This is a genomic window from Curtobacterium sp. YC1, from assembly GCF_016267665.1.
GTDB lineage: Bacteria > Actinomycetota > Actinomycetes > Actinomycetales > Microbacteriaceae > Curtobacterium.
On sequence record NZ_CP066341.1, the window covers coordinates 1,543,162 to 1,658,010 of the forward strand.

Here is a 114,849-nt window from a genome sequence, read left to right on the forward strand (position 1 = left end):
CGCCCCCACGGTGCTGCGGTGGTCGAAGGGCCAGGTCGGTCCGGACATCCCCGCGCTGCGGCGGCTGGACGACGGCGTGGACGTGCTGCGCGACGCGCCGGAGTCGTCGCCCGACGTGCTGTTCGTGGCCGTCGGCGCGATGGTGCCGACCGCGCTCGAGGCCGCGGCGTTGCTCGAGGCGCAGGGCATCGGCGTCACGGTCGTGGATCCCCGCTGGGTGGTGCCGATCCCGGTGTCGCTCATCGAGCTGTCGCGGACGCACCGGCTCGTGATCACCATCGAGGACGGCGTGCGGGTCGGCGGCGTCGGGACGCGCCTCCGCCAGGACCTGCGAGCGGCCGGTGTCGACACCGGGGTGAACGAGCTCGGGCTGCCCGACGCGTTCATCGACCACGCGACCCGGTCGCAGATCCTCGCCGACGCGGGGCTCACGGCGCAGGCGATCGCCCGTGACGTGATCGACCAGGTCGTCGGGACGAAGCTGCCGCAGGCGAAGCCCGCGCGCTCCCGCGAGTCCGCCGCGTCCGACCGCTAGGCGCGGCGCGGCCGGTGCGCCGAGGCTCCGCGCGGCGCTCGCGCGGCGTACGCGAGGTTCGCGCCCCGCTGCGGTCGTTGTGCCCCGGTGAGTCGGGGCGCAACGGCCGTGCGGGGGCGCGACGCTGTGCGGCCGCGGTTCGGGATCGTCTGGCACCACCGAAGTCACCCCGAACCACGAGATTCCGTGGTTCGGGGTGACTCCGGTCGTGCGACGGCGCGGGACCGCTAGCGGGAGGCAGGGCCGACGATCGGCGGCTGGTGGAACGTGCCGCCGAAGACCCGCTCGGACGCACCGGAGCGGTCGAGGTACGGGCTGATCCCACCGGCCTGGAACGGGTAGCCGGCGCCGAGGATGAGACCGAGGTCGATCTCCTCGACGTGCTGCACGACGCCGTCCTCGAGCATGCGGTGCACCTCGTCGGCCAGGGCGTCCTCGAACCGGTGCTGCATCGTCGTGGCGTCGACTGGTTCGGCTTCCTTCTTCGACGGAGCGACGAGCTTGACGGCGGCGGGGTCGTACCCGGTCGCGTTGCCCTTCTTGTCGCGGGTCAGGATCGTCCCGTGCTCGGCGATCTTCTTCAGCCCGTCACCGGGGTAGAAGCGCTCGGGCCACGCGGCGTGGTGCGAGTCGAGCACGTGTGCGCCGACGGGCAGACCGACGAGTTCGAGCAGCTCGAACGGCGACATCGGCAGGCCGAGGGGCGCGGCACCCTGGGCGACGGTGTCGAACGAGGTGCCCTGCTCGACACCTCGCATCGCCTCGCCGAGCACCCGTGCGAGCACGCGGTTCACGACGAAGCCGGGCTGGTCCGCGGTGATGATCGCGGTCTTCTTGAGCGTCTTCGCCACGGCGAGGGCTGTGACGAGGGCCTCGTCGGAGGTCTTCGCGGCACGCACCACCTCGAGCAGCGGCATGACGGCCACCGGGTTGAAGAAGTGGAACCCGACCAGGCGCTCCGGGTTGGTCAGCACCGACGCCATCTCGTCGACGGACAGCGACGACGTGTTCGTGGCGAGGATGGCGTCCGGGGCGATGACCTGTTCGATCTTCCGGAAGACCTCCTGCTTGACCGTCATCTCCTCGAAGACGGCCTCGATCACCCAGTCGGCGTCGGCGAAGGCGTCGTACGACACCGACCCGGAGACGAGCCCGTTGATGCGGTTCGCGTCGTCCGGTGAGATGCGGCCCTTCTCGAGCAGCTTCGCGACCTCGCCGGCGATGCGGGCGACCCCCGCGTCGACCCGTTCCTGCGACACGTCGGTGATGACGACGGGGACACCGAGGCGACGGGCGAAGAGCAGCGCGAACTGCGACGCCATCAGCCCGGCGCCGAGGACGCCCACCTTCGTGATCTTCTTCGGCTCGACGCCCTCGGGAGCGCCGACGGGCTTCTTCGCGCGCTTCTGCACGAGGTCGAACGCGTACATCGACGCGGCGAACTGGTCGCCCGAGATGAGGTCGGCGAGGGCCTCGTCCTCGTCGGCGAAGCGGTCGTCGAGCGACCCGGACTTCGCCGCGGCGACGAGGTCGAGCGCACGGAACGGCGACTTCGGCACGGTGCCGATCTTCGACGCGACCTGGCCGCGGGCGACCTTGACGACGGTGCCCCACGCGGCCTTCTCGAGCATGCCGGGCTCGTTCTTGCGGACGACCTTGGTCGTGCCGCTGATGACGCCGTCGGCCCACGCGACCGACGACGGCAGGAACGTGACGGACGGGATGAGCGCGTCGCCGATGCCGATCTCCACCGCTGCCGCCCCGTCCATCAGGCGGTTGTTCTTGAGCGGGTTCTCGACGATGACGCGGAGTGCCCGCTCCGGCCCGATCAACCGGGGGAGCAGCGTCGCGCCGCCCCAGCCGGGGATGATGCCGAGGAACACCTCGGGCAGACCGATGCCCTGCGCGGCGGACGAGAAGACCCGGTACGTGCAGTGCAGGGCGATCTCGAGCCCGCCACCGAGCGCCAGGGTGTTCACGAACGCGAAGGACGGCACACCGAGGTCGGCGAACTTCCGGAGTGTCGCGTGCCCGAGCGCGGCGAGCTGGTGGGCGGCCTCACGCGACGGCACGGCGGCCGCCTGGGAGAGGTCGGCGCCGGCGGCGAAGCAGTACTCCTTGCCGGTGATCGCGATGCCCTGGATCGTGCCGGCCGAGGCCTCGGTGCGCAGGGTGTCGAGCACGCCGGACAGCTCGCGCAGGGTGCGCGGACCGAGGGTGTTCGGCCGCTTGTAGTCCTTGCCGTTGTCGAGCGTGATCAGCGCGAGCGTGCCGCCCGAGGGCATCGTGACGTGCTTGACGTACGAGTGCGTGACGACCTCGTCCTCGCTCAGGGCGGTCAGCAGGTCGTTGTCGACGATGGTCATGGTCAGGCCGCCTTCCGTGCCGCGGACTTGCTGAAGTTCGGGTTCTCCCAGATGACGGTGCCGCCCTGGCCGAGCCCGATGCACATCGTGGTGATGCCGTACTTGACGTCCGGACGCTCGGCGAACTGCGCCGCGAGCTGGTTCATCAGCCGGACGCCGCTGGAGGCCAGCGGGTGCCCGACGGCGATCGCGCCGCCCCAGGCGTTGACGTTCGGGGAGTCCTGGTCGATGCCGTAGTTGTCGAGGAACGCGAGCACCTGGACGGCGAACGCCTCGTTGATCTCGAACAGGCCGATGTCGTCGATCGACAGGCCGGCCTTCGACAGGGCCTTGTCGGTGGCGGGGACGGGACCGACGCCCATGACCTCGGGCTCGACGCCGGCGAAGGCGAACGAGACCATGCGCATCTTCGTCGGCAGGCCGTGCTGCTTCGCGCCGTCCTCCGACGCGAGCAGGCTCATGGTGGCGCCGTCGTTCAGGCCCGCGGCGTTGCCGGCGGTGACCCGTCCGTGGGGCCGGAACGGCGTCTTCAACGCGGCCAGGGCCTCCAGGGTGGTGCCCGGACGCGGCGGCTCGTCCGCCGACACGATGTCCCAGCCGTCGCCCTTGTTGACCTCGACCGGGATGACGTCCGGCTGCAGCTTGCCGGCCGCCCAGGCGGCCGCGTAGCGCTGCTGGGACTGCACGGCGAAGGCGTCGGTGCGGTCCTTCGTGATCGCGGGGAAGCGGTCGTGCAGGCGCTCGGCGGTGGCACCCATGACCAGGGCGTCGCTCGAGACCATGCGCTCCGCGACGAAGCGCGGGTTGGGGTCGGCGTTGAAGCCCATCGGGTGTCGGCCCATGTGCTCGACACCGCCGGCGATCGCGACGTCGGCGGCGCCGAACGCGATCGCGCCCGCGAGCGTCGTGACACTGGTCATGGCACCGGCGCACATGCGGTCGATCGCGTAGCCCGGCACCGACTTCGGCAGCCCGGCGAGCATCCCGACGGTGCGGCCGAGGGTCAGCCCCTGGTCACCCTGCTGGGTGGTGGCCGCCACGGCGACGTCGTCCACCGCCGCGCCGTCGAGCTGGGCGTTCCGGTCGAGCAGACCGCGCATCGCGTGCACCGCGAGGTCGTCGGACCGCGTCTTCCAGAACACCCCCTTCTCACCGGCTCGTCCGAACGGTGTCCGCACGCCGTCCACGAACACGACGTCTGATGCCTTTGGCAATCCGGGCCTCCAGATCCTCTTCGATCGGGCCGGAACGCTGGTCGCTCCGGCCAGGCCGGGCAGCGCCCGGCGACCCTCCCGACGCTATGCCCCCAGCCTGGGCGGCCGCATGCCGGTTGGGCAGTTCCTACGACGCCGCGTCGTCCGTCGCGGTGGGCCGCTGTGCAGCAGCGACAAAGGCCGACGCGATGATCGAGGCGAGTTCCTCGACCTGCCAGGGGCGGGCGTCGTGCTCGGCGAGGGCGGCCCCCACGAGCTCGGTCGACGGCGGCGACGGCGGGGCCCAGGACACGAGCCGCAGGGTCTCCGGCGTGAGCAGGTTCTCGAGCGGGATGTCGAGCTCCTCGGCACGCTTCGTCACCGCGGCACGCGCGGCCTTGTAGCGGCGGTCGGCTGCCGGGTTGCGGTCCGCCCAGGCGCGGGGCGGCGGCAGGGTCGGCTCGCCGGCAGCACGCAGCCGGGGCAGGTCCTCGGTGGTCCGGCCCTCGTCGACGGCGGCCCACCAGCGGTCGAGCTCCGAGCGGCTGGCGCGCCCCGTGAACGACTTCAGGGCGCCGAGCGCGGCACGGGACTCGGGGGCGGCTGCCGCGGCGGCGACGATCGCGGCGTCGGGGATCGTGCGGCCCGGCGCGATGTCGGCCTCGCGTGCGTAGGCGTCGCGGGCGAGCCAGAGCGACCGGGCGATCGCCAGGGCCCGGGCACCGCGGAGGGCGTGCATGCCGGACAGCCGACGCCAGGGTTCGGCACGTGGCGGCTTCGGCACGCGGTGCAGGACCGCGTCGAACTCCTCCTGCGCGATCCGGGTCTTGCCGGCAGCCTCGAGCTGCTCGGCGAGGGCGTCGCGCAGGTCGGGCAGCAGCTCGACGTCGAGCGAGGCGTACACGAGCCACGACTGCGGCAGCGGGCGGGTCGACCAGTCGGCGGCCGAGTGCGCCTTGGCGAGCGTGATGCCGAGCAGCTGCTCGACGACGGCACCGAGGCCCACGCGGGGGAACCCGGCGATGCGCGCGCCGAGTTCGGTGTCGAAGATGCGCGTCGGGACGAGGCCGACCTCCTGCAGGCACGGCAGGTCCTGCGAGGCGGCGTGGAAGAGCCACTCCTGGTCGACGATGGCGGCCTGCAGCTCGGAGAAGTCGCCGATCGGGATCGGGTCGAACAGGAACGCTCCGGCTCCGCGGCGGAACACCTGGATGAGGTAGGCGCGCTGCGAGTACCGGTAGCCGCTCGCTCGTTCGGCGTCGACGGCGACCGGGCCGTGGCCGGCGGCGATCGCGGCGACGGCTTCGAGGTACTCCTCGCGCGTGTCGATGACCTTGACGGCCTCGTGCGACGCCTCGAAGGCCGGGCCGGCGGCCGCAGCAGCGGCGGCTGCCGGGTCGGCAGGTGCGGCGGATGCGGCGGGGCCGGCGGGCGCGGCGGCGGCCGCGTCAGGGTCGGCGGGCGCGGCGGCCGCCGGGTCGTCGGGTTCGGTCACTTGGCGAGCCTCCTCGGGGCCAACAGGGTCACGCCGTCCGATGCGGGAGGCAGACCGGCGAGCATGGCGACGATGTCCTGCCATGCTCGGACGTGCGCGGTGAGGTCGTCGCCGCGGGGCGTCCACGATGCGCGGAGCTCCAGCTGTGCGCCGTCGCCCTGTGCGGCGAGGTCGCCGTACCCGCGCGAGATGATCTTGGTGGCCGTGCCCGAGGCGTGGTCGTACGTCGCGCCGTGCGACTCGAGCGCGTCGACGAGCCAGCTCCAGGTCACGTCGGCGACGAACTCGTCGACGCCGATCTCCGGTTCGAGCGGGGCCTGCGCGAACGAGACGACGCGGAACGCGCCGCCCCAGCCCTCGGGTTCTTCGGGGTCGTACAGGGCGATGAAGCGCCCGGTGCCCAGGTCCGACTCGACCCCGTGCGCGGTCCCGGACACGTCCGCCGCCAGGGCGATCGAGAACGGTGCGATGCGGGTCGGCGAGGGGATCTCGGTGATGGTGGTCTCGGCGCGGCCACTGCCGCCGGACACGAACGCGCGGAGCCGCGCGAAGGCGTCGGGCTCTCGGGTTTCGGACACACATGCAGACTAGGCTCCGGCCCATGTCCCGATCCGCGCGACCCGCCGAGGACGTCGTCCAGGAGACCGCTCGATCGGCCGGGTTCATCGCGCTCGGCGCCGGTCTTGCCGCCGCCGCGGTGGGGACGGCCGTCATCGGAGGCTTCGTCGCCGCCGTCGCCCGTGCCGTCGTCACCCCCGACCGCAAGCGGAACGAGCGCGTCCCGATCCACGCCGTCGACACGGGCAGCAAGACCGTCACGATCGAGCGCACCGCGGACACCGAGCTGCAGGGTCGCTACTCGCTCTGGTTCGGCGGCGGCACCGGCCACATGCGCGTCGGTGAGGTGCTCGGCACGACCGAGACCACCGTCACGCGCCGCATCATCGCGATCGACGCCGGAGACGCGACGGCCGCCCGCCGCGGTCGCTGGGGCGGCTGGTTCTACCTGACCCCCGGCGAGCTCGACGTGCCCGTCGAGGACGTCGACATCCCGACCCCGAACGGCCCCGCCCCGGCGTGGGTCGTCCGCGCCGACGACCCGGCAGCGCCGTGGGCCGTCCTGGTGCACGGCCGTGGCGTCACCCGCGCCGAGACGATCCGCGCCGTGCCCGTGTTCCGCGCGGCCGGCTACTCGGTCGTCCTCGCCTCGTGGCGGAACGACGGTGTCGCCCCGCCGAGCGTCGACGGCCGCTACGGCCTCGGCAGCACCGAGTGGGAGGACATCGACTCCGTCCTCCGCTGGCTCACCGCGCAGGAGGCCCAGAGCGTCGTGCTCATGGGCTGGTCGATGGGCGGCGCCGTCGTGCTGCAGACCCTGCTCCGCTCACGCTTCGCCGGCCTGGTCGACGGCATCGTGCTCGAGTCCCCGGTGGTCGACTGGCACGCCGTGCTGAAGTCGCAGAGCCAGCTGCTCCGCCTGCCCCGTCCGGTCCGCAAGGTCGCGCAGCGCCTGCTCCGCACGCCCGTGCTGCACCGGCTCGCCGGACTGCAGCGGCCCGTCGACCTGCGGGAGCTCGACATGGTCACCCGCGCCGACGAGCTCACCGTGCCGATCCTGCTGCTGCACAGCGACGACGACGGGTTCGTGCCGTCCTCGGCCTCGCACGACCTGGCCCGCGCCCGACCCGATCTGGTGCGGCTCGAGATCCAGACGACTGCGCGGCACACCAAGCTGTGGAACCACGACGCCGACTGGTTCGACGCCCGGATCCTCGCGTGGCTGACCGAGGTGGTCCAGCGGCGCGGGGCGGCCAGCGCGCGGTAGACGCGACCGAAGGACGGACGGGAGGCGCGGTGCCGGCTGGCACCGCGCCTCCCGTCCGTCGTTGCGTCGGTTCGGTCGCTCGGTGAGCAGGAATGGTCGGGTCGCGATCACGCACCCGACCATTCCTGCTCACGAAGCGCGAGTGCGTCTACGCGACCGCCGCCTGCACCTGCCGCTGCACGCGGCCGAGCATGCCCACCATCCCGCGGATCCGCAGCGGGCTGACCGCCTCGGACAGCCCGATCGTCAACGGGTAGTCCATGGGCACGGCGAGCACCTCCGACACGGTCAGCCCGGACAGACCCTGCGCCAGGATCGAGGCGAAGCCGCGTGTGGTCGGCGCCTCGCGCGGAGCCGTGGCGTGCATCCGGACGACGTCGGCCGCGTCGCCGTCCTCGCCGACCGTCACGGTGATGAAGACGGGGGACTGGCACTCCTCGACGCGTTCGAGCTCGTCCTCGTGCCCCTGCAGCCGCTCGGGCAGCGCGGGCAGCTCGTTCGAGAACTCGAGCAGGAGCTGCAGGCGGTCCTTCTGCCCGAGGGCGAGGAAGTCGTCGCGGATCTCGGCGAGGGTGTCCGGCAGTGGTGCGTCGGCGGTGCCGGTGCTGGCGTCGGTGGTGGCGCTCATCGGCTCGCGACCGTTCCGGGCTCGGTGCCGACGGCGATCGGGACGCGCACGGCACTGCCCCACTCGGTCCACGAGCCGTCGTAGTTGCGCACGCTGTCGTACCCGAGCAGGTACTGCAGCACGAACCAGGTGTGGCTCGACCGCTCCCCGATGCGGCAGTAGGCGATGACCTCGTCGGCGTCACCGATGCCGGCGCCGTCGCGGTACACGGCGTCGAGTTCCTCGCGGGACTTGAACGTGCCGTCGGCAGCGGCGGCGGTCGCCCAGGGGATGTTCACGGCGGTGGGCACGTGGCCGGCCCGCAGGGCGCCCTCTTCCGGGTAGTCGGGTGCCGTGGTGCGCTCACCGCTGTACTCGGGTGCACTGCGGACGTCGATGAGCGGCTTGCCGAGGTGCGCGAGCACGTCCTCCTTGAAGGCGCGGACGGGCTCGTCCTGGCGCTCGACCACGGGGTAGTCGACGGGGGTCACGGCGGTCGCGTCGGTGGTCAGGGCGCGGTCCTCGGCGATCCACTTCGCACGACCGCCGTCGAGCAGGCGGACGTCCTGGTGGCCGAACAGGGTGAAGACCCAGAGGGCGTACGCGGCCCACCAGTTGTTCTTGTCGCCGTAGATCACGACCGTGGTGTCGCGACCGATGCCCTTGCCGCCGAGGAGCTCGGCGAACGCGGCACCGTCGATGTAGTCGCGCTGCACGGGGTCGTTGAGGTCGGTGTGCCAGTCGATCTTCACCGCGCCGGGGACGTGCCCGGTCTCGTAGAGCAGGACGTCCTCGTCGGACTCGACCACGACGAGGTCGGGTGCACCGGTGCCGGCGTCCAGTTGCGCCTGCAGCCACTCGGTGGAGACGAGGCGCTCGGGGTGCGCGTACGCGGCGAACTTCTCGGACGGGTCGACCGGTGCGGTCATCGGGGTACCTCCAGGTGATGCGGGGGAGCGCGGTGCAGGCACCGGACTAGGATCGGGCGTCGGTGCTCTGGGCAACGGTACGCGGACGTGCCGTGCGCCTGGTCCAACGTGACACCGCACGTCTTGCTTCCCGGAAGGGTCCCCGATTGCCCGCTCACCTCGTCGACCGTGATCCCCAGGTGACCCCGCAGCAGATGGCTGCGGCGCTCGTGCCCCCGCCGCAGTTCGCGGGTGCGTCCTTCGACTCGTACCGGCCGGACCCCGACTACGCCTCGCAGGCATCGGTCCGCGACGCCGTCGCCGCGTTCGTGGCCGCCGGTCCCGCCGACGCCCCGCGGCGCGGGCTGTTCGGGCGCCGCAAGCAGGCAGCCGAGCCGGCCGCCAAGTCCGGCGTGTACCTGGACGGCGGGTTCGGTGTCGGCAAGACGCACCTGCTCGCCGCCGCGTACCACGCGGCGTCCGGACGCAAGACGTTCGGCACCTTCATCGAGTACACCGCGCTCGTGGGTGCGCTCGGGTTCCAGGGCACCGTCGACCTGCTCCGCGGCACCGCCCTGGTGTGCATCGACGAGTTCGAGCTCGACGACCCGGGCGACACGATGGTGATGACACGGCTCATCAAGGAGCTGACCGAGACCGGCACCCGGTTCGCCGCCACCTCGAACACGCCGCCCGGCGCCCTGGGCGAGGGCCGGTTCGCGGCGCAGGACTTCCTGCGCGAGATCCAGGCGATGTCGGACCGGTTCGACACCATGCGGATCGACGGCCTCGACTACCGCCGTCGCGCGGTGGACGAGTCCGCCCGCACGGTCGACGACGTCGCGGAGGCACTGCCCGCCGGGACGACGACGCTCGACGACTTCCGGGCCGTGGTCGCGCACCTGGCGAGCGTGCACCCCTCGAAGTACGTCGCCCTCGTCGGCGGGCTCGACGCGGTGGGCCTGACCGACGTGCAGGCCTTCACCGACCAGACCGACGCACTCCGCTGGGTCGCGCTCGTCGACCGCCTGTACGACGCGCAGGTGCGGATCGTCGCGTCCGGCACGCCGCTCGACCAGGTGTACCCGCAGACGATGCTCGACGGCGGCTACCGCAAGAAGTACCTGCGCGCCGCGTCGCGCGTGGTCGCGTTGTCGCGCGCGGTCGACTGAGCCACCTGACGGACGGGAGGCCCGGGGCGGCACCGCCACGCGCCTCCCGTCCGGCACGTCCGGCGTGCCGACAGGGCTGTCGGACGTCGCTTCCGGCATCCGGAAACAGAGCGTTCACACGGGAGCCCCACGCGTTACATCCGCGAAACAGACCGTGCTCCCTCGTGAAACGTCGCCTCGCCAGACTCGGTGGCACCCGAGGCGGTCCACGAGCCGCTCGTGCAATCGAGAGGTGAACAGATGCTTGATCAGGGCAACACGACGTTCGTGTTGGTCATGGCGGCGCTGGTGTTGTTCATGACACCCGGCCTGGCCTTCTTCTACGGCGGCTTGGTGAAGGCCAAGTCCGTCATCTCCATGATGATGATGTCGTTCGGCGCGATCGCGCTCGTGAGCGTCCTGTGGGTGCTCTACGGCTACGCGATCGCCTTCGCCAACCACGGTGACAACGCCGCGGTGTCCGGCGTGGTCGGCTTCTTCAGCATCGACTGGAACCTGCTCGGCCTCGGCCAGGCGTTCGAGGAGGCACAGTCCTCGGACATCCAGGCGGCCTACCCGTCGATGGCCTTCGTCGGGTTCCAGGCGACGTTCGCGATCATCACCGTCGCGCTCATCTCCGGCGCCATCGCCGACCGCGCCAAGTTCGGCGCGTGGATGATCTTCGCCGGCGTCTGGGTCACGGTCGTCTACTTCCCGGTCGCCTCGTGGGTCTTCAACCTGACCTCGGGCTGGGCCGCCACCTGGGGCGTCATCGACTTCGCCGGTGGCACCGCGGTGCACATCAACGCCGGTGCCGCGGGCCTGGCCCTGGCGATCGTGCTCGGCAAGCGCGTCGGGTTCGCCAAGGGCGCGCACAAGCCGCACAACCCGCCGTTCGTCCTGCTCGGTGCCGCGATCCTGTGGTTCGGCTGGTTCGGCTTCAACGCCGGCTCCGAGGGTGCCGCCGACGGCATCGCCGCCATCGCCTGGGTCAACACGCTCGCCGCCCCGGCCGCCGCGATCCTCGGCTGGCTGCTCATCGAGAAGCTCAAGGACGGCAAGGCCACGTCCGTCGGCGCCGCCTCGGGTGCCGTCACCGGCCTCGTCGCCATCACGCCGGCGTGTGCCGCGCTGACCCCGGGCTGGGGCATCGTCCTCGGCTTCCTGGCCGGCGTCATCTGCTGCTTCGCCATCGACTGGAAGTACCGCCTGGGCTTCGACGACTCGCTCGACGTCGTCGGCGTCCACCTGGTCGGCGGCATCGTCGGCACGCTCTTCCTCGGCTTCTTCGCCAACGAGAGCGGCCTGATCTACTCGGGTTCGTTCGAGCAGCTCGGCAAGCAGGCCGCCGCGGCACTCGTCGTCGGGATCTACTCGTTCGTGCTCGCCTTCGTGATCGGGTTCGCGATCGAGAAGACCATCGGCTTCCGCGTCAAGACCGAGGACGAGGTCGCCGGCATCGACACCGCCGTCCACGGCGAAGAGGGCTACGTCCTCTACGAGCAGACCGACGACACCCCGGTACGCGTCCGCTAGACACGCTCCACCACCGCACGACGACGGGCCCCGCGCAGACAGCAGCGTGGGGCCGGTCGTCGTGCGGGTCGCGTGGTCGACGTGACCACGGACGGGAGGCGCGGTGTGGGTCGGACCGGCACTGCGCCTCCAGTCAGGTGGTCGCGTCAGCGGCGCGTCGGTTTCGTCGGTTCCGTTGGTTCCGTCGGTTCCGTTGGTTCCGTCGGTTCCGTCACCAGGCGTAGTCCTCGGGCGAGGTGTCGTGGCCCGGGAAGATCTCGTCGAGGCGGTCGAGCGCGCGCTGGTCGAGACGGATGTCGACGGCGCGGACGGCCGACTCCCACTGCTCCATCGTGCGGGGCCCGGTGATCGGCGCCGTCACGCCGGGCTGGTGGAGCAGCCAGGCGAGGGCCAGCTCGCCGGGTGTGTGCCCGAGCTCCTTGGCGAACGATTCGTACGACTGCAGCTGGTCGCGGTGGGCGTCGACGTACTCGGCGCTCCGACCTGACAGGCGTCGGGAGCCGTTCTCGGTCTTCTCGATGACGCCACCGAGCAGGCCGCCCTGCAGGGGCGACCAGGGGATGACGCCGAGGCCGTACTCGCGTGCGGCGGGCAGGACCTCGCGCTCGACGTCACGGACGACGAGGTTGTAGATCGACTGCTCGCTGACCAGGCCGAGGGTGTTCCGGCGCTCCGCGGCCTCCTGCGCCTGGGCGATGTGCCACCCGGCGAAGTTCGACGAGCCGACGTAGAGCACCTTGCCCTGCTGCACGGCGACGTCGATCGCCTGCCAGATCTCGTCCCACGGGGTGGCACGGTCGACGTGGTGGAACTGGTACAGGTCGACGTGGTCGGTCTGCAGGCGCTGCAGGCTGGCGTCGAGCGACCGGCGGATGTTCAGCGCGCTGAGCTTGCCGCCGTTCGGCCAGTCGACCATCTCGCCGTAGACCTTCGTGGCGAGGACCGTCTTCTCGCGGCGGCCGCCGCCCTGGGCGAACCAGCGCCCGATGATCTCCTCGGTGGCACCCTTGCCGACCGAGCCGCCGTAGCCGTTGGCGGTGTCGAAGAAGTTGACGCCGAGCTCGTGGGCCCGGTCCATGATGGCGTGCGAGTCGTCCTCGCTGGTCTCCGGGCCGAAGTTCATCGTGCCGAGCACGGCGCGGGAGACGGACAGGCCGGTGCGACCGAGGTGTGTGTAGTCCATGGGGACGGTCTACTCGTGACGCGCTGGTGGTGCCAGGCCCTGAGAGTGCCGGTCAGCGGTGGGGGGAGTAGTCAGGGTTCAGCACTCGAGAGGAGCACCCCATGCCAGCGAAGGACGAGATCCCCAGCACCCTGCAGCGGTCGCCGGAACACGCGCAGGCGATCTTCACCGAGACCCTCGACTCGGCGGAGGAGTCGTACGGGCCCGGCGAGCGTGCCCGCCGCACCGCGTTCGCGGCGGTGAAGCACGAGTACGAGAAGGTCGGCGACCACTGGGAGGAGAAGGAGTCCTCCGGTCCCTCGGACTCCGGCGCGGCCGGATCCCGCGGCGACGGCCAGACCCAGGGCGGTGTCGACGCCAACGCGACGAAGGCGCACCTGATGGACGTCGCGAAGCGCCTCGACATCAGCGGACGCTCGAAGATGGACAAGGGCGAGCTCGTCGAGGCCATCAAGCGGGCCAACGATCGGGCGACCGCCGCAGCGCGCGACTGACCTGCCGAGCCGACCGGCCCTCGACCGTGCCGCGCGAGCCGTGCATGCCGCGCTGGGCATGCGGGACCGGGGTGGAGGGGTAACGTGCCGACCGTGAACATCCCAGCTCTCCGCGGCAGCCGGATCCTCGGGTTCGGACACCACCAGCCCGAACGCGTCCTGACCAACGACGAACTCTCGACCATGGTCGACACGAACGACGAGTGGATCCGCACCAGGACCGGCATCGTCACGCGGCGGATCGCCGGTCCCGACGACACCGTGACCTCGATGGCCGTCGAGGCCGGACGCCGCGCCCTCGCCGACGCCGGCGTGGCACCGTCGGCCGTGGGGCTCGTCGTCGTCGCCTCCACCACCCACCAGGACCGTGCGCCGTACACCGCCGGTCGGGTCGCCGCCGCACTCGGCATGACGAACGGGCCCGCACCGATCGACATCAACACCGCGTGCAGCGGCTTCGAGTACGCCCTCGCCCTCGCCGACCAGTCCATCCGCGTCGGGTCGTCGGACGTGGCGCTCGTCATCGGGTCCGAGGTGCTCTCGGGCATCGCCGACTGGACCGACCGTTCGACCTGCGTCCTCGTCGGCGATGGTGCCGGCGCCGCCGTGCTCGGCGCGTCGGAGACCCCGGAGATCGGACCGGTGTCGTGGGGGAGCGTGCCGCACCTGCTCGACGCCGTCCGGGTCGAGGGCTCGCCGGGGCGGTTCAACCAGGAGGGCCGCTCGGTCTACCGCTGGGCCATCACCGAAGCCGAGGGACACGCTCGCAAGGTCGTCGAGGCCGCGGGACTCACGCTCGACGACATCGAGGTGTTCGCGTTCCACCAGGCGAACCTGCGGATCATCGAGCCGCTCGTGACCGCGCTCGGCGGGGAGTCGAAGTTCGTCGTGCGTGACGTGGTCGAGTCGGGGAACACCTCGGCGGCGAGCGTGCCGCTCGGGCTGTCGAAGGCGTGGGAGCGGGGGGATCTGCCGGAGGGCGTCCCGGCGCTGCTGTTCGGCTTCGGTGGGGGGTTCGCGCACGCGGGGCAGGTCGTCACGACGCCCGTGCGGTCGTTCTAGTCGGGTGCCTCGAGCCAGCTGCTGCGGGGGCAGTGGCTGGCCGGGCTCCGGGCTCCGGGCTGGCCGGGTGCCGGCTGGCGGGGCGTCGGGCCGTCTGCTGCGGGGCGGTGGCTGGCCGGGCGTCGGGCTGGCCGGGCGTCGGGCTGGCCGGGCGTCGGGCTGGCCGGGCGTCGGGCTGGCCGGGCGTCGGGCTGGCCGGGCCGGCCGGGCGTCGGGCTCTTCGGCATGGCCAGCGGGCTCGCCGAAGTCGCTCGGTCCGGCGGCTGGTTCGTCTGGCTGGGCTGGGGGCCGGCGTGAACGGTTCCGTCCGCTCAGCCGGTTCTGCACGGCTGCTTCGGCCCGCGCGTTCGGGCAGGTGCCGTCAACCCGCGGGTGTCACCGCTCGGCGGTCGGCCCGCCCTGGCCCGGCTCGGTCCACAGCTCGTCGTCCTTGCCCGTGCCGCGCTTCCACGGCAGGGCGCGACGGGTGCGCTCGGCTGGCGGGGTCACCGTCAACACGACCGGGAAGTGCGCCGGCGGCATCCCGAACCCGGTCCGCGAGGCCTGGATGACCTTCCGCCCGAGCGCATGGTTCCCCAGACCGCCCACGGCAGCGCCGATGCCGAAGGGCAGTGCGCGCCCCACGACCGAGGTGCCCTGCCGGACGGCGAAGCGCTTGATGAACTGGTCACGGACCTGGCCCCCGATGCCGTTGACGACCTGCTTCGGTAGCGACGAGGTCACGAGCTCGCCCCAGAACGCCGTGCGTGCCGGTCCGCCGGTCGCCTGACCGGCGAGCTGCTTGATGAGCTGGGTGCCCGGCGCGCCGAGGATCATCGCCATCACGAGCGTGCGGGATCGCTCCGGGTCGTCGAGGGCGATGCCGTGCACCTCGGTGATGGACTGGGCGAAGAGCGCCGTGGTCTCGAGGAAGCCGACCGTCTCCGCACCGCTGAGCCCGAGCGCAGCGACCATACCGACGCCGGGGATCACCGCGCTCGCACCGACAGCCGCCCCGCCGGTGGTCACGGCGGTCAGGTACTGCCGCTCCAGGATCTGGATGACCTCGGCCGGGGTGGCGTCGGGCTTGCGGCGACGGATCGCGGCGACGTGTGCGACGACCACCGGCCGCTGCACACTGATCACGCGGTCCAGCCACTTCACCCATCCGGAGGGTTGCAGCTGCTGCGTTCGGCTGTCGGACATCTGGGTGGGGGAGACCGGGGCTGTCGGCATGGGCACGATCGGCTGGTCCTTCGGGGCGCGGGCCATGCGCACACCGTACGCCGACAGTGTGGGAGGCTCGCCAGGTGGACGAGCAGACCCCGGGGACAGCGGTCGACGTGGCCCGTCGGGCCGCCGGGTTCCTGACCGAGCGCGAGGTCGCGGCGCTGGCCCCGGACGTGCTCGTGCTCGATCCGACCTCGGCGCTCATCGGCAGGGACGTCACCGTGGGGACCGGGACCGTGGTCCACCCCTCGGCGACGCTGCAGACCCGCGCGGGTGGCTCTGCCGTCATCGGGTCAGGGGTGCGGATCGGCCCCGGGCCGGTGACCATCGTGGCGACGGCAGCGAGCGTGCGCATCGGCGACGGGGTCGAACTCGGACCGGGGCCGGTGACGATCGTCGCGACCGGCTCGGACGTCGAGATCGGGAGCGGAGCACGTCTGACCGCCGGGTGTCTCGTCGAGGCGCCGTCGACGATCGGCACCGGTGCGCAGGTGCTCGGGCCGGTCTCCGTGCGTGACGTCGTGCTCGGCGCTGGCGGCGACCACCACGAGCCGGATCCGGATCGGCGCGGCGGTGTGGTGAAGGGCGCGGGTCTGGTGCGGGGCGTCCGGGTCGGCCGGGGCGAGGTCGTCGTCGGTGGCAGCGCGGAGCCCCTCGTGGTCGAGCGCCAGCGGACGTACCACCCGGGCGCCCCGCACACGGCCGACTGAACGATCAGTGGCACGGGACACCAGCCCGTCGCAGCGCAGCCCGGACACGGTCCGGGTGCATGAGGTCCGACCACGACAGCCGGACCACCGCACGGACCTCGGGGAAGGACCGGACGAAGTCCTCCCGCCGCTTCTCCCGCCAGTGCGCATCGGCGGTCGAGCGGCCGTCGAGCATCACCGGGTCCTCGTACTTGCCCCGGCCGTCGACCTCGACCACCACGCCGTGCTCGGGGAACCAGAAGTCCACGATCGCCGAACCACCGTCAGCCCGGGCGAACACGTGCTGTTGCACCGGTTCCGCGACGCCGAGTTCTCGGAACCGCACCCGGCACACCGATTCCGCCGGCGACCCGGACAGCCCCGACCCCATTCCCACCGCGATCCCCGCCTTGGTGCGTGCCGACGTCAGCGCGCCGTGCTCGGTCTGCAACTCTGTGGGTGTGGCGGTCCGCCGAGCGAGGGCGGCGTCCACCACCGCGAGTGACTCGAGCAGCGGTCGGGTCGCCGCCACGTCCACCGCGGTCCGCGCGGCGGTGGTCGTCGGGATCGAGTCGCGGTCGAGCAGGACCGTCGGTGGCCGCCCGGCGGCGCCGTGGCGGACGAACCAGGCAGAGACCCGGGTGTGCGTCGTCGTCGGATCGCACACGTGCACCTTCGGAGGCGGCGTCCCGACCAACGGGAGCGCCAGGACCGCGGCCGCCGACAGGTGGGACACGACATCGGTGGCGCGCAGACGGTGGAGCGATGCGCGGACCAGGACGTGGTGTTGCTCGCCCGGGTGGAGTCCCTCGAGCGCGTCGACGCCGATCAGGACCCCGGGTCGGAGCCGTCGGAGGCGACCGCGGTGCACGTCACGCTCGAGTGCTCGTCGCTCCGCGCCGGTCGTTCCGGTCGTCCGGAGGAGTTCGATCTCGCTCGCTCTGCCCATGCAACGAGGCTCCGTGAGCGACGCCGTCGGGATGGCCCGGCAACGACGATCTGTGCAGACGACGGTCCGACGACCGCCCTGTGGAGGAGTCAGCTGGGTCGGTGCGTGGACATGTTCCGACGATGCACCAGTCGAACATCCGGTGGGCTGTCGTCGCATGCGCTCGCACAGGATGCCGGTGCATGTTGCGACGATGCACGTGGCGATCGACTCGTGGATTGTCGCAGAACGGGTGCAGGCCCGCGCCGCGCCGCACCCCTACGCCGCGGCGAGCTCCGCCCGCAGCGGCAGGTCCTGCCCCTCGAGGATGAGCTGCGCGCCCACCGCCGTCCGGGCGTTCACCACGACCGGCGCGAGCAGGTTCACGGTCGTGCCGGACGCCCCCGGGTTCGCGACGACGAGCAGCATCGCGTCGGCGGGATCGGTCAGCCCGAGCACGTCGGCCTGCTCGTCGGACAGCTCGGGCGCGTACGCGGGCAGGTGCACCGCGGCGTCGAGCAGGAACAGCCGTGCGCCGTCGCCGACCAGGGTGAACAGCCCGTCGGCGCCGTCGACCGGCGTCAACGAGAACGACGGCGCGGGGGCGAGCCCGAACGGCGGGACGGCGAAGGTCAGGGTGATGCTCATCGAAGGTAGTCCATCAGGGTCGGCTGCAGGACCTTCGCGGTGACGGCGAGGGCTGCCTGGTAGTTGGTCTGCTGCACCTGCAGGTCGAGCACGGCCTTCGCGAGGTCGACGTCCTCGATGCCGGCGCGGCGGTTCTCGAGCGACACCGTGGTCGACTTGAGCGACTCCTGGGCGCCGAGGGCGGCGGCGTGCCGGACACCGACGTCGGCCTGGGCGCCGCGGAGCGTGCCGAGTGCCTGGTCGACGTCGCCGATGCGAGCGTTCACGTTCACCCCGTTCTGCAGGTCACTGACGATGGAGTCGACCACGGCGAAGACCGACGAGGCGCCGGAGCCGAAGGCGGCCGCGGCGGGGGTGTCGACCCGCACGGTCGTGTCGTCGCCGACACGGCGGGTGACGTCCGTGCCGGACGCCGCCCACCCGGTGGCCGGGTCGTACGCGGTGGCGGCGGTCGAGGCACCGGCGAACACCGAGCGGGTGCCGTAGGTGGTGTTCGCCCGGGCCTCCAGGTCGGCTGCGAGCGACCGGAACTGCGTGACGAACGCGTCGCGGTCGGTGTCGCTCATGGTCCCGGTGTTCGCGGCCTGCACGGTCAGGTCCCGCACCCGGTTGAGCACCGAGTAGACGCTCGACAGCGCGCTGTCCGTGGTGGCGAGCCAGCCGACGGCGTCGTTCGCGTTGCGTGTGTACTGCGCGGCGGCGGCCTGCTCCTTGCGCACCTGCATCGAGGACGCCGTGCCGACCGGGTCGTCGGAGGGCTTCTGGACGGCCCGCAGTGTGGTCGCCTGCTCGGTGGCCTCGGCGACCCGGGCGGCGCCGGCCTGCAGCCGTGCCGAGGCCGCGGCCATCGACATCTGGGTGGTGACGCGGGTGATCACGATCAGCCCCTCCCGACGAGTCCGACGCGGTTGATGATGGTGTCGAGCATCTCGTCGACGGCGGTCAGGACGCGTGCCGCGCCCTGGTACGCGTGCTGGTAGCTCAGCAGGTTCACGTTCTCCTCGTCGAGGTCGACACCGGCGCTGGACTGCTGCTGGGTGCGCGCGTTGGTGAGCGCGAGTCCGGTCAGCGTCGACTCCGTCGTGGCCGACCGGGAGGCGGTGCCCACCCCCGTCACGAACGTCGCCCAGACCTGGTCGGCGCCGTCGGACGACGCCCCGAGTCGCGCGAGCGCGTCGGCGAACGAGTCGTCGAGTTCCCCCGCCGCGTTCCGCGTCGCCAGGCCGCTCGCGTCCGTGGGGACGACGCTGAGTGCCTGGGCAGCGGGGACGCCGGCGCGCAGGGCGAAGAACGGAGCGCCGGTCGCCCCGGTCGACGTGCTGCCCGCGGCGTGGACCGCGTTGACGGTGGCGGCGAGCCGGGTCGCGACGGCGTCGTACGAGGCGGACGCCTCGGCCAGCGCGCCACCCGTGCCGGTGCCGGACGCCGGGGCGAGGACCGCGAGTGCACCGCCGATGGAGCCACCGCTCAGCCCGACGGCCCCGGCGGTGCCGGAGGTCCACGTCAGCGTGACGGCGGCACCGTCGGCGAGGCGCCGGCCGCCGCCGAGGGCGACCGAGCGGGCGTCGGTGCCCTGCACGAGCGGGTTGCCGCCGAGCAGGACGTCGACCGTGCCGTCGGCGTTCGTCCGGGTGGTGCCGCCGGCGAGGGTGGCGATCTGCTCGGTGAGGCGGTCGCGCTGGTCGAGCAGCTCGTTCGCGCTGCCGCCGGACGCCAGGGCGGTGCGGATGCGTCCGTTCAGGTCGGCGACCCGGCCCGCGGCGTCGTTCAGCTGGGTGACCTGACCGGCCACCGCGCCGTGCACCGACGACCACTGGGCGTCGACGGCCTGCGAACCGGTCGCCAGGGCCGCGACGACGGTGCCCGCCGCGCCGAGCACCGCGCTGGCGGCACCCGGGTCGTCGGGGTGGCTGGCGAGCTCGCTCCACGAGGACCAGAAGGCGTCGAGCTTGGCGCTCAGACCGTTCTTGCCGGGCTCGTGCAGGCCGGTCTCCAGGGCGGACAACGCGGTGGCACGGGCATCGGCGTACGCGGACGACCCGGCGGCGACCCGCACGCCGGCGTCCAGCGTCAGGGACGCCAGGCGGGCGATGCCGTCGACCGAGACGCCCTGGCCGGCGAGCGCCGCGGTGCCGCGGACGAACCCGGTCTGGGCCGCGGGGACGGAGCTCTGCGTGACCCGCTGCCGGGTGTAGCCGTCGGTGCCGGCGTTGGCGATGTTCTGTCCGGTGACGTCGATGCCGGCGCGGGCCGCGGCGAGCCCCGAGTAGGCGGTGGCGAGGGAGCCGAAGGTGCTGACCACGGTGCTACAGGCTCCCGTCGAACAGTCGGGCGCCGTCGGAGCCGGAGCCCGAGGTGCCGGAGGCGTCGTAGGTGGCGGCCCCGGACACGGTGCCGGCCAGGGTCTCCTCGGTGGCCAGGGCGGCGGCGCGCAGGAACCGGTCGTTCTCGTCGCGCAGGGCACCGATCTGCGTGGTCAGCTCGACCATCGCGGTCAGGTGGGCGGTGAGGATCTCGCCCCACGGGCCGTTCGGCGCGGCGGCGACGACCTCGCGCAGGGGAGCGTCGGCCGCGACACCCCACTCCTCGGCGACCTCGGCGCTCTGTGCGGCGCGCTCGAGCCCGGTGCTGCGGAGCCGGTCGAGCACCTGCTCGACCTCGCGACTGGCGTGCGACACCCAGCGGGAGCGGCCCGCGGTGAGCAGCAGCTGCTCCTCCTCGAGCTTGAAGGTGAGCAGTTCGAGCAGCTCGCGTTCGCGCCAGAGCACGGCGGACAGGTCGTTCACGCTCATCAGCTCCTCCCGGGTGGTGGTGGTTCGGGGTCGGTCCCGGTCCGTCATCCTGCGGACACCGGGACCTATCGACTCGGTGGTCCGAGCCGTAAGCCATGGTCTCGAGTGTGCGCCCGCTGTACTCCGTGTCCTCGTGGGCGGTAACCCCTGTCGGGGGACAAGAACGATCGTTCCCGTGCCCCGGTCCCCCCAAATGCCGACCGGGATCAGGCCCGGAGACCCCCGCACTGGGGACGCACGAGCCCCCACTCAGCGCATTGCCAGCCGATACATTCAGAACGCACCCGGGGGACACCCGGAACCGCGCCCGAGTCACGCGGTGTGCACCGCCCGGAGGGACCCGGGCGGGTCATCGGCGAACGCACCGGCCCGACCGAGGCCGGCGTCCGTCGCGCCCACGGACGGGTGAGCCGACACCGTCAGTCAGGTCGACCAGGGGATGAGCATGCACCGCACCGAACGCAACGCGATGATCGTGGAGCACCTGCCACTCGTGGGCTACATCGTCGCCGACGTCCGTTCCCGTGCCACCCACCTCGACCGCGACGACCTCGCCGCCGTCGGTTCGCTCGCACTCGTCGCCGCCGCCGACGCCTTCGACCCGACGCTCGGGGTGCCGTTCGGCGCCTACGCCCGCACCCGCATCACCGGCGCGATCGCCGACGACATGCGCTCGTCGGACTGGGCCTCGCGCGGCACCCGCAAGCGCATCCGGGAGACCCTCGCCACGCAGGAGGCCCTGTCAGCCCGACTCGGTCGGACGGTCGGGGCACAGGAGATCGCGGACGCCATGGGCGTGGACCGGCAGACGGCCGTCGACGCGATGAGCGACGCCGCCCGGACCGTCGCGCCCCTCGACGAGACCGTGCACGACCTGGTGGCGGCCGACCTGCCGCTGCCGGGCGACGACCTGCTCGAGACCGAGAAGCGCCGCTACCTCCGCGCAGCGGTCGAGGCCCTGCCGGAGCGCATGCGGTTCATCGTCGAGGCGGTGTACTTCGGCGACCGCTCGGTGACGGACGTCGCGGCCGAGCTCGGCATCACGCACTCGGCGGTGTCGCAGCAGCGTTCCGAGGCGATGCGACTGCTGCACGACGGCCTCGCCGCGCACTACGGCGACGGCACGACCGTCGAACCCGCCAGCCGCACGACCGCCGCCCGCCGCAGCGCCTACCTCGCCCGCGTCGCGACGAACGCCGCCGCCGGAGTCGCCCGTGCCGTGCACGATGCCGCACCGGGGACGGCCGTGGCGGCGGGCTGAAGCGTCGGCGGGAGACTTTTCCGCCGATCCCCTAACGACTCCCGGCAACCGGTCGAGAGTCATCCACGTCAGCCCACGGACGGGCCGGCGTACGACCCAGATTCACGGAGGAACACACCATGGGTATGTCCATCAACACCAACCTCTCGGCACTCAACACGTACCGGAACCTCAACGCGACGCAGAACGACCTGTCGAAGTCCCTCGAGAAGCTCTCGACCGGTCTCCGCATCAACCGCGCCGCCGACGACGCCGCCGGTCTGTCGATCTCCGAGGGGCTGAAGTCCCAGGTCGGTGGCCTCACGGTCGCCGCCCGCAACGCACAGGACGGCATCTCCGTCGTGCAGACCGCTGAAGGTGGCCTCACCGAGACCCACTCGATCCTCCAGCGCATGCGCGACCTCGCCGTCCAGGCCGGTAACGACTCGAACAACGCTGACTCGCGCGCGGCGATCACCACCGAGGTCGGCGAGCTCCAGAAGGAGCTCGGCCGCATCTCGAGCTCGACGAACTTCAACGGCATCAACCTCCTCGACGGCACCGCTGGTACCGCCGGGGACGGCAAGCTGACCTTCCAGGTCGGTGCGAACGCCGGTGCGTCGTCGAAGATCGAGGTCGACCTCGGCAAGGCGAACGTCAAGAACATCGCGGAGAACCTGACCGTGACGGCTGGGACCGACGCCGACGGCGCAGCCGTCGCGGCGAAGATCAGCTTCGCGAGCAACACGGCGGCGCAGGCTGCGATCACCACGATCGACGCCCAGATCAAGACCGTGTCCGAGGCACGTTCGAGCATCGGTGCAGTCCAGAACCGCTTCGACCACGCCATCAACGTGACGAACGTGGCCAAGGAGAACCTCACCGCTGCCGGTTCGCGCATCACCGACGTCGACATGGCGCAGGAGATGGTCAAGTACACGCGTGACAACATCCTGAGCCAGGCCGGCACGTCGATGCTCGCGCAGGCGAACCAGAGCACGCAGGGCGTGCTCTCGCTCCTGCGCTAGCACCCCTGACGCCGCTCACCGGGACCGCTCGTCCCGGTGGGCGGCGTCGTCCGCATCCGATCGCCACCGCACACCGGCAGGGAGCCACCGATGTCGTCCGTCTCCTCGGGGAACAGCCTGGCCATCGACGGCCTGGTCAGCGGTCTCAAGACGACCGACCTCATCAACTCGCTGATGAGCGTCGAGGGCGTCCCGCAGACCCTGCTCAAGAACAAGCTCACCAGCACGAACTCGTTCATCTCGTCACTGCAGACGATCAACGGGCTGGTCCAGGGGCTCGCCACGAAGGCCGCGGACGCCGCGAAGGCCACCTCGCTCGACCTGTTCACCGCCACGAGCTCCGCGCCGAGCGTGACCGCGGTCACGGGCACCGGAGCGGGCGCCGGGTCCATCAGCTTCACCGTCGGCTCGACCGCTTCGGCCCAGGTCGGCGTGACCGCCGCGATGTCGACGTGGTCGTCGGAGGCGCAGCCGATCACGGTCGTCGGGGCGGACGGCAGGTCGACCACCGTGACGCCGAAGTCGGGATCGCTCGACGACGCCGTGTCCGCGCTGAACGCCTCGGGCGCCGGCGTCACCGCGACGAAGGTCTCGGCCGGCACCGACGCCGACGGCAACCGCCTCTACCGACTGCAGCTCACCGCGGCGAAGACCGGGGCCTCCGGTGCGTTCCAGGTGTACCGCGGCGGCGCCGACGCCGTGGCGGCCGGTACCGCGACGAACGTCCTGACCGAGACCGGTGCGGCCGTCGTCACCACCGCGAAGGACGCCAGCGTCACCCTGTGGGCCGGCACCGCGGCCGCGCAGACGGTCACGAGTGCCACGAACACCTTCAGCGGACTCGTGCCCGGACTCGACGTCACGGTGTCCCAGGTCACCAGCGAGCCGGTGACCGTCACGGTCGGGCAGGACACGACGAAGGCCCAGGGCGTGGCGTCGGGACTCGTCGACGCGATGAACGCGATCGCGTCGTACTACCGCACGAACACCGCGGTGACGAGCACGACGAGCGTCACGTCCGGCACCACGACGACCAAGGCCGGCATCCTGCTCGGCGACGGCGCGTCCCGCGAGGCCGTGCAGCGGCTGGCCAGCACGATGTCGGCCCCGGTCGACGGGAAGTCGCCGTCGACGATCGGCATCGTGATCACGAAGGACGGCAGCTTCACCTTCGACGCCGCGGTCTTCCAGAAGGCCCTGGCGACCGACCCGGACGCCACCCAGGCGATGCTCTCCGGGGTCGCCGCGAAGGTCGGGGCCGCGGCCACGGCGTCGTCGGACAAGTACACCGGCTCGATCACCACCACGATCACCGGGCAGCAGGCCGTCGCGAAGGACCTCACCACCCAGATCGACAGCTGGACGGACCGGCTCACCTCGCGCCGTGCCGCCCTGCAGACCCTCTACTCATCCCTGGAGACCAGCCTGAGCAAGCTGCAGTCCCAGTCCAGCTGGTTGGCCAGCCAGCTGGCATCGACATCGACGGCGCGCTGACGGGAACGACCATGACCTTCGACTTCCAGGCCGCCGCCTTCCGCCAGGCCGCGCAGCCCCGCACCGTGACCGACCAGCGTCGCGCCCAGTACACGAACGAGGCCGTGCTGTCCGCGACGCCGGCCCAGCTCGTCACGATGCTCTACGACCGGCTCCTGCTCGACCTGCACCGCGCCGAGGCCGCCCAGGTCGCCGCCGACTGGGAGGCCGCCCGCGAGCAGCTCCTGCACGCCCAGGCCATCGTCGGCGAGCTGTCGAGCACCCTGCGCATCGACGTCTGGGACGGCGGCGAGGGGCTCCTCGCCGTGTACAACTACGCGTCGACCTCGCTCATCACGGCGAACGTGCACCGCGACGTGCAGGCCACGCGCGACTGCATCCGCATCCTCGAGCCCCTCCGGCAGTCCTGGCACGAGGCAGCGGCCTCGCTGCCGGCGACGCCGGCAGCGCAGCAGGCGACCGGGGGAGCCCTCGGTGTCGCCTGAGCAGACGACCGACCGGGGCGCCTGGGAGGCCCTGCTCACCACGCTCGAGCAGGACGTGGCCGGGCAGGCGGCCGGCTCCACGGCCGCAGCCGACCCGTCCGCCGGTGCCGGGTGGTCGGCACCGACCGGGCTGGGACCGGTGCCGCGCGACCTGGTGGGGCGGGCCTCCCGGCTGCTCGCCGCGCAGCGCGACCGCCTGGCGTCGCTCGAGGCGGACCGTCGCGCGACGCTCGAGCACCTCGGCGCGCTGCGTGCCGTCGACGCGACGCGGGAGCCCCGCGTGTCGGTGTACCTCGACGCCTCGGCCTGACCGGTCCGACGCACCACACGTGCGACAGCGCACCCGTCGATCGACGGGTGCGCTGTCGTGTCCCGGGTCCCGACCGTGCCCACCGCCCCCCGTTCGGGGCGAGCGCTAACGCCTCGCACGACGCGCTCCGATAGCGGCCCACGAGCACGGATCGCTCACCAACCGGCCAGGGATCGGCCACCACGCACGGCGACGTCGACCGCACCGTCGACACGCCTTGACGAGGGGACCCCCGTGTTCGATTCCGTGACGAGCGTCGCGCTGCAGAGTGCCCTCGACGGTCTGTCGATGCGCCAGAAGGTGATCGCGAACAACATCGCGAACATCAACACGCCGAACTACCACGCCGAGAAGGTCCGGTTCGAGGACGCCCTCGCCGCGTCGATCGTCGACGGCGACGGCAGCACCACCCCGACGGTGGGGCGGAGCCTCGAGCCGACGAACACGAACGGCAACAACGTGAACCTCGACCAGGAGACGCTGTCGAACATCGACACGGTCCTGCGCTACCAGTTCGCGACCCAGGCGGTCGGCGGCGAGGCCACGAGCCTGCGCACGGCGATGCGGACCAACTCGTGACGACCTTCGACGCGATCGGCATCGCGAGCACCGGCATGACCGTGCACCGGAAGTGGCTCGACGCCGTGTCCGACAACATCGCGAACGCGAACACCGTGACGTCGATGGACGACACCGCGTTCCAGGCGCGGTACGTCGAGGTGCAGGAGGGCAACGGCGTCTCCGGCGCCTACGTCAAGGGCGCCGCGTTCGGCAGCGCCGCCGGCCGTGTCACCTACGACCCGGACCACCCGCTCGCGAACGAGGAGGGCTACGTCCGCATGCCCGACATCGACCTCGGCACGCAGATGGCGGACCTCATCATGGCCCAGCGCGGCTACCAGGCGAACGCCGCCGTGGTGGACCGTGCCAAGACCGCCTACGAGGCGGCACTGCAGATCGGGAAGAACTGATGCCCATCGACGCCGTGAACGGTGTGACCACCAACGCGATGACCTCCGCGCTGACGAACGTCAGCGGGACGAGCAGCGACGCGACCGCCCGGACCGGCGGTGCGGCCGCGCCCACCGACGGCAGCGGCTTCGCCGCGAGCCTCGGCAACGCCGTCGACGGGCTGCAGGCGCTGCAGAGCGACTCGAAGACCTTGGCCCTGAAGGCCGTCACCGGCAACCTCGACGACGTCCACGACGCCACGATCGCCGCCACCCGCGCGCAGGTCACGCTCGAGCTCGTCGCCGCCGTCCGCAACAAGGGCGTCGACGCCTTCACCGAGATCATGAGGATGCAGGCCTGATGCCGCTCGCCGTCAAGAACGTCCTGGCTCGCCTGCGGTCGTACGTGCAGGGCTTCTCCGCCGCCCAGCGCACCATCGCGATCCTCGCGATCGCCGCGCTCGTGCTCGGCGGGGTCGCGCTCGCGTCGTGGCTCGGGCGGTCGTCGTACGCTCCGCTGTTCACCGGGCTGGCCGCCGCCGACGCGAGCTCCATCACCGACCAGCTGCAGACCGACGGCGTGCCCTTCGAGCTGACCGACGGCGGCGCGACCATCCTCGTGCCGCAGGCGCAGGTGTACTCCGAGCGGCTCAAGGCGGCGTCGAACGGCCTGCCGTCGTCGAACGAGGGCGGGTACTCGCTGCTCGACGACATGGGCGTGACGAGCTCGGAGTTCCAGCAGGACGTCACGTACAAGCGCGCGATGGAGGGCGAGCTCGCCAAGACCATCTCGGCGATGGACGGCGTCGAGACGGCGACCGTGCAGCTCGCGATCCCGGAGAAGTCCGTGTTCGTCTCCGAGGAGAAGGACCCGACCGCGTCGGTGTTCATCGCCACCGACAACGGCACGCAGCTGAGCACCGACCAGGTGCAGGCCGTGGTGCACCTGACGAGCGCCGCGGTCGAGGGCATGCAGCCCACCGACGTCTCGGTCGTCGACGCGAAGGGCCAGACGCTCTCCGCCGTCGGCACCGGCGCGACCGGCAGCGGCGCCGACCAGGCCGCCGACTACGACGCCGCGACGAGCAAGAAGATCCAGGACCTGCTCGACACCACGCTGGGCGCGGGCAACGCGAGCGTCGTCGTCTCGGCGACGATGAACCAGGAGTCCGGCACCCGCACCTCCGAGCGCTACACGACCCCGACCTCCGGTCCGGTCGCGCTGAACGAGTCGAGCGCCACCGAGGAGTACGGCGCCGGAGCCGGTGCCGGGCGCGGCGCGACGGGCGTCCTGGGCCCCGACAACATCGCGGTGCCGAACGGCGACGCCGCGGACGGCGCGGGCGACGACGGCTACAAGAACGAGACGGCCACCAAGAACAACGCGGTCGACCACACCACCGAGACGACGCAGATCCCGTCGGGCGCACTCGACCGGCAGACCATCTCGGTCGCGCTCAACTCGAAGGCCGCCGCCGTGCAGAACGCGAACCTGCAGAGCATCAACGACCTGGTGTCCGCCGCCGCGGGGATCGACCGTGACCGTGGCGACCAGGTGCAGGTCGCGACGATGGACTTCGACACGAGCGCGTCGGACGAGGCCGCGAAGGCCCTCGAGGCGCAGGAGAAGGCGGACCAGCAGGAGGCGCTCTGGTCGTCGATCCGCACGGCCGGCATCGTGATCGGCATCGTGCTCGCCGTCATCGCGGTCATGGTCGTCATCGCCCGCCGCAACCGCCGACAGGAGCGCGAGGCCGTCGACCTGGGCGAGCTCGACGCCTTCGCCGGTGAGACCTTCCAGCTGCCGCTGGCGGTGGACGGCGCCGACGAGCGCGCCACCCTGGGCGCCGGTGACGCCCCGACCGCCGTGCTCTCGGCCGTGCCCGCCGGCGACCCGCCCACCGAGGTCCTGACGACCGAGGAGATCTCGGCCGAGCGCCGCCGCCAGGACATCTCCGCGCTGGCCGAGCGTGACCCGAAGCGCACCGCCGACCTGCTGCGCGGGCTCCTGGACGACCGGGCGGGCGTGTGAGCGCCCTCGTCCCGAGCGCCGGCGGCCCCGGCGCCCCGGCGGACCGCGCGCTCACCGGTGCCCAGAAGGTCGCGCTCATCCTCATGCAGATGGAGACCGACCGCGCCGCCGAGGTGATGAAGCAGTTCACCGAGATGGAGGCCGAGGAGATCTCGGCCGAGATCGTCCGGATGCGCCGCGTCGAGGACACCGTCGTCGACCGCACCATGACCGAGTTCCACCGGCTGACGATGAGCGGCCGCATGCAGAAGCGCGGCGGCAAGGACACCGCGCTCGGGTTGCTCGAGGCCTCGTTCGGCGCCGAGCGCGCCGCCGGGGTGATGGACCGGCTGGCGTCGAACCTCGCCGGTCAGTCGTTCGACTTCCTCGACGACGCCGAGCCCGGCCAGGTGATCACGCTGCTCGAGGGCGAACTGCCGCAGACCATCGCCCTCGTGCTCGCGCACCTCAAGCCGGGTCAGGCCAGCGCCGTGCTCGCCGGGGTCGACGAGCGCGTCCGAACCGACGTGGCGCAGGCGTTCGCGACGATGGGCAGCGCCACCCCCGAAGCCGTCGGCATCGTCGCGGGCGTGCTCCGACAGCGCGCCGGCGCCGTCGTGTCCCCGCGCGAGAGCGTCGAGGTCGTCGGCGGCATCGCGCCCCTGGTCGACATCATCAACCGGTCCGACGTCGCCACCGAGAAGGCCGTGCTCGACGGGCTCGAGGCCCGCGACCCGGAACTGGCCGAGGACATCCGGTCCCGCATGCTGACCTTCGAGGACATCGTCAAGCTCGAGGCGCGAGACATCCAGCAGGTCCTGCGCGGCATCGACTCGAAGCTCCTCGCGACCGCCATGAAGGGCGCGGCGGGGCCGGTCGTCGAGACCATCCGCGCGAACGTGTCCGAGCGCAACCGTGCGCTGCTCGACGACGAACTGCAGGCCATGGGCCCGGTCCGGGTGTCGCAGGTGGAGGAGGCCCGCGCCGAGGTCGTCCGCTCCGTGCGCGAGCTCGAGGCGCAGGGCGTCGTGACCGTGCACCGCGCCGAGGAGGACGAGCTCGTTGACTGACACCGCAGCAGCCGCCGTCACCGTGCAGCGGGTCGCGTACCCGGTGATCGGGGACCGCGCCGTCCGCGAGCGCGCCACCGGTGCGGACGTCCGCGGGCACGCCGCCGGCTACACGGCTGGACTGCGGGCCGCGCAGGCCGAGACCGACGCCCTGCGTGCCCGGCTCGAGGCCGAGCACGCTGCGCGGACCGCGGCGCTGCAGGCGGACACCGCCCGCCGGATCGCGGTCCTCGACGCCGCGTCCGCCGCGATGCTCGCCACGGTCGCGCCCGTCCTGGCGGACGCCGAGGCGTCCGTCGCCAGCGCGGCCATGGACCTGGCCGAGGCCGTCGTCGGGTACGCGATCCGCGCCTCCCGTCCGGTGGACGGCACCACCGACGGACGGGCGCAGGGTGCGTCCGGCGCCGAGGACACCGTCCGGCGGGCGCTCGCGTCCCTGGACCGCACCGTCCCGGTGGCCGTCCGACTGAGCCCCGGCGACGCGGCCCGCGTGGCCGACCTGGCCCTCGCGGTGCCGGTGGTCGCCGACCCGGCGCTGCGCGACGGCGACGCCGTCGTCGACCTGCCGGACGGACTGCTCGACGCCCGGATCACCACCGCGCTCGACCGTGCGCGCACCGCGCTCGGCGTCGCCGCGACCGCCGCCGTCCCGAGCGGAGCCGACCGGTGACCGCCACGCTGCTGCGGCCGCGCGGGCTCGACGAGGCCCTGCGGCAGGCCGCTCCCCAGCGGGTCGGCGTCGTCACGAGCGCCGTCGGGCTCGGCCTGACCATCGCCGGTCTCGACGCCCGCGTGGGCGAGGTCGTGGTGGTCGGTCCGGAGGACGGCGAGCAGACCGCCGTCGAGGTCGTCGCGACCGACGCATCCGGTGTGCGGTGCATGCCGCTGGGCCGACTCACCGGAGTCACGGCGGGCACCCCCGCGCGTCCGACCGGGCGGCCGGTGCTCGTGCCGACCGGCGCCGGGCTGTTCGGGCGGGTGCTCGACGGGCTCGGGCGACCGATCGACGACCGCGGTCCGCTCGACGCCGACGCCTGGGTCCCGCTCGACCACGACACCCCGAACGCCATGGCGCGGACCCGCATCGACACGCCCATGCAGCTCGGCGTCCGCGTGCTCGACACCCTGACCGCGGTCGGCCGGGGCCAGCGCATGGGCCTGTTCGCCGGGTCCGGTGTCGGCAAGTCCTCGCTGCTGTCGATGATCGCGCGGGGGAGCGACGCGGCCGTCAACGTGATCGCCCTGGTCGGCGAGCGCGGCCGTGAGGTGCGTGAGTTCCTGGAGGACGACCTCGGACCCGCCGGTCTCGCCCGCTCGATCGTCGTCGTGTCGACCTCCGACGAACCCGCCCTGATGCGCCTGCGCGCCGCGTTCGTCGCCACCCGGATCGCAGAGTCGTTCCGCGACGCCGGCCAGGACGTCGTGCTCATGATGGACTCGCTCACCCGCGTCGCGATGGCGCAGCGCGAGATCGGGCTGTCCGTGGGGGAGCCGCCGGCCACCCGGGGCTACCCGCCGTCGACGTTCTCGGTGCTCGCCGGGCTGCTCGAGCGAGCCGGGACCGACCGGGTCGGCAGCATCACCGGCATGTACACCGTGCTGGTCGACGGCGACGACCACAACGAACCGATCGCCGACGCCGCCCGCAGCATCCTGGACGGCCACGTCGTGCTCGACCGGAAGCTCGCGATCACCGGACACTTCCCGTCGGTGGACGCACTCGGGTCGGTGTCGCGCGTCGCGTCGAAGGTGACCACGCCCGAACAGCGTGCCGCCGCCACCGTGCTGCGCAAGGTGATGGCCGCGCGCCGTGCCGCGCAGGACCTGCTCGACGTCGGCGCCTACCAGCGGGGCTCGAACCCGCTGGTGGACGCGGCCGTCGACCACCAGGGCGCGATCGACGCGTTCCTGCAGCAGGGCATGGACGAGCGCGCGACGGCCGCGGCGTCCTGGCAGGGCCTCGGCACCCTGGTCGCGCGCTTCGGAGGGATCTCCTGATGGCCCGCCGCTTCCCGCTCGCCGGACTGCTGCGCCTGCGACACACCGAGCAGGACCGCGCCGCCGCCTCGCTGGCGGCCGCCAACGAGCGCGTCCGTGACGCCGCCGACGCCCGGATCGCCGCGCGCCGGAGCCTGGCGGACAGCGAGGACGTCCGTCCGATCGAGGACGCCGCGACCCTGAGCGCCGTCGCCGCCGCACGGGCAGCGACCCGCGGCATGCTCGAGGAGCTCGACGCCGTGGTGCAGTCCCGTCGCGCCGACGCCGACCGTGCGCAGGAGGCCTACGGTGCCGCGCGCCGTGCCGCCGTCGGGCTCGAGAAGCTCGAGGGCAAGCACGCCGAGCAGCAGGCGGCCGAGGAGCTGCGGGCGGAGCAGGGCGCCCTCGACGAGATCGCGGCACGACGCCGCACGGAAGGTGGTTCCCGATGAGCGTCGAAGCGGTGCTCTCCCGGATCTCGGAGATCCGGTCGCAGATCGACACCCTGCGCGGCGGGACGGCGACGGCTCCGTCCGCCGCACCGGCCGGGTCGGGCGGCGCGGGTGCCTTCGCCGACGCCCTGGCGACGGCCGACGGCACGGCGTCGACGACCGCGACTGGTACGGCCGGTGCAGCTGCGACCGTCCCCGCCGCGGGTGCGCGGACCGCTCCGGCGACCTCGGTCGACGCGGGCGCCGGGACCCTGGCGACCGGCAGCGGCGCGAGCGGGGCCGACGTCGTCGCGGACGCGGAGAAGTACCTCGGGGTGCCCTACGTGTTCGGCGGCACCACGACCGCGGGCATGGACTGCTCGGGACTGGTGCAGACGGTGTTCAAGGACCTCGGGGTCACGATGCCCCGCGTCGTGCCGGACCAGGCGAAGATGGGGGTCGAGGTCGGGTCCCTGCAGGACGCACGGCCCGGCGACCTCATCGTGCCGAAGGGTGAGCAGCACATCGTCATCTACGTCGGCGACGGCAAGGTGCTGCACGCGCCCCGTCCCGGCAAGGACGTCAGGATCGTCGACAACTGGTACGCCCCGGGTGACATCGCGACCATCCGACGCATCGTGCCGAGCCAGACGCCGACGCCGGCGACGACCGCGGTGTCCGCCGCCTCGAGCGCGACGGACCTGCAGGCCGCAGCCCTCCGCGCGATGGTGCAGGCCGGGAGTGCCGCATGAGCATGACGATCGCGACCCAGCCGTCCGTCCCGACCGCCGCGGGCACCACCCGCGGTCCCGCCGCGGACCCGGCAGCCGCCGGGACGTTCGGCGCGGCCCTGACCGCCGCCGTCGCCACCGAGCGGCAGACCGGCGACGGGGCCCGCCAGCGGGACGACACCGACGGCACGACCCCCGAGGCCTCGACGGCCGTGCCCCTCGGCACCCGCACCGGCACCTCCGGCACGGCCGCGGGTGCGCCCGCGACCACGCCGGACCCCTCGGACGCCGCGGGCGAGGCGATGCCCGCCGGCGCACCGGCGCTGTTGGTCGCCGGCCTCGTGACCACCCCGGTCGCACCGACGGCGCCGAGCACCGGCGACGCGGGGGACCGACCGGCTGCCGGGACGCCCGACCCCTCGGCCGAGGACCCGCGCGCGGTCGTCGTGTCCGCGGTGGTCGCCGACGCCACGCCGACGGCCCCGGCCGGCGTGGGCGGACCCGGGTCACCGGTCGTCGCGACACCGGCCTCCGCCCCGGTCCCCGCCGCTGCCGGCATCACAGCTGCCTCGACCGCCGCCGCTGCCACTGCCACTGCCACTGCCACGGTCGCTGCCGGCACCGCGCAGCAGGGGTCGTCGGTGGACGCCACGCCCGCAGCCGTCGCCGCCACGACGTCGGCCACCACGACGACGACGGCACCGGGGTCGCCGGCCGCGACCGCACCCGCGCCCGCACCTGCACTCGCTGCGACCGCCACCGACACCGCCGGCACGGCCCCCGCACCCGCCGCATCCCCGACGTCCAGCGCGCCCGCGGCCCTCACGACGGTCCCGACGCGTGCCGACGACGGCGTCACCGTGGTCTCGACCCCCGTCGTCGTCGCGGCAGCAGCCGCGCCGGCAGCGGGCACGGCGCCCCGGACCGGCCACGCGACGGAGCAGCAGGTGTCGACGCCGGGTGATCCGGGCCTCCTGGCCGTCGCCCCCACCCGCGGCGGGGAGACGCCGGCCGTGGTCTCGACGACGCCCACGACCGCGTCGGCCGCGCCGACCCCGTCGGCGCCGGCACCGCTCGCCCAGCAGCTCGCGCGACCGGTGTTCTCGCTCGCGCAGGCCGGGCCCGGCGAACACGTCGTCACCGTGCAGGTCGTGCCGGACACCCTCGGACCGGTCACGGTCCGCGCCCACGTCACGGCCCACGGCATGCACGTCGAGCTGTTCGCCGCGTCCGACGCCGGCCGCGAGGCCGTCCGCCAGGTGCTCCCCGACCTCCGCCGCGACGCGGCGAGCGCCGGTGGGAGCACCACGCTCGACCTGTCGTCGCAGAACCAGCCACGGGACCCGTCGGGTCGCGACGAGCGTCCGGCCGCGCGTGCGCTGCCCGGCGACACCGGTCTGGAGGCGCGGGTCGCCCCGCGCGCCCAGCCCACCACCTCCACGCCCTCCATCCGCACCGCGGGACTCGACGTCCTCGCCTGACCGGCTCACGAACAGGAACCCCACCATGCCCATCGACGGCATCACCGGCAGCGTCGACCCGACCGCGCAGGCTGCAGCCCTGGCCGCGAACGCGGCGACGAAGAAGTCCCAGACGATGGACTCCGAGGTCTTCATGAAGCTGCTCGTCACGCAGCTGCGCAACCAGGACCCGTCCTCGCCGATGGACACCAACCAGATGATCAGCCAGCAGACGCAGCTCGCGATGATGGAGCAGATCACCAACCAGACCACGACCGGCAACGAGAACTTCTCGCTGCAGATGCGGATCGCCGCCGCGAACCTCGTCGGCAAGCAGGTCAGCTACACGGACGCCGACACAGGCAAGTCCGTCACCGGCACCGCCTCGGCCGTGTCGTACGCGAACAGCGTGCCCACGGTCACCGTGAACGGGAAGGAGGTCGCCCTCGACGTGATCTCCGGCATCACCACCACCACGGGCTCCTGACGCTCCTCCTGCTCCGTTCTCCCTCGTTCTTCCTCGCTCTTCCTGCCTCTCCGAAAGGACGCACCATGCTCCGCTCGCTCTACTCCGGGATCTCCGGCCTCCGCTCGCACCAGCAGATGCTCGACGTCACCGGCAACAACATCGCCAACGTCAACACCGTCGGCTTCAAGGGCTCGACCACCGTCTTCCAGGACACCCTGTCGCAGATGACCCAGGGCGCCGGCGGACCGCAGACCGGCGTCGGCGGCACCAACCCCGCGCAGATCGGCCTCGGCGTGCAGGTCGCCGGCGTCTCCACCAACTTCGCGCAGGGCTCCGCCCAGGCCACCGGCAAGGCGACCGACCTGATGATCTCGGGCGACGGCTTCTTCGTCACCCGCCTGGGCAACGACACCGTCTACACCCGCGCCGGCGCGTTCGACTTCGACGCGGACGGCCGCCTGGTCACCGCCGACGGCAAGATCGTGCAGGGCTACCCGGCCACGAACGGCGTCGTCAACGAGAACGGGCAGCTGTCCGACATCGTGCTCCCGCTCGACGCCGCCGCGCCCGCCGTCCGCACCACCGCCGCCGGCGTCGCGGGCAACCTGCCGTCGGAGACCGCCGTCGGCCAGACCATCACCCGCGAGGCGACCGTCTACGACGCCTCGGGCGCCAAGCACACCATGTCGCTGGCGTACCGACGCACGGACGACGGCTGGGACGTGACCGGCCGCAACGGCCAGGGCGCCGTGGCGACCACGTCGATCACCTTCGGCACCGACGGCAAGATCACCTCCGGCGGGACGTTCGCCGTCGGTGGCATCGCCGTGGACATGCGTGACCTCACCGGCTTCGCATCCCTGAACACCGCCGCGATCGGCTCGCAGAACGGCCGCGAGGCCGGCGCGCTGCAGGGGTACGCCATCGCGAAGGACGGCACGGTCACGGGCACGTTCTCGAACGGTGCGTCGCTCGCCCTCGGCCGGATCGCCCTGGCGACCTTCGCCAACCCGGCCGGCCTCGAGAAGACCGGCGCCTCGGGCTACCGCGCGACGGCGAACTCGGGCGGCGCGACCGTCGGCGGCCCGGGCACGGCCGGTGTCGGGTCGCTCGCTGCGGGCACCCTCGAGATGTCGAACGTCGACCTGTCGCAGGAGTTCACGAACCTGATCGTGGCGCAGCGCGGGTTCCAGGCGAACGCCCGCATCATCACGACCTCGGACGAGGTGCTGCAGGAGCTGACGAACCTGAAGCGGTAAGGCGGGGCGGGGCGGGCGCGTTCGCTCGCTCGTTCGTTCGTGCGTTCGCTTCGTGAGCAGGAATGGTCGGGTCTCCTCCGGGGGACTCGACCATTCCTGCTCACGTTGCGCCGTAGGGTGGGCTCGTGCGCGACGAAGCGGTGGTCGAACGGGGGCGTCAGGCCGTCCTCGAGCACTTCCGGTGGATCGACGGGCACGCCGACACGTGGGCGGTGCTCCGCCGCCCCGGCCCGCTCCGGGCGGTCGTCGACGGGCTCGCCCACCTGCTCACCGACGACCGACCCGACGTCGTCGTCGCCGTCGAGGCCCGCGGCTTCGTGCTCGGGCCGGCGGTCGCCCTGGCGCTCGGGGTCGGCTTCGTGCCGGTCCGGAAGGACGGAGCCGTGTTCCCCGGGCCGGTCGTCACAGCGACGACCGAGCCGGACTACCGCGGCAACCGTCGCACGCTTGCGCTCCGGCAGGACCTGATCGGCACCGGGGAACGGGTCGTGCTGGTGGACGACTGGATCGAGACCGGCAGTCAGGCGCGGGCAGCCGCCGGGCTCGTCGAACGGTGCGGCGGGACGCTCGCTGCGGTCGGCGTGGTCGTCGACGAGGCTGCGGAGGCAGCGCGCTCGGTCCTGCCACCGGTGCGGTCGCTGGTACGCGCGCAGGAACTCTGAGCGCGCCGCCGTCGTGGTCGAGCAGTGCCTCGTGATGGGCGACACCTGTCGCGTAGGCTGACCGCATGACCCGGATCACCACCCCGTTCGACGCGACCACCACCGCAGCGCAGGTCCTGCACGACCTCGACCTCACCGGATCGCGCGTCATCGTGACGGGCGGGGCCGCCGGCATCGGCGCCGCCACCTCGGAGGCCCTCGTCCGTGCCGGCGCGTCGGTGGTCCTCGCCGTGCGTCGGCCCGAGCAGGGGGAGCGGGCGGCCGGACGGCTCCGCGACGCGGTCCCCGGCGCCTCGGTCGAGGCCCGCCCGCTGGACCTCGCCGACCGCGGGTCCGTCCGCGCGTTCACCGATGCCTGGACGGGCCCGGTCGACGTCGTCATCGGCAACGCGGGGGTCATGGCCACCCCCGAGCGCCGTACGCCGGAGGGGTGGGAGCTGCAGTTCGCCACGAACCACCTGGGCCACCACGGCCTGGTCACCGGGCTCCGCGACGCCCTGCTCGCCGGGGCGGACCGCAGCGGTCGGCCGGCCCGCGTCGTGGCGCTCAGCTCGGCGGGCCACCACACCGCCGGCGTCGATCTCGACGACCTGATGTTCGAGCGTCGGGCCTACGACCCGTGGGTGGCCTACGGGCAGTCGAAGACCGCGAACGCGCTCTTCGCGGTGGAGGCCACGCGCCGCTGGGGCGCGGACGGGATCGTCGCGAACGCCGTGCACCCCGGCGGGATCCTCACCGACCTGTCGCGGCACCTGTCGCACGAACAGGCGCTGGCGATCGGCATCGTCCACGAGGACGGTTCCCCGGCCGAGGGCTTCGGGACCCCGGAGCAGGGCGCCGCGACGTCCGTGCTGGTGGCGGCGTCGCCGCTCGTCGAGGGGGTCGGCGGTCGGTACTTCGAGGACTGCGCTGAGGCGGTGGCCGCCACGGACGACCACCCGCTGGTGGGCGTGCGGCCCTGGGCACTCGACCCGGAGACCGCCGAGCGGCTCTGGGACGCCAGCGACGCCCTGCTCGCCCTACGGTGAGGTCGGCGGAGTGACCTGTTCCATGCCGCTCAGCCGTGCCTCTTCGGCGTCGTAGCCTGCCCGGACCTGGCGCAGCACCAGGTCGTCGATCTCGTCGGCGTCGCGGAGCCGCAGCAGCGTCGACGCCTTGTGCTGCACGAGCGCGAGTTCGAGGGCGACCGCGTTGTCGTGCCGCTGCAGGGCCGGGTGGTCGTCGTCGTCCCCCTCGCGGGCGTCGATGACGTCGAGGTGCGCCTCGTAGTCCTTCCGCAGGCGGTCGACCGTGGCGCGATCGGCTCCCGTCGACCGGGCCAGGCGGGGGAGCGCGGCGAGCGCCTCCTCGATCGCCGTCCGCTCGGCGTGCCGGCGTTCCTCGTCGACCGACTCGTCCTCGGGCAGTGCGGCCCGCCTGAGCACCGCCGGCAGCACGAGGGCCTGGCCGACGATCGTCACGATGACGACGCCGGCGGTGACGAAGACGATCAGGTCGCGCTCGGGGAACCCCGCACCGGATTCGAGGGTGCGCGGCACGGCGACGGCCATCGCCAGGGAGACCGCGCCCCGGAACCCGGCGAAGCCGCTCACCAGACGGTCGCGGTGTCCCTCGCGCGGCTCGCCCCCGGTGCGTCGGGTGACGAGCCAGATCGTGCCGCCGGCGGCGTTGAGGAACGCGAACCGCACGAGCACGAGCACGACCGCGACGGCCAGGACGATCCCGGTCGCCCGCAGCAGGTCCGCCGGGTCGAGCGCCCGTGCGGCGACCATCGCCTCGATGCCGACCAGGACGAACAGCGCGCCGTTCAGCAGGAACGTCAGGAACGACCAGAACGCGCGGACCTGTTGCCGGGTCTCGGCCCGGTCGAGCTTCGGCCCGACCTGGCTGACGACGATGCCGGCGGCGACGACCGCGAGCACGCCGGATGCGCCGACCGCCTCGGCGGCGAGGAACGCCGCGAACGGCACGAGCAGGGTCACCAGGTTCTCGAGCACGACGGTGTCGACCCGTCGCAGCACCATGGTGCCGATCCAGGCCGCGGCGAGCCCGGCGGCGACCCCGCCCACGTACGACAGCACGAGCATGCCGGACACGCTCCAGAACGTCAGCTCCTGCGTGCCGACGGTGACGGCGACCGCGATGCCGTAGACCACCAGGGTCGTGCCGTCGTTGACCAGGCTCTCGGCGCGCAGCACCGTGACGTTCCGCCGCGGCAGCATCTTCGTCAGGACGCCCACCGCGGTCGCGTCGGTCGGGGCGACCGCGGCGCCGAGCACCCACGCGGGGCCCCACGGCAAGCCGAGCAGGTGCAGCAGGACCGCGACCGCGCCGGCCGTCACGACCACGAGCAGGGTGCCCATCAGGACGATGCCACGCAGGTTCTTCCGGATCTCACGGAGCGACGTCGTCAGGCTCTCCCAGTACAGCAGCGCCGGCAGGAACAGGAGCAGGACGGCCTCGGCCGGCAGCTCGACGCCGGCGAACTCCGGCACGAGCCCGAGCAGCGCGCCGAACACGAGCAGCAGCACGGGTGGAGCGATGCGCAGCCGGTCGGCCATCCCCGCCGTCAGGGCGATGGCGAGGCCGAGCACGACCACCAGTTCCGGTCCCAGCACGTGCACTCCGATCGTCGTCCGACCCTCCAGTGAACGCCGTTCCCGAGCGCGGGGCATCCAGTGAGCAGAAAAGGCCGGGTACCGCGGCGCCAGGCGGCGTTGCCTGCTCACTCGACGAACGACGAACGACGAACGACGAACCACGAACCACGAACCACGAACCACGAACGACGAACGACGAACCACGAACGACGGACGACCGGCGAGCCGCCGCCCCGTCACGCCGAGCGCGGCCGCCGCACCACCCGCCGCCACCACGCGCGCCACGGCAACGAGGTCACCAGCGCCGACCCGATCACCACCGTCCCGAACCACCCCACGACGACGCCCGGGATCGGCACGAGCAGACTCGCCCACAGCAGCACCGACAGCACCCCGAGCACGTACGCCGCCCCGGCCTTCAGGTACCGCAGCCGCTTGAGCCCAGCGGCCTGGTCGACCCGCGAGGTCAACCGAGCCAGGAACACCGCCCCGACCCCGATCGCACCGATGGCGACCGCGGCCTGCTCGAGTGCCCCGAGCCCGTCCGACCCGAGCGGCCCGGACCCCGACAGGCTGTACACGCCGTCGAGGATCTCGAAGAGCATGAACACGACGAGCCCCCGCTCGAACACGACCGTCGACGCGTAGAGGTGGATGCGCCAGGCTCCGCGGCCGACCCCCATCGACGCCGTGTCCGCGGCACCGCCCCCGGCGCCGGGGTGCAGCGCCCACGCCGCGGTCCGCTTCGACACGAGGTACGCGGCGATGCCGGCCACCCCGCCGAGCGCGACCGGCAGCAGCGCACCGGCGGCCCACCCGGAACGCGCGCCGACGAGCACGGAGGTCACGACGACCCCGGTCGCAGCGGTGACCAGCGACCAGACGCGCGGTCGCGCGACGGTGGCGAGCCGCGCCTCCAGTCGGCCGAGCCAGGACCTGCGTGACGCGCGGTCGGTGTTGAACAGGTACTCGGCGAAGACCTGCCAGATGAACGCGGCGCCGAAGGCAGCCAGGGCCGGCCGGACCTCGGCCAGGTGCGCGGAGAACGAGCCCGGCGCGAAGACCGCCTGTTCGACGGAGCTGGCCGGGTCGGTCGCGTCACCGACGGCGACGGCGGCCGGCGGCAGCAGCAGGCGCATCGCGAGCACGCCCGCGACGATCCCGAGCGACAGGAACAGCCGCCGGGCGGGGGAGTGCAGCCGGCCCGCGATGCCCGCCATCGGCACGGACGAGTCCGCGGCCATCGCGATCTCGAGGAACGCGAGGGCGACGAAGGCGAGTGCTGCGGCGGGGCCGAGCACCAGCCAGGCCGCGGCGGCGGCCGCGACGGTGATGAGCAGGGGGACGGTCAGGAGTGATCTCGTGGCCATGCCCCCATGCAGCACCTGTCGCCTGGGCGGGTGGTGGAGCGCTCCTGGGCATCGTCCTGGAGGCCCGTGGGGACGCCGTCAGACGGGTGACGGCCCGTCCCCACTTGCGGGGACGGGCCGTGGCCGGGTGAGCAGAAGACGTCGGGTCCCGCAGGGGGACTCGACGTCTTCTGCTCAGTCGTTGCGGGGAATCAGTCGTGGAACGTCTCGATGGACGCACCGAGCGAGTTGAGGCGCTCCTGCAGCTGCTCGTAGCCGCGGGCGATGATGCCGACGTTGCGCAGGACGCTCTCGCCCTTCGCCGCGAGCATCGCCAGCAGGATCACCACGGCGGGGCGCAGCGCCGGCGGGCAGCTGATCTCCGCGCCGGAGAAGTGCGTCGGGCCGGTGACGTCGAGCCGGTGCGGGTCGCGCAGGGTGACGCTCGCGCCCAGGCGGGTCAGGTCGAGCAGGTGGATCGCGCGACCCTCGTACACCCAGTCGTGCACGAGCGTGGTGCCCTCGGCCATCGCCGCGATGACGACGAAGAACGGCAGGTTGTCGATGTTCAGCCCGGGGAACGGCATCGCGTGGATCTTGTCGATCGGCGCGTGCAGCTCGGACGGGTGCACGGTGATGTCGACGAGCCGGGTGCGACCGTTCGCCGCCGGGTACTCCTCGGTGACGTCGAAGCGCAGACCCATCTCGGCCAGGGTGGCGAGCTCGATCTCCAGGAACTCGATCGGCGCACGGGTGACCGTCAGCGTCGAGTCGGTCACGATGCCCGCGGTCAGCAGGCTCATCGCCTCGACCGGGTCCTCGCTCGGCCAGTAGTCCACGACCTCGTCGATGCGGCTCTTGCCGGTGATGCGGAGCGTGGTCGTGCCGATGCCCTCGATGCGCACCCCGAGCAGCTCGAGGAAGAAGCAGAGGTCCTGCACCATGTAGTTGGGGCTGGCGTTGCGGATGACGGTCTCGCCGTCGCGAGCTGCCGCCGCCAGGATCGCGTTCTCGGTGACGGTGTCGCCGCGCTCGGTCAGCACGACCGACTTGGTCGGGACGGCCTGGTTCGCGACGCCGACCTCGTACCAGCCGGAGGTCGCCTCGACGTCGACGCCGAAGGGGCGCAGGGCGATCAGGTGCGGCTCGACCGTGCGGGTACCGAGGTCGCAGCCGCCGGCGTAGGGCAGACGGAACGACTCGAACCGGCCGCTGAGCGGGCCGAGGAACATCAGCACGCTGCGGGTGCGGCGGGCGGCGTCGGCGTCGATCGCGTCGAGGCGCAGGTCGTCCGGTGCGACGATCTCGAGCGTCTCACCGTCCTCCGACCACGTGACGCTCGCACCGAGACTGCGGAGCACGTCGATGATCCGGTCGACCTCGACGATGCGGGCGACCTTGTGCAGACGGGTCACGCCGCGGTTGAGCAGCGACGCGCAGAGCAGCGCGACGGCGGCGTTCTTGCTCGAGTTCACCGCGATGGAGCCGCTGAGCTTGCGACCGCCCTGCACCCGCAGGTGTGCACGCTGCGGGGCGCCGCCGATCGACACGATCTGCTGGTCGAGCGCGTCGCTGATGCGCGTGAGCATCTCGAGCGACAGGTTCTGACCGCCCTGCTCGATGCGGTTGATCGCGCTCTGGCTGGTGCCGACGCGCTCGGCGAGCTGGGCCTGGGTCATGCTGCGACCCTTGCGGGCGCCGCGGATCAGGGCGCCGACCTCGCGCAGGGGTGCTGCGGTGGCGGCGGTGGTCGGCGTGTCGACGGTGGTGGTGTCGGTCATGCGCGCCACGCTAACACGCTCATGAGATAAAACGAGGGGTACAACACCCAGGATTCTCTGATGCAGGTCGGGAATACACCGTCCATGAGAGTTTGCGCGCGGGGAGCCGGGTGCGATGGCAGCGGTCGTCACGGCATCGGGCTGCGTGCCCCTAACGCACCGGCACCACCCGCCGATAGTCCTCGGTGCAGGCCCACGGACGGGCCCGCATCCCGCCCCACGGACGGCGGCGGGACGATCGAGAACCAGGACGGGCCATGATCGTCGTCACACGACTGAACGGCAGCGGATTCGCTGTCAACCCCGATCTCGTGGAGCGCATCCAGGAGACGCCGGACACGACGCTCATCATGGTCGACGGCGCGAAGTACATCGTGCGCGAGTCGCTGGCCGACGTCATCGACCTCATCGCCGCGTACCGCGCCCGCATCGTCGGCATGGCCTACGGCACGGACCTGCCCGCGGCGCGCAACGCGACCGGCCCGCAGCCGACGCTCGCGCCCGTCGCCCCGCTGCGCGCCGCCCAGCAGCACGGCCGCGCACAGGACGGGGGTCGTTGACGTGGACATCGCGACCATCATCGGCATCCTGCTCGCCTTCGGTGCGCTCTTCGGCATGGCCCAGATGGAGCACGTCGAGATGGCGGGCCTGTTCCTGCCCGCGCCGATGCTCCTGGTGTTCGTCGCCACGATCGGCTGCGGCATCGCGAGCACGACCATGAAGGACGCCCTGGCCGCCTTCAAGATGATCCCCAAGGCCTTCACGGGTCGGGTCACCCCGCCGCAGACGGTCATCGACGACGTCGTCGGGCTCGCCGAGACCGCCAGGGCGAACGGCCTGCTCGCCCTGGAGCAGGAGGCCGACAAGCACGACGACCCGTTCATGCGGAAGGCGCTGCAGAACATCGCGGACGGCACCGACGGCGACGAGCTTCGGATCCTGCTCGAGGACGAGATCGAGTCGAACGCGGCGCCGATGCGCAGCGCGAGTGCGTTCTTCATGGGTCTGGGTGGCTTCGCCCCGACCGTCGGCATCATCGGCACGGTCGTGTCGCTGACCCACGTGCTCGCCAACCTCGGCAAGCCGGACGAGCTCGGTCCGCTCATCGCCAGTGCCTTCGTCGCCACCCTGTGGGGCCTGCTGACGGCGAACTTCCTGTGGCTGCCGTTCGGCGGCAAGCTCCGGAAGCTCGCGCAGCTGGAGTCGGACCGTCAGACCCTGCTGATGGAGGGCCTGCTGGCCGTGCAGGCCGGCAGCCAGCCCCGCCTGCTCGGTGAGCGGCTGAAGGCCATGGTGCCGCCGGCCGCGCGCGTCGCCGCGGCGAAGGGCGGGAAGCACGACCCGGCCGACGAGCAGCAGCTGGCGGCCTGACGATGAGCGCGAACCCCCGCGGGCGCGGTCGCGGCCGCGCGAAGAAGTCGCACGACGAGGCCGAGCACCCCGACGAGCGCTGGATGGCGTCGTACATGGACATGATCACGGTGCTCATGTGCATGTTCCTGGTGCTGTTCGCGATGTCCACCGTGGACCAGCAGAAGTACATCCAGCTGAAGAACTCGCTCGCCACCGGGTTCGGCGAGGTCGAGTCGCAGAAGATCGACACCGCGAGCGGCACGGTCGTCACGAAGGACCAGGTCGAGGACGGCTCCGGCTACTCGACGGACGAGTCGCAGGCCGACCACTCGACGGCGTCGTCCGGCGTGGAGGACACGAACGTCGACCCGGCGTCGACCGTGGTGCCGGCGACCGCGTCCGAGCGGGACGTCGCGGCGGCGAAGCGGGAGCTCGAGGACCTGACCCGGCTGGAGCGCCGGATCCAGCGGAACCTGCAGGGCGCCGGGCAGACCGCGAACGTGCAGTTCACGCTCGACGCCCGTGGGCTCACGATCCGACTGGTCGGCAGCGAGACGTACTTCGGCACGAACAGCGCCGACCTGTCCGACCAGGCACGGTCGATCATGGACGCGATCGCACCCGTCCTGAGGACGAGCCGCCACGACGTCAGCGTCGAGGGCCACGCGGACCAGCGGAACTCGACCGCACCGTACGCCACGAACTGGGAGCTCAGCGCGGCTCGTGCGACCGGGGTCCTGCGCGACCTGGTCGAGCGGGGCGGCATGCCGGGGGCGAACGTGCAGAGCGTCGGGTTCGGATCGAGCCGGCCGCTGGCGAAGGGCGGCTCGGACCGGGATCTCGCGCTGAACCGTCGCGTCGACATCGTGGTGCTGTCGAACGCCGACCAGGACGTCAGCGCCCTCATGCCCGCGCTGGCGAAGGCGCAGGACGGAGCACGCCAGGGCTGACGCACGCACACCGGGGCCACGGACCCGGACCGCCCCACTACGGGGTACAGGACTGACGGGCACCCCACAGGTGACCGATAGACGCCCCCGTGACCGACACCCTGCCCGCGACCGGAGCGCCCGCGCCCGAGGTGTACGACTTCGCGCGCCCGTCGACGCTCGCCCGCGAGCACGCCAGGGTGCTCGAGCTCGCCTTCGAGACGTTCGCGCGGCAGTGGGGCACGCAGCTCACGGCGAAGGTGCGCGCCGTCAGCCAGGTGACCTGCGAGCAGGTGCAGATGACGACGTACGACGAGTACGCCGCGTCGCTGCCCGCGCTCACCGGCATGGTGCTGCTGCCGATCGCGGAGATGGCGCCGAAGGGGGTCCTGCAGGTCCCGCTGGACGCTGCCCTGACCTGGGTGTCGCACGCCCTCGGCGCGTCGAAGCCGCTGCCCACACCGGACCGCACGTTCACCCCCATCGAGCAGGCCCTGGTGCGGAAGATCGTCGAGGACGCCCTCGACGACCTGCGCTACTCGTTCGGTGGACTGCTCGTGCACGAGGTGACGACCGGCGGGTTCCAGTTCAACAGCCAGTTCGCCCAGGCCGCCCAGAAGGGCGACCTGATGATCGTCGCCTCGTTCTCGATTCGGGTCGGTGACCGCATCGCCCCCGGCACGCTGGCGCTGCCGGCCGAGGCCGTCCTGCCGCAGCTCGGCGAGGCCGCGACCCACGTGTCGCCCGCCGATGCCCGCGCGCAGCTCGACGCGCAGCTCGAGAGCGTGCCCGTCGGCGTGAGCCTGCACTTCGCCCCGGCGACGGTGCTGCCGTCGCAGGTGCTCCGCCTGGCCGTCGGCGACCTCCTGCCGCTGCCGCACCCGCAGCACCGCCCCCTCACCATCGCGGTCGACGGCGAACCCGTCGGCACCGCCGCGGTCGGCGCGAACGGCTCGCGCCTCGCCGGCATCGTCGTCACCACCACGAGCACGGAGCAGCACTGATGACCGAAACGACCACCCTCCACACCGCGGCGGCCGAGTCGCTCGCGGCGCAGCTCCCGACGGCGGCCCCGTTGAGCGCGGTGCTGCTGCCTGGAGGCGCGACACCGGTCGTGCTCGACGCGGCCACCGACGCGGTGGTCGCCTCGTTCGTCGGCGGCCTGTCGGCCGACCTCGCGCTCGTGCTCACCGACCTCGAGGGCATCACGGCGGCCGGCGGCCCCGACCAGGGCATCGTCGCGGTCACCGACGTGCTGCGGCCGTCGCTCGAGGCCGCTGCCGGGGTGCTCGGCGTCGGTGTGCTCGGCGAAGCGAGCCGCGGGTCGGCGTCGTCGCTGCTGGCCGACCCCGACACCGTGGTGTTCGAGCTGACCGCCGCCGGTGCTCCCGCCGGCTGGTTCGGCATCCGGGTGCGCGAGAACGGCACCGTGTCGGCTCCCGCGGCCACGAGCGTGCCGGCCGGCAACCTCGGCCGGATCAACAACGTCGAGATGACCCTGACGGTCGAGATCGGCCGCACCCGGATGTCGGTGCGGGACGTGCTCGGCATGGAGCCGGGCGCCGTCGTCGAGCTCGACCGCAGCGCCGGTGCCCCCGCCGACGTCCTGCTGAACGGTCGCCTCATCGCGCACGGCGAGGTCGTCGTGGTGGACCAGGACTACGCGGTGCGGATCACGCGCATCCTCGACGTCGCCGAGAGCGTCTGAGCCCGCGCCCGTGGACACCCTCGTCGTCACCGTCCGCGTCGCGCTCTCGCTCGGCGTGGTGCTCGCCCTCATGTGGGTGCTGCACCGTGCCAGCCGGAAGCGCTTCGCCGGCAAGCCCTCCGGTCGCCGCGCGGCGTCCGTCGAGGTCGTCGGCCGGCAGAGCATCGGCGGCAAGGCGAGCGTCGTCGTGGTCGACGTCGAGGGGGAACGACTCGTGCTCGGCGTGTCCGAGCAGGGCGTCAACCTGCTCACCAGCGGGCAGGCGCCCGCGCCGGAGCTCACCATCGTGACCGGACCGGTGGCGCTGCCGGTGCGACCCGCACCGTCGGCCGACGCGTTCGGGCGGGAACTCGCGCAGCAGACGGACGCCACCACGGGCCTCCAGACCGGTTCGACGGACGCGACCGGCGCGACCAGCGCGGTCGCGCCGCTGCCGATGCGCCCGCGCAACCGCCGCCAGCAGCGCGTCGTGCCGAGCGCGCCGCAGCTGCAGGGCTCGATCCTGTCGGTCGACACCTGGCGCCAGGCTGCGGCCGCGCTGCGGAACCGGCGGGCCGGGTGACGGCGGCGGGGCCGCACGGGCTCGCACGGACGGGGCGGCTCGTCGCCCTCGTGCTGCTCGGGCTGGCGGTCGTCGCCGGGTTCCTGGTGCTCACCACGTCCGGAGCGCACGCCGCCGGGGTCGTGGAGCCGACTGCGCCGACCACCCCGACGGCCCCCGCGACCGGCGACTTCAGCGTCAGCGTCAACGGCCCGGACGGCACGCCGTCGTCGGCGGTCGTCACCCTGATCGGCATCACCCTGCTGAGCGTCGCCCCGGCGCTCATGCTCATGATGACGTCGTTCACCAAGATCTTCGTGGTGCTCGCGATGACCCGGAACGCCCTGGGGCTGCAGTCGATCCCGCCGAACCAGGTGATCGCCGGTCTGGCACTGTTCCTGTCGCTGTTCGTGATGGCACCGGTGCTCGGGCACATCAACGACGACGCGCTGCAGCCCTACCTGGCCGGCAAGGTGGACTTCGCCCAGGCCGTCGAGATCGGCACGAAGCCCCTGCGGACCTTCATGCTGCACCAGACCCGCGACGAGGACGTCGCACTGATCACGCGGGCCGCCGGGCTCGACAACCCGGAGTCGATGGCCGACGTGCCGATGACGACGGTGATCCCGGCGTTCATCATCTCCGAACTCCGCAGCGCGTTCATCATCGGCTTCGTCATCTTCATCCCGTTCCTGGTGATCGACCTCGTCGTCTCCGCGGCCCTCATGTCGATGGGCATGATGATGCTCCCGCCGGTCATGATCTCGCTGCCGTTCAAGATCCTGCTCTTCGTGTTGGTCGACGGCTGGGGCCTCATCATCACGTCGCTCATCGAGAGCTACCACGTTGTCTAGGGGGCACGCATGAACCAGCAGGCCGTCATCGACCTCGTGCTGCAGGCGCTCCTGGTGTCGGGCAAGCTCGCCGCGCCGGTCCTCGTGACCTCGCTCGTCGTGGGCTTCGCGATCTCGCTGTTCCAGTCGGTCACGCAGATCCAGGAGGTCACGCTCTCGTTCGTGCCGAAGGCCGTCGCCGTCGCGATCGCCCTGGTGGTCTGTGGCAACTGGATGATCTCGGAGATGATCGCGTTCACGCACGTCGCCTTCGACATGATCCCGAGGCTGCTCGGGCACGCCTGATGGAGCTCAGCGTCGACGCCGACCGTCTGGAGGCGACCATGCTCGCCGGCGTCCGGCTCGTCGCGTTCTTCGTCATCGCGCCGCCGTTCTCGTACCGCGCGTTCCCCGGCACCGTGAAGGTGATCCTGGGTCTGGGACTCGCCATCGGGGTCGCCCCGCGCGTCGCGGTCGACTACGAGCAGCTCGCGACCGGCCCGTTCCTGCTCGCCCTGCTCACCCAGCTCGTGGTCGGGCTGTCGCTCGGGTTCCTGGTCTTCCTGGTGTTCGCCGCCGTGCAGTCCGCCGGCGCGCTCATCGACCTGTTCGGCGGGTTCACGCTCGCGCAGGCGTTCGACCCGCAGTCGCAGGTGAACGGTGCGCAGTTCACGCGCCTGTTCCAGATGACGGCGCTCGCGCTGCTCTTCACCTCCGGCGGCTACCAGATGATCATCGGCGGACTCGTGCGGTCGTTCGACGCGGTGCCGCTCACCGGCGAGTTCGCCGTCGACGGGCTCGCCGCGATGCTCGTCGCGGCGATGTCGCAGATGTTCCTGGCGGCGTTGCAGATCGCCGGCCCCCTGGTCGTCGTGCTCTTCCTGGCCGACGTCGGCCTGGGGCTCCTGACCCGGGTGGCCCCGGCGCTCAACGCGTTCCAGATGGGGTTCCCGATCAAGATCGGTCTGACCGTCCTGTTCGCCGGTGCGCTCTTCATGGCCCTGCCCTCGGTGGTGTCGTCGCTGACCGGCGACGCCGTCGAGGCGATCACGGGACGGGGGTGACGACGTGTCCGACAGCGGAGAACGTTCCGAACAGGCGACCCAGCAGCGGATGCGCGAGGTCCACGAGAAGGGCCAGCTCGGTCGTTCGCAGGACCTCGGCGCGTGGATCGGCATCGCGGTCGCCGCGCTCATGATGCCGGCCACCATCGGCAACGCGGCCGCCGCCGGCGAGGAGCAGCTGCGCGGCGTGCAGCGGGTGATCGCGCAGCCCGAGCTCGGCGCCGTGCGCGCCCTGCTCGCCGACGCCCTCGGGTCGATGGCGGCGACGCTCGGGCCGATGCTCGCCGTGGTCGCGGTGGCCGTGCTCGCCACGGCGGTGGCCCAGGGCGGCGTGCACCTGCGCAAGATGACCCCGCAGCCCGAGCACTTCGACCCCGTCGCCGGGCTCAAGCGGGTCTTCGGCACGCAGGCCCTGTGGAACGGTGCGAAGGCCCTGCTGAAGACCGTCGTCGTCGGGCTCGTGCTGTGGTTCGCCGTGCAGGGACTCATGCCCGTCCTCATGACGAGCGGGTCGTTGCCGCTGTCGGCGGTGCTCGAGGCAGCGGCTGCCGGTTCGGGCACGCTGCTCCGCGCCGCCGTCGTCGCCGGGCTGGTCCTCGCCGCGCTCGACGTGTTCGTGGTCGTCCGCCGCAACCGCAAGCGCACGATGATGACCAAGCGCGAGGTCAAGGACGAGTCGAAGCGGACCGAGGGCGACCCGCTCGTGAAGTCGCAGCGCCGGGGGCGGCAGCTCGCCATGAGCCGCAACCGGATGATCCAGGCGGTCGGCACCGCCGACGTCGTCATCACGAACCCCACGCACTACGCGGTCGCCATCACGTACGAGCCCGGCCGGTCCGCGCCGCGGGTGGTCGCGAAGGGCGCCGGCCCGGTCGCCGACGTCATCCGCGCCCGCGCCGAGCAGGAACGGGTGCCGATCGTCCGTGACGTGCCCCTGACCCGCGCCCTGCACGCCGCGTGCGAGCTCGGCCACGAGATCCCGGTGGACCTGTACACGCCGGTGGCCCGCGTGCTGTCGTTCGTGATGGCGCTCCGGGCCCGTGGTTCGGCGGCCGGCACCCACGCGGCGCCGCGGCCGACCACGCCCGACGAGGTCGCGACCGTCCTCGACCCGGCGACCCTGTCCGGTGACCTCCGCCCGCGCCGACTCCGCACACCCCGCCCCGAAGCCGCCCCGTCGGCACCGTCCGTCAGAGAGGGAGCCCCCGCATGAACCGTAAGGACCTGCCGAAGCTCGTCGTCCCGGTGTTCATCGTCGGCATCATCCTGCTGCTGATCCTGCCGGTGCCGTCGTTCCTGCTCGACTTCCTCATCATCATCAACATCCTGTTGGCGCTGGTGATCCTGCTCACGACGCTCTTCGTCAAGAAGCCGCTCGACTTCTCGGTGTTCCCGTCGCTGCTCCTCGTCGCGACGCTGTTCCGTCTGGGGCTCAACGTCGCGTCCACCCGGCTCGTGCTCGGCGAGGGCTTCGCCGGCGACGTCATCCAGGCGTTCGGCCACGTCGCCGTGTCCGGGTCGATCATCATCGGCGCCGTGATCTTCCTGATCCTCATCGTCATCCAGTTCGTCGTCGTCACGAAGGGTGCCGAGCGCGTCGCCGAGGTCGGGGCCCGGTTCACGCTCGACGCGATGCCGGGCAAGCAGATGGCGATCGACGCCGACCTGAACGCCGGGCTCATCACCGACGAGCAGGCGAAGGACCGCCGCGCCGCGGTGTCGGCGGAGGCGGACTTCTACGGTGCGATGGACGGCGCGTCGAAGTTCGTCAAGGGCGACGCCATCGCCGGCATCCTCATCATCATCATCAACCTGGTGGGCGGCATCGCGATCGGCATGCTGCAGAACGGGCTGTCCGCCACCGACGCCCTGTCGAAGTACGGCATCCTGACCATCGGCGACGGCCTGGTCACGCAGATCCCCGCCCTGCTCATGGCGGTGTCGACGGGCATGATCGTCACCCGCTCCGGCGCGGAGTCGGAGATGGGCGCCTCGGCCGCCACGCAGCTGTCGCAGTCGCGCAACGCCCTGATGATCGCCGGCGTGGCCGCGATCGCGATGGGCTTCATCCCCGGCATGCCGATCCTGCCGTTCCTGCTCGTCGGCGCGACGCTGCTGTTCACCGGCTGGCGCATCGGCCGGAACGTCGCCCGCGCCGAGGCCGACGCCGCCCGGCAGCAGGCACTCGAGGCGAGCACCCCCTCGGCGGACACCCCGGAGGACCTGATCGAGCAGATGCGCGTGCACGCCCTCGAGATCCTGCTCGCCCCGGACCTGGTGGACATGGTGTCCGGCGCCTCGGACGACCTGCTCGGCCGCGTCCGGGCGCTGCGCCGCAAGATCGCCGTGGACATGGGCATCGTCGTGCCGCCGGTCCGCACACGCGACTCGATCGACCTGCCGCCGTCGACCTACGCGATCCGGATCGCCGGGGTCGAGGCCGGCCGGGGCACCGCGCCCGCCCGCAGCGTGCTCGCCCTCGGCGACCACCTGGACGGTCTGCCGGGAGCCTCCACGGTGGAACCGGTGTTCGGCCTCACCGGCAAGTGGGTGCCGGCCGAGCTGCGCCACGCGGCCGAGATGACCGGCGCGACGGTGATCGACCGGGTGTCCGTGCTCGTCACGCACCTGCAGGCCGTGATCGGCGACAACGCGGGACGCCTGCTCACCCGCGAGGACGTCAAGGTGCTGACCGAGGGCGTCAAGCAGGTGAACCCCGCCGCGGTCGAGGAACTCGTGCCCGGCATGCTGTCGATGGCGGAACTGCAGCGGGTGCTGCAGGGGCTGCTCGCCGAACGGGTGCCGATCAACGACCTCGGTCGGATCTGCGAGGCGCTGACGCTGCGCGCCAAGGTGTCCACCGACCCGGAGGGACTCGTCGAGGCAGCCCGCGCCGCGCTCGGCCCGGCCCTCGCCGCACGGCACACCGACGCCGGCACCCTGCGCGTCATCATGATCGACCCCCTGCTCGAACAGTCGATGCTCGAAGGCCTCCGCCCCTCGGAGCAGGGCAGCCAGATCGTCCTCGACGCCCACCGCATCGAGCAGGTGCTCGGGTCCGTCCGCGACGCCGTCCGCTCCGTCGAGGACCAGGGGCTCTCCGCCGTCCTGGTCTGCGCCCCCCAGCTCCGCCCGGCCGTGCACCGCATGGTCGCCGCCCAGTCGAACGGGCTCCCGGTGCTGTCGTACCAGGAGGCCACCGCCGCGGGCTCCACCATCGAGACCGTGGGAGTCGTCCGTGCCGCCGACCCGATTGCAGCGTAGCGGCGCCACGCTCGCGGAGGTCCGCGACGCCGTCCGCTCCGAGTTCGGCGCGGGCGCGCGCATCGTCGCCGCCGAACGGGTCACGGCACCCCGCCTCGGCGGCCTGCTCCGCAGGGCACACGTCGAGGCCACGGTCGAGGTGCCCGCACCGGGGGAGCTGCCCACCGCCCGCGTCGTGATCGCGGACACGCCCGTGCAGCGCGCCGGGATCGCCGCGCTCCTCGCCGACGCCGAGGAAGCCGAGGCCCGGATCGCGGGCACCGACGGCACCGCGACCACCCGCGCCGACGCGTTCGCGTCGGTGCTCGACGGGTTCCAGGCCGACGGCATCACGGGGAGCGCGCCGCGCCCGGCGCCGCCCGCGCCGGAGCCGGACCGGTCCCCGGGGCTCGACCCGCGCCTCCAGGCCGCCGTCGACACCCTGCCCGGAGGCCCGACCCACCTCGTCGACGCCGCCCCGGTCCGGCCCGTGGTGCGGTCGACCACCCCGGCCGTCCGCTCGGCGGACGGCGACCTGGTGCTGCTGGTCGGCCGACCGAACGACGTCGACGCGGCCGCCGGGCTGTTCGCCGTGCGGCACACGCTGCGGCCGACGGACGCGGCGGACCGGCGGGCCGCGATCCTGGCCCGGGCCGACGGCGTCCGGGACGGACGCGCGGTGCTCGCCGTGGCCGCGTGGGACGACCGGGCCACCGGTGACGCGCTGCAGGCCGACCAGGTGTGGGTGGTCGTCGACGTCGGACGGAAGCCGGCCGACTCGGCGGCGATGGTGGCGGCGGTCGAGGCGCGGATGCCCGTGGCCGGCGTGATCGCGATCGGTGCGGGTGAGACCGCCACGCCGGAGTCGGTGGACCTGCTGGGGCTCCCGGTCCTGTCGCTAGGCTGACCGGGTGCTGGTACTCACGCGGAAGGTCGGCGAACGGATCCTCGTCGGGGACGACATCGTCATCACGGTGCTGGACTCCCGGGGCGACGGCGTCCGGATCGGCATCGACGCGCCCCGCGGGGTGAAGATCCAGCGTGAAGAGGTCGTGCGGGCGGTGGCCGAGGCCAACGCCGAGGCGGCAGCCGTCGGCGACGACGCCGAGGCGCAGCTGCGTGCGGCGCTCGGTGGGCGTCGTGGGCCCGCTGCGGGCCGGACGGCGTCCGGGTCGTCGGACCCGGAGCCGACCGACTCCTAGCGAGCGGCGGTCGTCGCGACGACCGTCAGGGCTTCGGCTTCTTCTCCTGCTCGGGCAGACGACCGGCGGCGGCCTCCGCCGCAAACCAGGCGCGTGCCTCGTCCTGGCGGGCCTGCTCGGCACCGAGTGCGATCGGGGCGCGCACGTGGCCGGGCTCGTAGCCGAACGCGTCGAGCAGCTGCGGGACGATCGGACGGACGCGGGCGACCAGCCGGTCGACGTAGGCCGACACCGCGCGGGCGCGCTGCGCCGAGAGCCGTCCGTGCAGCAGGTGCCAGTCCAGGTGCTGCTCGAGCAGGCCGAGCGCGAACAGGTCGCGCAGCCAGACGAGCGTGCGACGGGTGTCACCCTCGGGGACCGCGTCGAGCGCCTCGGTGAAGGCGTCCCACTGCATGAGCTCGGCGTGCGCCTTCGACGCCTCGATCAACTCGTGCTGGGACCGGTTGAGCAGCCGGGCCGCGCGGGCTCGGTCCTTGCCGGCGGACGCCAGTCGCAGACCGATCTCGGCGACCATCGTGTCGACCCGGCCGGCGAGCAGCGCACGCTGCGTCCGCGGGTCCTGCAGGTCGGCGACGCTCGCGGCCAGGGACCCGCGGTCGGCCACGGTCTGCCCGAGACGGCGGATGCCGCTGGCGTCGGCGAGCTTGCCCGCGGCGACCGACGCGACGAACTTCGCGGTCGAGGCGGCGTCCTTCGGGGCCTTGGCGCGGAACTCGGTGAGCAGGCGCTTGCCGACGAGCTGCAGCAGCACCGTGTTGTCGCCCTCGAACGTCACGTACACGTCGAGGTCGGCGCGGAGCCCGGTCAGGCGGTTCTCGGCCAGGAAGCCCGCGCCACCGCAGGCCTCGCGTGCCTCTTGCAGGGTGTCGAGCGCCGACCACGTGGACATCGACTTGAAGGCGGCGGCCTGGGTCTCCAGGTCCTCCCGGCGCTCCGGGGTGTCCTCGCGCCCGCTGAAGACGTCGTCGAAGGTGCGCAGCAGCTTCTCGTGCGCGAAGGACTGCGCGAACACCGTGGCCAGGCGCGGGATCAGGCGTCGCTGGTGGCGGCCGTAGTCGAGCAGGACGCCCTCGGTGCCGTCTCCGGTGGGGAACTGCCGACGCTGCATCGCGTACGTCAGGGCGATCTGCAGCGCGAGCTTCTGCGCGACGACCGCGGCGCCGTCGAGCGACACGCGGCCCTGCACGAGCGTGCCGAGCATGGTGAAGAACCGGCGACCGGGCGAGGCGATCGGCGACGAGTAGGTGCCGTCGGCGGCGACGTCGCCGTAGCGGTTCAGCAGGTTCGTGCGGGGGACCCGGACGTGGTCGAAGGCCAGGCGGCCGTTGTCGATGCCGTTCAGCCCGCCCTTGGGTCCGTCGTCCTCGCCGCTGACCCCGGGCAGGAACGCGCCCTCGTCGTCGCGCAGCGGGACGTAGAACGCGTGCACGCCGTGGTCGACGCCGGCGGTCACGAGCTTCGCGAACACCACGGCGGCACGGCCGTGCAGCGCGGCGTTGCCGATGTAGTCCTTCCACGCTCCGCGGAACGGGGTGTGGATCTCGAACTCCTGCGTCTCGGGGTCGTACGTCGCGGTGGTCGCGATGCTCTGCACGTCCGAACCGTGGCCGGTCTCGGTCATGGCGAAGCAGCCGGGCACGTCGAAGGACACGATGCCGGGCAGGAACGCGCGGTGGTTCGCCTCGGTGCCCAGGTGGTGCACGGCGGAGCCGAAGAGCCCCCACTGCACACCCGCCTTGATCTGCATGGAGGGGTCGGCGGTCACGAGCTCCTCGAACGCCGCGAGGTTGCCACCGTGGTTGTCCTGGCCGCCGAACTCGGCGGGGTAGGGCCGCTGGATCGCCCCGGCGTCGACGAGGACGCGGAGCTGTTCGAGCACGCGGGCACGGTGCTCGGCGATGGGCTGACCCTCGATCTTCTGCATCGCTGGGTCGAGCGCGAGCCGGCGTGAGAGTCGGCGATCCTCGGCCCAGCGACCGAGCAGGAGTTCCTCGAGCAACTCGACGTCGATGCGGACGTCGGTGTCCGTGCCGGCCGTCGGGGTCCCGGCAGCGGGGTCGCCCGCCGCGTCGGCGTTGGGCGCGTCGACGTCCGGGGCGGCGGTGTCCGGGGTGGCGGTGCGCTGGGCGGGAGCCGTGTCGACCATGTGTGCGAGTCCTCCTGAACTGCGGTGTCCGTGTTGCAGGACCCACGCTAGACACCCCTGCCGACAGTGGGACGAACGCCGTGCGGGCGGCACAAGTCCGGGCTGTCGCAGGACCGCGACGGTCGTGGGAACCCTCCAAAGCGGTCCGGTCGAGCGGAGGGGGCGGGGCACGCCGGACAGCGACGCGGCTCACCGAATTGTTGAGCGGGTGTCGACGATTGTGCGTGTCGATCCGCCGCGGGGGAGGATTGCCGCCATGTCACGTACCACCCCTGCGGACCGCGGATCCCGTCCCGGACGCACCTTCTTCGGGCAACCGTTCGAGCTCTCGACGCCGTTCGCGGTCGAACTCTGGGAGCGGTTCTCGTTCTACGGGATGCAGGGCATCGTCCTCATCTACATGTACTACACGCTCTCGGACGGCGGCCTCGGGATCGACAAGGCCACCGCCAGCGGGATCATGGGTGCCTACGGCGGCTCCGTCTACCTGTTCACGATCATTGGCGCGTGGATCGCCGACCGGCTGATCGGGGCCGACCGCACGCTGTTCGGCAGCGCCGTCGTGGTGATGCTCGGGCACATCGCCCTCGCGCTCGTCCCCGGGGTCGCCGGCGTCGGGGTGGGCCTCGTCCTCATCGCGCTCGGGTCCGGCGGGCTCAAGGCCACCGCCACGACGATCGTCGGAGGGCTGTACAGCCGCGAGGACCCGCGCCGCGATGCCGGCTTCTCGCTGTACTACCTCGGCGTGAACCTCGGCGCGTTCTTCGGCCCCCTGCTCACCGGCCTGCTGCAGAGCTCGCTCGGCTTCCACTACGGCTTCGGACTCGCTGCCGTCGGCATGGCGGCGGGCCTGGTGCAGTACGCGATCCGTCGGCGGAAGCTGCCGGACGCGGTGCGCCACGTCGCCAACCCGGTCGACCGCCGCCGCCTGCCCCTCATCGGCGTCGCCGTGGGCGTGGCGCTCGTGGTCGTCGTGCTCGCCGTCCTGACCGGACTGCTGAACGTCGGCAACCTGCCCACCGTGGTCGTGGCGGTCGTCGTCCTGGCCACCATCGGGTACTTCGTGGTCATCCTGTCGAGCGGCATCACCGCCGACGAACGCTCGCGGGTCTTCGCGTTCATCCCGCTGTTCATCGGGAGCGCCGTGTTCTGGTCGCTCTACCAGCAGCAGTTCACCGTCGTGACGGTCTACTCCGACGAACGCCTCGACCGCACGCTGTTCGGCTGGGAGATGCCCGTCTCGTGGGTGCAGTCGATCAATCCGGTCTTCATCATCGTGCTCTCCGGGGTGTTCGCCGCGATCTGGACCAAGCTCGGCGACCGGCAGCCCTCCACCCCGACCAAGTTCGCGCTCGGCACCGGGATCATGGGCGTCGCCTTCCTGCTCTTCCTGCCCTTCACCGGCACGGGCACGAACGGCACACCGCTGCTGGCGCTCGTCGGCATCCTGCTCGTCTTCACGCTCGCGGAGCTCCTGCTCTCGCCGGTCGGGCAGTCCGTCGCCACCAAGCTCGCGCCGCCGAAGTTCCAGACCCAGATGGTGGCGCTGTTCTTCCTGTCGGTGTCGCTCGGCACCGCCGTCACCGGCGTGTTGTCCCGCTACTACGACCCCGCGGACGAGGCGCCGTACTTCACGGTCCTCGGGCTCGTCGCCGTAGCGGTGGGCGTGGTCCTGCTCGTGCTCGCCCGGCCGGTGCTGCGGCTCATGCGCGGCATCCGGTAGCCTGAGGGAAGCCACACGGCCGACGCAACCAAGGAGTCACCACCATGCTCGAACTCATCGCAGGCATCATCATCGGCGTCGGCGTGATCGGCGGTGTGGGCTGCTGCATGGCGGTCGCCGCCATGATGAAGAGCGGCTCCGAGGAGTACTGAGTCCCTGACCCGGACTACTCGCCGCTGTCGGTCGTGACCGGCACCAGCTGACGACTCAGGACGGTCGCGCGCTCGAAGGGGCCGCGGCCGTCCTTCGTGTACGCGGGCTCGTCGAAGGCGACCGTCCAGGTGCGCTGCGTCCCACCGATCTGGCTGCCGCCAGGAGACACGATCACCCCGATCGGCTCGTCGGCCCACTGCTCGCCACCCCGATCGGTGTCGACGACCTGCACGAGGGCACCGATCCCCAAGCCGGGGCGGTCGTCGGGGCGGGGACTGGGGGAGCGGCGGCGTCCGAACACGCCAACACCGTACCGGTGTGGCCTGACTCTGTGCCGTGGCCTCCCGCGGTACCGAGGTCGCACTCCGGCCCGGCCGGCGGTGCCGGGAGCGGGGCGAAGTGCGACCTCGGCGCCGGCCCGGGCCGCCGGCGGCCGTCAGACGGCGGCCGGCTCCACCCGGGCGATCTCGGTGATGGACGAGTGGCCCGTCTCGGGGTGCTTGCGCATCGAGAGCAGCCGCTCCATCGAGGGCTCGAGCGCCGTGACCTTGTCGAGCGGCGCACTCACGACCAGCTGGAACCCGAGCCGGAGCCACGCCGTGACCGCACGGCCCGCGAACTCCGAGTCCGCCTTGATGAACGCCTCGTCGAGGAACACCGGCGCGAACCGGGGTCGGGGCCGCGTCTCGTCGCCGAGCTGGTAGCGCAGGGCGGCGCCGACGATGAACGCGACGAGCTCCTGCGTCTCACCACCGGACTTGTCGCCGAGCGACGAGTACACCCCGAGGTCGTTACCGTCGGTGTCGTACCGCACGGCCGTGATCTCCATGTGCCGGCGGACGTCGAGCACCGCGTCGCGCTGCGTGGTCCGGCCGCCACGCGGAACGGACGGGTCGGGCCGGATGACCGCCATGAAGCGCCGGAGCCTGCGGAACCGCGTCTCGAGCACGTCGTCGGTGAGCTCGGTGTCGACCGACGCCGACAGGGCGCGGAGCTCGCGGCGGAAGGCGGTGACGTCCTCGCGCGTGACCCGGCGGATCTGGATCTTCAGGCGGTCGCGGTTCGCGCCGAACGGCAGCTCGCGCAGGATCTCGTTGACGGGCTCCAGGCGCTCCTCGATCTCGACGACGGCGCGGTCGAAGGCGCCGGCGAGCGGGACGAGGTCCTCACCGCTCCACTGCGACAACCGCCGACGCCACTCACTGCGACGGGCGTGCAGGCCGGTCGCCACGATCTGGTCGAGGATCGCGTGGTAATCCGGGTACGACGCGACCCCGGTGCCGAGGTTCGGGTCGGGCCAGGCGTCCTGGTACCGCTGGAACGTCAGCGTCAGTGAGGTCGAGGCCGCCGCGGCGCCGTCGAGCGCCTGCGACAGCCGTTCCTCGAGCCGCCGCCGGAGCCGACGGGTGGCGTCGTCGAAGCCGTCCACGCCCTCCGGCGCGCCGATCTCCTCGAAGGTCTCCGACAGCAGCCGGGACTGTTCGGCGTCGGGCAGCGACTCGGGGGCGTCCGCGAAGCGCTCGAGGATCTCGGCCGCGGCGTCCTGCCCGTCGACGAGCACCGCGTGCCGCTCCTCGAGCCGGACCACCGACTGCCGGGCGGCAGCACGTCGGTCCGCTGCCTCGTCGAGGGCCGTGCGCAGCCGTGCGACGGACTCGCGCAGGGTCCGGAGACCGTCGTCGGCGGCGAGGAGCGCCTGGCGTTCCTGGTCGAGGCGCGCGAGCGAGTCCTCCAGACCGACGACGTCGATCGCGGCCCACGTCACGTCGACGACGTGCTGGTGCGCGGCGCGGAGCACGTCGAGCGCGGTGCGGTCCTGCGCGACGTCGGTCCGACGGGCCTCGAGCGTGGCGAGGTCCTGGGCGATCGACGCGAGTTCCTGCTCGACCGCGGCGACGCGGGCCTCGTTCGTGAAGCCGATGACGTTCGACTGCCGGCGGTCGCCGTGTGCGCCACGACGGCCGTCGCGCAGCTGACCGGACTCGGTGACCCGACGGCCGCCGCCGCCCAGGTCCGACGCCGATGCGACACAGCGGGCGTCGGTGCGGTCGGACTCGATCCGCTCGCGCACCCAGGTGCTGAACGGCGACGGCTTGATCGCGAGCTTGCCGGAGACCATCGCGGGGTCGCCGTCGAGGTCGAGGTGCGGGCCGGTGGGCACGCCCTCGAACTGCACGCGGACCGGCAGGCGCAGGGCGTCGATCGCCTCGCTGAAGTCGGCCAGGCGGTCCTGGTCGACGAGCAGCGTGCGGGCGACGGGCGCCAGGACGGACTCGATCGCCGTGCGCCAGCGTTCCTCGCCGGGCAGGACGTCGAGCAGTTCCGCCACGAACGGCAGTTCCGACGGGTCGATCCCGGCCGCGCGGGCCATCGCGAGTCGGGCCTCGTGCATCGGCAGCGGCATCGCGCCCTGCCGGTGCTCGAGCGACTGGCGCTCCTGGCGCAGGGACCGCTCGCGGTCGAGGAGCGGGTACTCCTCGCGCGTCAGGGCGTCGCGGCGCTCATCGAGCGAGGTGCGCGACGCGGCGTACGTGCCGAGGAAGTCGTGCGACCCCCGCTGCGCGGCGGTGAAGTCCTGCTCGGTGGACACGGACGACCCGAGGACCGCGGTGCGCTCGTCGAACGTCGCGCGGGTCCGGAGCACCGCGTCGCGCTCTCGGGTCAGGCGCTCGATGCGGTCCTCGAGCTGCGCGAGGGCGTTGCCGCCCTGGTCGCGCAACCGGGCCTCGGCGTCGCGGAGCTCGATCTCGACCGCGGCGTGCCGGGCCTCGGCCGCGGCGACCTCGGCGCGCGAAGCGGTCCGCTCGCGGGCGTTGCGCGACACCTCGGCGTCGAGCAGGTCCCGCTTGCGCGACGCCGTCCAGTGCGCGAACGGGGAGACCTCGGCGCCCGTGGCGATCCCGTCGAGCGCGTCCGCAGCTGCGCGGGACCGGGAGATCTCGTCGTGCAGCTCGGTGATGGGGGAGAGGATCCGGACCTTCCGCTCCTCGGTGTCCATCGCCTCGTACGCCTCGTCGAGGGCGGAGAAGTGCGCGAGGGCCCGGTCGGCCGCCTCGTACGTGCCGGGGGTCTCGAGCACGAGCGACTTGTACAGCGCGTCGACGGTCGGCAGGTGCTGCCCGGCCTGGATCCGCGCGAGCAGGCGCATCGCCCGGTTGCCACCCCCGGAGTCGCCGATGCCGAGCCGGGTCTGCAGCGTGTACGCGAGCTCCTGGTAGGTGTCGCGGATCACGAGCCCCGGCACGCGACCGGTCAGCTCGAGGTGGTGGAACCGCGACGGCACGAACTCCTCGAGCCGCCGCAGGTCGAAGGTGTCGTCGACCGTCGCCATGGTCATCTGGATGTCGCCGACGCCGCGGGCGCGCTTCGGCACGATGTACGCGCGCAGCACGGTGAAGCGCCGCTCGTCGTCGTTCCGGAACGTGACCGCCGCCGCACCCCACGTGGTCTGGTCGTCGCCGCGCAGGTTGACGTCGCGCAGGGCGCCGGACTCGGGGTCGCGCCGGGTGTCGACCTTGCCGCGCAGGTAGGTCAGCAGGTTGCGCTGGTCCGCGCTGCGGGCGCGCCCGGTCGTGGCGTCGTTCGAGGCACCGTTGAACGGCACGTCCGACGGCATCATCACGGCCAGGTAGGCGTCCATCAGCGTCGACTTGCCGGTGCCCGAGGCGCCGGAGATGAGCGTCGCCGTGCCGGACAGCTCGACCTGCCGGTGGCCGTGGAACCCGCCCCAGTTGACGACCTGCATCGACTCGGCGCGCCACTGCGCGACCGTGTCGAAGAGCGCCGGGATCTCGAACGTGTCGGTCACGCTTCCGTCTCGCCTTCGTCGTCGGTGTCGGTGTCGGTGTCGGTCGGGAGGCCGGGGTCGTCCCCGTCGGTCGGCTCGCCGCCCGTGGTGGTCGCGTCCGTCTGCGCGGTGGTGGTCCGCAACCACGCGTCGAGTTCGAGCAGGCGCTCGAGGGGGAGCAGCACCTCGACGACGCTCGCCACCCGGAAGCGGTCCGGGTCGGAGGTGCGGATGAGGATGCGCGCGGTGACGAGGCGCTCGACGGCCTTCGCGACACGGCCCTCGTCGCGGGTGCGGTCGGTCGCGGTCGCCGGTCGGAAGCCCGCCACGTGCCCGAGAATCTCGGACCGGTCGACGACCACCTGGTCGGGACCCGGTCGGGCGTCGGCGCGCAGGCGCATCCGCAGGTACACGAGGACGATCGTCTCCTCGCGGGTGTACGGCAGGTCGCGGAGCAGGGTCGGGAACGCGCGGCGCTGGCTCTCCGAGCGGGCCTGGCGCTTCCAGGCGACCTCGCGGTCACGGTCGACGTGCAGCTCGAGGAACAGGTCGTTCAGGCGGGAGCGCAGCTGGTACTCGGCGTCGAGCACGGCACGCCACTCGTCGGGGTGGGTGCGGGAGCTGACGTACGAGTGCCGCAGCAGTGCCACCAGGGCGCGTCGCTGGTGCTCGTCGAGCCGCCCCTCGTCGCCCTCGAAGAGGGCGAAGCTGGACTCGTCACGCTCGTCGTCCTGCATCGCCGATGCGGCGTCGTCGTCGGGGACCGTGTCGTCGACCGGTGCCGGTGTCGTGTCGCTCACCGTGCCTCCTGTGCGTTCTGTGTGTCGTCGTCGTGTGCGTCGCCGACCGCTGCGGACTCGTCGGCGAGTGCGGCGGTGGGCATGTGGAAGGTGATCGCGGTGCCGTCGGGACGGACGGTCCGGTGCTCGGCGACGTGCGTGGCCGCCTCGAAGTCCTCGTGTCCCGTGAGCAGGTGCGCCAGGCCGAACAGTTCGACCGGTCGGCGTTGCTCGGGCGGCAGCTCGTGGAACGCGTCCGCGCTGGAGTCGGCCTCGGCGAACCGCAGCGCTGCGCGCAGCTCAGTCAGGAGTGGGCCACCGTGTCGACGGAGCATCTCGACGTCGAGGTCCTCGAAGACGTCGTCGTCCGGCTCCTCGATGGGTGGCGGCACGGACTCGGCGTCCGGGTCGTAGAAGCGTTCGCGCAGCGTGCCGACCTCGGCCGCGGCGGGCAGGAGCGGCAGCGGGATGCGGTCGCGCGCACCGCCCTGGTCCATCAGCGTCGCGAGGCCGCGGTTGATCGAGCGGAGCACGGCGTCGAGCTCGCGGTCGCGCACGACGTCGTGGGCGACGATCTGGTCGCGGAGCGTGGCGGTGAGCTGGCGGCGCTGGGCGAGGACGTCCTCGATGCCCTGGCGCAGGATCGTGACGGTGTTCCGGAAGGCGCGGCGTTCGCCGGCACCGAGCTCCCGCGCGAAGGGATGGGACAGGATCGTCCCGATGTCGTCGCGCAGCCGCAGGAGCAGGGCGTCGTCGCGGAGGAGTTCGAACGCGCCCTCGAACGCACGGCCCTCGGGGGTGGCCTCCATGAGGTTGTCCGTGCGCGCCAGGTAGTCGTCGAGGATCTCGCCGATCGGGCGGACCTCCTGCCGGAAGTCCTCGACGATCGAGCGGTGCATCGCCGCGACCGCCTCTTCGACGCGCTTGAAGTCGCTCGGCAGCTGGCGGATGAGGTCGGAGATGTTCGTGTAGCCGTCACGCATCCGGTCGTCCTCGACGGCCACGACGTCGTCCCCGTTCTCCAGGCGTTCCCGTTCGGCCTGCAGCTCGGCGATCTGGGCGTCGATCCGGCGGATCTGCACGTCGGGGTCGGGCTCGGCGCGGGCTGCCCACCGGTGCACGGCGTCGACGATCATCGCCAGCCGGCTCTCGCTGATCAGGGCACGGTCGGCGGACAGGGCGTCGACCAGGGAGAGCGCCTCGAGCGCGTGGCTCGTGAGCGAGTACTGCTCGTCGCCGTCGGGGGAGTTCGAACGGACCAGCCACTGCGCCGCGACCCATTCGCGGCAGAGCGCGCGACCGTTCGGTCGGCCTCCCTCGTCGCCCTCGTTCTGCTCGCTCGCGGGGACTCGCGCGCCAGCGGCCTGCAGACGCGCGACGTGCTCCTCGACCTGCAGGTGCATGCGGTCGGCCGGGACGTACTGCACGTCGCGGTCGAACACCGTACGGAAGACGGCGAGGACGGTGGCGCTGGTCGGCCGGGACATGAGCCGCAGGGTGGGACGGTCGAGGACCGCTCTGACCCGTGCGAACTCGAGGTCGACGTCGGTCATGCGCCCCTTCGTCCGATCGTGCTGGTGGTCCGGCCCGCGAGCGGCGGACCGGTGAGATGACAAGAGCCCGACGCTGCTGCGTCGGGCTCTTGTGTCAAGGGTGGGCGATACCAGACTCGAACTGATGACCTCTTCGGTGTGAACGAAGCGCGCTACCAACTGCGCCAATCGCCCCCTGCACTGTTCGTGCGAGTCGATAGTAGCGGAAGTCCGGCGGTGCTCCGAACACATCGCGCCGCCCGGGTGTGGCGCGCTGCCCGGCGGGGGTGACAGGAGGCCCCGATCCGCATGAACTCGGGGGACACGCCCGGTGAACGGGAAGGATTTTGGTGGAAGCGCCCCGGTGCGTATAGAGTTTACGTCGTCGCCGCGACAGCGGAACGACAAATGCGGATGTGGCGCAGTGGTAGCGCATCACCTTGCCAAGGTGAGGGTCGCGAGTTCGAATCTCGTCATCCGCTCGAGTGTGGCCTTCTTCGGATGGCCGCGACTCACCAGAGGGTATCCCACCGTTCGGGTACTCACGGAGACGTGAACCTCGATGGTGGGGTGGCCGAGAGGCTAGGCAGCGGCCTGCAAAGCCGTCCACGCGGGTTCGAATCCCGTCCCCACCTCCAGTTCCACACTCCTCTGGGCGATTGGCGCAGCGGTAGCGCGCTTCCCTGACACGGAAGAGGTCACTGGTTCGATCCCAGTATCGCCCACCACCACGAAGCCCCCGGCAGGACCACCAGGTCCGGTCGGGGGCTTTCGTCATCCCGCGTCGACGGCGTTGGCGGTCCGCGCTGCGTTCGGCCAGGGTGGTCACGTGCCCGTGCAGACGACGACCCCACTCCCTCGGCTCGCGCCGTTGTACGCCGCCGGGTTCGTCACGGCCTTCGGAGCGAACGGCATCGCGGCCGCCGTCGGTGGAGCGCACCGGGAGCTCGGCCTGACGCTCGCGTCGCTCGGGGTGTTCCTCGCGCTCTACGACGTCGCCGAACTCGTCCTCAAGCCGGTCTTCGGCGCACTGTCCGACCGCATCGGACCGCGGCCGGTGATCGTCGGGGGACTGCTCGTCTTCGCCGCCGCCTCGCTCATCGGCGTGTTCGGCGCCGGGCCCTTCTGGCTCGGACTCGCCCGACTGCTGCAGGGTGCCGGCGCCTCGGCGTTCTCGCCGGCCTCGTCCGCCGCGGTCGCACGGCTCGTACCGGCACACCGCCGGGGCACGTACTTCGGTCGCTACGGGTCCTGGAAGGGCCTGGGGTACGCGGGCGGGCCGGTGATCGGTGCCGTCGTCGTGCAGGTCGGAGGGACGCCGTGGCTGTTCGCGCTCCTCGTCGTGCTGGCCCTGGTGACCGCGGCGGCCGTGCTCGTCGCCGTCGAGCCGATCACACCGCTGCCCCGCCAGCGGGCCAACCTCGCGGCGATGGTCCGGGCCGCCACCGATCGGCAGTTCGTGGTCCCCGTGACGGTCCTCGCCGTGGGCAGTGCGGCGATCGGCGCCCTGACCGGCATGCTGCCGGCCCTCGGCAGCGACGTCGGCGTCCCCCTGCTCGTGTCGACGCTCGCCGTCGCGGTGCTGGCGGTCGTGTCGTCGCTCGTGCAGCCGGTGGCGGGTCGCCTGCACGACGCCGGTCGGCTGACCACCGGTCTCGCCGGCACGGTCGGGACGGCAGCGGTGGCGCTCGCCTTCCTGGCGCTGGCGTCCGCTCCCTCGGCTGTCTCGATGTTCCTCGCCGCCCTGCTGGCGGGTGTCGGGGTGGCGACGCTCACCCCGGCCGCGTTCGCCCACCTCGCCGGGACGACCCCGCCCGAACGGCTGGGGCGGACGATGGGCTCCGCCGAGCTCGGGCGCGAGACCGGGGACGCCGTCGGACCCCTGGTGGTCGGCGGTGTCGGCAGCGCGCTCGCCCTGCCGTTCGGGTTCGCCGCGTTCGCGGTCGTCGCGCTGGTCGGCACGCTCGTGGCGTCGCGGCTGCCGGCGGACTCCGGGGCCCGGCAGCCGGACTAGGGTGTCGACGGCCGGATCGTCGAGCAGCGTCCGGCAGCACAGTGGGGGAGGGCCCGATGGAGAAGCGTGCGGGAGCACGGACACGACCGACGGCGGTCACGATCGCCGTGGCGCTGTGGTGGGTGGCCATCGCCGTCCACCTCGTCGTCGCGGTCGTCGGCGTCACCGAGGTCGGGCGGGATGCCGGAGGCGCGGTCGTCGGGCTGGTTGCCGGGCTGGTCGTCATCAGCGCCTGGTCTGCGCTGTTCGTCTGGCTGGCAGCGCGGATGGCTCGGGGGTCCGGGACGGCTCGACTGTGGCTCGCGATCGTCGGAGGACTGACCGCCTGTGGCACGCTGCTCACCATCACGACCGACGGGCCGGACTGGGGGCTCGTCGACGGGATGTGCATCGTCGCCGCGACGGTGCTCAGCTACCTGCCCAGCACTCGACCGTTCTTCCCGCGTGGGGAACGGCGCGCTCGAGCAGCGGAACCCCGGACCATCGGGTGGGACCCGACGACGGGTGAACGCATCGTCGAGCAGCCCGCTCCGGACGCGCCCACGAGGTGACACCCGCCCGACTCCTCGCCCGAGAACGATCGTTCCCCTGTAGTGGGGGTACCGGCCGGAACGGCGAGGTGGTTCCATTCAGGGGTCGGCATCCTCCGGGTGCCGCGGAACCACGGGCCGTCTCCGGTCGCAGTGAAGGCGGCCGCCGCTGGTTACGGTGACCGCGAGGTGCCGGCGTGTCGATTCGGGTTCGACACGGCGGTGCCTCCCTCCAATCGCCTGACCGCACGACCAGGAAGCAGCCCCGATGCGATCGCTCGTCTACACCAGCACCCAGACCCGTCCGATCACGGACTCCGAGCTGGCGCAGATCCTGGCGGTCGGACGCGACAAGAACACCCGGCTCGGGATCACGGGCATGCTCGCGCACCGTGACGACAACTGCATCGGCATCATCGAGGGCGAGGACGACGTCGTCCGGGAGCGCTTCGGCCAGGTCCGGACGGACCCCCGCCACACGAACGTGCGGGTGCTGCTCGACGAACCGATCACGCAGCGGTCGTTCCCGGACTGGTCGATGGCGTTCCAGTCGCTCGACCCGCTGATGCACGAGGTACCCGGCTTCAGTGACCTGTTCGTCGCCGGTCGACCGAACGACCCGGCGTTCGGGGCGTCGCGTGCCCGAGCGCTGCTGGAGTGGTTCCGGAAGCACCCGTTGGCCCCGCTCACCAACCAGAACGCCGCGGACGAGGAGGTCCCGCGCACCCGTGCGATCAACGGGGCGATCGCGGTGCTGCACGACAGCGGACTGTCGCGGTTCTCGCTCGAGGGCGTCGCGTCCCGGTCCGGGATGCGGCCGGCCGAACTCCTCGAGCTCTTCCCGTCCGAGAAGGCGCTGCTGGCGTCGGCGGTCATGCGGTGGACCCGCGCCGTCTCGGCACCGCTGCTGCCGCTCGCCGGCGAGAAGGGCACGGTGGCGTTCCTGCACGCCCTGCTCGCGGCGCACGCCGAGGACCCGGCGCTCATGCGCCTGGTCGCCGCGACGCTCGCGATCTCGGCCGACCCGTCCACCGAGGGCGCCGACTACTACCGGTCCGCGTACATGCAGTTCCGTGAGACCGTGCGCACGGCGCTGCAGGAGGACGTCCGCGCCGGACGCGAGCCCGCGACGATGGACCCGATCCGCGGTGCGCAGCAGCTCCTCGCGCTCTACGACGGGATCCGCCTGCAGGCGCTCCTCACCCCGGACACCGACGTCGTCGAAGCGTTCGACCGGGCCGCGGCACGGATGCGGCGCGGCTGGTCCGAGCAGTACGAGGAGACGACCGTCTGGGACATCTCCGCACCGGTCGGCGACTGACCCCGGCGCTCCGCGCGCGCAGCGGCCACTGGTCAGAGCAGCTGCTCAGCGCCGGCGGTCAGCGCTGCAGGTCAGAACTGCAGGTCCAGGTCGAGCAGACCGGCCCCGCCGAGGAACAGCGGCACGATGACGGTGAACAGCGTCAGGGTCGCACCGATCAGGATCGCCGCGAACGCGATGCCGTCGCCGCGGTCACCCGTCAGGCGCACGTCGCGACGCGCGATGACGCCGACGATCACGCCGCCGATCGGCGCGACGAACGCGAGGACGATCGCCACGACCGCGAGCAGGCTCAGGGGCGGGATCGTCGTGGCGACGGCCGGTGCGTCGGCGGGAGCGGATGGTGCGGTGTCGGTCACGTCGGTCGTCCGTTCGGGAAGGCGGGAAGGCGGGGAGGCGGGGAGGCGGTTCGGGTCGCCGCCAGCCTAGGGCGACGGCGGGCGGCACCGGCGTCACACTGACGTGCCGTGTCGGTCGGCGCCGCTAGCGTCCGTCCCATGCGCTCGATCCGACTCCAGGTGTCCGACGACGACCTCGACGACCTGCTCGCTCGTCTGCTGCGGGCGCGGGTCCCGGAGCCCGTCGGTGACGCGGCGGAGCGGAGCGCACTCTCCACGGAGCGCCTGCGCGGCCTGCTCGAGCACTGGCGGACCGTGTTCGACTGGCGCCGTGTGGAGCACGAGCTGGCCGCCGTACCGCAGTTCCAGGCCGAAGTGGACGGCCAGCGTCTGCACGCCGCCCGGTTGACCGCCACCGGGGACCCGGCGGTGCGCATCCCCGTCGTCGCGTTCCACGGGTGGCCGTACTCGTTCGTCGAGATGCTCCCGTTCGCCCGCCGGCTGTCCGATCGGACGGTCGAGCTCGCTGACGGTCGGACGGCCGGGTTCGACGTCGTCGTGCCCTCGCTGCCGGGCTTCGGGCCCTCCGCGGCGCTGACCGACCGTCCGTTCACCGGGCCCGTGGTCGCCGAACTGATGCACGGGCTGATGACCGAGGTGCTCGGCTACGACCGGTACCTGACCTACGGCGAGGACGTCGGGTCGACGACGAGCGACTGGCTCGCCGCGCTGCACCCGGAGTCGGTCCTGGGACTCGTCGCGACCCACGCTGCGTTCCCACCGGCGTCCCGGGCGCACGACCTGACGGACGACGAGCGCGACTGGGTCCGACGCCACGACGCGGAGTGGGCGGACGGACTCGGGTACGCGAAGGTGCAGGCGACCCGCCCCGAGGTGCTCGCGGCGGGCCTGACCGACTCGCCGCTCGGCCTGGCTGCCTGGATGGTCGAGAAGCTGCTCGCCTGGGCCGGGGACGGGACGTGGTGGACCGACGACGAGCTGCTCCGGACGGTCTCGCTGTACTGGTTCACCCGGAGCATCGGGTCGTCGTTCCGTCCGTACCTCGACCATCCCCGGCAGCCGGAGCTCCCCGTCGTCGAGGTGCCGGTCGCGGTGGCGGTGCAGACCGGCGAACGGGGGCTGCCCCGTTCGTACGGAGCACGCACCTACCGCGACGTCCGGAGCTGGCACGACCTGGACCGCGGCGGCCACTTCACGGCGTGGCAGGTCCCCGACGCCGTCGCCGACGAGGTCGTGGCCCTCGCCGTCGCGATCGACGCCACCGCGATCGCGCCGGATCAGGCGGACGGCCGCAGCGCCCCGGTGACGTAGCGGACGTGCTCGACCTGCGCGCCCTCGACGTGCCGGAACCGGCCTGACCCGGCTCGCGAGCGGACGCTTCGGTCTCCGCCACCGACGGACGGGAGGCCCGGTGCCAGCTGGCACCGGGCCTCCCGTCCGTCGCGCGGTCGCGTCTCAGACGCGCACGGCGCGCTCGTCCGGCACGCAGTGCGTCATCATGAGGCCCTCGACGTCGCGCGGGCCGTTGTGGCCGAGGTTCGCCAGGCGCGCGAGCTCGTCGTCGCTGAGCGTCTGGGACTGCAGCGGCGGCAGGTCCTGCACCTCGTCGAGGGTGATGCCGAGCCCCTCGCCGACGCGGCGGCCGAGGTCGTCCTCGACCATGTAGAAGTGCCAGAGCATGCGCTCCTGCACGGGCCGGGCGGCCTGCGAGATGAGGTCGACGAAGTTCGCGACCAGGTCGTCGCGCTCCCAGTCCTCGAGGAGCAGGTACCGCTGGCCGGCCTGCGTGTAGTCGTTCGTGCGCGGGATGCGCTTGCGGGTGAGCCGACCGACGATCTCGGGGCCCTGGTCGTCGTGGGTCGGGTACTCGGCCTCGCGCAGGCCGCCGGTGATCGAGGGCTCGTAGTTGACGTGCGGGTTCTCGCCACCGTGGTCCTGGTGGTACGCCATCTGCCCGTCACGCTGGTTCGTGGCGACGTTCCCGTTCTTCGGCGCGTTCACCGGGAGCTGCAGGTAGTTCGGGCCGACGCGGTACCGCTGCGTGTCCGAGTACGAGAACGTCCTGCCGACGAGCATCTTGTCGTCGGAGAAGTCCAGGCCGTCGACGAGCACGCCGGTGCCGAACGAGAGCTGCTCGTTCTCGGCGAAGTGGTTCGTGACGTTCCGGTTCAGCACCATCTTGCCGACGACCTTCGGCGGGAACTCGTTCTCCGGCCAGACCTTCGTGTCGTCGAGCGGATCGAAGTCGAGCTCCGGGTGGTCGTGGTCGTCCATGAGCTGCACGCGGAGCTCCCACTCCGGGTACTCGCCGCGCTCGATCGCCTCGTACAGGTCCTTCGACGCGTGGCCGAGGTCGCCGCCCTGCACCACGGCGGCGTCGGCCTCGGTCATCGAGCTGACGCCCACCGACGGGATCCAGTGGTACTTGACGAGCTTGGTGTCGCCGTCCGCGTTCACCCACTTGTACGTGTTCACGCCGAACCCCTGCTGCGTCCGGTAGTTCGCCGGGATGCCGCGCGGGCTGAACAGGTTCACGAGCATGTGCATCGACTCGGGGGTCTGCGACATGAAGTCGAAGATGCGCGCCGGCTCCTGGCGGAAGGTCACGGGGTCGGGCTTGAGCGAGTGGATGACGTCGGGGAACTTGATGGCGTCGCGGATGAAGAAGACGCCGAGGTTGTTGCCGACGAGGTCCCAGTTGCCGTCCTCGGTGTAGAACTTCACGGCGAAGCCGCGGGGGTCACGGGCGGCCTCGGAGGAGTCGCGACCGCCGATCACGGTCGAGAAGCGGATCGCGAGGTCGGTGCGCTTGCCGGCCTGTTGGAAGAGCTTCGCGCGGGTGTACTGCGCGATGGGCTCGTCGCCCCAGGTGCCGGTCGCCTCGAAGTACCCGAAGGCCACGGCCCCGCGCGCGTGCACGACCCGCTCCGGGATCCGCTCGCGGTCGAAGTGGCTGATCTTCTCGAGGAACTGGTAGTTCTCGAGCGTCGCCGGGCCGCGTGCTCCGACGGTGCGCTGGTTCTGGTTGTCGTAGACGGGGTGGCCCTGGCGGTTCGTCAGGACCCGGCGGTCGTCACCTTCGGCGGGCGGTTGGCTGGAGACGTCGGTCATGTCTCGTCCTCTCTCGGTCGCGGTGTGCTCGGGTTCCCGTCCGAGTCTGGACCGGGGCACGAGGTGGCTTCCCAGCGGCCACGGAGGACGCCGACCCGGCAGCGGCGCGGGTCAGGAGGCCCGGGTCAGGAGGCCCGGGTCATGAGGCCCGGGTCATGAGGCCCGGGTCAGTACGAGGTCCGTCCGGTCGCCCCGGCACCGAGCACCGCCGCCGCACCGTGGGCGAGCAGGGTCGCGTCGGTGACGACGGCGACGCGGTCGAAGCCGAGTGCGCGCAGGCGGTCGGCGCGGGCGAGGTCGCCGGCGAAGGCACCGGTCTGCTTGCCGGCGCGGCGTGCGGCGGCGACGATCGCGGGGAGCGCATCGGCGGCGTCGTCGTCGGCGAGCAGGGCGTCGAGCTCCGTGCCGAGTCCGATCGACAGGTCGAAGGGGCCGACGAACACCGCCGAGACGCCCGGCACCGCCAGCACCTGTTCCGCGGCACGGACGCCGTCCGGGGTCTCGAGCATCGCCCAGACCTCGGGCTCGGCCGCGGTCACGGCCGGGGCGGTGCCGCCCCAGAGTCCCGACATCGGCCCCCAACTGCGTCGCCCCCGGGGCGGGTAGTGCGCGGCCCGGACGGCGCGTTCGGCCTGCTCGACGGTCTCGACCATCGGCACGACGACCGCGTCGGCCCCGAGGTCGAGCGCCCGCCCGATCGCCGCGTCCGACAGCTCGGCGACCCGGACCGCGACCGGCACGGCGGGAGCGGCGACGGCGAGGGTCGCCATCGTCGCCGTCAGGGTCGCATCGTCGAAGGCGCCGTGCTGCGCGTCGAGCCCGACCCAGGCGAAGCCGGAGCGGGCGATCTGCGCCGTGGTGCGCGGCTCGCCCAGGGTGCACCACACGCCGTCGGCTCGACCTTCTCCGAGTGCTGGCACCGCTGTCCTCCGTCCGTTCCCCGCGTGGCAGCGTACCGGCGGGTCCGCCGCGGTGTGCACCCCTGACGGGCGTCGGGGTGCGGGTGGCACCGGTACCGTTGCGTCCGTGACCGACGACCCCGATGCCGCCATCGCCCAGCACGTCCACGACGCATGGGACGGCTCGCTGCGGCTCGTCCACATCACGATCACGGACGAGGACGGTGACGCCTGGCCGGGCCAGGACGTCGACCGCTGGGTGATCGACGTCCGGGTCCCGATCACCGACGACGACGCGCAGGCGGTCTCGGTCGCCGAGGTCACCGCGTTCACCAGCCGTGCGCCCGGATCGTTGGAGGACCTCGTGCTCGGCTACCAGGTGTCGGACGTCGCCGGCGCCTTCGCCACCGCGGTCGCGACGCCCGACGCCACGGGGGAGACGTTCTTCGCCCTGCAGACGAGCGCGACCGAGATGCTGGGCGCGCCCGACCTGCTCGCGATCGACCGGCTGACGGTCCGGCCGGCGTACCGGACGCTGCCCGGACTCCTGCCGGCGATCGTCGACGCCGTGCGGCACGGACCCGCGGGACGCACCGCCTCGTGGGTGCTCGTCGACCCGTCCGTCTGGGACGTCCCCTTCAGCGACGAGGACCGCGCCGCCGGGGACTTCGTGCCCTGGGCGGACAGCGGCGTGCTGACGTCGATGAACGCCGCTCCGGACGACCTGGAGCGACTGTCGCTCGTCCCACCGACCGGTGGCATCGCGGTCGGCGCACGTGCGGACGAGGTCCACCTCGGCGACGCCATCGAGCACGCGATGACGCTGCCCGCGATCGCCGTACCGTTCGACCTGCCGCCGAAGCTGCCTGCGAGCACCTGGGCCGCCGCGCCGGACGACGTGCACGGCGTGCACCCCGACGAGGCCACCGGGTCGATCACGGTCGAGACCCACGACGAGCAGCTCGAGGTCGTCGGCTCACCCGGGACGGCGCCGCAGCTCGTCGGCACGTCGGCGTCGGCAGACGCCGCGACGCAGGACTGGCTGCGAGCCGTGCACCAGCGCTGGTGGCAGTACGAGCCCGACCTGCACGCCCGCATCCACGAGGTCGTCGACGAGTACCTGGCGACCGGTCGCATCGAGTCGGCGACGGACGAGCTCGCCGGGCACCTGCACGCGCCGGACCTGCCGCCGTACCAGACGGAGTGGCCGGGGACCGGGACGGTCGTGCTCGAGGCGCTCGGCGAGGACACCGAACCGGTGGTCTTCGACGCGGTGCTCGAGGACGGCTCGCGGCACGAGCACATCGGCGTCGTCGTGGTGCACGAGTCCGGGCACGTCCGGGCGTTCCTGCACGACGAGTGGGAGCCCGGGTTCGCCGAGCCGGAGGCTGCGGTCGCGCACCTGGTGAGCCTGGGCGCCGGTGAGTTCTTCGCGGACGCGCTGCACGACGAACTGTCGGCCGGGGTGGAGCACGCGATCCTGACGGGCGACGTCCGGGGGCACTGAGCCCCCGGCGCGCTCAGACCGGGCGGTAGATGGCGATCGGCGGCGTCCCGTCGTCGCCACCGTCGTGGGCGTCACCGGTGGCGAGCCACGTCCGCCCCTCGTGCTCGATGCTGGTGGGCAGGTCGCCGTGCACCAGGATCCGGACCGCCGGGGCGTCACCGTCTACCAGGTCGACCCCGTGGGCCTCGGTTCCGCCGGGGTTGTCGTGCACGTAGCTCATGCTCTGATCGAACTCCGTGCACCTGGTGGACACCCCCGCGGCGCGCCGGACACGCCCGGAACGGCGGCGGAACCAGCCGCCGGGGTCGCCATCGGGTAGAGTCGTCTCCGCACGGCCGACAGGGCGTGCGAACGCGGATGTGGCGCAGTGGTAGCGCATCACCTTGCCAAGGTGAGGGTCGCGAGTTCGAATCTCGTCATCCGCTCGATCAGGACCCCCGGTGCAGCGCTCAGCGCGCAGCACCGGGGGTCCTTCTGTCTGCCACGACGCTCGCACGGGGGTGCGGCGTCCGTGCCGACGGTCTGCGTCCGGCGGGCGCAGGTCTTCGGGTACCCGCGCCCACCGTTCGCGCGGGCGACGCTGCCCATCGGTGCGCGGCAGGTGGGTGGCCCGTCGCAAGCACCGAGGAGTGATCCGGAGCCACCCCCCGAACGGGTGGGTGCGGAACGAGAACCTGCGGACAACCACAGGAACCGCACCCGGCGGCCCGTGTAACGGCTTGGTGAAGTTCCGGCCGGGGCCGAACGCCGTCGATCCGCGCCCGCACGCGGATCCGCTGCTGCCGAGCACCGGCCCGCGCCCGGTTGCGGGCTTGGGGGATCGGCCCCGGCCCCCTATCGTTCACCGGAACGATTACTGGAGGGGTCACCCCGATGCAGCCCATCGTCACCGAACCACGGAACGCGCACGGCCCGAGCCGTCGCGCGGTCCTCACCGGCGCGGCCGGCCTGGCCGGCCTCGGCCTGCTCACGCTCACCGGGTGCAGCTCCGGTGCGACCGCCGGCACGCCCACCATCCCCGAGGCCGCCGCCACCGGCGTCGCCCGCCGCGGGGGACGCCTGCGCATCGCGCGACCCGCGGCGTCGGCCGCCGAGACCCTCGATTCCGCCAGCTCGCTGTCGGCGTACGAGTACCTCGGCGCGCTCTACAACCGGCTCGTGAAGCTCGACGAGCAGGGCACCACGGTGCCCGACCTCGCCGAGGAGTGGTCCGCGAACGCCGACGGCACCGAGTGGACCTTCGCGCTCCGCCGCGGTGTGACCTTCCACGACGGCTCGCCGTTCACCGCCGACGACGCCGTCGCGAGCATCCGGCACATCCTCGACGAGGCGACCGGCAGCCCGCAGGCCGGCGTGCTCGGCGAGGTGATGGACGCCGACTCGATGCGTGCCCTCGACCCGCACACCCTGCGGTTCTCGCTGACCAAGCCGAACGCCGAGTTCCCGTCGCTGCTCACCGCGTACCAGTGCTACATCGTGCCCGCTGGTGCGATCGCCGACATCGGCCGCACCGGCATCGGCACCGGCCCGTTCCGCCTGTCGTCGTTCACGCCGGCCGGCGCGGGCAGCGTCGAGGCGTTCGAGGACCACTTCGCCGGCCGCCCGGCGCTCGACGGCATCGACTTCTTCTCGATCCAGGACACGACGGCGCGGGTGAACGCCCTGCTCGCCGGGCAGATCGACCTGATCTCGCAGACGAACCTGGACTTCGCGACCGCCCGGGTGGTCTCGGCGTCCGACCGTGCCACCGTCGCCCGCTCGAAGAACGCGCAGTGGTACACGATCCCGATGCTCGCGACGAGCGACGAGTTCCGCGACCCGCTGGTCCGCCAGGCGATGAAGCTCGCCTACGACCCGCAGACGATCGTGGACACCGCGCTGCAGGGCACCGGGTCACCGGGCTGGGACAACCCCGTGCCGCCGCAGCTCGCCGCCTTCGTCGACGACCACCGCGAGTACGACCCGGACAAGGCACGCGCGCTGTTGAAGCGTGCGGGGCGCGAGGGCTTCCGCACCGCGATCCACACGTCGAGCTACGAGTCGGTGTTCACCCCGTTGGCCGTCGCCTACCGGGACGCCGTCGCCGACGCGGGCATCCGGCTGACCGTCCGCAACGCCAGCGCGGACTCGTACTACACGCAGATCTGGATGCAGGAGCCGCTCATGGTGAGCTACTGGTTCACCGGGCGACCGATCGACCAGCTGCTCAACCAGATCTTCCGGACCGGGTCGTCCTACAACGAGAGCGCCTGGTCGAACGAGACCTTCGACGCGCTGCTCGACGACGCCCGCGCCGAGATGGACGACGCGAAACGGCTGACGCTCTACCAGGACGCCCAGCGACTCGTGGTCGAGGACGGCGCCGACATGACGCCGATGTTCGGCGACCGGCTGGTCGGGTTGTCCCGTGACGTCGTGAACTACTCGGAGTTCGGCTTCGAGTTCGACTACCTCCGGATCGGACTGCGCCGATGACCATCCTCACCACCGTCCTGCGCCGGGTCGGCATCGCCGTGCTCACGGTCGTGCTCGCCTCGCTCTTCGTGTTCCTCGCGGTGCAGGCCCTGCCGGGCGACGTCGCCCAGCAGCTGCTCGGCCAGGACGCCACGCCCGAGGCGGTCGAGCAGCTGCGGGGCTCGCTCGGCCTCGACCAGAACGTCTGGCTGCGCTACCTGCAGTGGCTCGGCGGCGCCGTGCACGGCGACTTCGGCACCTCGCTCGTCGGCGGCGAGCCCGTCGCGCCGACGCTGTTCACGGCCTTCCGGAACAGCATGCTCATCGCGGTGCCCGCGATGCTCGTCGGCGTCACGCTGTCGCTCACCCTCGGCGTGGTCGCAGGCGTCCGCCGTGGCCGTCCCACCGACCGGGTGATCTCGATCGTCAGCCTGGTGGTGATGAGCGTGCCGGAGTTCATGGTCGCGACGGTCCTGGTGCTGCTCTTCGCCATCGGCCTGCCGGTGTTCCCCGCCGTCGTGCTGCGGGGGAGCGACGCCACCGTCGCCGAGCTGCTGCCGACCATCTGGCTGCCGATCATCGTCCTCACCCTGGCGATGGCCGCCTACATCGTGCGCACCGCACGGTCGTCGACCATCGACGTCATGGCGTCGGAGTTCGTCACGACCGCCGAGCTCAAGGGGCTGACCGTGCGCCGGGTGGTCTGGAAGCACGCGGTGCCGAGCGCACTGCTGCCGACGCTGAACGTCGTGGCGCTCAACGTCGCGTGGCTGCTCGGCGGTGTGGTCGTCGTCGAGAACGTCTTCAACTACCCCGGCATGGGCAAGCTCATGCTCGAGTCGGTGTTCAACCGGGACCTGCCGACGATCGAGGCGATCGCCCTGCTGAGCGCCCTGATCTACGTCGTGTGCAACCTCGCCGCCGACCTGGTCGCCCTCGCGCTCGACCCGAAGCTGCGGACGCGACAGCGGCGCAGTCGGACGCGCACCCGTGCCGCCGTCGCCCCGCGCCGCACCAGGAAGGCCGCCGCATGACCGCCACCGCACCCCGCCGCCGCGCCGGCGTCGTCCTCGCCGGTGCCGTCGCGCCACTGCGCGGGTCCACCGCGCTCGCTGTCGGCCTCGGGCTCATCGCCCTGCACGTCGTGCTCGCCGTGCTCGCGCCCCTCATCGCCGGACACGACCCCGTGGCGACGAACGCCGGTTCCGTGCTCGGTGGGCCGTCGTGGACGCACTGGCTCGGCACGGACCAGTACGGGCGCGACGTCCTCTCGCGCACGCTGAACGGCGGCCGCTACGCCCTGCTCGTGACGTTCCTCGCCACGACGATCGCGGTGGCGATCGGCACCGTGCTCGGCTGCGTCACCGCGTACGCAGACAACTGGTTCGACGAGGTCGTCATGCGGGTCGTCGACGCGCTGCTCAGCGTGCCGTCGATCCTCGCCCTGCTCGTCGTCGTCACCGTCTTCGACGCGGGCCTGTGGGTGATCGTCCTGGCCGTGACCGTCGTCTACGCGCCCGCCGTCACCCGGGTGGTGCGCGGCGCCGCGCGGACCGTCATCACGCAGGACTACGTCACCGCCGCCCGGGCACGCGGCGAACGCGCCCTGTCGATCGTGTTCCGCGAGATCCTGCCCAACGTGCTCGACGTGGTCCTCGTCGAGTACGCGATGCGGGCCTCGTGGATCGTGCTGCTCGTCGCGTCGCTGTCCTTCCTGGGCTTCGGCGCGAACCCGCCCACGCCGGACTGGGGCCTCATGGTGCAGGAGAACCGCACCGCGCTCACGGTGGTGCCGCTCGGCACGCTCGCACCGATCGTGGCCCTGGCCACGCTGGTGATCGGGCTCAACCTCGCCGCCGATGGTCTGAGCAAGTCGCTCGGTGTCGACCGCGCCAAGCAGGGAGTCAGCGCATGACCCGTCCCGACGTCCACCCCGGGCCCGCGACGACCACGACCGCGGCCGAGCCGATCGTCCGCGTGGACGACCTGTCGATCTCGTACGCCGCGGGCAGACGGTCCGTGCCCGTCGTGCAGGGCGTGTCCTTCACGATCGCCGCCGGCCGCACGCTCGGGCTGGTCGGTGAGTCCGGCAGCGGCAAGTCCACCGTCGCACGCACCCTCCTCGCCCACCTGCGCGCGGGCTCGTCGATCGACGCGGGTACGGTCCGGGTGGACGGCGCCGACGTGTTCGCGCTGTCGCCGGCCGGTCGTCGTGCGCTGCGCGGCGGCACCGCGTCGGTCGTCGCGCAGAACGCCGGCCAGGCTCTGACCCCGTCGATGCGCGTCGGCGACCAGATCCGCGAGGCCCTCCGCGCCCACGGCGAGCCGGACGGCCCGGAACGCGTCGCCGAGCTCGTCCGGCTCGTGCGCCTGCCGGACCCCGACGCGATCGTGCGGCGCTGGCCGCACCAGCTGTCCGGCGGTCAGCAGCAGCGCGTCGCCATCGCGATGGCCGTCGCCGCCCGACCCCGGGTCCTGGTGCTCGACGAACCCACGACGGCGCTCGACGTCGTCACGCAGGCGGCCGTCCTCGACCTGGTCGCCGACCTCGGCCGCCAGCTCGGCATGGCCGTCCTGCTCGTCAGCCACGACCTCGGCGTCGTCTCCGCGATGGCGGACGAGATCGCCGTGATGCGCGCCGGAGCGGTGGTCGAACACGCCGCCACCGCCGCGCTCTTCGCGGACCCGCAGCACGCGTACACGCGCGCCCTGCTGGCCGCGGCGCCGGACGGGCGACGGCCAGGGCACACGTCGCCGGTCCCGGATCGACGCGCCAGCGGCGAGTCGGCCGTGCCGACGGGGAGCGGGCCGGACCACGTGTCCGAGGACACCACCGTCCCCGGGACGGTCGCCGCCACGGCGACCCGCACCGCGCCTCCCGTCCGCACCGACCGCCCCGTGGTGACCGCGGACGACCTGGTGGTGCGGTACGGCCGCGGCCTGCCCGCGGCCGTCGACGGCGTCTCGTTCACGGTCGACGCCCACGAGACGCTCGCCGTCGTCGGTGAGTCCGGCAGCGGCAAGTCGACGCTCGCGACCGCGCTGGCGGGCCTGGTGCCCGCCGAGTCGGGGACGTTCTCGTACGACGACGGCACCACGCGCGGGGACCTGCGCGTGCCGATCGCGGGTCGGCCCGCTGCGCTGCGACGCGCGGTGCAGCTGGTGTTCCAGAACGCCGACACCTCGCTCAACCCGCGGCGCACCGTGGGTGCGGCGATCGCACGGCCGCTGCGGCTCTTCACCGGGTCGTCGTCGCGGGAGCGGGTCGGTGCGCTGCTCACCCAGGTCGGGCTCGGTCCGGAGTTCGCGGACCGCCTGCCCGCGCAGCTGTCCGGCGGGCAGCGGCAGCGCGTCGGCATCGCCCGGGCGCTGGCCGCCGACCCCGCGCTCGTCATCGCCGACGAGATCACCACGGCGCTCGACGTGCAGGTGCAGGCGGGGATCCTCGCACTGCTCGCGGACCTGCAGCGCGAGCGCGGGCTGGCCTGCCTGTTCATCAGCCACGACCTCGCGGTCGTGCGCGGCGTCGCGGACCGCGTCGCCGTGATGACCGGCGGACGCATCGTCGAGATCGGCCCGACCGAACGGGTGTTCACCGGTCCGAACCACCCCTACACCGCGACGCTGCTCGCGGCGACGCTCGAGCCGGGCCGCACGACGCTGCCCGACGTCGGCGACGGCGTCGCCCGCTGGCGGCACACCGACGGCTGGACGGACCACGGCGACGGACACCGCGTCCGCAACTGGGAGGACGCATGAGCACGCACGACGGCACCGCCGCCACCAGCCTCACCGCCATCGGCGACCCCGGCTCGCTGCCCGAAGGTGTGAGGGTGCGCGACGAGTGGGTGCCGATGCCGGACGGCGTGCGGTTGCACGCCCGCATCTGGTCGCCGGTCGCCCCTGACGGGCCGGTCCCGGTGCTGCTCGAGTACCTGCCGTACCGGCTCGACGACTGGACCGCGCCGCGCGACTCGGAGCGGCACCCCTGGTACGCCCGGCACGGCTACGCGTCCGTGCGGGTGGACATCCGCGGCACCGGGTCGTCGGACGGCCTGTTCGACGACGAGTACAGCGAACAGGAGCTCCGCGACGGCGAGGCCGTGATCGCGTGGCTCGCCGAGCAGGAGTGGTCGACCGGTGCCGTCGGCATGTTCGGGATCTCGTGGGGCGGGTTCAACGCCCTGCAGCTGGCCGCGCGCGCCCCGGCCGCGCTGAAGGCCATCGTCACGGTCTGCTCGACGGACGACCGGTACGACAACGACGTGCACTACGTCGGCGGTGCGGTGCTCGGCATCGACATGGCGGCGTGGGGCGCGACCATGTTCGCGTTCAACTCGCGTCCGCCGCGACCCGAGGTCGTCGGGCCGGAGTGGGTCGACCGCTGGCGCGAGCGGCTCGAGGCGAACCGTCCGATGACGCCCGTGTGGCTGGCGCACCAGGAGCGGGACGACTACTGGCGGCACGGCAGCGCCGCCGAGGACTACGACGGCATCCAGGCGGCGGTGCTCGCCGTCGGCGGCTGGGCGGACCCGTACCGGGACGCGGTGCTGCGGCTCGTCGAGCACGTCGGCGCCCCCGTGAAGGGCATCATCGGCCCGTGGTCGCACCAGTACCCGGACCGGGGACTCGCACCGGGACCGTCGATCGGGTTCCTGCAGGAGACCCTGCGGTGGTGGGACCGCTGGCTGCGGGGCGTCGACACCGGGGTGGAGCAGGAGCCGGCGCTGCGTGCCTGGATCAACGAGGGCGAACCGCCCGCCGCGCACTACGCGGCCCGCCGTGGGCGGTGGGTCGGCGCCGAGGCGTGGCCCTCCGCCGCGACCCACGAGCGCGTCCTGCCCCTCGCCGCCCTGCGCGGTGGCGACCTCGGCCCGGTGGTCGTGCGGTCGCCGCAGCACACCGGGGTGGACGCCGGCCGGTTCTTCCCGTTCGGCAACGCCACCGACCTGCCGACGGACCAGCGCGCCGAGGACGGCCGTTCGGTCTGCTTCGACCTGCCCGTCGGCAAGGCCTTCGACCTGCTCGGTACGGTGCTCGTGGGGTTGTCCGTCACGAGCGACCAGCCCCGCGCCACCCTGACCGTGCGGCTCTGCGACGTCGCGCCCGACGGGTCGTCGACACTCGTCACCCGGGGTGTGCTCAACGCGGCGAAGCGACAGGGCATGCACCGCGACGACGCGCTCGTGCCGGGCACGCCGGCGGACCTGCCCGTGCGCCTGGTGTCGACCGGGCACCGCTTCGCCGAGGGACACCGCCTGCGCATCGCGGTCTCGTCGTCGTACTGGCCGTGGGTGTGGCCGCACGGCACCGAGGCCACCGTGACCGTCGACCCGACGGCCTCGAGCGTCACCCTGCCCGCGTGGACCCGGACCGCGGACGACGGCGTGTCCTTCGCCGAGCCCGAACGGTCCGAGCCGCTCGTCATCGAGCGGGTCACGCCGGCCGACCCGCTGCCGCAGCGCACCGTGACGCACGACGTCGAGACGGGGGAGTGGACGCTCGACGTCGACCCCGGGTACGGCGGCGGACGGGTGTACCCGGACGGCCTGGTGTTCACCGAGGACGCCCGCGAGACCTACCGCATCCGCTCCGACGACCCGACGAGCGCCCGCGCGACGTCCCGGTGGGCGATCGGCCTGGCGAAGCCGGAGTGGTCCGCGCGGCTCGAGACGACCTCGGAGGTCACCGCCGACGCCCGCGCCTTCCACCTCGTCAACACCGTGCGGGCGTGGGCGCGCGACGGTGGACCGGACGCGCACGAGGTGCTCGTCGCCGAGCAGACGTTCGTCGACGACGTACCGAGGACCTCGGCGTGAGCCCGACCGGCCGGGCGCGACAGCGCCCCGAGGTCCGTCGGGCCATGATCGTCGAGGCGGCCCGCGCGGTCATCGTCCGCAAGGGTGTCGGCGCCACCGGCCTGCGGGACATCGCGGCCGAGGCCGACGTGTCCGTCGGCACCGTGACGTACCACTTCGGCAGCGTCGCGGAGATCCTCAACGAGGTCGTCGTGCTCGAGACCGAGCGCTTCTACGGTGCGATCGTGGAGGCCGTCGACGCCGAACCCGACGTGGTGGCGGCCCTGCGGATGCTCGTGGCCCCGCTGTTCGGCGACACCGAACAGGTCCGGCAGCACTGGCGCATCTGGTCGGACTACTGGACCGCGGTGGTCCGCCGGCCCGAGGTCGCCGCCGAGTACGCCGAACGGATCCGCGTGTGGGAGGCCTGCCTGGCGCGCGTGGTCCGCCGCGGCGTCGACACGGGCGTCTTCGGCCGTCCCGGCGGCGCCGCGGCCGGCAGCACGGGGCCGGACGGGGCCGACCGCGTCGACCCGGACACCGTCGCCCTGCAGCTCGCCGCCTACAGCGACGGCGTCGCGACACAGATCGCCCAGGGTGTCCCGGGGCTCACCAGCTCGGTCGCGTTGTCCTGGATGTGGCGCTTCCTGTCGCACGAGCTCGGCGTGCCGGCCGGACGGATCGCCGGGACCGATCGGTCCCCCTTGTGATGAGGTAAGGCTTGCCTTACCGTTGGCGCATGGCACGGACCCGGCGACAGCCCAGCGACCGCATCCTCATCGCGGGCGGTGCCGAGGACCTCGGCGAGATCCACCGCATGCTCGAGGACCTGCCGGAGAACGCCTACGGGCAGGTCTTCGTCGAGGTCGCCCTCGACGAGCAGGTGCGCATCCTGCCCGCCCCGCCGCGCGTGACGGTGACGTGGCTCGTCCGGAGCGCGCGCGGTTCGGCCGTCGCACCGCTGGTCTTCGCCGACCACGGCGAGGCCCTGGCGCACGCCCTGACCGGGTGGGCCGCCGAGTGGTGCGTCACCGACTGCGAGCCCCGCACGGCGGTGTGGATCGGCTGCGTCGACAGCCCGTGGGTCGAGCGTGCACGGTCCGTGGTGCAGCTCGAGCTCACCGATGCCGGCCAGCAGGTCCAGGTCGAGTCGGGCGGGTAAGGCGAGCCTGCTCTTCCTTGCGGCATGCAAGACAGGCGGGCATGGTTGACCCATCGGACGCACCGGACCGGACACTCCAGGGCAACGACCCGGTGCCACCGCCACGACGAAGGAGGAACCGACATGACCACGCACACGACCGCCACCACGCCGACCATAGCGGGCACCACGTCCCCGTTCTCGACCACGCCCGAGCTCGCAGCCGGCGTCGCCCAGTTCCTGTCGCCCGTCGTCATCGACCTCGAGGCACTCGTCGTCAACGGCAAGCAGGCCCACTGGCACGTCCGTGGCCGCAACTTCGTCGGGGTCCACGAGCTGCTCGACGACGTCGTCGAGCACGCGCAGGCGTACGCCGACACCGCCGCCGAGCGGATCGTCGCGCTCGGCCTGCCGGTCGACGCGCGGGTCGCCACCGTCGCCGCGAACACGACCCTGCCGCCGCTGTCGCAGGGCTTCCAGGACTCCGACGTCACCATCACCGAGGTGATCGCCCAGGTCGACGCGGCGCTCCTGCAGGTTCGGCGCGCGGTCGAGGGCCTCGACGAGGTCGACCTCAACAGCCAGGACGTCGCCATCGAGATCGAGCGCGGGCTGACGAAGGACCGCTGGTTCCTGCAGGCGCACCTCGCAGCCTGAGCCGCGGCAGCAGACGGACGGGAGGCCCGGTGGCAGCTGGCACCGGGCCTCCCGTCCGTCCGCGGTCGCGTCCGGCACCCGCGACGATGTCGTCGTCGTGCGACGTCGACGCTGTCGTCCCGCGTCCGTGCCGGCCGCGCTCAGCGCCCGATCGCGACCGGCTCCGGCGCCTCGGACGAGTCGGACACGCGGGCCGCGCGCGCATCCCGCCGCTTCGCCAGGACGGCGATGACCCGGTCGACCGCGATGCCGAGCCCGGCGGCCACCACCATCGACACCAGCGCCGCGACGACCGGCTCGTGCAGTACCTGCGCGGCCGCGAGCGCGATGCCCACCGAGGTCGACGCCCAGGCGACGCCCGCGATCGAACTGATCGCCAGGAACCGCCGGTAGGGCAGCCGCGTCGCTCCCGCCGTCGTGTTCACCGCGACGCGACCGACCGGGATGTACCGTCCGACCAGGATCAGGCTGGCCGACCGGCGCTGCATCTGCCGCTCGGCGAAGGCGAACGCCGCGACGATCCGGGGCCGCCGCGACCGTCCGAGCCGGGTGAGCCCGATGCGCCGACCGATCCCGTACGCGATCGAGTCCCCGGCGATCGCGCCAACGGCGGCGGCGCCGAGGACACCGACCAGGACCGGCTGGCCGGACGTGGCGGCGACGGCGGCGACCGCCACGAGGGCGGCCTCGCTCGGTACCGGCGGGAAGAACCCGTCGACCAGGCAGAGGGCGAGGAGCACGACGTAGACGAGGGGACTCGCGGCCAGGTCGACGACGAACGGGGTGATCTGGTCCAGCACGGCGACTCCCTCCGCCGACGGACCTCGCCGACCGTCCCGACGCTACGGAATCCGGCGACGGCTGCCATCCGGCGGGGGTCGGAGCGGCCTCCTACTGCGGGATGACGTTCCCCTCGGCGAACACGACGTCGGGGGCGTCCACCCGCCGGTCGACCACGGTGGTCGGGGCCTCGAGGTGGACGGCGCCCGACGGCAGGATGCCGACACCGCCGGAGCGTTCCATCACCCGCCACTGCGCCACGACGTCCTCGCCGGCGTGCTCGGGCGGCAGGGTGTCCCAGAAGGCGAAGCCGCCGACGTCGAGCAGCGCGGCGCGGTCGTAGAGCGTGCAGGCTCCCACCCAGGCGACGCGGTACGGCACCCACCCGCCCGGTTCGACGTCGAGGTCGGCGGCGACGTGCGTCGGGTTGGCGGCGTTGTGCAGCGACCAGCGGTCGAACCCGGGCGTCCCGCGCCGCACCACCTCGGGCACGACGGGGCCGTCCCACCGCTCGAACACGGCGGTCTCGTGCGGGCGACGGTCCTGCAGGTAGGACAACCCCTGCACCGCGCTGCCGACGAAGCCGCAGCCGAGCGTGCGCAGGGCGTCGAGCATCCGGGCGATCGAGCCCGGTTCGAGCCAGACGTCGTCGTCGAGGAACAGCACCGCGGGTGCCGAGGCGTGGTCGAGCAGGAACTGCCGGTGCTCGGCCAGGCCACGCCGTTCCGGGTGCGTGAGACGCGTGACGGGCCGGCCCTGGGCCTCCAGGACGCGGAGCATCGCCGCGACCGCCGGCGCGCTGGCGGCGTCCGAGCCCGCCGACTGGTCGCTGAGCACGACGCGCAGGTCGACGTCGGTCTGCGCGGCCAGGCCGGCGAGCGTCGCCGCGAGCTCGGCCGGACGGCCGACGGTGGGGATGAGCACGTCCACGTCGACGTGCCCGGTGTCCGCTGGATCGGGGGCCTTCGCCCAGGACCCGGACCAGCGGGCGGTCACGGTGCCGGGTCCGGTTCGGGGCGTGCGGCGGCCTCGCGGATGCGGCGCACCACGGCCGTCGTGGAGTGCTCGGGCACGTAGTCGACCATCACGACCTCGCCCCCGTAGCCGCGCACGACCGCGGTCTCGCTGAGCATCTCGGGGGAGTAGTCACCACCCTTGACGTAGACCTCGGGCCGGAGCCGTTCGATGAGCGGGATCGGGGTGTCCGTCGCGAAGACGGTGACCAGGTCGACGCAGGCCAGCGCGGCGAGCACGCCGGCGCGGTCCTCGGCGGGGTTGATCGGCCGCTCCGGGCCCTTCAGCCGGCGGACCGAGTCGTCGTCGTTGAGCGCGACGACGAGGAGGTCGCCCAGGTCGCGTGCCTGCCGCAGGTAGGTCGTGTGGCCGCGGTGGACGACGTCGAAGCACCCGTTCGTGAAGACCACGCGGCGGCCGGCACGGCGGGCCGCCTCGACCGCGGTGGCGAGTTCGTCGTGGTCGACGACGGTCGCGGCGGGCGCGGTGACGGAGTCGAGGAGCGCGGCGGCGGTGCAGACCGAGGTACCGGCCTCGCGGACCACGACGTCGGCGGCGGCCTGGGCGACCGACACCGCGTCGCGCAGGGGGGCCTGCACGGCGAGGGCGACGGTCGCGGCGGCGCAGAACGTGTCGCCGGCGCCCGACGCCTGCTGCTCCGACGCCGGGATCGCCCGGGTGCGGAAGCCGCGGTCGGAGCCGGGCTCGAGCAGCACCGTGCCGTCGCGGTCGAGGGTGACGACCGCGGCGCGCGCACCGCTGCGGGCGAGGACGTCGTCGCGGGCGGCCAGCACGGTCGCGGCACGGTCTGCGCCGGTGCCGAGCTCGGTGCCGAGCAGCGCGGCGGTCTCCCCGGCGTTCGGTGTGACGAGGTCGGGGTGCAGCGCGGCCCAGCGGGTCAGGTCGTGCGCGTCGACGACGACGGCACCCGGGCGGTCGCGGTCGAGCATCGGGACGACGTCGTCGGGCTGGACGCCCAGGCCGTAGTCGCAGACCACCGCGGCGTCGGCGCACCGGACGGCGCGGGCGACGGAGCGGGCGAGCTGTTCGCCGTGCTCCGGGGTGGGTGTGGCGGCGAGTTCGTCGACGCGGACGACCATGCGGTCACCGCCGACGACACGGGACTTCGTGGTGGTCCGTGCGCCGGGGATCTCCACCAGGTACGACGTGTCGACCCCGGCGGCCTCGAGTCGCTGGCGCAGGACGGCGCCGGCCTCGTCGTCGCCGATCAGACCGACCATCCGGACGCGGGCACCGAGCGCGCGGGCGTTCACGGCGGTGTTCGCGGCGCCGCCGGGCACGGCGATCGTCTCGGTGACGCGGACGACGGGGGCGGGCGCTTCGCGGGAGACCCGCTCGGCCTCGCCGACGGTCCACCGGTCGAGGATGCAGTCGCCGATCACGACGACGAGGGGCTCGCGGTCGTCGACGGTGGCGACGAGGTCGCGGACCAGGCGGACGTCGGCGGTCATCGGGTGCCTCCCACGGTGTCGGCGCTGCCGGCGGTGGCGCCGGCGGCGGCTGCGGGGTCGCTGCTGCCGGCCGCGCTGGCGGGCTGCGTGCCGCGGCGGGGCGGTGCGGCCTCGAGGTGCACGACGGTCGTCGTCGTCATCTCGTCGAGCAGGTGCGGGCCGTACCCGAACCCGGCGCCCGAGGCACCACGCGGCTGGGCGCTGCCGCCGGGGGCGCCGCCGAACACCGCGTTCACCTTGACGGTGCCGACGGGCAGCTCGGCCGCGGCGCGCAGGGCGTGCCCGGTGTCGTTCGTCAGCACGGTCGCGGCCAGGCCGTAGCGGTCGGCCGCGGCGAGCCGGATCCCCTCGTCGAAGTCCGACACCACACGGACGGGCGCGATCGGACCGAAGGTCTCCTCGGTCAGCACGAGCATGTCGTCGGTGCACTCGGTCAGGACGGTCGCCGGGTAGAACGAGCCCGGCCCGTCCGGCGTGACGCCGCCGGTGCGGACGACCGCGCCGCGCGAGACGGCCTCGTCGACGTGCGCCTGCACGGTGCGACGCAGGCGGTCGTCGACGAGCGGACCGAAGTCGGCGGCGGCCGACGCCGTGCGGCGCTCGGCCTCGGCGACGAGCGCGGTGACGAACGCGTCGGCGACGTCCTGGTGCACGTAGACCCGCTCGACGCTCGTGCAGATCTGTCCGGTGTTCGCGAAGGCCCCCAGTGCGACCTGCGCGGCGGCCCACTCCGGGTCGACGTCGGCGTCCACCACGACGGCGTCGTTGCCGCCGTTCTCGCGGATGACGTGGGCACGGGTGGTGGCGGCGACCTCGCTCAGGCGGTCGCCGGTGGCGGTCGAGCCGACGTGCGCGTACACGTCGATGCCGTCCTGGGCGAGGAGCTGCTCGCCGGTGGTCGCGTCACCGTCGACACCGACGAGCACGCCGTCCGGCAGCACCTCGGCCAGCAGGGCGTTCAGCCGCGCGAACGTGGCGGGGCACCGCTCGCTGCCCTTGTGCACGACGGTGTTACCGGTGACGATCGCGGCGCCGAGGATCCCGCAGGCCACCGCGACCGGGTCGTTCCACGGCGTCAGCGCGAGGACGACACCACGGGCGTGCGGCACCGACCAGTCGGCGGCACCGAACTGGCCGCGCAGGGCCTCGCCGCGGTGCACCGGTCCGAGCTCGGCGTACTGCACGAGCGTGCCGATGCCGGCCTCGACGCCGCCCAGGGCGTCACCGGGGACCTTGCCGGTCTCGCGGGTGTTGAGGTCTGCCAGCTCCTGCGCGTGTGCGCGGAGGTGCTCCGCCGCCGCGTGCAGCAGTGCCCCGCGCTCCGCCGGCGCCGTCCTGGCCCAGGCGCCCGCGGCTACGCGTGCGCGTGCGACCGCGTCCCGGACGTCCTCCTCGGTCGAGCGGGGGACGCTCGACGCGGTGGACCCGTCGACCGGGTCGGTCACGACGAGGTCGTCGGTGGCGGTGGGTGCGATCGTCATGGGGTCCTTCCGGGGACGGGCGGGCCTCACACGTTGCCCGAACATCGCTGGGTGCGGTCACGGCGTCGCGCTTCTCGTCCATCGGGCACCGGTGCTGAACGTCCGACCGGGGCCGACCGGTAGATGTTGACTGTGCAACAGATCGGTGTGGGCGGAGAACGGTTCGACGGCGTCAGGGAGATCGCGGTGCTCCGCGGTGGGGGACTCGGGGACCTGATGTTCGCGCTGCCGGCGATCGAGGCACTCGCGGCCGCCTACCCGGACGCGCGGGTGACGCTCCTCGGCACCCCGGCCGGGCAGGCCGTGCTGCAGGGGCGGACCGACGCCGTGCACGCCTTCGAGGATCTCCCCGTCGCGCCCGGCGTCCGCGAGTCCGGCGACGGCGCCCCGTCCGAGCAGGACTTCTTCGAGCGGCTGCACGGACGCTTCGACCTCGCGGTCCAGGTGCACGGCGGCGGGCGGAACTCGAACCCGTTCCTGCTCCGCCTCGGCGCCCGGCACACCGTCGGCACCGCCACCGAGGACGCCGAGGTCCTGGAACGCTGGGTCCGGTACGTCTACTACCAGCACGAGGTCGTCCGTGCCCTCGAGGTCGCATCCCTCGCCGGGGCGGAGCCGGTGACCCTCGACCCGCGGGTCCGCGTCACCGCGTCCGAACGAGCGGCCGTGCGCGAGCGCCTCGGTGTCGCCGGACGCCTCGTCGCCGTGCACCCCGGCGCGACGGATCCTCGTCGGCGCTGGAGCCCCGATCGGTTCGCCGCGGTCGTGCGCGCCCGCCTGGAGGCCGGCGACGCCGTCGTCCTCGTGGGCGACGCCACCGACGTCCCGGCGTCGGACGCCATCATCGCCGCGGTCCCGTCGGAACTCCGCGCCGGGCTGCACGACCTGACCGGGTCGCTGCCGCTGCCCGAGCTGCCCGCCGTCCTCGCCGCCGCCGACGTCATGGTCGGCGACGACTCCGGTCCGCGCCACCTGGCGGTCGCCGTCGGCACCCCGACGGTCGGCGTGTTCTGGTTCGGGAACGTCGTCAACGCCGGTCCGTTCGACCGCGGGCGGCACCGGGTGCACCTGTCGTACGTCACGCGGTGCCCCGTGTGCGGCATCGACGTCACCCAGGTGGGGTGGACCGCGGAGCGCTGCGAGCACGACCCGTCCTACGTCGACGAGGTCGAGCCGGACCTGGTCCTCGCCGACGTCGAGGACCTGCTCCGCCACGCCTGACGGCGGGTGGGCGGGCGGCGCGGGCGCCCTCGCGGGAGCGACAGGGCGCCGCGGACCGTGCGTGCGCGTCTGTCGCTTCCGCCAGGTGGTCGTGCCACCCACCGGACGGGAGGCACGGCGCACGTCCGCCACCGCGCCTCCCGTCCGACCGCCGGTCGCGATCCGGGCACGCGTGCCGCGGCTCGGGCCCGCACCCGTGCCGGTAACGCGACAGGACCCCGCGGGCGTCCGCGGGGTCCTGTCGCTCGCGCGAGGGGCCTACGGCCAGCTCGGCTCCGTGGCGGGCATGATCGACAGCTCGCGGATCTCGCAACCGGCCGGCTGCGACAGCGCGAAGATGATCGAGTTCGCGACGTACTCCGGCTCGATGAGCTGCGCGTCCGGACCCGGCTTGTACTGCTCGGTGCGGTCCGCGAAGAAGTTCGTGCGCATGCCGGCCGGGATCACGTTGGTGACCCCGATGCGGCCGGCGGTCTCCGCGGCGAGGGCCTGCGAGAACCCGCGGACGCCGAACTTCGACGCCGAGTAGGCGGTGCCGTGACCGACGCCGCGCAGGGCGAGCGACGACGAGATCGTCACGACACGGCCGTGCGTGGCCTCGAGGGCGGGCAGCGCGGCGCGGACGGTCGACGCGGTGCCGATCAGGTTCACGCCGACGATCTGCTCCCACTTGCCCGACGAGATGGCGTCGATCGGGGCGGGGGTGTCGATGCCCGCGGCGGTGACGACGGCGTCCAGGCCGCCGTGGCGCTCGACGGCCTCGCGCACGGCCTGCTCGACGGCCTCGGTGTCCGAGACGTCGACCGCGACGGCGTCGACACCGTCGGGCACGGCGTCGATCCGCAGGTCCAGGACGATGGGCGTGCCGCCGGCCTCGGTGACGGCCGCGACGACGGCGGCGCCGAGTCCGGACGCGCCGCCGGTGACGAGGACGCGGCCGATGGGGGTGGTGGGGACGGGCATGGAGTTCCTTCCGGGTGGGCGTGGTGCTGCCGGCGGACCGGCGGGGTGTCGGACGACCGGGACGCCCGTCGTCGGGACGACGGGCGTCGCCGGGTCAGCCGACCTGTTCGAGGGCCGCGGCGAGGCGGGTGGTGGAGCGTCCCGGGTGGAACGGCACGGTCACGACGCGACCGCCCCACTCCGCCAGGGTCGCCGTCTCCGGCAGTTCGCTCGCGGTGTAGTCGCCGCCCTTCGCCCAGACGTCCGGGCGGAAGCGGCGCAGGGCCTCGTCGGGGGTCGACTCGTCGAACACGACCACGGCGTCGACGCAGTCGAGCGCGAGGAGCAGCTCGACCCGGTCGTCCTGGGTCATGATCGGCCGGTCGGGGCCCTTCAGTCCGCGCACCGACGAGTCCGAGTTGAGGCACACGACCAGGCAGTCGCCGAGCGCGCGGGCGGCGGACAGGGTGCGGGCGTGCCCGGCGTGCAGCAGGTCGAAGCACCCGCCGGTGGCGACGACGGTGCCGCCGGCGCTCCGGACGTCGTGCACCAGGCGCATCGCGTCGCGGTCCGAGCCCGGGACCGCCAGCGGGGCGGGCCCGTCGTCGGCGAAGAGCGCGGTGACGCCCCCGGCCGCCAGGTACTCGGACGCCGCGACCACGCCGGCCGACACGGCGTCGGGGACGTCCGCTCCGGCCGCCAGGGCGACGGCGACACCGGCGGCGAGCCGGTCACCGGCACCGCAGGGGTCCCCGGCGCTGACGGACGGCGCCGGCACGAAGCGGCTGTCGCCCTGCGCGTCGGCGAGCAGTGCGCCGCGGTCACCCATGGTCACGGCGACGGCACCGGCCTGCCACTGCTCGACGAGCCGTGCGGCGGCCTCGGTGGCGAAGGGCACGCCGTGCCCCGCCACGTCGGTGAAGCGTCGCGCCTCGGCGGCGTTCGGGGTCGCGACCGCGATCCCCGCCACCGGGGCGGCGCCCTTGGGGTGCGGGTCCCAGACCACCGGGACGCGCTCGGCGACCCGGGTCAGGGCGTCCCGCAGCGCGGGTGACGCGGCGACGCCCCGGCCGTAGTCGGCGACGACGACCGCGTCGACGTCGTCGAGCGCGGCGATCATGGCGCCGGTGGCCTCGGGGACGGGCGGGGTCGCGCAGCCCTCGTCGATGCGGACGAGAGCGTGGTCGACGACGCGCACGCGGGTCTTCACCGGGGTCGGCGCACCGGAGGGCCCGGCGACGACGGTGACGTCGGGCAGCAGGTCGCGGATCTCCTGCGCCCGTCCGTCGTCGCTCAGCACCGTGACCAGGGTGACGTCGTGGCCGTCGCGGGTGAGCATGGTCGCCACGAGTCCGGCGCCGCCGGCGCGGCGGTCGTCGGTGTCGACGTCGACCACGGGCACCGGGGCGTCGGGGCTCAGGCGTTCACTCGTGCCGGAGACGTCCACGTCGAGCAGGGTGTCGCCGACGACGGCGATGCGGAAGCGCGGCGAGGCGGCGCGGCCGGCACCGGTGGACGCGCTCACCGGCGGACCCCGCGTCGGAGCGTCGGTTCCATGGCCTTGCACAGCGCGTGCACCAGGACGAGCTGCGCCTCCTGCACGTTGGCGGAGGGGCCGTCGATGCAGATCGCGTCGTCGACGGCCTCGGCGAGGGGGTTCGGCCGGGGACCGGTCATCGCGATGGAGCGAGCACCGACCGCGCGGGCAGCCTCTGCCGCGCGGAGCAGGTTCGGGCTCTTGCCGCTGGTCGACAGCAGCACGACGACGTCACCGGCGCGGGCGTGCGCCGACACCTGCCGCGCGAAGACCTGGTCGTACCCGTAGTCGTTGCCGATGGCCGTGACCGCGGAGGACTCCGCGTGCAGCGAGATGGCCGAGTACGCGGGCCGGTCGCCGTCGAAGCGCCCCGTCAGCTCGGACGTCAGGTGCTGCGCCTCGGCAGCCGAACCGCCGTTGCCCGCGGCGAGCAGTCGGCGCCCGGCCACCAGGCGTGCGGCGATGTCGTCGGCCCACTCGGCGATGTGGTCCTTGTGGTCGACGAGCGAGGCGATCACGGGGACCGACGCCGCGACGTGGTCGACGACGACGCGGGCGCTCTCCGTGGAGGCGCGCTCCTCGAGCCCGGTCTGCTGGTCGATGGTCATCGTGCGGTCCTCTCCGTCGGGTGCGCGGCGCGGGCGACGCGTCCGGCGTTGGTGGTGCGCGAGCGGCCGGCGGCCGGTGCGCTGGCCGCGGTGGACGACGCGCCGGCGAGCAGGCGTTCGTAGACCCGCTCGCTGTCCGCGGCGACCTTCTGCCACGTGTAGCGCGACTCGGCGCGCTCCCGTCCGGCGCGACCGTAGGCCTCGCGGCGGTCGGGGTCGTCGAGCAGGGCACCGACGGCGGCGGCGACCGCGGCCTCGTCGCGCGGCGGCACGTGCAGGCCGGTCGCGTCCTCGACCACGGTGTCGATGAGGCCGCCGACGCTCGACGCGACCACGGGGCGACCGCAGGCCATCGCCTCGAGCGGCACGATGCCGAAGGGCTCGTACCAGGGGGCGCACACGACGACGTCGGCGCTGCGGTAGACGGCGGGCATGTCGTGCTGCCCGAGCTGCCCGCGGAACGACACGTGGTCGCGGACACCGAGCGAGCGTGCCAGGGCGTCGAGCCGCTGGTACTCGGGGTCGTCGACCAGGTCGGCACCGGCCACACCGGCACCCCCGACGACGACGAGTTCGACGTCGCGGCCCTGCTCGACGAGCGCGGCGAGCGCGGCGATGGTCGTCCCCACGCCCTTGCGTTGCACGAGTCGCGACGCGGTGAGCACCCGGAGCGGTCGGTCCCGCTGCTCGACGGGGCCGTCCGGACGGAAGAGCGAGACGTCGACGCCGCACGGCACCACCGAGATGGCGTGCAGCGGGACGCCGAGGGCCTTGAGCTCGAAGGCCTCGTCGGAACAGGTGGCGACGACCTGGTCGACGCTGCGGCCGACCGCCGGCTCGATCCACTCGCGCTCGGCGGGGCTCGTGTCCGCGGAGCCCTGGTGGCGACGCTTCACGACGCCGAGGGCGTGGAAGGTCTGCACGACGGGGATCCGGACGCCACCGGTGCGGGCCTGCACCTGCGCGACGGCCTCGAGCGCGGCGTGGCCGGACATCCAGAAGTGCGCGTGCACGACGTCGGGGCGCTCGATGAACCACTCGGCGGCGAGCACCGCGGCGAACGTGCCCATGTACGGGAACAGGTCGTCCTTCGGCACCGAGCGCGCCGGGCCCGCGTCGACGTGCACGACGTCGACACCCGGGCGCAGGGGCACGCGGACCGGCTGCGCGGCGTCGTCGCGGCGCGTGTACACGGTGACGTGGTGGCCGCGGTCGGCCAGGGCGCCGGACAGCTCGGCCACGTGGACGTTCTGTCCTCCGGCGTCGACTCCACCGAGCACCGCGAGCGGGCTCGCGTGCTCGGACACCATCGCGATCCTCATCGCAGGCTCCCTTCCAACGCGGCTCCCGCCGCCCGGTCCCGTCGCGCACCGCGCGTGACGGCGTCGTCGAGCAGGTCGTCCCAGTCCGCCAGGAAGCGGCCGAGCGCGTGCCGCGCGAGGACGGCCTCCCGTGCCACCGCGCCCCGTCGGCGCGCCTCGTCGGGGTCCTCGAGCAACAGCCTGGAGGCCCGCACCAGCTCCTCGACGTCCGTCGCGATCGCGCCGGCCTCGGCGGGCACGGTGCGCGCGGCGTCGGTCGTGGCGAGCACGAGCACCGGCATCGCCATGTGCATCGACTCGATGAGCGACAGTCCGAGCGAGGTCCAGCGGTTCGGGTGCACGTAGGCACGCCGTTCGGCGAGCGCCGCGTGCATCGGGTCGGACTGCACGTCGCCCTGCGCGACGACGCGGTCGCCGAAGCCGAGCTCCGGCAGCCGTTCGGTGCCGATGCCCCAGACGTCGACCGGTGCGACCTCGGCGAAGCGGGGGAGCAGGTCGGTGCCGACGACACGGTTGCGACGGACGGGCTCGTTGATCACGACGCCCAGGCGGTCGAGCGTGCCGGTGTACAGGGGGCCGGGGTCGACGACGCCGTGCTCGACGACGGTGGTCCGGGCGCTGCCGCAGTCCCACATGAGGGCGTTCCAGTGCGTCACGTGTGCGATGGTCAGGTCGTCGCGGTCGCGCATCGGGTGCAGGCTGTTCGGCACGTCGACCCGGGGGGCGTTGTGCTCGACGAACACCATCGGGACCTCGCGACCACCGAGCAGTCGGCGGGCTTCCTCGAGTTCCTCGGTGCGCTGCAGGACGACGACGTCGACCTCGGCCTCGGCGACGTCCGCCGGGTCGATCTCGACGGCGTTCTCCGGCCAGGCGCGCCCGCCGCGACCGAGTCCCCAGGCGTCGCGCGCCGGGGTGGTCGGGATGAGGTACTCGTGGGGGCCGCGGACGAAGGCGTCCATCCAGCCGCCGTGCACGTGCCACACGAGGATCCGCATGCAGGGCCTTCCGGTCGGGGTCGGTTCGGGGTGCTCCGAGGTGCAGGAGGAGGAGCAGGAGGAGAAGCAGTGGCGCACGCTACGCACGGCCTTCTGGGGAGTCGCGCAGACTTCTCCCGATCATCCGCTCAGCGCGGTGCAGCAGGCGGTCGTGGGCCTGCAGGACGTCCTCGACGCCCACACCGGACAGGCAGGGGTGCCCGGCCACGGGGCACTCGCGGGCGCGGCTCAGCCGGCACGGTGCCGTCTGGTCGCCGAGCAGTTCGACGAGCGGGGCGTACGGCGCCCACTTCACCGCGGGGACGACGGGCGAGAACAGGCTGACGATCGGCGCGCCGACGGCGGCGGCGAGGTGGGCCGGGCCGGTGTTGCCGACGACCACCACCTCGGCGCGGGCGAGCACGGCGGCGAGGCCGGCCGGACTGGTCCGGCCGCCGAGGTCGATGCCGGTGTCCCCGGCGACCGAGGCGGTCAGCGCGCGTTCCCCGGGGGAGCCGGTGACGACGACGGGCACCCCGCGCTCGGCGTACGCCGCGACGAGGGCGCGGTGGTGGGACTCCGGCCAGGACCGTGCGGGGACGCTGGCACCCGGGTGCACGACCACGTAGCGGCCGAGCGCGGCCACGGACGGTGGCAGGTCGTCGTCGTGCCGCACCACGAGCCTCCCGTCGTCCCCGGCCGGCAGCCGGAACCCGGCCGCCTCGGCGATGCGCAGCGCGCGTTCCGGTTCGGGGAGGTCCTCGGGCAGGTCCTCGCCGGGCCGCAGGCGCACGTCGAGCAGCGAGCCGGGGTGGTCGACGGACGCGCCGGAGACCCGGGGGACGCCGGCCAGGCGGAGCAGGAGCGCCAGGGGGAGCGGCGACTGGTGGAACGAGGTCAGCACGACCGCCTCGTCCGGGCGTTCCTCGGCGACCAGGGCCCGGAACTCCTCGAGCACGGCGTCGTCGATCGGACGTGCCGTCTCGGTGACCCACGGTGCCGCCCAGACACGCACGCGGTCGACGCCGGGCAGCAGGTCGGCCGCGGGGGCGCCCTGCGGTCCGCACAGCATGGTGACGTGCGACGCGCCGTCGGCGACGGCTCGGACCGCCGGCCCGGCGACCAGGACGTCGCCGAACGAGTCGAGGCGGGCGACGAGGACGCGGGGGCCGGTCACGCGCGGTCAGCCGGTGCGCCGGTCCGCTGCAGGACGAGGTCGACGGCCTCGGCGAGGTCCGTCGCGACGGTCTCGGCCGCGTCGACCTCCTCGACGCGGGTCCGCTGCGTCGGGACGAGGATGCCCTGCGCGCCGGCGTTCCGTGCGGCCTGCACGTCTGCGCCGATGTCGCCGACCACCACGACCGACTCCGGCGGGATGCCGAGCCGCTCGGCCGCCTCGAGCACCATCCCCGGCCGCGGCTTGCGGCAGGCGCAGTCGTCACCGGCGTCGTGGGGGCAGACGCACCAGACGTCGAACGGTCCGACGAGTTCGTCGACCCGGGCGTTGGTGGCGTCGACCTGCTCGCGGGTCGCCATGCCCTTCGCGATCACCGACTGGTTCGTCACGACACCGAGCCGGAGTCCGGCGGCCCGTGCCCGCTCCACGGCGCGGGCTGCCCCGGGGACGGGCACCACGAGGTGCGGGTCGGCGTTGTAGGGGACGTCGACCACGATGGTGTCGTCGCGGTCGAGGAGCAGGCCGCGGATGACGCGGTCCGGAGCGAGGGCCATGCCTCCATGCCTACCGGTGCGCGGCACGGCGCGCCCGCGCACCGTCCGCGGAACGCGCTCTCCGTGCCGCCCACCAGCGTGTCGGGTCTACGGTCGGCGCGTGACCGCCCTCGAGAGCATGCCCCCGTCGGACGGACGCCCGGAACTGGTCGTCCTCCGCGCCATCAAGCTCGGTGACCTGCTCGTCGCCGTCCCCGCCCTGCACGCGCTGCGTCGCGCGTTCCCCGACCACCGGATCACCCTGGCCACGACCGCGTGGCTCGCCCCCGTCGTCGAGCTGGTCCCCGCGGTGGACGTCCACCTCGCGCAGCACGGTCTGGACCACCCGATCGGCGTGCCGGCCGGTTCGGTCGACGTCGCGGTCAACCTGCACGGTGCCGGCCCCGAGTCGTCCGACCTCGTGGCCGCCCTCCGCCCGCGCCGGGTCATCGGACACGCCGACTCCACCCACGGGTACGAGGGTCCCGAGTGGCCGCACGACGTGCACGAGCGCGACCGGTGGGCCGACCTGCTCACGTGGCACGGCATCGACGCCGACGCGACCGACGTCGCGATCGACCGTCCGGTCGCCCCGCCCGTCGTCGACGGCGCGGCCGTCGTGCACGTCGGCGCCTTCCACGGCGCCCGGCACTGGCCGACCGACCGCTTCGCCGACGTGGTGCGCGGCCTGCGCGAGCGCGGTCTCGACGTCGTCCTGACGGGAGGCGCGGACGACGTCGTGCGCGCCCGTGCGGTCGCCGACGCTGCCGGCCTGGCGCCGGAGGCGGTCCTCGCGGGCACCCTGGACCTGCAGGCCTTCGCCGCGGTCATCGCCGCGGCGCGGCTCGTGGTGACGGTCGACACCGGTGCGGCACACCTGGCGACCGCCTACGGCGTGCCCTCCGTCGTGCTGTTCGGCCCGGCACCGCCCGAGGCGTGGGGGCCGCCCGCGACCGGTCCGCACATCGTGCTCACCGATGCCTCGGTCCGGCGCGGGGACGTCTTCGCCGAGGACCCGGACCCGGCGATCCTGGCCGTCTCCGCCGACGACGTGCTGGCCGCCGTCGACGAGCTCGCGGTGAGCGCTCAGGGTGGCGGGCGGTAGCGTCGAGCGCGAGCACCCGGACCTGCCGGACGCTCGGAGGGAGCCCTTCGTGTTCGAAGCCACGAACATCCGCGACTGGATCGGCCTGCCGGTCGTCGACGAGGCCGACGACAAGGTCGGCACGCTCGAGAGCATCTACTACGACACCGCGACGTCGGACCCCGCCTTCGGCGCCCTGACCACCGGGATGGTCGGCTTCCAGAAGCTCGTCTTCGTGCCGCTGTTCGGCGCGACGGTCGCCCCGAAGCACCTGCGGGTGACCTACGCGAAGAAGCTCGTCAAGGACGCGCCGTCGATCCCGACCGACGGCGAGCTCGACGCGGCCACCGAGCCCGAGCTGTTCCAGCACTACGGGCTGGAGTACCGCACCGGCAGCGGCGGCGAGCGCCGACTCGGACGCCGCTGACCGCGACCGACCCGACCGACCACGTCCCACCCGCCCGGAGGCCGCAACTGCTCCGCACCGCCCCTCGGACACTGACCGTCGCCGTGGCCGCACTCGGTGTCGCCGGCCTGCTCGTCTCGGGGGCCGTCGTCCCCGGCACGGCGCCGGCGGCGTCGGCGGCGCCGATGTGGCCGGTGCCCGAGCCGTACCCGGTACCGACCGACCCGCCGGAGCGCCTCGCCGACCTGCCGCCCGGCAGCGAGTACGTCGCCCTCGGCGACTCCTACTCCGCCGGCTACGGCCTGCCCACGCCGACGCGTCTGCCGACGAACGCGTGTGCCCAGTCGGCGCGCGACTACCCGCACCGGCTCGCGGCGCGGTTCGGGTTCGCGCTGACCGACGTCACGTGCGCCGGTGCCACGAGCGAGGACGTCACGACGCGCAACCAGTTCGCGGGGGTGCCGCCGCAGATCGAGTCGCTGTCGCCGAGCACCCGTCTGGTGACCCTGACGATCGGCGGCAACGACGCCGACCTGTTCGGCACCGCCGCGTCGTGCCTGGCGATCTCCGCCCAGGGGCCGGTGTTCTCCGGCCGGGACGCGCCGTCGTGCGAGAGCAGTCTCGTGCGGGACGGCGAGGACCAGCTCCGCGCGAAGATCCAGTCGCGGGTGGCCCTCGGTGTCGCCGACACCCTGGCGGCGGTGCGCCGGGCGGCGCCGAACGCGGTCGTCGTGTTCCTCGGATACCCGGCGATCTTCCCGGACGCCGAGCACACCCCGGCGACGGGGTGCTTCCGGTCCGCGCTCGACCTCGGCACGCTCGCCGGCTCGTTCCCGTCGGACACCTTCCCCTTCACCGACGCCGACGTCGAGTACCTGCACGGGGTGCAGGAGGAGCTCGACACGGTCTCGGCCTCGGCAGCCGACGCCGCGGGGGTGCGGTTCGTCGACGTGCTCGCCGACACCGCCGACCACTCGGCGTGCGCCGCCGCAGACGAGCGGTACGTCGCCGGCGTCAGCCTGACCGGCACAGGCGACCTGCGACGGATCGACCTGGAGGCCGGCGCGCTGCACCCGAACGGCCGCGGTGTCGCGTACCTGACCGACCGGGTGGCGAGGGCGATCGGCGCGCCCGCGGGCTGACGCGCAGCGCGCCGGACCGGTGCCCAGCCGGAGGGGTACGCAGCCGGACCAACAGCGGACGCGAGCCGAGCGACGGCGGCGATCCGGGCCTCCCGGCCGTCCGCTCGGTAGTGTCGCGAGCGTGGTCGTGAGCGCCGGACTGTTGCTGCACCGGACCGGACCGTCCGGTCCCGAGGTCTTCGTGGCGCACATGGGCGGGCCGTTCTGGCGGAACCGGCCGCGCGCCTGGACGATCCCGAAGGGGCTCGTCGAGGACGGCGAGGACCCGGTCACGACCGCGCTGCGCGAGTTCGCCGAGGAGATCGGCGTGCCGGCTCCGGTCAGCGGCACGGACGTCGTCGACCTGGGGGAGTTCCGGCAGGCGTCGGGCAAGCGCGTGCGGGTGCTCGCCGCGGCGGCACCCGGCTTCGCGGTCGACGTGGTGCGGAGCAACACCGTGCTGCTCGAGCTGCCGCGTGGGTCGGGGCGCACGGTCGAGGTGCCCGAGGTCGACGACGCGCGGTGGGTGCCGGTGGCCGAGGCGCGGACGCTGCTCGTCGCCGGGCAGGTCGCGGCCGTCGACGCGCTCCTGCTGACGTTCGGCCGGGACGACTGATCCATCCCGGCCGGGACCCGTCCCACCGAAGTCGCACGACACGCCGCGTGCGTTCCGCCGAAGTCGCACCAACTCCCGCCTGATCGTGCGGAGAGCGACAGTTTGTGCGACCTCAGCGGCCCGACCCCGCCCCGCCCGCCCCGGCGCTACCGCGTGCGCGGCTGCCGCACCGACCCCGTGGCGACGCCGATCGACCCGGTGACCGTCTGGATCGCCCGGCCGACCACGGGCACCGACGTCGTGACCACCGCGAGCGACGACGTGATGGCCTCGAGCGACGACGTCGACAGGTGCTCCTGGCCGTGTGCGTGCACCGGGAACCCGCGGCGCGCCAGCACGACGACCCCGAGCGACCCGACCAGCACCGCGGCACCGGCCAGCGGCAGGTACTGCAGCCCGACGATGCCCAGGGCCTGCCCGCCGAGGGCCGCGCCCCCGGCGATCCCGATGTTCGACGCGCCGTTGACCAGGGCACCGGCGATGTCGGGGGAGACGCCTCCGGCCCGGATCGCAGCAGCCATGAAGAGCGTGCCCGTCGTGCCGTTCGCCGCCATCCACACCCCGGCCACGACCATGGTGCCGAGCAGCGAACCGTGCACGAACGGCATCGCGGCGAACGCGACGACCATCGTGCCGACCGCGACGACGAGCGTCTGCCGCGGAGCGCGGTCGACGAACATGCCGGCGAGCCAGAGTCCGACGACCCCGGTGCCGCCGAGCACGAGCAGGGCCCCGCTGACCATGCCGGCGTCGAGCCCGGCGTCGATCGCGTACGGGCCGATGTAGGTGTAGACGACGTAGTGCCCGGCGAAGAGCAGGCCGTCGGCGACCACGACCGCGAGCAGGCCGGTCCGCGCCCACGACCGCGGGGAACCGATGTGCGGGGAGGTGGCGCCGTGCACGGCGGGCAGGAACAGGAGTGCGACGACGGCGAGCACGGCGGCCGCGACCGCGACGGAGAACACGGCGGGGCGCCAGCCGATGTGCTGCGCGACCCAGGTGGCGAGGGGCACGCCGAGCACGAAGCCGAGCGAACTGCCGGAGTACACGAACGCGATCGCCCGACCGGCCAACCGCGGCGGCACGATCCGGGTCGCGTACGCCGAGGCCACCGAGAAGAACAGGGCGTGGGCGACGCCACCGACGACCCGGCCGGCGCAGACGACGGCGAACGACGGCGCGAGCGCGATCATCACGTTCGACACGGTGTAGCCGACGAGCGTCGACACGAGCACGGTCTTGCGCGGCAGCTTCGCGGTGAACGCGGTGAGCGGCAGGGCGAGCAACGCCACGGCGGCGGCGTACACCGTGATGACGATGCCCATGGTCGCCTCGGTGACGCCGAGGTCGGCGCTCATCGTGCCGAGCAGCCCGACGGGCATGAGCTCGGTGGTGATGGCGAAGAACGTCGCCAGACCGAGCACGGCGATGCCGACGACGGACTGGCTGGTGACGGTGATCGGCCGCGTGTGGGTCGACACGGCCGAGGTGGTGTTGGTGGACACGCTGCTGACCTCCTCCGGGGCACGGTGGAGCGCGCGACGATGCCGATCGGGGGAACGGCGATGACCGGGGGGTCTGCGGGGCGCGCTCGCGGGCGGGTGTGGATGATGTGGGTACGACTCCACGACGAGTGCGCGCAACCAGTGTTGCACGGTCGAACAGCGTCACGCGAGGGGGTCCGGCCAGTTTTTCGGAGCGCTCCAACGAACTCCCAGGTCAGGGGCGGACCTCAGTACCCGTTCGTCACCCGGCCCTGTACCCCGCCCCCGCGCAGGTCGATCGTCAGGGTCCCGCTCCTCGACTGCGCCGACATCGACACCGATCCGTGCAGGGCGGCATCGCGCGGGAAGCACGCCGACGAGGACTCGATCCGGTCCGCCGTCGCCACCAGGCAGATCGTCGACCGGTCCGTCCCGACGCCGGCCCACACGTTCCAGGGCGTCTCGGCGGTCCCGCCGTCGAGCGCGCGGTTCGAGAAGACGATCCGCGTGGTGTGCAGGCTCACCGGGGCGGCCACCGGTCCGGGCAGCTGGTCGGCGTAGGTCTGCGGCGCGTCGAGCAGCTGCTCGAGCGTGACCGTCCCCGCGGTCGGCGTGATGCTCGGTGCCGCGGCGACGTCCGGCCGGGCGGTGCCCACGACGGTGCCGACGGCGAAGGCGACGCCCACCGCGGCCACCGCACCGGCCACCGCCCAGGCGCGTGGTCGCCGGGTCCAGAGCAGCGTGCGCCAGCGGGACGGTCGCGTCGGCTGGGCCGGGGGGCCCGGTGCGCGCCCGTCGTCATCGCTCACGGCGCCGGCGTGGTCACCCGTGTCCCCATCGGCGGCGTCGGCAGCGTCGGCGGTGTGTCCGGCGTCGTGCTCGACGGTGTTCCCCGCACGGCTCGGAGGTGTACCCCCGGTCCCGTCCTCGGTGCGGCGCCGCGCGCCGCCCTCCGCGCCGCGTCGCGCGCCGGTCCCCGCCGGGGTCGCCCCGTGCTCGGGACGCGACCCCGTCGGGGACGATGGCGACGTGCGGACCGGATCCGGGCCTCCCGTCCGACCGCCGCGACCACCGGACGCACCGAGCACCCGTGACCGCCGACCGCTGTCCAGGTCCTGCAACGCGATCCGGGCGCGCGCGGCGTCCGCGGGGCTCGAACCCGATCCCCAGGCCACGGCCTCCAGCCGTTCCCGTTCCGCTGCCACGTCGTCGTGGGCCATGCGCACTCCCGCTCTGCCGGTCGGGTGGACTGGTCCATCGTGGCACCGCGTCGCCGTCCGCGCGCACCCAGAACGAGGGAGTAGTCGTGGTGCATGAGCAGCGAACCCGGCCCCGTGCCCGAGCCCGACGCCGACCAGGAGGCCATCGGCCCACTGAGCCACGACACGCAGTCCGGCGAGGCCGACTACGTCGCCACGAGCCCCGGTGGTTCCTTCACCGAGAGCCACGTCCCGACCGCCGACGAGGAACAGGGCCGCGGCACCGAGTACGACCCGGTCGACCAGGGCCCGCAGCAGGAGGGCCAGGGCGGCTGAGCTACCGGAGCACCCGTCGCAGCACGGCCCGCTCGCCGAGGGTCCAGAGGGCACTCGTCACGATGTACAGGGCGGCCGCGAGGGGTGCGATCGCCGCGAACACGACCGTCAGGAAGGGCGCGACCCGACCCACGCCGGCGGCGACGGCAGCACCGGGTACCTCAGCGCCGGCCTCGGGCGCTGCCACCGGGCTCCAGTGGGCGTTCGCGCGGCGGCTCTGCTCCACCACGAGGGCGAGGACCACCAGCAGCAGGACCACCACCCAGGCGTGCGTCCAGAGCGGCGAGGTCAGCGTGACGACGAGCGAGTGTCCGAGTGGGACACCCACCAGGGTCGCGTCGAGCAGGGCGTTCGTGGTGCCGCCGATCCACGGGTGCGTGAACAGGGCGGAGACGAGCGACAGCACCGGGGCCTGGGCGAGGACGGGCAGGCAACCGGCCAGGGGCGAGACCCGCTCGTCGGTGTACAGCTGCTGCACCGCGCGCTGCAGTCGTTCGGTGTCGTGGCCGTACCGCCTGCGCAGCGCCGCGAGCTGCGGTGCCAGACGTCGTCGGTCTCGTTCGGCCCGCACCTGCAGCACGGACAGCGGGACGAGCACGAGCCGGACGGCCAGGGTGAGGAGCACGACGGCGATCGCCGCGGCGAACGGTCCGGCGACGGGGGAGAGCGCCGCGGTGAGGGCGGCGCCGAGGTCCGCGCCGCCGTGCAGCAGCGGGCCGACGAGGGGCAGGGTGGACAGGTCCATGACGGTTCCGATCGGTGGTGGGTCAACGGGGTGCGCGAGCGGCCCGGCCACCGGTCGGTGGTCAGGCCGGGGTCGCGACCCCCGGTGCCCGAGAGCGGACGTGTCCGTCGGCGTCCGGGTGGCTCCACCCGATCCGGGTGACCAGGTCGGGCACCGCCGAGCGCTCCGACACGGATGCCGGTCCGACCCTCAGGACGGCCGCCAGCACCGCGACGAGCAGCCGGGCGACGACGACGGTCACGGCGACCGCGGTCAGTCCGAGTGCCGCCGCGGCCAGCAGGGGCAGCACCCCGGCGGCCGGGTCGCCGAGCACCAGCGCGGCGGTGGCGCGGAGCAGCAGCAGGACGGCGGTCATGGTCCGTTCAGCGTAACGCCCGCGTGCCGTCGAGGACCGGGAGGTGCGGCGGGGGAGGATCACGGCATGACCGCAGGTTCGCCGAGCACCCCAGCGACCGTCGCGCTCGAGGCGGCCGGGGTCCCGTACACGCCGCACGTGTACGAGCACCACGAGAGCGCCACCAACTTCGGAGAAGAGGCGGCCGCCGCCCTCGGGCTGCGCGAGGAGCAGGTCTTCAAGACCCTCGTCGTCTCCGTCGACGGCACCCTCGCCGTCGCGATCGTGCCCGTGGCGAACCGACTGGACCTCAAGGCCATCGCCGCCGCGGTCGGGGGCAAGAAGGCGACGCTGGCCGATCCCGCCCTCGCCGAGAAGCGCACCGGGTACGTCGTCGGCGGGATCAGCCCGGTCGGGCAGAAGACGCCACTACGGACGGTCATCGACGAGTCGGCCCTGTCGTACGCGAGCATCTTCGTCTCCGGCGGGCGCCGCGGCTTCGACATCGAGGTCGCCCCGACCGACCTCGCACGGATCACCGACGCGGTCGCTGCACCCATCGCGCGGACCTGAGTCGGGTCGCCGCAAGTTTCTTCCGGACCCGGGAATGACCCGGGCCCTCCTGCGTTGCATTGAGTCGAAGGCACTCAAGTTCCCCAGGAGGTCCCTTTGCCAGCAACGTTCGGCCCGACCGGTGGCAACGACTCGTTCGACGAGTTCCTCGCCCGCCTGCTCGCGGCACAGCGCACCGGTGACCAGCAGCGCGTCCGTGCGTTCGGTCGACCGGTCGACATCACCCGGCTGCTCAGCCGCCGGACCCACGAGCTGCTCCAGCACACCGCCGAGTACGCGGTCGCGCAGGGGCAGCGCGAGATCGACGCACTGCACATCCTGCACGTGCTCGTCCGCACCGAGCCGTTCGACGCCGTCGTGCGCTCCGCCGGGGTCGACCCCCGGCGACTCGCCGAGGAGATCGAGCAGCGCCTGCCGGTGGCGCACGAGCCGCTGGCCGAGCAGACCGGCCGCCCGGCGCTGACCGGCACCGCCCAGCGCATCCTCGTCGAGGCGACGCAGGCCGCGCGGGGCTTCGGCAGCACCTACACCGACCCCGAGCACGTCTTCTTCGCGCTCGTGATGGACCAGGAGACCGTGACCGGCCAGCTGCTCGCCAGCGCCGGGATCACCCCGCAGGTCATGCAGGACTACGCGGCACAGGCCGCGGCAGCAGCACGAGAGGGGCGCCCCGCGCCCGGGTCACCCGACGCCGTCGGCACTGACCAGGCCACCGACAGCGCCACCCCGACGCTCGACCAGTTCGGCACCGACCTCACCGCGCGCGCCCGTGACGGGCACGTCGACCCGGTGATCGGCCGCGCCGACGAGATCGAGCAGACCGTCGAGATCCTGCTCCGTCGCACCAAGAACAACCCGGTGCTGATCGGTGAGCCCGGCGTCGGCAAGACCGCGATCGTCGAGGGCCTCGCCCAGCGCATCGTCGACGGTGACGTCCCCGCCCTGTTGCAGGGCAAGCGGGTCGTCGCACTCGACCTGCCCGGCATGCTCGCCGGCACCCGCTACCGCGGCGACTTCGAGGAGCGCCTCACCACGGCGATGGACGAGATCGCGGCGCACGCCGACGAGCTCATCGTCTTCGTCGACGAGCTCCACACCGTCGTCGGCGCCGGCGGCGGCGGCGAGGGCGGCTCGATGGATGCCGGCAACATCCTCAAGCCCCGGCTCGCCCGCGGCGACCTGCACATGGTCGGCGCGACGACGCTCAACGAGTACCGCCGGATCGAGAAGGACGCCGCACTCGAGCGCCGCTTCCAGCCCGTCACGGTGGGGGAGCCGACCGTCGAGGACGCCGTCGCGATCCTGACCGGCCTCGCCCCGCGCTACGCGGAACACCACGGCGTCGTCTACACGCCCGAGGCGCTCCGCGCGGCCGTCGAGCTCTCGCACCGCTACGTGACCGACCGACACCTGCCGGACAAGGCCATCGACCTCGTCGACCAGGCCGGTGCACGCCGACGCCTCGCCCTGTCGGGCGACGTCGACGTCGAGGCGCTCCGCACCCAGGTCGCCGACCTGACGACCCGGAAGGACCGCGCGGTCGCCGAGGAGCACTACGAGAAAGCGTCCGACCTGCGCGACGAGATCGTCGGACTGGAGGCCCGGATCACCGCCGCCTCGTCGGCCGACGCGAGCCGCTCCTCCCGTCCGGGATCCGCGGAGACGTCGATCACGGAAGCCGACATCGCCGAGGTGGTGTCCCGCGCCACCGGCATCCCGGCGGCCCGTCTCGGGTCGGCAGACAAGACGCGGCTCGCCGCGCTCGAGTCCGAGCTGCACGAGCGCGTCGTCGGGCAGGACGACGCGGTCGTCGCGATCGCCAGGGCCGTCCGGCGCAGCCGGACCGGCATGGGCGACCCGCGACGCCCGGTCGGCAGCTTCCTGTTCCTCGGCCCGACGGGCGTCGGCAAGACCGAGCTCGCGAAGGCCCTCGCCGGCTCGCTGTTCGGCGACGAGTCCGCCATGGTCCGCTTCGACATGAGCGAGTTCGGCGAACGCCACACCGTGTCCCGCCTGGTCGGTGCCCCTCCCGGGTACGTCGGGTACGACGAGGCCGGGCAGCTCACCGAGCGCGTCCGCCGCAACCCGTACTCCGTCATCCTGCTCGACGAGGTCGAGAAGGCCCACCCGGACGTCTTCAACCTGCTCCTGCAGGTGCTCGACGACGGTCGGCTGACCGACGGCCAGGGGCGCACGGTCGACTTCCGCAACACGGTCGTCATCATGACGTCGAACCTCGGGTCGGAGTTCCTGGCCTCGCGGTCCGGAGCGCTCGGGTTCTCCGCGGCGGCCGACGGCGGCTACGGGGAGCAGGACCTGCGCAACCGGGTGATGGGCAAGGTGCGCGAGGCGATGCGGCCGGAGTTCATCAACCGCATCGACGAGGTCGTGCTGTTCCGCAAGCTCGATCCGACGCAGATCCGCTCGATCGTGTCGCTGCTGCTGCAGGACACGGCCCTCCGACTCGTCGCGCAGGACCTGCTGCTGTCGGTGTCGGACGCCGCGGTCGACTGGCTCGCCGAGCACGGGTACGAGCCGGAGTACGGTGCCCGCCCGCTCCGCCGACTCATCCAGCGCGAGGTCGACGACCGCATCGCGACCCTGGTGGTCGAGGACGGGGTCACCGCGGGGGACACCGTCCGGGTCGACGTCGTGGACGGCGAGCTGACGGCGACCGTCGCAGACCACGCCACGGTGTAGTCCCGACATCCCGGACGAGGCCCGGTACCCGATGGGTGCCGGGCCTTTCGGCGTGTTCAGGAGTGCAATTCCGAAGAATCTCGACGAATGGGGTTGCGCGGTGAATTGTCGTGCCGATAGTGTTCACTCGTCGCGAACGGTCGGGTATTCGACCAGGACGACTCCACCAGCTCGAGACCGAAAGGGGGCCGACCATGATGATCTTCGCAACCACTCCGTTCCGTGGGATCCGCGAGCGCGTCGGCACCCCGTTCCGCGTCCGCTGACCCGGGGCGTCCCACTCTCCTGACACCTGTGCCTCAGAGCACCGTGCGCTGCGCCGATCAGGCTCACTGATCCGGCTCGCGCAAGACCGGTCCGTCCGTCTGCCGAACGGCTCGTCGACACGTCGACGAATGCCGCTCGATCGTCGCGGACGTCGCCGGGAGAATGTCGATGGACAGTGCGACGCTTCCGGTGTCGACGTGCATTCCACGATCCGTCGTGCGGTCATTCCCGGGACCATCCGGGAGTGCATTCTCGCGCATTCATTTCCTGCTGCCCGCAACCCGGGCAGATCCGTCGTGCCCGCAACCCGGGCAGCTCTGCCGTGCCCTGAAGGGGAACACCGTGTCCACGAAGACCACCACCCGTCCACCCGATACCCGCGCGGTGCGCCGTCGGGTCTCGCTCACCGACCGCATCGCCCTCCGCGTCGGGATGTCGCTCATCATCTGGAGTCGACGCACCCGCACCGTGCGACCGTCACTCGACCACGCCACCGTGGCGCGTCTCGAGCGCGAGCGCCGGCAGCGCGAACTCGACTGGCTGACGCAGGTCGCCGCGCTGCGCATGTGGCGCTGAGCCGCCGATCGCGCGCGGCGCTCGTCCTCGCGCTTGCTGGTCCGGCACCCGGCGGCCACCCCCGCCGGGTGCCGACCGCGCGTGCCGACGTGTCGGACGCGCCCCGGGCCTCCCGTACCGTTGACGGGTGACCGAAACCGCAGCTGCACTCGTCGAACGCCTGACCGCCCTTGTGCCGGACTTCCCGAAGCCGGGGGTGCTCTTCCGTGACGTGACGCCCGTGTTCTCGGACGCCGTCGCCTTCGGCCGCGTCTGCGAGGCACTCGCTGCGCCGTTCGCGATCGGCGCCGGGTTCGACGCCGTCGCCGGCATCGAGGCCCGCGGCTTCGCCCTGGCCGGCGGCATCGCCGCGCAGCACCAGGTCGGGGTGCTCACCGTCCGCAAGGCCGGCAAGCTGCCCGGCGAGGTGCTCAGCGAGCAGTACGCGTTGGAGTACGGCGAGGCCGAGCTCGAACTCCGGCCGGGCCAGCTGCCGGCGGGCACGCGGGTGCTCGTCGTCGACGACGTGCTGGCCACCGGCGGCACCGGCGCGGCCACGATCACCCTGCTCGAGCGGGCCGGGTACCAGGCGATCGGCTTCGCCGCCCTGCTCGAGCTCGACGGGCTGAACGGCCGCGAGCGACTCGAGCCCCGGCTGCCCGTCGCGACCCTCGGCGCCGTCCCCGCCTGAGCCCGCACCCGCACTAGTCTTGACGCACCATCCCGATCGAGGAGTCCCATCACCGTGACCGAGTCAGTCGCCCCCGCGCCCGCCGAGCTTCCCCTTGCACCCGAGCCCCGGACCGCGACGACGACCACGACGGGCACCGAGCTCTTCGACGGTGAGCGCGGCATCGTGGCGATCCGTGTCGACGGCGTCCTCAAGGACCTCGCCGCCGACGTGCAGGCCGGCGAGACCGCCGAGCCGGTGACCCTCGATGAGCAGGACGGGCTCGACATCCTGCGGCACTCCGCGGCACACGTGCTCGCGCAGGCCGTGCAGCAGATCAACCCGGACGCGAAGCTCGGCATCGGTCCGCCCGTCACCGACGGTTTCTACTACGACTTCGACGTCGCCGAGCCCTTCACCCCCGAGGACCTCAAGGCGATCGAGAAGGGCATGGACCGCATCGTCAAGCAGGCCCAGCGCTTCCGCCGCGTGGTCGTCACCGACGAGCAGGCGCGCGAACTCATGGCGGGGGAGCCGTACAAGCAGGAGCTCATCGGTCTCAAGGGCGCCGCGGACGCCGGTGACTCGGGCGAGAGCGTCGAGGTCGGCGCCGGCGAGCTGACGGTCTACGAGAACGTCGACCCGAAGTCGGGCGAGGTCGTCTGGCAGGACCTCTGCCGCGGTCCGCACGTCCCGCACACCCGTTGGATCGGCAACGCCGCCAAGCTCATGCGCGTCGCGGCGGCCTACTGGCGCGGCTCGGAGAAGAACCCGCAGCTGCAGCGCATCTACGGCACGGCCTGGCCCGACAAGGACCAGCTCAAGGCCTACCTCGTGCGCCTGGAGGAGGCCGCCAAGCGCGACCACCGCAAGCTCGGCGCCGAGCTCGACCTGTTCTCGTTCCCCGACGAGATCGGGTCCGGCCTGGCGATCTTCCACCCGAAGGGCGGCATCATCCGCCGCGAGATGGAGGACTACTCGCGCCGTCGGCACGAGCAGGAGGGCTACTCCTTCGTCTACACGCCGCACATCACCAAGGGCGACCTGTTCGAGCAGTCCGGGCACCTCGGCTGGTACAAGGACGGCATGTTCCCGGCCATGCACATGGACGAGGCACGCGACGAGGACGGCAACGTCACCCGCCAGGGCGCCGACTACTACCTCAAGCCGATGAACTGCCCGATGCACATCCTGGCGTACCGCTCGCAGGCCCGGTCGTACCGCGACCTGCCGCTGCGGATGTTCGAGTTCGGCACGGTGTACCGCAACGAGAAGTCCGGCGTCATCCACGGCCTGACGCGTGTGCGCGGCATGACCCAGGACGACGCGCACATCTTCACCACGCCGGAGAAGATGAAGGAGGAGCTGACCACGACGCTCGAGTTCGTGCTGTCGCTCCTGCGCGACTACGGCCTCGACGACTTCTACCTCGAGCTGTCGACGAAGGACCCGGAGAAGTACGTCGGTGACGACGAGGTCTGGGAGGTCGCGACGAACACCCTGCGCGAGGTCGCCGAGGAGTCCGGGCTCGAGCTCGTGCCCGACCCGGCCGGTGCGGCGTTCTACGGCCCGAAGATCTCGGTGCAGGCGCGGGACGCGATCGGCCGCACGTGGCAGATGTCGACCGTGCAGCTCGACTTCAACCTGCCCGAGCGCTTCGGCCTGGAGTACGCGGCCGCCGATGGCACGCGCCAGCGCCCCGTCATGATCCACCGCGCCCTGTTCGGGTCGATCGAGCGGTTCTTCGGCGTCCTCACCGAGCACTACGCCGGTGCGTTCCCGGTCTGGCTGTCCCCGGTGCAGGTCGTCGCGATCCCGGTCGCGGCCGAGTACGGCGACTACCTCGACGAGGTCGTCGCGAAGCTCCGCAGCCACGGCGTCCGCGCCGAGGTCGACCACTCCGACGACCGCATGCAGAAGAAGATCCGCACGCACACCAAGGCGAAGGTGCCGTTCCAGCTCATCGCCGGCGGCGACGACCGCGACGCCGGAGCCGTCTCGTTCCGCTTCCGTGACGGCCGCCAGGACAACGCGGTGCCCGTGGACGAGGCCGTCGACCGGATCCTCACCGCGATCCGCGAGCGCGCGCAGGTCTGATGACCGACGAGCAGGACCCGCTGGTCATCCGGGACGCCGCCACCGCGGCGGCCGTCCCGGATGCCTTCCAGCGTCTGTGGAACCCGCACCGGATGGCGTACATCGACGCCGGTCGGCAGGGCGAGGGACGCGGGCACAAGGACGACTGCCCCTTCTGCGAGGCACCCCGGAAGTCCGACGAGGACGCCCTGGTCGTCGCCCGCGGTGAACACGCCTACGTCCTGCTCAACCTGTACCCGTACAACAACGGCCACCTGCTCGTCTGCCCGTACCGGCACGTCCCGCTCTACGACGAGGCGACGCCGGAGGAGACCCGCGAGATCGGCGAGCTCACGCAGACCGCGATGCGCGTGCTGCGGCAGGTGTCGCACTGCGACGGCTTCAACATCGGCATGAACCAGGGCGAGGTCGCCGGGGCCGGCGTCGCCGCACACCTGCACCAGCACATCGTGCCGCGGTGGCAGTCCGACGCCAACTTCTTCCCGATCATCGCGCGCACGAAGTCGATGTCGCAGATGCTCGGCGAGACCCGGCGACTCATCGCCGACGGGTGGCCCGCGGCGCACTAGACTGGGCGGCATCATGAGCGACAGCACCAGCACCTCCGGCACCCCTGGCACCTCGATCACCGGCTCCGACCGCGTCAAGCGCGGCCTCGCCGAGATGCTCAAGGGCGGCGTCATCATGGACGTCATCGACGCCGACCAGGCACGCATCGCCGAGGAAGCCGGCGCCACCGCCGTCATGGCACTCGAGCGCGTCCCCGCCGACATCCGTGCGCAGGGCGGCGTCGCCCGCATGTCGGACCCGTCGATGATCGAGGAGATCATCGCCGCCGTGTCGATCCCGGTCATGGCGAAGGCCCGCATCGGCCACTTCGTCGAGGCCCAGGTGCTGCAGGAGCTCGGCGTCGACTACATCGACGAGTCCGAGGTCCTGTCGCCCGCCGACTACGTGAACCACATCGACAAGTGGAACTTCACCACCCCGTTCGTCTGCGGTGCCACCAACCTGGGCGAGGCGCTCCGTCGCATCACCGAGGGAGCGGCCATGATCCGCTCCAAGGGCGAGGCCGGCACGGGTGACGTGTCCGAGGCCACCAAGCACATCCGCACGATCAGCAAGGAGATCGCGGCGCTGCGCAACCTCAAGGACGACGAGCTCTACGTCGCCGCGAAGGAGCTGCAGGCCCCGATCGACGTCGTGAAGGAGGTCGCGACGACCGGCAAGCTGCCCGTCGTGCTCTTCACCGCCGGCGGCGTCGCGACCCCGGCCGACGCCGCGATGATGATGCAGCTCGGCGCTGACGGCGTCTTCGTCGGCTCCGGCATCTTCAAGTCGGGCGACCCGGCCAAGCGAGCAGCCGCGATCGTCAAGGCCGTCACCTTCCACGACGACCCCAAGGTCATCGCCGAGGTCTCGCGTGGGCTCGGCGAGGCGATGGTCGGCATCAACGTCGCCGACGTGCCCGCGCCGCACCGCCTCGCCGAGCGTGGCTGGTAGCCCGACGGGTGGCGCTCGGCCCCGCATCGGGGTGCTGGCGCTGCAGGGCGACTTCCGCGAGCACATCGTCTCGCTGACGGAGCTCGGCGCCGACGTGGTGCCGCTCCGCCGTGCCGAGGAGATCGACGGCCTCGACGGCGTCGTCATCCCCGGCGGCGAGTCGAGCGTCATGGACAAGCTGTCCCGGTCGTTCGGCGTCGCCGAGCCGCTCGCCGACGCCATCCGCGGCGGGCTGCCCGCCTACGGCACCTGCGCCGGCATGATCATGCTGTCGGCACGCATCGCCGACGGGATCAGCGGGCAGCAGACGCTCGGGGTGCTCGACACCACCGTGCGGCGCAACGCGTTCGGCGCGCAGAACGACTCGTTCGAGACCGACATCCCGATGCCCGACCTCGGCGAGGCCCCGGTGCACGCGGTGTTCATCCGGGCGCCCGTGGTCGAGCAGCACGGCGACGACGTGCACGTGCTCGGGGCGCTCCCGGACGGCCAGGTCGTCGCGGTGCAGCAGGGCAGCGTCATCGCGAGTGCGTTCCACCCCGAGGTCGCTGGCGAGGACCGGTTCCACCGCCGGTTCCTCGACCTCGTCCGCAGCGCCTGACCACGGCAGCAGGCGGCGGCTCCGTCGTCCGACGACGCGGGTGCGGTGTGGCGGGTCAGCCGACCGCGAGCTGCGAGACGACGGACAGCGCCGTCGCCACCAGCGCGGCGGATCCGAGCACGGCCCAGAGCACGAGGGGCTTCCGCGTCCGCCGGTGCGGGCGTCGGAGCACCTCGCTCGCGCACATGCACGCCGCGAAGACGGCGGCCCAGGCCGTCGGCAGCGTCCGCCCGACCGCGGCGGTCCCGGGCGTGCCGAGCACCGCCGAGAACAGCCACACCCCGAGCGCCGTGCACGCCGGCAGCGCCGCGAGCCTGCGCCACTGATCGCCCCAGCCGAGGCGCAGGCGACCGGCGGGGGTGTCGGGGAACCGCCCGGCCCGGACGTCGACCCGGGCACGGGTCACGACGACCGTCGCGAGCGCGGCCGTCTGCAGCAGCACGACCACACCGACGGCGGCGACCGCGTGCCCGACCGCGGGCTCGGACGACCCGGGCGGACGGGTCAGTACGACGACGGAGGCGACGACGGTCACCACGATGCCGAGCACGCTGACGAGCACGGCTGCGGCGACCTGCGGATCGCGCGCGAACGTCCGTCGCCAGACGCGCCACCGGTACTTCCGCGCACCGTTCCGCACGGTGACGCTGAACGACAGCGCCGCGAACGCCGTCACCACCCAGGCGATCGGTGCCGACGGTGCCGACGGGGCGCCGGCACGGACCTCGATGCCGAGCACGGTGACGGTCGCCACGACCAGGACGAACAGGACGGTGACGGACAACCGCCGCCAGAGCAGGGCGTCGAGCTGTTCCCCGGCGCCGCGCGATGCGGGGTTCACCGCGAGCACCGAGAGCGACCGCTCCGCAGCGGTGGCCTCGTCGGCCAGGCGTGCCGACGCCAGCAGGACGTCCTCGTCCGTCGGGGCGAGCTCGAGCGCGGCCTCGATCAGCCGTCGCGACTCGTCCGGCCGCCGGAGTGCCATCGCGCACCGTGCGGCATCGGCGAGGATCCCGGGCTGGTCGGCGCCGAGTTCGGTCGCACGTCCGAGCGCTCGCACGCACCGCTCGATGTCCGAGTACGGCCACGCCGCGAGGTCGCGCGGACGCCGGTCCGACGGGGACCACCACGTGTGCACGAAGGCCCACTGCAGGTGTGCCCGCGCCCAGTCCGGACGGAGTTCGACGAGCCGGTCGGCGTACCGCTTCGCATCCGCGTCCTGCCCGACGGCGGCACTCGACGTGACGAGCGCGTCGAGCGCGGTGATCTGCTCCGGGTCGATCGCGAGCGCGCGGTGCCCCGCGTCGACGGCGGCCCGGTGGTCCTCGCGGATGCGCTCCACACGGGCGAGTTCCGCCCAGAGCCGAGCGTCGTCCGGCAGGGTGGCCAGGCCGCGACGGACCTCGTCGCGGGCGTCGTCCGGTCGACGGAAGTCGAGCAGCGCCCGTGCCCGTTCGAGCGCGTGCTCGACGTCGTCGCTCACCCGCGCGGCTTCTCGGTGCGCAACCACGCGGCGAGGTCGTCGTACTCACCGCTGGTGTTCGCGAACTCGGCGACGTTCCGTGCGGCCTGCACCCACGGCCCGATCGACGGACGCACCTCGTGCAGGGCGTCGCGCACGTCGGTCATCCGGATCGGCCGGACGGTGCCGGTCCGGATGGATTCCGCCATCGCCTTCTCGGCGGCGGTCGTCACCAGGTGCTGCAGGTCCGCGCCGGAGAAGCCGCGGGTCCTGCGGACGAGCGCGCCGAGGTCGATGCCCTCGATGGGTCGTTCCCGCAGGTGCACACGCAGCACGGCCTCGCGGGCGACGTCGTCCGGCGGACCCACGAAGACCATGCGGTCGAACCGGCCCGGTCGCTTCAGCGCGGCGTCGACGTCCCACGGGTGGTTCGTCGCGGCGAGCACGTACAGCCCGTCGTTCCGGGCGTCCACCCCGTCCATCTCGACGAGCAGCTGGTTGACGACGTTGCGGAACGACGACCACTGGCCCGCGCTGCGCTTGCCGCCGATGGCGTCCATCTCGTCGAAGAACAGGACCGCGGGTGCTGCTGCGCGTGCCTGCTCGAACACGCGGTGGACGTTCTTCTCGCTCTCCCCGATGTACTTGTCGAGGACTCCGTTGAGGCTCACGCTCAGGAAGTGCGCGCCGAGCTCGCCGGCGATCGCCCGAGCGATGAAGGTCTTGCCGCAGCCGGGCGGGCCGTACAGCAGCAGTCCGCCGCGGAGTGTCTTGCCGAACGCCCGCGCGATGTCGGGGTGCGCCATCGGCTGGAGGAACGACTCCTCGATGCGGCGCTTGACCCCGTCGAGCCCGCCGACGTCGGCCAGCCGGGTCGTTTCGCGGCGCAGTTCGGCGATCGGGACGGGGTCGTCGTCGGACGTCCCCTGCTCGGTCACGAAGGGCGGCGGCGTGACGACCCCGATGTCGCGTTCCAGGGCGTGCCAGTCGATGCCGTCGTCGGCCGCCGGAGTCGCCGGAGTCACCGGAGTCGACGGGGACGACGGTGCCGTCGTCGGCGATCCGGGCGTCGCGGACCGCTCGGTGTCCCCGGTGCCCGCACCACCCGCGTCGGCACCGCCGGCAGCGTCGGCGGCCCGGCGGACGAGGGCCTGGGCGTCCGCGTTGCCGGGTTCGCGCTGCAGGACCGCCGCGGCCTGCGCGATGGCGTCGGTCAGCCGGCCGGCATCGACGAGGAGTCCGGCGTAGCGCAGCCGGAGGGCCGTGTCGTCCGGCAGTACCTCGACGGCGGCCGCGAGCGCTGCGAGCGGGTCGGTCATG

Annotated in this window: 109 protein-coding genes and 5 tRNA genes (1 of these 114 only partly in view); 71 read left to right on the plus strand and 43 right to left on the minus strand. The window is 72.9% G+C overall.

From position 1 onward, the window contains the following. Positions 1-535, plus strand: the final stretch of a protein-coding gene (gene dxs, locus I8920_RS07290; protein ID WP_198658456.1) for a 1-deoxy-D-xylulose-5-phosphate synthase. 1,403 nt of this gene lie to the left of the window's left edge; 535 of the gene's 1,938 nt are visible here — the last part of the coding sequence; the start codon falls outside the window, past its left edge; it ends in the stop codon at positions 533-535. Between the two features lie 227 nt (positions 536-762). On the opposite strand, the gene I8920_RS07295 is transcribed toward dxs, so the two are convergent. The 4 genes from I8920_RS07295 to I8920_RS07310 form a co-directional block, all read right to left on the minus strand. Then, positions 763-2,901 (minus strand): 3-hydroxyacyl-CoA dehydrogenase NAD-binding domain-containing protein, encoded by a 2,139-nt coding sequence (locus I8920_RS07295; RefSeq protein ID WP_198658457.1) that lies wholly within the window; start codon positions 2,899-2,901, stop codon positions 763-765. Positions 2,902-2,903: 2 nt separating this feature from the next. Next, positions 2,904-4,115: a thiolase family protein gene (locus I8920_RS07300; protein WP_198658458.1), complete on the minus strand. Its 1,212-nt coding sequence runs from the start codon at positions 4,113-4,115 to the stop codon at positions 2,904-2,906. A 127-nt stretch (positions 4,116-4,242) separates the two neighbouring features. Further along, the gene (locus tag I8920_RS07305) at positions 4,243-5,589 is read right to left on the minus strand and encodes an HRDC domain-containing protein (RefSeq protein WP_232832852.1); all 1,347 of its coding nucleotides are present in this window, start codon (positions 5,587-5,589) and stop codon (positions 4,243-4,245) included. Beyond that, the gene (locus I8920_RS07310; RefSeq protein WP_198658459.1) at positions 5,586-6,167 is read right to left on the minus strand and encodes a DUF3000 domain-containing protein; all 582 of its coding nucleotides are present in this window, start codon (positions 6,165-6,167) and stop codon (positions 5,586-5,588) included. Before I8920_RS07310 ends, I8920_RS07305 begins: the two co-directional genes overlap by 4 nt. 23 nt (positions 6,168-6,190) lie before the next feature. Here I8920_RS07310 and I8920_RS07315 point away from each other — a divergent pair, with 23 nt between their 5' ends. Further along, a complete protein-coding gene (locus I8920_RS07315; RefSeq protein WP_198658460.1) occupies positions 6,191-7,414 on the plus strand; it encodes an alpha/beta hydrolase family protein in 1,224 nt (407 codons plus the stop codon). Between the two features lie 148 nt (positions 7,415-7,562). On the opposite strand, the gene I8920_RS07320 is transcribed toward I8920_RS07315, so the two are convergent. Beyond that, positions 7,563-8,042: a SufE family protein gene (locus tag I8920_RS07320; protein WP_198658461.1), complete on the minus strand. Its 480-nt coding sequence runs from the start codon at positions 8,040-8,042 to the stop codon at positions 7,563-7,565. Beyond that, complete coding sequence (locus I8920_RS07325; RefSeq protein ID WP_198658462.1) at positions 8,039-8,950, minus strand: sulfurtransferase; 912 nt, start codon at positions 8,948-8,950, stop codon at positions 8,039-8,041. Before I8920_RS07325 ends, I8920_RS07320 begins: the two co-directional genes overlap by 4 nt. 194 nt (positions 8,951-9,144) lie before the next feature. Here I8920_RS07325 and zapE point away from each other — a divergent pair, with 194 nt between their 5' ends. Together zapE and I8920_RS07335 are read left to right on the plus strand one after the other, a co-directional pair. Beyond that, entirely contained in the window at positions 9,145-10,101 is a 957-nt protein-coding gene (zapE, locus tag I8920_RS07330) for a cell division protein ZapE (protein WP_232832871.1), read from the plus strand. 240 nt (positions 10,102-10,341) lie between these two features. Further along, positions 10,342-11,616, plus strand: a complete 1,275-nt coding sequence (locus I8920_RS07335; RefSeq protein ID WP_198658463.1) for an ammonium transporter — start codon at positions 10,342-10,344, stop codon at positions 11,614-11,616. A 211-nt stretch (positions 11,617-11,827) separates the two neighbouring features. Here the strand turns inward: I8920_RS07335 and I8920_RS07340 are convergent, their stop codons facing one another. Beyond that, positions 11,828-12,799, minus strand: coding sequence for an aldo/keto reductase (locus I8920_RS07340; protein ID WP_198658464.1), 972 nt, complete (start codon positions 12,797-12,799; stop codon positions 11,828-11,830). 101 nt (positions 12,800-12,900) lie between these two features. Between I8920_RS07340 and I8920_RS07345 the strand changes: the two genes are divergently transcribed. Then, positions 12,901-13,293 (plus strand): ChaB family protein, encoded by a 393-nt coding sequence (locus I8920_RS07345; RefSeq protein WP_198658465.1) that lies wholly within the window; start codon positions 12,901-12,903, stop codon positions 13,291-13,293. Positions 13,294-13,386: 93 nt separating this feature from the next. Next, entirely contained in the window at positions 13,387-14,355 is a 969-nt protein-coding gene (locus I8920_RS07350; protein ID WP_198658466.1) for a beta-ketoacyl-ACP synthase III, read from the plus strand. A 375-nt stretch (positions 14,356-14,730) separates the two neighbouring features. Here the strand turns inward: I8920_RS07350 and I8920_RS07355 are convergent, their stop codons facing one another. Beyond that, positions 14,731-15,606, minus strand: a complete 876-nt coding sequence (locus I8920_RS07355; protein WP_198658467.1) for a hypothetical protein — start codon at positions 15,604-15,606, stop codon at positions 14,731-14,733. A gap of 38 nt (positions 15,607-15,644) precedes the next feature. On the opposite strand from I8920_RS07355, the gene I8920_RS07360 reads away from it, so the two are divergent. Beyond that, complete coding sequence (locus tag I8920_RS07360; RefSeq protein ID WP_198658468.1) at positions 15,645-16,274, plus strand: hypothetical protein; 630 nt, start codon at positions 15,645-15,647, stop codon at positions 16,272-16,274. A gap of 4 nt (positions 16,275-16,278) precedes the next feature. On the opposite strand, the gene I8920_RS07365 is transcribed toward I8920_RS07360, so the two are convergent. The 5 genes from I8920_RS07365 to I8920_RS07385 all read right to left on the minus strand — a co-directional run bounded on the left by I8920_RS07365 (position 16,279) and on the right by I8920_RS07385 (position 20,621). After that, a complete protein-coding gene (locus tag I8920_RS07365; RefSeq protein WP_198658469.1) occupies positions 16,279-17,202 on the minus strand; it encodes a hypothetical protein in 924 nt (307 codons plus the stop codon). A 258-nt stretch (positions 17,203-17,460) separates the two neighbouring features. Continuing rightward, positions 17,461-17,829: a flagellar assembly protein FliW gene (gene fliW / locus I8920_RS07370; protein ID WP_198658470.1), complete on the minus strand. Its 369-nt coding sequence runs from the start codon at positions 17,827-17,829 to the stop codon at positions 17,461-17,463. Next, the gene (locus tag I8920_RS07375; protein WP_198658471.1) at positions 17,826-18,707 is read right to left on the minus strand and encodes a flagellin N-terminal helical domain-containing protein; all 882 of its coding nucleotides are present in this window, start codon (positions 18,705-18,707) and stop codon (positions 17,826-17,828) included. Before I8920_RS07375 ends, fliW begins: the two co-directional genes overlap by 4 nt. 2 nt (positions 18,708-18,709) lie before the next feature. Then, entirely contained in the window at positions 18,710-20,131 is a 1,422-nt protein-coding gene (gene flgK / locus I8920_RS07380; RefSeq protein WP_198658472.1) for a flagellar hook-associated protein FlgK, read from the minus strand. 4 nt (positions 20,132-20,135) lie between these two features. Continuing rightward, the gene (locus I8920_RS07385; RefSeq protein WP_198658473.1) at positions 20,136-20,621 is read right to left on the minus strand and encodes a flagellar protein FlgN; all 486 of its coding nucleotides are present in this window, start codon (positions 20,619-20,621) and stop codon (positions 20,136-20,138) included. Between the two features lie 445 nt (positions 20,622-21,066). On the opposite strand from I8920_RS07385, the gene I8920_RS07390 reads away from it, so the two are divergent. The 19 genes from I8920_RS07390 to I8920_RS07480 all read left to right on the plus strand — a co-directional run bounded on the left by I8920_RS07390 (position 21,067) and on the right by I8920_RS07480 (position 37,226). Next, on the plus strand, positions 21,067-21,882 hold the full coding sequence (locus I8920_RS07390; protein WP_198658474.1) for a sigma-70 family RNA polymerase sigma factor: 816 nt from the start codon (positions 21,067-21,069) through the stop codon (positions 21,880-21,882). Between the two features lie 119 nt (positions 21,883-22,001). Next, complete coding sequence (locus tag I8920_RS07395) at positions 22,002-22,889, plus strand: flagellin N-terminal helical domain-containing protein (protein ID WP_198658475.1); 888 nt, start codon at positions 22,002-22,004, stop codon at positions 22,887-22,889. A 90-nt stretch (positions 22,890-22,979) separates the two neighbouring features. Beyond that, positions 22,980-24,383 carry a flagellar filament capping protein FliD gene (gene fliD, locus I8920_RS07400; RefSeq protein ID WP_198658476.1) on the plus strand — a complete coding sequence of 468 codons (1,404 nt, stop codon included), beginning with the start codon at positions 22,980-22,982 and terminating at the stop codon, positions 24,381-24,383. Positions 24,384-24,394: 11 nt separating this feature from the next. Then, on the plus strand, positions 24,395-24,868 hold the full coding sequence (gene fliS, locus I8920_RS07405) for a flagellar export chaperone FliS (protein ID WP_198658477.1): 474 nt from the start codon (positions 24,395-24,397) through the stop codon (positions 24,866-24,868). Next, positions 24,858-25,178 (plus strand): hypothetical protein, encoded by a 321-nt coding sequence (locus tag I8920_RS07410; RefSeq protein ID WP_198658478.1) that lies wholly within the window; start codon positions 24,858-24,860, stop codon positions 25,176-25,178. The genes fliS and I8920_RS07410 overlap by 11 nt, the downstream gene beginning before the upstream one ends. A gap of 234 nt (positions 25,179-25,412) precedes the next feature. Next, positions 25,413-25,757, plus strand: a complete 345-nt coding sequence (locus I8920_RS07415; protein WP_198658479.1) for a flagellar basal body rod protein FlgB — start codon at positions 25,413-25,415, stop codon at positions 25,755-25,757. After that, positions 25,754-26,149 carry a flagellar basal body rod protein FlgC gene (locus I8920_RS07420; protein WP_225558385.1) on the plus strand — a complete coding sequence of 132 codons (396 nt, stop codon included), beginning with the start codon at positions 25,754-25,756 and terminating at the stop codon, positions 26,147-26,149. Before I8920_RS07415 ends, I8920_RS07420 begins: the two co-directional genes overlap by 4 nt. Beyond that, positions 26,149-26,490 (plus strand): flagellar hook-basal body complex protein FliE, encoded by a 342-nt coding sequence (gene fliE, locus I8920_RS07425; protein WP_198658480.1) that lies wholly within the window; start codon positions 26,149-26,151, stop codon positions 26,488-26,490. Before I8920_RS07420 ends, fliE begins: the two co-directional genes overlap by 1 nt. Then, on the plus strand, positions 26,490-28,160 hold the full coding sequence (gene fliF, locus I8920_RS07430; RefSeq protein ID WP_198658481.1) for a flagellar basal-body MS-ring/collar protein FliF: 1,671 nt from the start codon (positions 26,490-26,492) through the stop codon (positions 28,158-28,160). Before fliE ends, fliF begins: the two co-directional genes overlap by 1 nt. Then, the gene (gene fliG / locus I8920_RS07435) at positions 28,157-29,209 is read left to right on the plus strand and encodes a flagellar motor switch protein FliG (RefSeq protein ID WP_198658482.1); all 1,053 of its coding nucleotides are present in this window, start codon (positions 28,157-28,159) and stop codon (positions 29,207-29,209) included. Before fliF ends, fliG begins: the two co-directional genes overlap by 4 nt. Beyond that, positions 29,202-29,879 (plus strand): FliH/SctL family protein, encoded by a 678-nt coding sequence (locus I8920_RS07440; protein WP_198658483.1) that lies wholly within the window; start codon positions 29,202-29,204, stop codon positions 29,877-29,879. Before fliG ends, I8920_RS07440 begins: the two co-directional genes overlap by 8 nt. Then, a complete protein-coding gene (locus tag I8920_RS07445) occupies positions 29,876-31,207 on the plus strand; it encodes a FliI/YscN family ATPase (RefSeq protein WP_198658484.1) in 1,332 nt (443 codons plus the stop codon). Before I8920_RS07440 ends, I8920_RS07445 begins: the two co-directional genes overlap by 4 nt. Continuing rightward, a complete protein-coding gene (locus I8920_RS07450) occupies positions 31,207-31,638 on the plus strand; it encodes a flagellar FliJ family protein (RefSeq protein WP_198658485.1) in 432 nt (143 codons plus the stop codon). Before I8920_RS07445 ends, I8920_RS07450 begins: the two co-directional genes overlap by 1 nt. Continuing rightward, entirely contained in the window at positions 31,635-32,369 is a 735-nt protein-coding gene (locus tag I8920_RS07455) for a C40 family peptidase (protein ID WP_198658486.1), read from the plus strand. Before I8920_RS07450 ends, I8920_RS07455 begins: the two co-directional genes overlap by 4 nt. Next, positions 32,366-33,829 carry a flagellar hook-length control protein FliK gene (locus I8920_RS07460; RefSeq protein WP_198658487.1) on the plus strand — a complete coding sequence of 488 codons (1,464 nt, stop codon included), beginning with the start codon at positions 32,366-32,368 and terminating at the stop codon, positions 33,827-33,829. The genes I8920_RS07455 and I8920_RS07460 overlap by 4 nt, the downstream gene beginning before the upstream one ends. A 25-nt stretch (positions 33,830-33,854) precedes the next feature. Next, on the plus strand, positions 33,855-34,295 hold the full coding sequence (locus I8920_RS07465; RefSeq protein ID WP_198658488.1) for a flagellar hook assembly protein FlgD: 441 nt from the start codon (positions 33,855-33,857) through the stop codon (positions 34,293-34,295). A 65-nt stretch (positions 34,296-34,360) separates the two neighbouring features. After that, complete coding sequence (locus tag I8920_RS07470; RefSeq protein ID WP_198658489.1) at positions 34,361-35,536, plus strand: flagellar hook protein FlgE; 1,176 nt, start codon at positions 34,361-34,363, stop codon at positions 35,534-35,536. Positions 35,537-35,661: 125 nt separating this feature from the next. Further along, entirely contained in the window at positions 35,662-36,198 is a 537-nt protein-coding gene (locus I8920_RS07475) for a phosphoribosyltransferase family protein (protein ID WP_198658490.1), read from the plus strand. A gap of 65 nt (positions 36,199-36,263) precedes the next feature. Beyond that, on the plus strand, positions 36,264-37,226 hold the full coding sequence (locus I8920_RS07480) for an SDR family NAD(P)-dependent oxidoreductase (RefSeq protein WP_198658491.1): 963 nt from the start codon (positions 36,264-36,266) through the stop codon (positions 37,224-37,226). Here the strand turns inward: I8920_RS07480 and I8920_RS07485 are convergent. The 3 genes from I8920_RS07485 to I8920_RS07495 form a co-directional block, all read right to left on the minus strand. Then, the gene (locus I8920_RS07485) at positions 37,218-38,816 is read right to left on the minus strand and encodes a Na+/H+ antiporter (RefSeq protein ID WP_232832853.1); all 1,599 of its coding nucleotides are present in this window, start codon (positions 38,814-38,816) and stop codon (positions 37,218-37,220) included. The two genes, I8920_RS07480 and I8920_RS07485, sit on opposite strands and share 9 nt — an antisense overlap. Positions 38,817-39,034: 218 nt before the next feature. After that, complete coding sequence (locus I8920_RS07490) at positions 39,035-40,168, minus strand: DUF475 domain-containing protein (RefSeq protein WP_198658493.1); 1,134 nt, start codon at positions 40,166-40,168, stop codon at positions 39,035-39,037. 191 nt (positions 40,169-40,359) lie between these two features. Further along, complete coding sequence (locus I8920_RS07495; RefSeq protein ID WP_198658494.1) at positions 40,360-41,928, minus strand: helix-turn-helix domain-containing protein; 1,569 nt, start codon at positions 41,926-41,928, stop codon at positions 40,360-40,362. A 257-nt stretch (positions 41,929-42,185) separates the two neighbouring features. On the opposite strand from I8920_RS07495, the gene I8920_RS07500 reads away from it, so the two are divergent. From I8920_RS07500 to csrA, 13 genes are all read left to right on the plus strand, one after another. Then, the gene (locus tag I8920_RS07500) at positions 42,186-42,488 is read left to right on the plus strand and encodes a flagellar FlbD family protein (protein WP_198658495.1); all 303 of its coding nucleotides are present in this window, start codon (positions 42,186-42,188) and stop codon (positions 42,486-42,488) included. 1 nt (position 42,489) lies between these two features. Beyond that, positions 42,490-43,299: a motility protein A gene (locus tag I8920_RS07505; RefSeq protein ID WP_198658496.1), complete on the plus strand. Its 810-nt coding sequence runs from the start codon at positions 42,490-42,492 to the stop codon at positions 43,297-43,299. Positions 43,300-43,301: 2 nt separating this feature from the next. Then, positions 43,302-44,231 carry an OmpA/MotB family protein gene (locus I8920_RS07510; protein WP_198658497.1) on the plus strand — a complete coding sequence of 310 codons (930 nt, stop codon included), beginning with the start codon at positions 43,302-43,304 and terminating at the stop codon, positions 44,229-44,231. Positions 44,232-44,320: 89 nt separating this feature from the next. Further along, complete coding sequence (locus tag I8920_RS07515) at positions 44,321-45,214, plus strand: flagellar motor switch protein FliM (protein ID WP_198658498.1); 894 nt, start codon at positions 44,321-44,323, stop codon at positions 45,212-45,214. Beyond that, positions 45,214-45,918, plus strand: a complete 705-nt coding sequence (gene fliN / locus I8920_RS07520) for a flagellar motor switch protein FliN (RefSeq protein ID WP_198658499.1) — start codon at positions 45,214-45,216, stop codon at positions 45,916-45,918. The genes I8920_RS07515 and fliN overlap by 1 nt, the downstream gene beginning before the upstream one ends. 10 nt (positions 45,919-45,928) lie before the next feature. Next, positions 45,929-46,480 (plus strand): flagellar biosynthetic protein FliO, encoded by a 552-nt coding sequence (fliO, locus tag I8920_RS07525; RefSeq protein ID WP_198658500.1) that lies wholly within the window; start codon positions 45,929-45,931, stop codon positions 46,478-46,480. Then, complete coding sequence (gene fliP, locus I8920_RS07530; protein WP_198658501.1) at positions 46,477-47,313, plus strand: flagellar type III secretion system pore protein FliP; 837 nt, start codon at positions 46,477-46,479, stop codon at positions 47,311-47,313. Before fliO ends, fliP begins: the two co-directional genes overlap by 4 nt. 9 nt (positions 47,314-47,322) lie before the next feature. After that, complete coding sequence (locus tag I8920_RS07535; protein ID WP_198658502.1) at positions 47,323-47,598, plus strand: flagellar biosynthetic protein FliQ; 276 nt, start codon at positions 47,323-47,325, stop codon at positions 47,596-47,598. After that, positions 47,598-48,356, plus strand: a complete 759-nt coding sequence (locus tag I8920_RS07540; RefSeq protein WP_198658503.1) for a flagellar biosynthetic protein FliR — start codon at positions 47,598-47,600, stop codon at positions 48,354-48,356. Before I8920_RS07535 ends, I8920_RS07540 begins: the two co-directional genes overlap by 1 nt. Positions 48,357-48,360: 4 nt before the next feature. Continuing rightward, on the plus strand, positions 48,361-49,569 hold the full coding sequence (locus I8920_RS07545; RefSeq protein ID WP_198658504.1) for an EscU/YscU/HrcU family type III secretion system export apparatus switch protein: 1,209 nt from the start codon (positions 48,361-48,363) through the stop codon (positions 49,567-49,569). After that, positions 49,566-51,620, plus strand: coding sequence for a flagellar biosynthesis protein FlhA (locus I8920_RS07550; protein WP_198658505.1), 2,055 nt, complete (start codon positions 49,566-49,568; stop codon positions 51,618-51,620). The genes I8920_RS07545 and I8920_RS07550 overlap by 4 nt, the downstream gene beginning before the upstream one ends. Next, positions 51,595-52,506, plus strand: a complete 912-nt coding sequence (locus I8920_RS07555) for a hypothetical protein (RefSeq protein WP_198658506.1) — start codon at positions 51,595-51,597, stop codon at positions 52,504-52,506. The genes I8920_RS07550 and I8920_RS07555 overlap by 26 nt, the downstream gene beginning before the upstream one ends. A 4-nt stretch (positions 52,507-52,510) precedes the next feature. After that, the gene (csrA, locus tag I8920_RS07560; RefSeq protein ID WP_198658507.1) at positions 52,511-52,801 is read left to right on the plus strand and encodes a carbon storage regulator CsrA; all 291 of its coding nucleotides are present in this window, start codon (positions 52,511-52,513) and stop codon (positions 52,799-52,801) included. A gap of 25 nt (positions 52,802-52,826) precedes the next feature. Here the strand turns inward: csrA and I8920_RS07565 are convergent, their stop codons facing one another. Further along, positions 52,827-54,947 (minus strand): acyl-CoA dehydrogenase family protein, encoded by a 2,121-nt coding sequence (locus tag I8920_RS07565; RefSeq protein WP_198658508.1) that lies wholly within the window; start codon positions 54,945-54,947, stop codon positions 52,827-52,829. Positions 54,948-55,203: 256 nt separating this feature from the next. Here I8920_RS07565 and I8920_RS07570 point away from each other — a divergent pair, with 256 nt between their 5' ends. Then, the gene (locus I8920_RS07570) at positions 55,204-56,670 is read left to right on the plus strand and encodes a peptide MFS transporter (RefSeq protein ID WP_198658509.1); all 1,467 of its coding nucleotides are present in this window, start codon (positions 55,204-55,206) and stop codon (positions 56,668-56,670) included. Between the two features lie 166 nt (positions 56,671-56,836). On the opposite strand, the gene I8920_RS07575 is transcribed toward I8920_RS07570, so the two are convergent. The 5 genes from I8920_RS07575 to I8920_RS07595 all read right to left on the minus strand — a co-directional run bounded on the left by I8920_RS07575 (position 56,837) and on the right by I8920_RS07595 (position 63,116). Further along, on the minus strand, positions 56,837-57,124 hold the full coding sequence (locus I8920_RS07575) for a hypothetical protein (protein WP_198658510.1): 288 nt from the start codon (positions 57,122-57,124) through the stop codon (positions 56,837-56,839). Positions 57,125-57,259: 135 nt separating this feature from the next. Further along, positions 57,260-60,631, minus strand: coding sequence for an ATP-binding protein (locus I8920_RS07580; RefSeq protein WP_198658511.1), 3,372 nt, complete (start codon positions 60,629-60,631; stop codon positions 57,260-57,262). Further along, positions 60,628-61,410 carry a DUF4194 domain-containing protein gene (locus I8920_RS07585; RefSeq protein WP_198658512.1) on the minus strand — a complete coding sequence of 261 codons (783 nt, stop codon included), beginning with the start codon at positions 61,408-61,410 and terminating at the stop codon, positions 60,628-60,630. Before I8920_RS07585 ends, I8920_RS07580 begins: the two co-directional genes overlap by 4 nt. Beyond that, on the minus strand, positions 61,407-62,942 hold the full coding sequence (locus I8920_RS07590) for a DUF3375 family protein (protein WP_198658513.1): 1,536 nt from the start codon (positions 62,940-62,942) through the stop codon (positions 61,407-61,409). The genes I8920_RS07585 and I8920_RS07590 overlap by 4 nt, the downstream gene beginning before the upstream one ends. A gap of 101 nt (positions 62,943-63,043) precedes the next feature. Next, positions 63,044-63,116 (minus strand) — tRNA-Val (locus tag I8920_RS07595). A 215-nt stretch (positions 63,117-63,331) separates the two neighbouring features. Between I8920_RS07595 and I8920_RS07600 the strand changes: the two genes are divergently transcribed. The 6 genes from I8920_RS07600 (at position 63,332) to I8920_RS07625 (ending at position 66,786) form a co-directional block, all read left to right on the plus strand. Further along, positions 63,332-63,403, plus strand: a tRNA-Gly gene (locus tag I8920_RS07600). Positions 63,404-63,485: 82 nt separating this feature from the next. Next, positions 63,486-63,559: transfer RNA gene (locus tag I8920_RS07605), tRNA-Cys, on the plus strand. Between the two features lie 15 nt (positions 63,560-63,574). Continuing rightward, positions 63,575-63,649, plus strand: a tRNA-Val gene (locus I8920_RS07610). 101 nt (positions 63,650-63,750) lie between these two features. Beyond that, entirely contained in the window at positions 63,751-64,935 is a 1,185-nt protein-coding gene (locus I8920_RS07615) for an MFS transporter (protein WP_232832854.1), read from the plus strand. 56 nt (positions 64,936-64,991) lie between these two features. Next, positions 64,992-65,486, plus strand: coding sequence for a hypothetical protein (locus I8920_RS07620; RefSeq protein WP_198658515.1), 495 nt, complete (start codon positions 64,992-64,994; stop codon positions 65,484-65,486). Between the two features lie 247 nt (positions 65,487-65,733). Further along, positions 65,734-66,786, plus strand: coding sequence for a BLUF domain-containing protein (locus I8920_RS07625; protein ID WP_198658516.1), 1,053 nt, complete (start codon positions 65,734-65,736; stop codon positions 66,784-66,786). A gap of 71 nt (positions 66,787-66,857) precedes the next feature. Here I8920_RS07625 and I8920_RS07630 read toward each other — a convergent pair whose 3' ends face one another. After that, on the minus strand, positions 66,858-67,145 hold the full coding sequence (locus I8920_RS07630) for a DUF4190 domain-containing protein (protein WP_198658517.1): 288 nt from the start codon (positions 67,143-67,145) through the stop codon (positions 66,858-66,860). Positions 67,146-67,283: 138 nt separating this feature from the next. On the opposite strand from I8920_RS07630, the gene I8920_RS07635 reads away from it, so the two are divergent. Next, positions 67,284-68,456 carry an epoxide hydrolase family protein gene (locus I8920_RS07635; protein WP_198658518.1) on the plus strand — a complete coding sequence of 391 codons (1,173 nt, stop codon included), beginning with the start codon at positions 67,284-67,286 and terminating at the stop codon, positions 68,454-68,456. A 144-nt stretch (positions 68,457-68,600) separates the two neighbouring features. Here the strand turns inward: I8920_RS07635 and I8920_RS07640 are convergent, their stop codons facing one another. Both I8920_RS07640 and I8920_RS07645 read right to left on the minus strand, forming a co-directional pair. Then, a complete protein-coding gene (locus I8920_RS07640; protein WP_198658519.1) occupies positions 68,601-70,256 on the minus strand; it encodes a catalase in 1,656 nt (551 codons plus the stop codon). A gap of 167 nt (positions 70,257-70,423) precedes the next feature. Then, entirely contained in the window at positions 70,424-71,176 is a 753-nt protein-coding gene (locus tag I8920_RS07645; RefSeq protein WP_198658520.1) for an HpcH/HpaI aldolase family protein, read from the minus strand. A gap of 106 nt (positions 71,177-71,282) precedes the next feature. Between I8920_RS07645 and I8920_RS07650 the strand changes: the two genes are divergently transcribed. After that, a complete protein-coding gene (locus I8920_RS07650; protein WP_198658521.1) occupies positions 71,283-72,662 on the plus strand; it encodes a hypothetical protein in 1,380 nt (459 codons plus the stop codon). Between the two features lie 13 nt (positions 72,663-72,675). Here I8920_RS07650 and I8920_RS07655 read toward each other — a convergent pair whose 3' ends face one another. Then, a complete protein-coding gene (locus I8920_RS07655) occupies positions 72,676-72,882 on the minus strand; it encodes a hypothetical protein (RefSeq protein ID WP_198658522.1) in 207 nt (68 codons plus the stop codon). 133 nt (positions 72,883-73,015) lie between these two features. Here I8920_RS07655 and I8920_RS07660 point away from each other — a divergent pair. The 9 genes from I8920_RS07660 to I8920_RS07700 all read left to right on the plus strand — a co-directional run bounded on the left by I8920_RS07660 (position 73,016) and on the right by I8920_RS07700 (position 82,712). Beyond that, a tRNA-Gly gene (locus I8920_RS07660) sits at positions 73,016-73,087 on the plus strand. 448 nt (positions 73,088-73,535) lie between these two features. After that, complete coding sequence (locus I8920_RS07665) at positions 73,536-75,137, plus strand: ABC transporter substrate-binding protein (protein WP_198658523.1); 1,602 nt, start codon at positions 73,536-73,538, stop codon at positions 75,135-75,137. After that, on the plus strand, positions 75,134-76,150 hold the full coding sequence (locus I8920_RS07670) for an ABC transporter permease (protein ID WP_198658524.1): 1,017 nt from the start codon (positions 75,134-75,136) through the stop codon (positions 76,148-76,150). Before I8920_RS07665 ends, I8920_RS07670 begins: the two co-directional genes overlap by 4 nt. Beyond that, positions 76,147-77,031, plus strand: coding sequence for an ABC transporter permease (locus I8920_RS07675; protein WP_198658525.1), 885 nt, complete (start codon positions 76,147-76,149; stop codon positions 77,029-77,031). Before I8920_RS07670 ends, I8920_RS07675 begins: the two co-directional genes overlap by 4 nt. Continuing rightward, positions 77,028-78,875, plus strand: coding sequence for a dipeptide ABC transporter ATP-binding protein (locus I8920_RS07680; RefSeq protein ID WP_198658526.1), 1,848 nt, complete (start codon positions 77,028-77,030; stop codon positions 78,873-78,875). Before I8920_RS07675 ends, I8920_RS07680 begins: the two co-directional genes overlap by 4 nt. After that, a complete protein-coding gene (locus tag I8920_RS07685) occupies positions 78,872-80,935 on the plus strand; it encodes a CocE/NonD family hydrolase (RefSeq protein WP_198658527.1) in 2,064 nt (687 codons plus the stop codon). Before I8920_RS07680 ends, I8920_RS07685 begins: the two co-directional genes overlap by 4 nt. Beyond that, the gene (locus I8920_RS07690; protein WP_232832855.1) at positions 80,932-81,624 is read left to right on the plus strand and encodes a TetR/AcrR family transcriptional regulator; all 693 of its coding nucleotides are present in this window, start codon (positions 80,932-80,934) and stop codon (positions 81,622-81,624) included. Before I8920_RS07685 ends, I8920_RS07690 begins: the two co-directional genes overlap by 4 nt. A gap of 29 nt (positions 81,625-81,653) precedes the next feature. Then, positions 81,654-82,076, plus strand: coding sequence for an SIP domain-containing protein (locus tag I8920_RS07695; protein ID WP_198658528.1), 423 nt, complete (start codon positions 81,654-81,656; stop codon positions 82,074-82,076). 123 nt (positions 82,077-82,199) lie between these two features. Beyond that, positions 82,200-82,712 carry a Dps family protein gene (locus I8920_RS07700; RefSeq protein ID WP_232832856.1) on the plus strand — a complete coding sequence of 171 codons (513 nt, stop codon included), beginning with the start codon at positions 82,200-82,202 and terminating at the stop codon, positions 82,710-82,712. A gap of 140 nt (positions 82,713-82,852) precedes the next feature. Here I8920_RS07700 and I8920_RS07705 read toward each other — a convergent pair whose 3' ends face one another. The 4 genes from I8920_RS07705 to I8920_RS07720 form a co-directional block, all read right to left on the minus strand. Continuing rightward, on the minus strand, positions 82,853-83,512 hold the full coding sequence (locus tag I8920_RS07705) for a DedA family protein (RefSeq protein WP_198658529.1): 660 nt from the start codon (positions 83,510-83,512) through the stop codon (positions 82,853-82,855). Between the two features lie 91 nt (positions 83,513-83,603). Continuing rightward, positions 83,604-84,488, minus strand: coding sequence for a glycosyltransferase family 2 protein (locus I8920_RS07710; protein WP_198658530.1), 885 nt, complete (start codon positions 84,486-84,488; stop codon positions 83,604-83,606). Further along, positions 84,485-85,978 carry a D-glycero-beta-D-manno-heptose 1-phosphate adenylyltransferase gene (gene rfaE2 / locus I8920_RS07715; RefSeq protein ID WP_198658531.1) on the minus strand — a complete coding sequence of 498 codons (1,494 nt, stop codon included), beginning with the start codon at positions 85,976-85,978 and terminating at the stop codon, positions 84,485-84,487. The genes I8920_RS07710 and rfaE2 overlap by 4 nt, the downstream gene beginning before the upstream one ends. Further along, positions 85,975-87,459 carry an aldehyde dehydrogenase family protein gene (locus I8920_RS07720; protein WP_198658532.1) on the minus strand — a complete coding sequence of 495 codons (1,485 nt, stop codon included), beginning with the start codon at positions 87,457-87,459 and terminating at the stop codon, positions 85,975-85,977. The genes rfaE2 and I8920_RS07720 overlap by 4 nt, the downstream gene beginning before the upstream one ends. Positions 87,460-87,582: 123 nt before the next feature. Between I8920_RS07720 and I8920_RS07725 the strand changes: the two genes are divergently transcribed. Continuing rightward, on the plus strand, positions 87,583-88,680 hold the full coding sequence (locus I8920_RS07725) for a glycosyltransferase family 9 protein (protein ID WP_198658533.1): 1,098 nt from the start codon (positions 87,583-87,585) through the stop codon (positions 88,678-88,680). A gap of 258 nt (positions 88,681-88,938) precedes the next feature. Here the strand turns inward: I8920_RS07725 and I8920_RS07730 are convergent, their stop codons facing one another. The 7 genes from I8920_RS07730 to I8920_RS07760 all read right to left on the minus strand — a co-directional run bounded on the left by I8920_RS07730 (position 88,939) and on the right by I8920_RS07760 (position 95,797). Then, the gene (locus I8920_RS07730; protein WP_198658534.1) at positions 88,939-89,643 is read right to left on the minus strand and encodes an SDR family oxidoreductase; all 705 of its coding nucleotides are present in this window, start codon (positions 89,641-89,643) and stop codon (positions 88,939-88,941) included. A 94-nt stretch (positions 89,644-89,737) separates the two neighbouring features. Continuing rightward, complete coding sequence (locus tag I8920_RS07735) at positions 89,738-91,147, minus strand: PfkB family carbohydrate kinase (RefSeq protein WP_198658535.1); 1,410 nt, start codon at positions 91,145-91,147, stop codon at positions 89,738-89,740. Continuing rightward, positions 91,144-91,767, minus strand: coding sequence for a D-sedoheptulose-7-phosphate isomerase (locus tag I8920_RS07740; protein WP_198658536.1), 624 nt, complete (start codon positions 91,765-91,767; stop codon positions 91,144-91,146). Before I8920_RS07740 ends, I8920_RS07735 begins: the two co-directional genes overlap by 4 nt. Next, entirely contained in the window at positions 91,764-93,089 is a 1,326-nt protein-coding gene (locus tag I8920_RS07745; protein WP_198658537.1) for a glycosyltransferase, read from the minus strand. The genes I8920_RS07740 and I8920_RS07745 overlap by 4 nt, the downstream gene beginning before the upstream one ends. Next, positions 93,086-94,087, minus strand: coding sequence for a glycosyltransferase (locus I8920_RS07750; protein WP_198658538.1), 1,002 nt, complete (start codon positions 94,085-94,087; stop codon positions 93,086-93,088). Before I8920_RS07750 ends, I8920_RS07745 begins: the two co-directional genes overlap by 4 nt. 79 nt (positions 94,088-94,166) lie before the next feature. Next, complete coding sequence (locus I8920_RS07755) at positions 94,167-95,243, minus strand: glycosyltransferase family 9 protein (RefSeq protein ID WP_198658539.1); 1,077 nt, start codon at positions 95,241-95,243, stop codon at positions 94,167-94,169. Then, on the minus strand, positions 95,240-95,797 hold the full coding sequence (locus I8920_RS07760; protein ID WP_198658540.1) for a D-glycero-alpha-D-manno-heptose-1,7-bisphosphate 7-phosphatase: 558 nt from the start codon (positions 95,795-95,797) through the stop codon (positions 95,240-95,242). The genes I8920_RS07755 and I8920_RS07760 overlap by 4 nt, the downstream gene beginning before the upstream one ends. Positions 95,798-95,897: 100 nt before the next feature. Between I8920_RS07760 and I8920_RS07765 the strand changes: the two genes are divergently transcribed. From I8920_RS07765 to I8920_RS07780, 4 genes are all read left to right on the plus strand, one after another. Next, entirely contained in the window at positions 95,898-96,881 is a 984-nt protein-coding gene (locus I8920_RS07765; protein ID WP_232832858.1) for a glycosyltransferase family 9 protein, read from the plus strand. A 49-nt stretch (positions 96,882-96,930) separates the two neighbouring features. Next, on the plus strand, positions 96,931-97,287 hold the full coding sequence (locus I8920_RS07770) for a PRC-barrel domain-containing protein (RefSeq protein WP_198658541.1): 357 nt from the start codon (positions 96,931-96,933) through the stop codon (positions 97,285-97,287). An 83-nt stretch (positions 97,288-97,370) separates the two neighbouring features. Continuing rightward, on the plus strand, positions 97,371-98,408 hold the full coding sequence (locus I8920_RS07775; protein WP_198658542.1) for an SGNH/GDSL hydrolase family protein: 1,038 nt from the start codon (positions 97,371-97,373) through the stop codon (positions 98,406-98,408). Between the two features lie 127 nt (positions 98,409-98,535). Then, positions 98,536-99,003: an NUDIX domain-containing protein gene (locus I8920_RS07780; protein ID WP_232832859.1), complete on the plus strand. Its 468-nt coding sequence runs from the start codon at positions 98,536-98,538 to the stop codon at positions 99,001-99,003. Between the two features lie 146 nt (positions 99,004-99,149). On the opposite strand, the gene I8920_RS07785 is transcribed toward I8920_RS07780, so the two are convergent. Then, positions 99,150-100,508 (minus strand): MFS transporter, encoded by a 1,359-nt coding sequence (locus I8920_RS07785; protein WP_198658543.1) that lies wholly within the window; start codon positions 100,506-100,508, stop codon positions 99,150-99,152. Between the two features lie 227 nt (positions 100,509-100,735). Then, on the minus strand, positions 100,736-101,296 hold the full coding sequence (locus I8920_RS07790; protein WP_198658544.1) for a hypothetical protein: 561 nt from the start codon (positions 101,294-101,296) through the stop codon (positions 100,736-100,738). A 504-nt stretch (positions 101,297-101,800) separates the two neighbouring features. On the opposite strand from I8920_RS07790, the gene I8920_RS07795 reads away from it, so the two are divergent. Continuing rightward, positions 101,801-102,022, plus strand: a complete 222-nt coding sequence (locus I8920_RS07795; protein WP_198658545.1) for a hypothetical protein — start codon at positions 101,801-101,803, stop codon at positions 102,020-102,022. Position 102,023: 1 nt separating this feature from the next. Here I8920_RS07795 and I8920_RS07800 read toward each other — a convergent pair whose 3' ends face one another. Beyond that, positions 102,024-102,767 carry a YidC/Oxa1 family membrane protein insertase gene (locus I8920_RS07800; protein WP_198658546.1) on the minus strand — a complete coding sequence of 248 codons (744 nt, stop codon included), beginning with the start codon at positions 102,765-102,767 and terminating at the stop codon, positions 102,024-102,026. Positions 102,768-102,828: 61 nt separating this feature from the next. After that, positions 102,829-103,122, minus strand: a complete 294-nt coding sequence (locus tag I8920_RS07805; RefSeq protein WP_198658547.1) for a DUF6412 domain-containing protein — start codon at positions 103,120-103,122, stop codon at positions 102,829-102,831. A gap of 66 nt (positions 103,123-103,188) precedes the next feature. Between I8920_RS07805 and ybaK the strand changes: the two genes are divergently transcribed. The 8 genes from ybaK to pdxT all read left to right on the plus strand — a co-directional run bounded on the left by ybaK (position 103,189) and on the right by pdxT (position 112,067). After that, complete coding sequence (gene ybaK, locus I8920_RS07810; RefSeq protein WP_198658548.1) at positions 103,189-103,674, plus strand: Cys-tRNA(Pro) deacylase; 486 nt, start codon at positions 103,189-103,191, stop codon at positions 103,672-103,674. Between the two features lie 96 nt (positions 103,675-103,770). Further along, positions 103,771-106,374 carry an ATP-dependent Clp protease ATP-binding subunit gene (locus tag I8920_RS07815; protein WP_198658549.1) on the plus strand — a complete coding sequence of 868 codons (2,604 nt, stop codon included), beginning with the start codon at positions 103,771-103,773 and terminating at the stop codon, positions 106,372-106,374. A 609-nt stretch (positions 106,375-106,983) separates the two neighbouring features. After that, the gene (locus I8920_RS07820; protein ID WP_198658550.1) at positions 106,984-107,217 is read left to right on the plus strand and encodes a hypothetical protein; all 234 of its coding nucleotides are present in this window, start codon (positions 106,984-106,986) and stop codon (positions 107,215-107,217) included. 127 nt (positions 107,218-107,344) lie between these two features. Continuing rightward, complete coding sequence (locus I8920_RS07825; RefSeq protein WP_198658551.1) at positions 107,345-107,887, plus strand: adenine phosphoribosyltransferase; 543 nt, start codon at positions 107,345-107,347, stop codon at positions 107,885-107,887. Between the two features lie 54 nt (positions 107,888-107,941). Then, positions 107,942-109,963 carry a threonine--tRNA ligase gene (gene thrS / locus I8920_RS07830; RefSeq protein ID WP_198655850.1) on the plus strand — a complete coding sequence of 674 codons (2,022 nt, stop codon included), beginning with the start codon at positions 107,942-107,944 and terminating at the stop codon, positions 109,961-109,963. After that, positions 109,963-110,532, plus strand: coding sequence for an HIT family protein (locus I8920_RS07835; protein ID WP_198655851.1), 570 nt, complete (start codon positions 109,963-109,965; stop codon positions 110,530-110,532). The genes thrS and I8920_RS07835 overlap by 1 nt, the downstream gene beginning before the upstream one ends. 13 nt (positions 110,533-110,545) lie before the next feature. Continuing rightward, positions 110,546-111,466 carry a pyridoxal 5'-phosphate synthase lyase subunit PdxS gene (pdxS, locus tag I8920_RS07840; RefSeq protein WP_198655852.1) on the plus strand — a complete coding sequence of 307 codons (921 nt, stop codon included), beginning with the start codon at positions 110,546-110,548 and terminating at the stop codon, positions 111,464-111,466. Further along, the gene (gene pdxT / locus I8920_RS07845) at positions 111,456-112,067 is read left to right on the plus strand and encodes a pyridoxal 5'-phosphate synthase glutaminase subunit PdxT (protein WP_198655853.1); all 612 of its coding nucleotides are present in this window, start codon (positions 111,456-111,458) and stop codon (positions 112,065-112,067) included. The genes pdxS and pdxT overlap by 11 nt, the downstream gene beginning before the upstream one ends. Before the next feature lie 55 nt (positions 112,068-112,122). Here pdxT and I8920_RS07850 read toward each other — a convergent pair whose 3' ends face one another. Next, positions 112,123-113,550 carry a tetratricopeptide repeat protein gene (locus tag I8920_RS07850; RefSeq protein ID WP_198655854.1) on the minus strand — a complete coding sequence of 476 codons (1,428 nt, stop codon included), beginning with the start codon at positions 113,548-113,550 and terminating at the stop codon, positions 112,123-112,125. Continuing rightward, positions 113,547-114,848, minus strand: coding sequence for an AAA family ATPase (locus tag I8920_RS07855; RefSeq protein ID WP_198655855.1), 1,302 nt, complete (start codon positions 114,846-114,848; stop codon positions 113,547-113,549). The genes I8920_RS07850 and I8920_RS07855 overlap by 4 nt, the downstream gene beginning before the upstream one ends. Position 114,849: the final 1 nt, after the last annotated feature.

Coding starts and splice junctions, on each gene's coding strand:
- I8920_RS07295 (WP_198658457.1), bottom strand. CDS start 2,901: ATGACCATCGTCGACAACGACCTGCTGACCGCCCTGAGCGAGGACGAG.
- I8920_RS07315 (WP_198658460.1), top strand. CDS start 6,191: ATGTCCCGATCCGCGCGACCCGCCGAGGACGTCGTCCAGGAGACCGCT.
- I8920_RS07320 (WP_198658461.1), bottom strand. CDS start 8,042: ATGAGCGCCACCACCGACGCCAGCACCGGCACCGCCGACGCACCACTG.
- I8920_RS07325 (WP_198658462.1), bottom strand. CDS start 8,950: ATGACCGCACCGGTCGACCCGTCCGAGAAGTTCGCCGCGTACGCGCAC.
- zapE (WP_232832871.1), top strand. CDS start 9,145: ATGGCTGCGGCGCTCGTGCCCCCGCCGCAGTTCGCGGGTGCGTCCTTC.
- I8920_RS07335 (WP_198658463.1), top strand. CDS start 10,342: ATGCTTGATCAGGGCAACACGACGTTCGTGTTGGTCATGGCGGCGCTG.
- I8920_RS07340 (WP_198658464.1), bottom strand. CDS start 12,799: ATGGACTACACACACCTCGGTCGCACCGGCCTGTCCGTCTCCCGCGCC.
- I8920_RS07345 (WP_198658465.1), top strand. CDS start 12,901: ATGCCAGCGAAGGACGAGATCCCCAGCACCCTGCAGCGGTCGCCGGAA.
- I8920_RS07355 (WP_198658467.1), bottom strand. CDS start 15,606: ATGGCCCGCGCCCCGAAGGACCAGCCGATCGTGCCCATGCCGACAGCC.
- I8920_RS07365 (WP_198658469.1), bottom strand. CDS start 17,202: ATGGGCAGAGCGAGCGAGATCGAACTCCTCCGGACGACCGGAACGACC.
- fliW (WP_198658470.1), bottom strand. CDS start 17,829: ATGAGCATCACCCTGACCTTCGCCGTCCCGCCGTTCGGGCTCGCCCCC.
- I8920_RS07385 (WP_198658473.1), bottom strand. CDS start 20,621: ATGAGCGTGAACGACCTGTCCGCCGTGCTCTGGCGCGAACGCGAGCTG.
- I8920_RS07390 (WP_198658474.1), top strand. CDS start 21,067: ATGCACCGCACCGAACGCAACGCGATGATCGTGGAGCACCTGCCACTC.
- I8920_RS07395 (WP_198658475.1), top strand. CDS start 22,002: ATGGGTATGTCCATCAACACCAACCTCTCGGCACTCAACACGTACCGG.
- fliD (WP_198658476.1), top strand. CDS start 22,980: ATGTCGTCCGTCTCCTCGGGGAACAGCCTGGCCATCGACGGCCTGGTC.
- fliS (WP_198658477.1), top strand. CDS start 24,395: ATGACCTTCGACTTCCAGGCCGCCGCCTTCCGCCAGGCCGCGCAGCCC.
- fliE (WP_198658480.1), top strand. CDS start 26,149: ATGCCCATCGACGCCGTGAACGGTGTGACCACCAACGCGATGACCTCC.
- fliF (WP_198658481.1), top strand. CDS start 26,490: ATGCCGCTCGCCGTCAAGAACGTCCTGGCTCGCCTGCGGTCGTACGTG.
- I8920_RS07450 (WP_198658485.1), top strand. CDS start 31,207: ATGGCCCGCCGCTTCCCGCTCGCCGGACTGCTGCGCCTGCGACACACC.
- I8920_RS07455 (WP_198658486.1), top strand. CDS start 31,635: ATGAGCGTCGAAGCGGTGCTCTCCCGGATCTCGGAGATCCGGTCGCAG.
- I8920_RS07460 (WP_198658487.1), top strand. CDS start 32,366: ATGAGCATGACGATCGCGACCCAGCCGTCCGTCCCGACCGCCGCGGGC.
- I8920_RS07465 (WP_198658488.1), top strand. CDS start 33,855: ATGCCCATCGACGGCATCACCGGCAGCGTCGACCCGACCGCGCAGGCT.
- I8920_RS07470 (WP_198658489.1), top strand. CDS start 34,361: ATGCTCCGCTCGCTCTACTCCGGGATCTCCGGCCTCCGCTCGCACCAG.
- I8920_RS07480 (WP_198658491.1), top strand. CDS start 36,264: ATGACCCGGATCACCACCCCGTTCGACGCGACCACCACCGCAGCGCAG.
- I8920_RS07490 (WP_198658493.1), bottom strand. CDS start 40,168: ATGGCCACGAGATCACTCCTGACCGTCCCCCTGCTCATCACCGTCGCG.
- I8920_RS07495 (WP_198658494.1), bottom strand. CDS start 41,928: ATGACCGACACCACCACCGTCGACACGCCGACCACCGCCGCCACCGCA.
- I8920_RS07500 (WP_198658495.1), top strand. CDS start 42,186: ATGATCGTCGTCACACGACTGAACGGCAGCGGATTCGCTGTCAACCCC.
- I8920_RS07510 (WP_198658497.1), top strand. CDS start 43,302: ATGAGCGCGAACCCCCGCGGGCGCGGTCGCGGCCGCGCGAAGAAGTCG.
- fliN (WP_198658499.1), top strand. CDS start 45,214: ATGACCGAAACGACCACCCTCCACACCGCGGCGGCCGAGTCGCTCGCG.
- I8920_RS07535 (WP_198658502.1), top strand. CDS start 47,323: ATGAACCAGCAGGCCGTCATCGACCTCGTGCTGCAGGCGCTCCTGGTG.
- I8920_RS07540 (WP_198658503.1), top strand. CDS start 47,598: ATGGAGCTCAGCGTCGACGCCGACCGTCTGGAGGCGACCATGCTCGCC.
- I8920_RS07550 (WP_198658505.1), top strand. CDS start 49,566: ATGAACCGTAAGGACCTGCCGAAGCTCGTCGTCCCGGTGTTCATCGTC.
- I8920_RS07565 (WP_198658508.1), bottom strand. CDS start 54,947: ATGGTCGACACGGCTCCCGCCCAGCGCACCGCCACCCCGGACACCGCC.
- I8920_RS07570 (WP_198658509.1), top strand. CDS start 55,204: ATGTCACGTACCACCCCTGCGGACCGCGGATCCCGTCCCGGACGCACC.
- I8920_RS07590 (WP_198658513.1), bottom strand. CDS start 62,942: ATGACCGACGTCGACCTCGAGTTCGCACGGGTCAGAGCGGTCCTCGAC.
- I8920_RS07620 (WP_198658515.1), top strand. CDS start 64,992: ATGGAGAAGCGTGCGGGAGCACGGACACGACCGACGGCGGTCACGATC.
- I8920_RS07625 (WP_198658516.1), top strand. CDS start 65,734: ATGCGATCGCTCGTCTACACCAGCACCCAGACCCGTCCGATCACGGAC.
- I8920_RS07635 (WP_198658518.1), top strand. CDS start 67,284: ATGCGCTCGATCCGACTCCAGGTGTCCGACGACGACCTCGACGACCTG.
- I8920_RS07640 (WP_198658519.1), bottom strand. CDS start 70,256: ATGACCGACGTCTCCAGCCAACCGCCCGCCGAAGGTGACGACCGCCGG.
- I8920_RS07655 (WP_198658522.1), bottom strand. CDS start 72,882: ATGAGCTACGTGCACGACAACCCCGGCGGAACCGAGGCCCACGGGGTC.
- I8920_RS07665 (WP_198658523.1), top strand. CDS start 73,536: ATGCAGCCCATCGTCACCGAACCACGGAACGCGCACGGCCCGAGCCGT.
- I8920_RS07670 (WP_198658524.1), top strand. CDS start 75,134: ATGACCATCCTCACCACCGTCCTGCGCCGGGTCGGCATCGCCGTGCTC.
- I8920_RS07675 (WP_198658525.1), top strand. CDS start 76,147: ATGACCGCCACCGCACCCCGCCGCCGCGCCGGCGTCGTCCTCGCCGGT.
- I8920_RS07680 (WP_198658526.1), top strand. CDS start 77,028: ATGACCCGTCCCGACGTCCACCCCGGGCCCGCGACGACCACGACCGCG.
- I8920_RS07685 (WP_198658527.1), top strand. CDS start 78,872: ATGAGCACGCACGACGGCACCGCCGCCACCAGCCTCACCGCCATCGGC.
- I8920_RS07695 (WP_198658528.1), top strand. CDS start 81,654: ATGGCACGGACCCGGCGACAGCCCAGCGACCGCATCCTCATCGCGGGC.
- I8920_RS07700 (WP_232832856.1), top strand. CDS start 82,200: ATGACCACGCACACGACCGCCACCACGCCGACCATAGCGGGCACCACG.
- rfaE2 (WP_198658531.1), bottom strand. CDS start 85,978: ATGACCGCCGACGTCCGCCTGGTCCGCGACCTCGTCGCCACCGTCGAC.
- I8920_RS07720 (WP_198658532.1), bottom strand. CDS start 87,459: ATGACGATCGCACCCACCGCCACCGACGACCTCGTCGTGACCGACCCG.
- I8920_RS07725 (WP_198658533.1), top strand. CDS start 87,583: ATGTTGACTGTGCAACAGATCGGTGTGGGCGGAGAACGGTTCGACGGC.
- I8920_RS07730 (WP_198658534.1), bottom strand. CDS start 89,643: ATGCCCGTCCCCACCACCCCCATCGGCCGCGTCCTCGTCACCGGCGGC.
- I8920_RS07740 (WP_198658536.1), bottom strand. CDS start 91,767: ATGACCATCGACCAGCAGACCGGGCTCGAGGAGCGCGCCTCCACGGAG.
- I8920_RS07745 (WP_198658537.1), bottom strand. CDS start 93,089: ATGAGGATCGCGATGGTGTCCGAGCACGCGAGCCCGCTCGCGGTGCTC.
- I8920_RS07750 (WP_198658538.1), bottom strand. CDS start 94,087: ATGCGGATCCTCGTGTGGCACGTGCACGGCGGCTGGATGGACGCCTTC.
- I8920_RS07760 (WP_198658540.1), bottom strand. CDS start 95,797: ATGGCCCTCGCTCCGGACCGCGTCATCCGCGGCCTGCTCCTCGACCGC.
- I8920_RS07795 (WP_198658545.1), top strand. CDS start 101,801: ATGAGCAGCGAACCCGGCCCCGTGCCCGAGCCCGACGCCGACCAGGAG.
- I8920_RS07800 (WP_198658546.1), bottom strand. CDS start 102,767: ATGGACCTGTCCACCCTGCCCCTCGTCGGCCCGCTGCTGCACGGCGGC.
- I8920_RS07805 (WP_198658547.1), bottom strand. CDS start 103,122: ATGACCGCCGTCCTGCTGCTGCTCCGCGCCACCGCCGCGCTGGTGCTC.
- ybaK (WP_198658548.1), top strand. CDS start 103,189: ATGACCGCAGGTTCGCCGAGCACCCCAGCGACCGTCGCGCTCGAGGCG.
- I8920_RS07835 (WP_198655851.1), top strand. CDS start 109,963: ATGACCGACGAGCAGGACCCGCTGGTCATCCGGGACGCCGCCACCGCG.
- pdxS (WP_198655852.1), top strand. CDS start 110,546: ATGAGCGACAGCACCAGCACCTCCGGCACCCCTGGCACCTCGATCACC.
- I8920_RS07855 (WP_198655855.1), bottom strand. CDS start 114,848: ATGACCGACCCGCTCGCAGCGCTCGCGGCCGCCGTCGAGGTACTGCCG.